79 protein-coding genes, 3 tRNA genes and 2 pseudogenes (1 of these 84 running past the window's edge) are annotated in these 115,343 nt (G+C 71.2%); 46 read left to right on the forward strand and 38 right to left on the reverse strand.

Going from position 1 to position 115,343, the window contains the following annotated elements; translation table 11 throughout:
- Positions 1-29, reverse strand: partial view of an NAD(P)/FAD-dependent oxidoreductase gene (locus ABG085_RS01105; protein WP_347977610.1) — the beginning only. It extends 1,120 nt beyond the left edge of the window; 29 of the gene's 1,149 nt are visible here — the first part of the coding sequence; its start codon is at positions 27-29; the stop codon falls past the left edge of the window.
- Positions 30-177: 148 nt separating this feature from the next.
- Here ABG085_RS01105 and ABG085_RS01110 point away from each other — a divergent pair, with 148 nt between their 5' ends.
- Positions 178-501, forward strand: a complete 324-nt coding sequence (locus tag ABG085_RS01110) for a putative quinol monooxygenase (protein ID WP_347977611.1) — start codon at positions 178-180, stop codon at positions 499-501.
- A gap of 45 nt (positions 502-546) precedes the next feature.
- On the opposite strand, the gene ABG085_RS01115 is transcribed toward ABG085_RS01110, so the two are convergent.
- Positions 547-1,623: a DUF998 domain-containing protein gene (locus tag ABG085_RS01115; protein WP_347979253.1), complete on the reverse strand. Its 1,077-nt coding sequence runs from the start codon at positions 1,621-1,623 to the stop codon at positions 547-549.
- Between the two features lie 137 nt (positions 1,624-1,760).
- Complete coding sequence (locus tag ABG085_RS01120) at positions 1,761-2,390, reverse strand: antibiotic biosynthesis monooxygenase (protein WP_347977612.1); 630 nt, start codon at positions 2,388-2,390, stop codon at positions 1,761-1,763.
- 93 nt (positions 2,391-2,483) lie between these two features.
- Between ABG085_RS01120 and ABG085_RS01125 the strand changes: the two genes are divergently transcribed.
- The 3 genes from ABG085_RS01125 to ABG085_RS01135 all read left to right on the forward strand — a co-directional run bounded on the left by ABG085_RS01125 (position 2,484) and on the right by ABG085_RS01135 (position 7,658).
- Entirely contained in the window at positions 2,484-2,723 is a 240-nt protein-coding gene (locus tag ABG085_RS01125; RefSeq protein WP_347977613.1) for a hypothetical protein, read from the forward strand.
- Between the two features lie 934 nt (positions 2,724-3,657).
- A complete protein-coding gene (locus ABG085_RS01130; protein ID WP_347977614.1) occupies positions 3,658-5,613 on the forward strand; it encodes a DEAD/DEAH box helicase in 1,956 nt (651 codons plus the stop codon).
- Positions 5,614-5,879: 266 nt separating this feature from the next.
- Complete coding sequence (locus ABG085_RS01135; RefSeq protein WP_347977615.1) at positions 5,880-7,658, forward strand: glycosyl hydrolase family 18 protein; 1,779 nt, start codon at positions 5,880-5,882, stop codon at positions 7,656-7,658.
- A gap of 198 nt (positions 7,659-7,856) precedes the next feature.
- Here ABG085_RS01135 and ABG085_RS01140 read toward each other — a convergent pair whose 3' ends face one another.
- The gene (locus tag ABG085_RS01140) at positions 7,857-8,519 is read right to left on the reverse strand and encodes a TetR/AcrR family transcriptional regulator (protein WP_347977616.1); all 663 of its coding nucleotides are present in this window, start codon (positions 8,517-8,519) and stop codon (positions 7,857-7,859) included.
- 70 nt (positions 8,520-8,589) lie between these two features.
- Between ABG085_RS01140 and ABG085_RS01145 the strand changes: the two genes are divergently transcribed.
- A complete protein-coding gene (locus ABG085_RS01145) occupies positions 8,590-9,519 on the forward strand; it encodes an alpha/beta fold hydrolase (RefSeq protein WP_347977617.1) in 930 nt (309 codons plus the stop codon).
- Positions 9,520-9,606: 87 nt separating this feature from the next.
- Here the strand turns inward: ABG085_RS01145 and ABG085_RS01150 are convergent, their stop codons facing one another.
- Positions 9,607-11,775 (reverse strand): intein-containing Rv2578c family radical SAM protein, encoded by a 2,169-nt coding sequence (locus tag ABG085_RS01150; protein WP_347977618.1) that lies wholly within the window; start codon positions 11,773-11,775, stop codon positions 9,607-9,609.
- A 185-nt stretch (positions 11,776-11,960) separates the two neighbouring features.
- Here ABG085_RS01150 and ABG085_RS01155 point away from each other — a divergent pair, with 185 nt between their 5' ends.
- Both ABG085_RS01155 and ABG085_RS01160 read left to right on the forward strand, forming a co-directional pair.
- Positions 11,961-13,253, forward strand: coding sequence for a M15 family metallopeptidase (locus tag ABG085_RS01155; RefSeq protein ID WP_347977619.1), 1,293 nt, complete (start codon positions 11,961-11,963; stop codon positions 13,251-13,253).
- Between the two features lie 201 nt (positions 13,254-13,454).
- Positions 13,455-14,618 (forward strand): acyl-CoA dehydrogenase family protein, encoded by a 1,164-nt coding sequence (locus ABG085_RS01160; protein ID WP_347977620.1) that lies wholly within the window; start codon positions 13,455-13,457, stop codon positions 14,616-14,618.
- 87 nt (positions 14,619-14,705) lie between these two features.
- Here ABG085_RS01160 and ABG085_RS01165 read toward each other — a convergent pair whose 3' ends face one another.
- The 5 genes from ABG085_RS01165 to ABG085_RS01185 form a co-directional block, all read right to left on the reverse strand.
- Entirely contained in the window at positions 14,706-15,311 is a 606-nt protein-coding gene (locus ABG085_RS01165) for an ECF transporter S component (protein ID WP_347977621.1), read from the reverse strand.
- The gene (locus tag ABG085_RS01170) at positions 15,308-16,183 is read right to left on the reverse strand and encodes a siderophore-interacting protein (RefSeq protein ID WP_347977622.1); all 876 of its coding nucleotides are present in this window, start codon (positions 16,181-16,183) and stop codon (positions 15,308-15,310) included. The genes ABG085_RS01165 and ABG085_RS01170 overlap by 4 nt, the downstream gene beginning before the upstream one ends.
- 96 nt (positions 16,184-16,279) lie before the next feature.
- Positions 16,280-17,128, reverse strand: coding sequence for an energy-coupling factor transporter transmembrane component T (locus ABG085_RS01175; RefSeq protein WP_347977623.1), 849 nt, complete (start codon positions 17,126-17,128; stop codon positions 16,280-16,282).
- On the reverse strand, positions 17,125-18,948 hold the full coding sequence (locus ABG085_RS01180) for an energy-coupling factor transporter ATPase (protein WP_347977624.1): 1,824 nt from the start codon (positions 18,946-18,948) through the stop codon (positions 17,125-17,127). Before ABG085_RS01180 ends, ABG085_RS01175 begins: the two co-directional genes overlap by 4 nt.
- Before the next feature lie 133 nt (positions 18,949-19,081).
- On the reverse strand, positions 19,082-19,633 hold the full coding sequence (locus ABG085_RS01185) for an ECF transporter S component (protein ID WP_347977625.1): 552 nt from the start codon (positions 19,631-19,633) through the stop codon (positions 19,082-19,084).
- 139 nt (positions 19,634-19,772) lie between these two features.
- Here ABG085_RS01185 and ABG085_RS01190 point away from each other — a divergent pair, with 139 nt between their 5' ends.
- A complete protein-coding gene (locus ABG085_RS01190) occupies positions 19,773-22,790 on the forward strand; it encodes a S8 family serine peptidase (RefSeq protein WP_347977626.1) in 3,018 nt (1,005 codons plus the stop codon).
- 129 nt (positions 22,791-22,919) lie between these two features.
- On the opposite strand, the gene ABG085_RS01195 is transcribed toward ABG085_RS01190, so the two are convergent.
- The gene (locus tag ABG085_RS01195; protein ID WP_347977627.1) at positions 22,920-23,912 is read right to left on the reverse strand and encodes a pirin family protein; all 993 of its coding nucleotides are present in this window, start codon (positions 23,910-23,912) and stop codon (positions 22,920-22,922) included.
- 14 nt (positions 23,913-23,926) lie between these two features.
- Entirely contained in the window at positions 23,927-24,247 is a 321-nt protein-coding gene (locus ABG085_RS01200; protein ID WP_347977628.1) for a GNAT family N-acetyltransferase, read from the reverse strand.
- Positions 24,248-24,430: 183 nt separating this feature from the next.
- Between ABG085_RS01200 and ABG085_RS01205 the strand changes: the two genes are divergently transcribed.
- A complete protein-coding gene (locus ABG085_RS01205) occupies positions 24,431-25,318 on the forward strand; it encodes an SGNH/GDSL hydrolase family protein (RefSeq protein ID WP_347977629.1) in 888 nt (295 codons plus the stop codon).
- A 167-nt stretch (positions 25,319-25,485) separates the two neighbouring features.
- Positions 25,486-28,047, forward strand: a complete 2,562-nt coding sequence (locus ABG085_RS01210) for a DUF3516 domain-containing protein (protein ID WP_347977630.1) — start codon at positions 25,486-25,488, stop codon at positions 28,045-28,047.
- Positions 28,048-28,262: 215 nt separating this feature from the next.
- Here the strand turns inward: ABG085_RS01210 and ABG085_RS01215 are convergent, their stop codons facing one another.
- The gene (locus ABG085_RS01215) at positions 28,263-29,135 is read right to left on the reverse strand and encodes an SDR family oxidoreductase (protein ID WP_347977631.1); all 873 of its coding nucleotides are present in this window, start codon (positions 29,133-29,135) and stop codon (positions 28,263-28,265) included.
- A gap of 149 nt (positions 29,136-29,284) precedes the next feature.
- On the opposite strand from ABG085_RS01215, the gene ABG085_RS01220 reads away from it, so the two are divergent.
- The gene (locus ABG085_RS01220) at positions 29,285-29,875 is read left to right on the forward strand and encodes a DUF1697 domain-containing protein (protein WP_347977632.1); all 591 of its coding nucleotides are present in this window, start codon (positions 29,285-29,287) and stop codon (positions 29,873-29,875) included.
- A gap of 254 nt (positions 29,876-30,129) precedes the next feature.
- Complete coding sequence (recQ, locus tag ABG085_RS01225; RefSeq protein ID WP_347977633.1) at positions 30,130-32,139, forward strand: DNA helicase RecQ; 2,010 nt, start codon at positions 30,130-30,132, stop codon at positions 32,137-32,139.
- Between the two features lie 15 nt (positions 32,140-32,154).
- On the opposite strand, the gene ABG085_RS01230 is transcribed toward recQ, so the two are convergent.
- Complete coding sequence (locus ABG085_RS01230; protein WP_347977634.1) at positions 32,155-33,435, reverse strand: TetR/AcrR family transcriptional regulator; 1,281 nt, start codon at positions 33,433-33,435, stop codon at positions 32,155-32,157.
- A 162-nt stretch (positions 33,436-33,597) separates the two neighbouring features.
- On the opposite strand from ABG085_RS01230, the gene ABG085_RS01235 reads away from it, so the two are divergent.
- Positions 33,598-34,902: an MFS transporter gene (locus tag ABG085_RS01235; RefSeq protein ID WP_347977635.1), complete on the forward strand. Its 1,305-nt coding sequence runs from the start codon at positions 33,598-33,600 to the stop codon at positions 34,900-34,902.
- Positions 34,903-34,913: 11 nt separating this feature from the next.
- Positions 34,914-36,746: a glycoside hydrolase family 3 N-terminal domain-containing protein gene (locus tag ABG085_RS01240; RefSeq protein ID WP_347979254.1), complete on the forward strand. Its 1,833-nt coding sequence runs from the start codon at positions 34,914-34,916 to the stop codon at positions 36,744-36,746.
- 204 nt (positions 36,747-36,950) lie between these two features.
- Here the strand turns inward: ABG085_RS01240 and ABG085_RS01245 are convergent, their stop codons facing one another.
- Entirely contained in the window at positions 36,951-37,412 is a 462-nt protein-coding gene (locus ABG085_RS01245) for a GNAT family N-acetyltransferase (RefSeq protein WP_347977636.1), read from the reverse strand.
- Positions 37,413-37,652: 240 nt separating this feature from the next.
- On the opposite strand from ABG085_RS01245, the gene ddaH reads away from it, so the two are divergent.
- Both ddaH and ABG085_RS01255 read left to right on the forward strand, forming a co-directional pair.
- Positions 37,653-38,432: a dimethylargininase gene (gene ddaH, locus ABG085_RS01250; protein WP_347977637.1), complete on the forward strand. Its 780-nt coding sequence runs from the start codon at positions 37,653-37,655 to the stop codon at positions 38,430-38,432.
- 42 nt (positions 38,433-38,474) lie between these two features.
- Entirely contained in the window at positions 38,475-40,151 is a 1,677-nt protein-coding gene (locus tag ABG085_RS01255) for a formate--tetrahydrofolate ligase (RefSeq protein WP_347977638.1), read from the forward strand.
- A 423-nt stretch (positions 40,152-40,574) separates the two neighbouring features.
- On the opposite strand, the gene ABG085_RS01260 is transcribed toward ABG085_RS01255, so the two are convergent.
- Complete coding sequence (locus ABG085_RS01260) at positions 40,575-41,849, reverse strand: GNAT family N-acetyltransferase (protein ID WP_347977639.1); 1,275 nt, start codon at positions 41,847-41,849, stop codon at positions 40,575-40,577.
- A 158-nt stretch (positions 41,850-42,007) separates the two neighbouring features.
- Here ABG085_RS01260 and ABG085_RS01265 point away from each other — a divergent pair, with 158 nt between their 5' ends.
- Positions 42,008-42,229, forward strand: coding sequence for a hypothetical protein (locus ABG085_RS01265; protein WP_347977640.1), 222 nt, complete (start codon positions 42,008-42,010; stop codon positions 42,227-42,229).
- 182 nt (positions 42,230-42,411) lie between these two features.
- Positions 42,412-44,517 carry an acyl-CoA dehydrogenase gene (locus ABG085_RS01270; protein ID WP_347977641.1) on the forward strand — a complete coding sequence of 702 codons (2,106 nt, stop codon included), beginning with the start codon at positions 42,412-42,414 and terminating at the stop codon, positions 44,515-44,517.
- 80 nt (positions 44,518-44,597) lie between these two features.
- Here ABG085_RS01270 and ABG085_RS01275 read toward each other — a convergent pair whose 3' ends face one another.
- The gene (locus tag ABG085_RS01275) at positions 44,598-45,002 is read right to left on the reverse strand and encodes a glucose-6-phosphate dehydrogenase (RefSeq protein WP_347977642.1); all 405 of its coding nucleotides are present in this window, start codon (positions 45,000-45,002) and stop codon (positions 44,598-44,600) included.
- Positions 45,003-45,166: 164 nt separating this feature from the next.
- Between ABG085_RS01275 and ABG085_RS01280 the strand changes: the two genes are divergently transcribed.
- The 14 genes and pseudogenes from ABG085_RS01280 (at position 45,167) to ABG085_RS01345 (ending at position 75,083) form a co-directional block, all read left to right on the forward strand.
- The gene (locus tag ABG085_RS01280; RefSeq protein ID WP_347977643.1) at positions 45,167-45,742 is read left to right on the forward strand and encodes a DNA-3-methyladenine glycosylase I; all 576 of its coding nucleotides are present in this window, start codon (positions 45,167-45,169) and stop codon (positions 45,740-45,742) included.
- A 39-nt stretch (positions 45,743-45,781) separates the two neighbouring features.
- Positions 45,782-46,360 carry a TetR family transcriptional regulator gene (locus ABG085_RS01285; RefSeq protein WP_347977644.1) on the forward strand — a complete coding sequence of 193 codons (579 nt, stop codon included), beginning with the start codon at positions 45,782-45,784 and terminating at the stop codon, positions 46,358-46,360.
- Between the two features lie 9 nt (positions 46,361-46,369).
- Positions 46,370-48,622 (forward strand): LLM class flavin-dependent oxidoreductase, encoded by a 2,253-nt coding sequence (locus ABG085_RS01290; RefSeq protein WP_347977645.1) that lies wholly within the window; start codon positions 46,370-46,372, stop codon positions 48,620-48,622.
- A gap of 642 nt (positions 48,623-49,264) precedes the next feature.
- A pseudogene (locus ABG085_RS01295) lies at positions 49,265-51,627 on the forward strand (excinuclease ABC subunit UvrA).
- A gap of 253 nt (positions 51,628-51,880) precedes the next feature.
- Positions 51,881-57,943 (forward strand): Ig-like domain-containing protein, encoded by a 6,063-nt coding sequence (locus ABG085_RS01300; RefSeq protein ID WP_347977646.1) that lies wholly within the window; start codon positions 51,881-51,883, stop codon positions 57,941-57,943.
- Positions 57,944-58,186: 243 nt separating this feature from the next.
- Positions 58,187-64,255, forward strand: coding sequence for an Ig-like domain-containing protein (locus ABG085_RS01305; RefSeq protein ID WP_347977647.1), 6,069 nt, complete (start codon positions 58,187-58,189; stop codon positions 64,253-64,255).
- 41 nt (positions 64,256-64,296) lie between these two features.
- Positions 64,297-65,268 carry a MoxR family ATPase gene (locus ABG085_RS01310; RefSeq protein ID WP_347977648.1) on the forward strand — a complete coding sequence of 324 codons (972 nt, stop codon included), beginning with the start codon at positions 64,297-64,299 and terminating at the stop codon, positions 65,266-65,268.
- Positions 65,268-66,530, forward strand: a complete 1,263-nt coding sequence (locus tag ABG085_RS01315; RefSeq protein ID WP_347977649.1) for a DUF58 domain-containing protein — start codon at positions 65,268-65,270, stop codon at positions 66,528-66,530. Before ABG085_RS01310 ends, ABG085_RS01315 begins: the two co-directional genes overlap by 1 nt.
- A complete protein-coding gene (locus ABG085_RS01320) occupies positions 66,527-69,043 on the forward strand; it encodes a transglutaminase-like domain-containing protein (protein WP_347977650.1) in 2,517 nt (838 codons plus the stop codon). The genes ABG085_RS01315 and ABG085_RS01320 overlap by 4 nt, the downstream gene beginning before the upstream one ends.
- Positions 69,040-70,380, forward strand: a complete 1,341-nt coding sequence (locus ABG085_RS01325) for an RDD family protein (RefSeq protein WP_347977651.1) — start codon at positions 69,040-69,042, stop codon at positions 70,378-70,380. Before ABG085_RS01320 ends, ABG085_RS01325 begins: the two co-directional genes overlap by 4 nt.
- A complete protein-coding gene (locus ABG085_RS01330) occupies positions 70,380-71,234 on the forward strand; it encodes a protein phosphatase 2C domain-containing protein (RefSeq protein WP_347977652.1) in 855 nt (284 codons plus the stop codon). Before ABG085_RS01325 ends, ABG085_RS01330 begins: the two co-directional genes overlap by 1 nt.
- Complete coding sequence (locus tag ABG085_RS01335; protein ID WP_347977653.1) at positions 71,234-72,631, forward strand: FHA domain-containing protein; 1,398 nt, start codon at positions 71,234-71,236, stop codon at positions 72,629-72,631. The genes ABG085_RS01330 and ABG085_RS01335 overlap by 1 nt, the downstream gene beginning before the upstream one ends.
- Positions 72,628-74,334 (forward strand): serine/threonine-protein kinase, encoded by a 1,707-nt coding sequence (locus ABG085_RS01340; protein ID WP_347977654.1) that lies wholly within the window; start codon positions 72,628-72,630, stop codon positions 74,332-74,334. Before ABG085_RS01335 ends, ABG085_RS01340 begins: the two co-directional genes overlap by 4 nt.
- Positions 74,331-75,083, forward strand: coding sequence for a hypothetical protein (locus tag ABG085_RS01345; RefSeq protein ID WP_347977655.1), 753 nt, complete (start codon positions 74,331-74,333; stop codon positions 75,081-75,083). The genes ABG085_RS01340 and ABG085_RS01345 overlap by 4 nt, the downstream gene beginning before the upstream one ends.
- Before the next feature lie 45 nt (positions 75,084-75,128).
- Here the strand turns inward: ABG085_RS01345 and ABG085_RS01350 are convergent, their stop codons facing one another.
- The 3 genes from ABG085_RS01350 to ABG085_RS01360 all read right to left on the reverse strand — a co-directional run bounded on the left by ABG085_RS01350 (position 75,129) and on the right by ABG085_RS01360 (position 78,646).
- The gene (locus tag ABG085_RS01350; RefSeq protein WP_347977656.1) at positions 75,129-75,620 is read right to left on the reverse strand and encodes a recombinase family protein; all 492 of its coding nucleotides are present in this window, start codon (positions 75,618-75,620) and stop codon (positions 75,129-75,131) included.
- Positions 75,621-75,720: 100 nt separating this feature from the next.
- Complete coding sequence (locus ABG085_RS01355; RefSeq protein ID WP_347977657.1) at positions 75,721-77,565, reverse strand: sodium:proton antiporter; 1,845 nt, start codon at positions 77,563-77,565, stop codon at positions 75,721-75,723.
- A 58-nt stretch (positions 77,566-77,623) separates the two neighbouring features.
- Complete coding sequence (locus ABG085_RS01360; protein ID WP_347977658.1) at positions 77,624-78,646, reverse strand: malate dehydrogenase; 1,023 nt, start codon at positions 78,644-78,646, stop codon at positions 77,624-77,626.
- A gap of 92 nt (positions 78,647-78,738) precedes the next feature.
- On the opposite strand from ABG085_RS01360, the gene ABG085_RS01365 reads away from it, so the two are divergent.
- The 3 genes and pseudogenes from ABG085_RS01365 (at position 78,739) to ABG085_RS01375 (ending at position 83,074) form a co-directional block, all read left to right on the forward strand.
- Complete coding sequence (locus tag ABG085_RS01365; protein WP_347977659.1) at positions 78,739-79,608, forward strand: neutral zinc metallopeptidase; 870 nt, start codon at positions 78,739-78,741, stop codon at positions 79,606-79,608.
- A pseudogene (gene pip / locus ABG085_RS01370) lies at positions 79,605-80,573 on the forward strand (prolyl aminopeptidase); the annotation flags it as partial. The gene ABG085_RS01365 and the pseudogene pip, both read left to right, overlap by 4 nt.
- Positions 80,574-81,511: 938 nt before the next feature.
- Entirely contained in the window at positions 81,512-83,074 is a 1,563-nt protein-coding gene (locus tag ABG085_RS01375; RefSeq protein ID WP_347977660.1) for a DEAD/DEAH box helicase, read from the forward strand.
- A 425-nt stretch (positions 83,075-83,499) separates the two neighbouring features.
- On the opposite strand, the gene ABG085_RS01380 is transcribed toward ABG085_RS01375, so the two are convergent.
- The 8 genes from ABG085_RS01380 to ABG085_RS01415 form a co-directional block, all read right to left on the reverse strand.
- Positions 83,500-85,179 carry a GMC family oxidoreductase N-terminal domain-containing protein gene (locus tag ABG085_RS01380; RefSeq protein WP_347977661.1) on the reverse strand — a complete coding sequence of 560 codons (1,680 nt, stop codon included), beginning with the start codon at positions 85,177-85,179 and terminating at the stop codon, positions 83,500-83,502.
- On the reverse strand, positions 85,176-86,987 hold the full coding sequence (locus tag ABG085_RS01385) for an aldehyde dehydrogenase family protein (protein ID WP_347977662.1): 1,812 nt from the start codon (positions 86,985-86,987) through the stop codon (positions 85,176-85,178). The genes ABG085_RS01380 and ABG085_RS01385 overlap by 4 nt, the downstream gene beginning before the upstream one ends.
- A 238-nt stretch (positions 86,988-87,225) precedes the next feature.
- On the reverse strand, positions 87,226-88,656 hold the full coding sequence (locus ABG085_RS01390; RefSeq protein WP_347977663.1) for an MFS transporter: 1,431 nt from the start codon (positions 88,654-88,656) through the stop codon (positions 87,226-87,228).
- Between the two features lie 88 nt (positions 88,657-88,744).
- Positions 88,745-90,052 (reverse strand): aminotransferase class V-fold PLP-dependent enzyme, encoded by a 1,308-nt coding sequence (locus ABG085_RS01395; protein WP_347977664.1) that lies wholly within the window; start codon positions 90,050-90,052, stop codon positions 88,745-88,747.
- The gene (locus ABG085_RS01400; protein ID WP_347977665.1) at positions 90,039-91,016 is read right to left on the reverse strand and encodes a hypothetical protein; all 978 of its coding nucleotides are present in this window, start codon (positions 91,014-91,016) and stop codon (positions 90,039-90,041) included. Before ABG085_RS01400 ends, ABG085_RS01395 begins: the two co-directional genes overlap by 14 nt.
- Positions 91,016-91,876, reverse strand: coding sequence for a tryptophan 2,3-dioxygenase (gene kynA / locus ABG085_RS01405; protein WP_347977666.1), 861 nt, complete (start codon positions 91,874-91,876; stop codon positions 91,016-91,018). Before kynA ends, ABG085_RS01400 begins: the two co-directional genes overlap by 1 nt.
- A gap of 185 nt (positions 91,877-92,061) precedes the next feature.
- On the reverse strand, positions 92,062-92,319 hold the full coding sequence (locus tag ABG085_RS01410; RefSeq protein WP_347977667.1) for a glutaredoxin domain-containing protein: 258 nt from the start codon (positions 92,317-92,319) through the stop codon (positions 92,062-92,064).
- Positions 92,320-92,380: 61 nt separating this feature from the next.
- Complete coding sequence (locus ABG085_RS01415; protein ID WP_347977668.1) at positions 92,381-93,877, reverse strand: M1 family metallopeptidase; 1,497 nt, start codon at positions 93,875-93,877, stop codon at positions 92,381-92,383.
- 191 nt (positions 93,878-94,068) lie between these two features.
- Between ABG085_RS01415 and ABG085_RS01420 the strand changes: the two genes are divergently transcribed.
- The gene (locus tag ABG085_RS01420) at positions 94,069-95,226 is read left to right on the forward strand and encodes a glycosyltransferase family 2 protein (protein WP_347977669.1); all 1,158 of its coding nucleotides are present in this window, start codon (positions 94,069-94,071) and stop codon (positions 95,224-95,226) included.
- A 62-nt stretch (positions 95,227-95,288) separates the two neighbouring features.
- On the opposite strand, the gene ABG085_RS01425 is transcribed toward ABG085_RS01420, so the two are convergent.
- Positions 95,289-96,458 carry a polysaccharide deacetylase family protein gene (locus ABG085_RS01425; protein ID WP_347977670.1) on the reverse strand — a complete coding sequence of 390 codons (1,170 nt, stop codon included), beginning with the start codon at positions 96,456-96,458 and terminating at the stop codon, positions 95,289-95,291.
- 130 nt (positions 96,459-96,588) lie between these two features.
- Between ABG085_RS01425 and ABG085_RS01430 the strand changes: the two genes are divergently transcribed.
- Positions 96,589-96,981: a hypothetical protein gene (locus tag ABG085_RS01430; protein WP_347977671.1), complete on the forward strand. Its 393-nt coding sequence runs from the start codon at positions 96,589-96,591 to the stop codon at positions 96,979-96,981.
- A 97-nt stretch (positions 96,982-97,078) separates the two neighbouring features.
- Here ABG085_RS01430 and ABG085_RS01435 read toward each other — a convergent pair whose 3' ends face one another.
- Positions 97,079-98,782, reverse strand: a complete 1,704-nt coding sequence (locus tag ABG085_RS01435; protein ID WP_347977672.1) for a hypothetical protein — start codon at positions 98,780-98,782, stop codon at positions 97,079-97,081.
- 335 nt (positions 98,783-99,117) lie between these two features.
- Here ABG085_RS01435 and ABG085_RS01440 point away from each other — a divergent pair, with 335 nt between their 5' ends.
- A complete protein-coding gene (locus ABG085_RS01440) occupies positions 99,118-99,783 on the forward strand; it encodes a DUF305 domain-containing protein (RefSeq protein WP_347977673.1) in 666 nt (221 codons plus the stop codon).
- Between the two features lie 105 nt (positions 99,784-99,888).
- Here the strand turns inward: ABG085_RS01440 and ABG085_RS01445 are convergent, their stop codons facing one another.
- Positions 99,889-101,697 (reverse strand): DUF4398 domain-containing protein, encoded by a 1,809-nt coding sequence (locus ABG085_RS01445; protein ID WP_347977674.1) that lies wholly within the window; start codon positions 101,695-101,697, stop codon positions 99,889-99,891.
- A gap of 362 nt (positions 101,698-102,059) precedes the next feature.
- Here ABG085_RS01445 and ABG085_RS01450 point away from each other — a divergent pair, with 362 nt between their 5' ends.
- On the forward strand, positions 102,060-102,572 hold the full coding sequence (locus ABG085_RS01450) for an ACT domain-containing protein (protein WP_347977675.1): 513 nt from the start codon (positions 102,060-102,062) through the stop codon (positions 102,570-102,572).
- Positions 102,573-102,683: 111 nt separating this feature from the next.
- On the opposite strand, the gene ABG085_RS01455 is transcribed toward ABG085_RS01450, so the two are convergent.
- Genes ABG085_RS01455 through ABG085_RS01465 form a run of 3 tightly spaced genes read right to left on the reverse strand, consistent with a single transcriptional unit; the run spans position 102,684 to position 107,313 of the window.
- Complete coding sequence (locus ABG085_RS01455; RefSeq protein WP_347977676.1) at positions 102,684-106,595, reverse strand: hypothetical protein; 3,912 nt, start codon at positions 106,593-106,595, stop codon at positions 102,684-102,686.
- On the reverse strand, positions 106,592-106,837 hold the full coding sequence (locus ABG085_RS01460; RefSeq protein ID WP_347977677.1) for a helix-turn-helix transcriptional regulator: 246 nt from the start codon (positions 106,835-106,837) through the stop codon (positions 106,592-106,594). Before ABG085_RS01460 ends, ABG085_RS01455 begins: the two co-directional genes overlap by 4 nt.
- Positions 106,837-107,313: a DUF2975 domain-containing protein gene (locus tag ABG085_RS01465; protein ID WP_347977678.1), complete on the reverse strand. Its 477-nt coding sequence runs from the start codon at positions 107,311-107,313 to the stop codon at positions 106,837-106,839. Before ABG085_RS01465 ends, ABG085_RS01460 begins: the two co-directional genes overlap by 1 nt.
- Positions 107,314-107,456: 143 nt before the next feature.
- Here ABG085_RS01465 and ABG085_RS01470 point away from each other — a divergent pair, with 143 nt between their 5' ends.
- Positions 107,457-108,038, forward strand: coding sequence for a dihydrofolate reductase family protein (locus ABG085_RS01470; protein WP_347977679.1), 582 nt, complete (start codon positions 107,457-107,459; stop codon positions 108,036-108,038).
- 20 nt (positions 108,039-108,058) lie between these two features.
- Here the strand turns inward: ABG085_RS01470 and ABG085_RS01475 are convergent.
- The 3 genes from ABG085_RS01475 to ABG085_RS01485 form a co-directional block, all read right to left on the reverse strand.
- Positions 108,059-108,131 (reverse strand) — tRNA-Phe (locus ABG085_RS01475).
- A gap of 93 nt (positions 108,132-108,224) precedes the next feature.
- Positions 108,225-108,298, reverse strand: a tRNA-Asp gene (locus ABG085_RS01480).
- A gap of 20 nt (positions 108,299-108,318) precedes the next feature.
- Positions 108,319-108,391 (reverse strand) — tRNA-Glu (locus ABG085_RS01485).
- A 249-nt stretch (positions 108,392-108,640) separates the two neighbouring features.
- Here ABG085_RS01485 and ABG085_RS01490 point away from each other — a divergent pair.
- On the forward strand, positions 108,641-110,047 hold the full coding sequence (locus tag ABG085_RS01490) for a peptidoglycan DD-metalloendopeptidase family protein (RefSeq protein WP_347979255.1): 1,407 nt from the start codon (positions 108,641-108,643) through the stop codon (positions 110,045-110,047).
- Between the two features lie 69 nt (positions 110,048-110,116).
- Here the strand turns inward: ABG085_RS01490 and ppa are convergent, their stop codons facing one another.
- Positions 110,117-110,650, reverse strand: coding sequence for an inorganic diphosphatase (gene ppa, locus ABG085_RS01495; RefSeq protein WP_347977680.1), 534 nt, complete (start codon positions 110,648-110,650; stop codon positions 110,117-110,119).
- A gap of 205 nt (positions 110,651-110,855) precedes the next feature.
- Here ppa and tilS point away from each other — a divergent pair, with 205 nt between their 5' ends.
- The 5 genes from tilS to hpt all read left to right on the forward strand — a co-directional run bounded on the left by tilS (position 110,856) and on the right by hpt (position 115,201).
- On the forward strand, positions 110,856-111,851 hold the full coding sequence (gene tilS, locus ABG085_RS01500; RefSeq protein ID WP_347977681.1) for a tRNA lysidine(34) synthetase TilS: 996 nt from the start codon (positions 110,856-110,858) through the stop codon (positions 111,849-111,851).
- Positions 111,852-111,955: 104 nt separating this feature from the next.
- A complete protein-coding gene (locus tag ABG085_RS01505; protein ID WP_347977682.1) occupies positions 111,956-112,225 on the forward strand; it encodes a hypothetical protein in 270 nt (89 codons plus the stop codon).
- On the forward strand, positions 112,222-114,120 hold the full coding sequence (locus tag ABG085_RS01510; protein ID WP_347977683.1) for an alpha/beta hydrolase: 1,899 nt from the start codon (positions 112,222-112,224) through the stop codon (positions 114,118-114,120). The genes ABG085_RS01505 and ABG085_RS01510 overlap by 4 nt, the downstream gene beginning before the upstream one ends.
- A 66-nt stretch (positions 114,121-114,186) precedes the next feature.
- Positions 114,187-114,639 (forward strand): hypothetical protein, encoded by a 453-nt coding sequence (locus ABG085_RS01515; protein ID WP_347977684.1) that lies wholly within the window; start codon positions 114,187-114,189, stop codon positions 114,637-114,639.
- Between the two features lie 10 nt (positions 114,640-114,649).
- Positions 114,650-115,201, forward strand: coding sequence for a hypoxanthine phosphoribosyltransferase (gene hpt, locus ABG085_RS01520; protein WP_347977685.1), 552 nt, complete (start codon positions 114,650-114,652; stop codon positions 115,199-115,201).
- Positions 115,202-115,343 lie beyond the last annotated feature (142 nt).

Below are 115,343 nucleotides of genomic sequence, written 5' to 3' on the forward strand. Positions count from 1 at the left end.
GCTCCCACGACGAGCACGTCAGCAGACATGGTCCTCCCGAGGGGAACGTTAGCGGTGCGGCCCCGCCACGTCATCCCCGGCGTCCCACACGCGCGTCGAACGCCGGCACGCGAGCCGGCGCGCAGTCGACGACGCCAGCCCGACGCGCTGTCGGAGCGTCGGGCTACCGTGGGCCGCATGGTGTTCGCGAATGCAGGAAGTCTGGGCGCCGCTCCCGGCAAGCGGGATGAGCTCGTGCGCCACCTCACGCGCCGGAGCGACCACCTGCGGGAAGTCGGCTGCCTCCTGTACGAGGTGGGCGTGAACGACGCGGATCCCGACACGGTGTACGTGGTCGAGCTGTGGGAGAGCGCCGACGCGCATCGCGCCTCGCTGGCGCTGCCGGAGGTGCAGGCGTCGATCGCGGATGCCCGCCCGCTGCTCTCCGGAGCATTCGGCGGCTTCCAGTTCGATGTCGTCGGGTCGCCGCTGCGCGACGGATCGGCCCCGGCGCCGCCCTGACGGCCTCGGCGACGCGCGCTCAGCTGCCCTCGTGGGACGGCCGCGTCAGTCCTGCCGGCCGGCGACGCCGAGGAAGCGGATGAAGACCGCGATCCAACCGAAGATCAGTGCGAAGACGATGATCTCGAACGCGGTGAGGGAGAAGAAGCCGACCGCCGGGATGAAGAGGATCACCGAAGCGACCATCGCCGCGAGGAACGCCCATGACGCGACGAAGTAGGTGCGCGGCATCCCGCGCAGGAACTTCGGCCCGCCGATGAGCAGGACGAGGAACATCGCCGCCATGCCGGACGCCGAGAGGTTGTGCAGCGCGAGGTTCACGTCGACGGGGAACACGCCGACGCACGCGAGCATGATGCCCATGATGGCGAAGAGCACGGGAACGATGCGCGGCCCGCGCGGGTTCTCGAGCACCCCCGCCGCCGCGAGGGCGCGCATGTCGTTGGCGATGTAGACGGCGAAGGTGGTCACGAGCAGACCCGCCGCCATGAGGGTGCCGTTGAACACCCAGCTCGACAGGTCGTCCTCGAAGGAGCCGAGATGGCTGAAGTGGATCGTCCACCACTTCGGGTCGGGCGTCGTGACCATGGCCGTGAGCGTGCCGATGGCGATGAATGCGAGCAGCAGCGACGACATGCGCTGCGTCGTCATCGCCGACACGGAGAGGAACACGATCCACGCCGTCATGCCGAGGGTCACCGCCATCAGCACGACCGCCCAGAAGGTCACGATCGGCAGCCCGATGAAGCCCATGGCGAGCACGCGATACAGCGCGTACACAGCCACGAAGGCGAGGGCGGTGTGGACGATGACCACCGAGATGGTGTTGACGATGAACTTCCACGACGGCAGCGTCTGCCGCCACTCCTGCCCGGGGCGGTTGCGCGCTCGCCAATACTCGGTCGTCGAGGCCGCGGCGGCCACCACTGCCGCGCCGCACGCCGCCCACACCGCAAAGGAGTCGGCTTGGCCGGCGAGCTGCAGATCCGGCGCGAACACGCCGACGAGGAGGCCGTAGATCGCGCCGACGGCGCCGGCGGCGAGACCGGCGTAGACCGCCTGGGACTCCGCGCGGCGGCCGGGCGTCGGTGCTGCCGTGTCGGGCAGCGGCGAGGTGTTCATGGTGCTCACGAGGTCAGAGTACGACCCGGCCACGGCGTGCGGGGCGTTCGGCACGACACGATCTGGTGACGGATGTCTCCTCGGCCGTCACGGTGCGCCGGCGACCGAGGGCTCGCGATGGCCCATGTCGCATCCGCTCAGGCGCCGCGCTGCAGCCAGGGGCGCAGCATCCGTGTCACCCACGGCAGCACCGCGTACGTCATCACCGGGGTGAGCAGCACCGTCGTGAGCAGGACCCGAGCGATCAGCGGCCACTCCGCGAACCCCGGGACGTAGCCGAGGAGCCACGACGCGAGGAGATTCGTGGGGAAGAAGCCGAGCCAGATCGTGACGGCCTGCTTCCAGCGCGCCGGGGCGGGCGGGATCGGCTGCTGGACCGGTCCGGTGGACGGTGCCGTAGCGATGTCCGGATGCCGCGACTCGACGTTCGTCGCGAACGGAGCGTCGAACCAGCCCTCGATGCCGGTGCGTCGCTCGACCCGGACCTCGTTCGCGAAGGCACGGCCGGAATCGAGCCACCACGAGCGCTGCGGCGAATCCTCCCAGGCCTCGAGGGTCGGGATGTCGCGGAAGCGGTAGAGCATGTACCAGAGGTCGCTGCTCTCGCCGGCGCGGACCCAGCCGGAGCCGAGGAAGCCCGTGAAGCCGGCGGCGAGGTCTGTTCCCGCCTGCATCCAGCTCGTGGCTTCTGCGGTGCGGGAGGGGTCGATGCGTCGCTCGATCGCAACGGTGATGGGATGGGCAACGGGTTCTGCCATGGCATCCATTCTCCGGTGGCGCAGGCGTCGGCGCGGCGCCGACGGGTGGCGACGGGTGCGGCCGCCAGAACGCGGGAAAGCGCCAGCAGCCAGGCGCCCATCGTGACGAACGCGACCAGCTCGAACAGTGCGAGCGTGATGAACCCGGCTGTCAGCACGACGATGCCCACGGTGAGCAGCGCGACGCAGAAGGCGGTGATGCGTCGGAACCGGCGGCTGCGACCGGGGATCGTGAGGCCCGTGGCGACCGTCGCGAGGAACGACAGCCCCAAGCAGGCCGCGATGATGTCGTGCATGACGGCGCTCACCGGGATGGGAACGAGCCCCACGGCGGTGAGGTGAAGACCGGCCGACACGATCGACCCGCGGAAGCCGCGCGTCCTGCGGCGACTCATGCCGGCGGGGAGGGCGACCGCGACCAGCACGCCATAGGCGGCCAGGAAGAAGCCCGAGAAGATCGCGATGCTGTTGAACGCTCTGCCGGAGAAGTCGGAGTGCGTGCCCAGCTGGGAGAAATGGTGGTGCCACCACGTCGGGTCATGGCTCGTGAGCAGCGAGACGAGCACGCCCACCGGGAGCGAGAGCACCGCGAGCCGCCCGACCTGGTGCGCGACGAGCGCATGGTCGGGCTGGACGGGCGCTGCGCCCCGCCCCGGCGGGTCGGCATCATCGGCGGTCGGCGTCTCGGTCACCCGCGGCGGCGTGGCCGCCGTCCGGTGGGTGGCAGCACGCACGCGAGCCTGTCGGGCGGCAGGCGCGATCGCGCGAGGCGTCGCGGCTGGACCGCTGGTTGCGTCGGAAAGGGTCGTGGGAGGCATTCGACTCACGATCGGTTCTGTACGACGCCCCCCGGTGCCGACATCCCCCAATAGACCCCGACCCCGGAGTCCGCCGGTTCTGACGACAAATCCCCAGTTCAGCAGTCAGCGCTGATCAGCAAAAAACGCTGGTCAGCGACGAGCCGCTGAGTCAAACAGTAGCCCGGCCTCCGGGGAGAATGCCCGGCGGATGACGAACCGCCTCAGCGCTCGTGCTCAGCGCCCGTGCAGGCGGGATTGGTACTCTGGCAGGGTCGGCTCTGGACACCGCGTGTTGCGGATCGGGTTTGTGAGTCTTTGGGGCCGATGGTCTGGGCGCGTCCGCCCTGACGACCATCACATCGAATGGCCCCCGGCCGACGAACAGTCCGGGTAACTCCTCGCCGCCGCAGGCGGCATCGCACGCATGCGCGCGGGGGAGTGCTGTTCCGCGAGAACAACCCAGAGAAGGACACACCGTGCCCAAGAACAAGAAGCCGGCCGGCGGCCGCGCGGCCAAGAACTTCGAGCCCCGCTACGGCGCGAAGTCCAGCTATCAGGACCGCAAGCGCCGCCCGGGCGAATCGTCGGCGGGTCAGACGGGCAGCCGCAGCGCCGGCCACCGCGGCCACCGGCCCGAAGAGGCGGATGCCTCGCCCAAGCGCCGCTGGAACGCCCAGGAGCGTGCCGGCCGCGGGGAAGCCCGCGCCATCCGCACCCACGCCCACGACGACCGTCCGGCCCGCTCGCAGGGTGACCGTCCGACCCGTTCGTACGGCGAGCGGCTGGCACGCTCGCAGGGGGACCGTCCGGCGCGTTCGTACGACGATCGCCCGCGACGGGACGACCGTCCGGCGCGTTCGTACGACGATCGCCCCGCTCGCTCGCAAGGGGACCGTCCGGCCCGTTCGTACGACGACCGTCCGGCCCGCTCGCAGGGTGACCGTCCGGCCCGTTCGTACGACGATCGCCCGCGTCGGGACGACCGTCCGGCCCGTTCGTACGAGGATCGCCCGCGTCGCGATGACCGTCCCGCCCGCTCGCAGGGCGACCGTCCGGCCCGTTCGTACGACGACCGCCCGCGCCGGGACGACCGTCCCGCCCGTTCGCAGAGCGTCCGTCCTCGCCGGGACGGCGCCGCCAGCCGGTCGGATTGGAACGCTCCCGCGCGCACGGCGGCGTACGAGGCCCACGTCGACGTCGTGCACGAGCGCCTCCAGGCCGAGGCGATCCAGGCCGACAACGTCGCCGAGGCGACCTTCGGCGACCTGGGCCTCGGAGAGAACATCGTCCGTGCGCTCGCGGATCTCGGCGCCGCGTCGCCGTTCCCGATCCAGGCAGCGACGATCCCGCCGATCCTCCACGGCAAGGACGTGCTCGCGCGCGGCCGGACCGGGTCGGGCAAGACCATCGCGTTCGGTGCGCCACTCGTCGAGAGCGTGCTGCGCTCGCAGGCCGGACAGCGCCGCGAGTTCGCCCGCGCGCCGAAGGCGCTCATCCTGGCCCCGACGCGCGAGCTCGCGCTGCAGATCGACGGCACGATCCAGCCGATCGCGCGCAGCGTGGGACTGTTCACCACCCAGATCTACGGCGGCGTGCCGCAGGGGCGTCAGGCCGGCGCGCTGAAGCGAGGCGTCGACATCGTCATCGGCACTCCCGGCCGCATCGAGGATCTCGTCAACCAGGGCAAGCTCGACCTCTCCGAGATCCGCATCGTCGTGCTCGACGAGGCCGACCACATGTGCGAGCTGGGCTTCCTCGAGCCGGTGCAGCGCATCCTCCGTCACACCGCCAAGGGCAGCCAGAAGCTGCTGTTCTCGGCCACGCTCGACCGTGAGGTGGCGGCGCTCGTCGACGAGTTCCTCGTCAAGCCCGCCGTCTACGAGGTGGCCGGCGAAGACCAGGACTCGGGCACGATCGAGCACCGCGTGCTCGTGATCGAGCACCGCGAGAAGGCCGAGATCCTCGACTCGCTCGTCGCGCGCGAAGGCAAGACGCTCGTCTTCGCCCGCACCCGCGCCTACGCAGAGATGCTCGCCGACCAGTTCGACGACGCCGGCATCCGTGCGGTCGCCCTCCACGGCGACCTCAACCAGGCCAAGCGCACCCGCAACCTCGAGAAGCTCACCTCGGGTCGGGTCAACGTGCTGGTGGCAACGGATGTCGCGGCTCGAGGCATCCACGTCGACGACATCGATCTGGTGGTCCAGGCCGACGCACCCGACGAGTACAAGACCTATCTGCACCGCTCGGGGCGCACCGGCCGCGCCGGACGCTCGGGCACCGTGGTGACGCTCATCACCCGTCAGCGCCGCCGCCGCATGGGCGAGCTGCTGGACCGCGCCGAGATCGACGCGCCGTTCGAAGAGGTCGCACTCGGCGACGACCTGCTCGAGGAGCTCTCGGGCCGTCAGCTGTCCCACGTCGACCGCTGATCTCCGTCGAAGCGGCTCCACCTGAGGGTGGGGCCGCTTCGTCGTCCGGTCGCGAGATCGACCGCTGATCGCCTCGCGACGGACGCGATCCCGCGGGGGCTGATCGCGCTGACAGGGGCGGATCCGGCGGCGCCCGGGCGTCGCCGCTTTTTCGGCTCTTCCGGCGAGGTGTCGCCGCGTGCCAGAATAGGCACCAGGTAATTTGTTAGGACGGTTACCTAAATCGTTCCGACGTGCTTCACCCCACCGCAATCGAAGGAGCTTGTGTGTCGATCCCCAGAACCCCGGCGCTCTCGGCCGCCGTCATCGGAGCGCTCGTCGCCGGCCTGTTCGCGGCATCCCCCGCCGTCGCAGCCGCGGACGAGCCCACCCCCACCACCACGATCAACGGCTACCGCAACGTCGGGTACTACGGGCAATGGCGTGCGACCGGAGAAGCCCAGGCCACGATCAAGCGTCTGTTCGTCGACGGCCCCGCCGGAGAGAACCTCACGCACCTCAACTACTCGTTCGGCAACATCGCCGGTGACGAGGCGGCGCTCGACGCCGCGCGAGCGGCGGGGGTGCAGGGTCTCGACGACGTCGAGCCGTACACGTGCTTCATCTCCGACACCGCCGCACCCGGTCCCGGGCAGACCGACACCGCCGGCGATGCCGACAGCGACTTCGCGCACGCCTTCCCCGCCGACCAGTCCGTGCTCGGCATCGCCGACACGAAGAAGCAGAAGCTCGCCGGCAACTTCAACCAGCTCTCGCAGCTGAAGCGCCTGCACCCCGACCTGAAGGTCAACGTGTCGCTCGGCGGCTGGTCGTGGTCGAAGTCGTTCTCGAAGGCCGTCGCCACGCCGGAGCTGCGGTCCGGTCTCGCCGCGTCGTGCATCGACCTGTACATCAGGGGAAACCTCCCTGTGATCGACGGTCGCGGAGGTCCTGGAGCGGCCGCCGGCATCTTCGACGGCTTCGATCTCGACTGGGAGTGGCCCGGCGCGCCGGACTGGGCGCAGGAGGTCGGCAACACCGTCGATCCTGTCAACGACAAGGCGAACTTCCTCGCGTTCGTCCAGGAGCTGCGCGCGCAGCTCGACGTCGTCGAGGCGGAGACCGGGCGCGACTACGAGCTCTCGGCGTTCCTTCCGGCCGGGCCGACGCAGATCGCGGCCGGCGGCTGGAACGACCCCGAGCTGTTCGAGTACCTCGACTACGCGAACCTGCAGGGGTACGACCTCTGGGGCTCGTGGACGCCTGAGACCGGACATCAGGGCAACGTGTACGGCGACCCGGCCCACAACTGGGGTCTCGGACTGGACACGGTCGTCGCGTCGTACGTCAACGCCGGCGTCGACGCGTCGCAGCTGAACCTGGGTCTCGCCGCCTACGGACAGGGATGGCGGGATGCCGAACCCCAGCCGTGGACGGCATCCGGTGGCGGCCTCGGCCAGATCACGTGGGACCAGCTGAAGCTGCGCGACCTCGAGATCCACCACGAGCGCACCGCCGACGGCCGCTTCAACGCGACGTGGGGGTATGACGCCGCGGCGCGCGAGTTCTGGTCGTTCGACGACGAGGTGGCGGTGGCCGAGAAGACCGCGTGGGCCCTCTCGCAGGGCTTGGGCGGCGTCGACTTCTGGGAGGTCGGAAACGACGTGGCCGGCGACCTGTCCAGCGCGTCGGCCGACGTGCTGCGTGCCGCTGTCCCCGGTCCGGTCGAGGGCGCGGAACTGGTCGTGTGCGAGGAGACTGCGGATGCCGCAGCCGCGCCCTGGCACGCGCAGACCACGTACCGCGGGGGAGAGCTGGTGCACCTCGACGGCCGCGTGTTCGAGGCGCAGTGGTATGCGAAGGGCGACGAGCCCGGCGCTTCGGCGCGCGGGCCGTGGAGCACGCTCACCGCCTGCGGAACCGACCCGGCGACGGTGCAGGACTGGTACGCCGACCGCATCTACACCCAGGGCGATCAGGTCGTCTACGACGGCGTGACCTATACGGCGCAGTGGTGGAGCCGCAACGACGTGCCCGGAGCCAAGCACGGCCCCTGGAGGAGCTGACCGGCGGAGACAAGGCGGGCGTCTCTCAGGGCGCCCGCCTTTCGCGTGCTCCGGCGGTTCGGGGGCGCGGTCTGTGGCTTCGAGGGTGTGGTTGCCGCGCGTCCTGACCCCTGAGCCGGGGAGCGGTGCTTCGGGTGGCGCGCTTCGTCGCTTCGCCGCGGTCGTTGCCGCGCGTCGTGGCCCCTGAATCTGGGGCGATCAGTCGGCGAGGGCGGCGCCGATCGACGCCACGAGCGCGGGGTCGGCGCCGAGTGAGGAGAGGCGCGCGCGCAGCGCGACCTCGGCCCGGCGATACGGCTCGTCGCTCACGTAGAGGAGTGACCGGGTGTTCGCCGCTTCGAGGAACGACACCATCTCGAACGTGAGCTGACGTGCGTCATCGAGCAGGGGCAGCTCGCCGGCCGCCATCGCGTGCTCGATGCTCAGGGTGAGGTAGTCCTCCCACTCGCCGGAGGCGGAGACGATCGCGTCGCGGACGCTGCCGGGTCGCGCGTCGAACTCGACCGAGGTGGCGGCGAAGAAGCATCCGCCGCTGAAGACCCGGTCGCGCGAGTACGCCAGCCAGTCCGCCAGCAGTGCGCACACGCGCACCAGCCCGCGGGGTGTGCGTGCGCGAGCCGGCGCGACGACGCGATCGATGAACACTTCTCGCGCGGCGGCGACGACGGCGAGCTGCAACTGCTCCTTGGAGCCGAACAGCGTCGCGATGCCGCTCTTGCTGTGCCCCGAGGCATCCGCCAGTCGTCCGATCGTCAGGCCGTCGAGACCGTCGACCGTGGCGGTGTCGACGGCGTGGGCGAGCACCGCGCGGCGCGACTCGTCGCCGCGGAGGCGACGGCGATCAACGGGGGCTTGTGTCACGGGTCGAGGTTACCGTACGATCGTTCGTATTCATAAGTACGATCGTTCGTATTCTTCGGATCGGAGCACCATGAATCTCGCATTGACCGCCGCGGGCGCCACAATCCGCGGATTAGGCGCTGTGTCGCCGGGCTGGGGAGCAACCCTCGCGATGCCGCTGTTCGGTTCGGTCGCGGCGCCGCGACCGGTGCAGGCGGATGAGGAGGCGACGATGTGGCTCGCGCGTCGTCGCACCGTTCGGATCGACGGCGTCCAACGCCGGGGTGTCGAGGTCGACACCTACGAGTGGGGCAGCGGCCCGCGCACCGTGGTGCTCGCGCACGGGTGGAACGGACGCGCAAGCCAGTTCGCTGCCCTCGTGCGGGAGCTGGTCGCGGCGGGCTATCGCGTCGTGGCGTTCGACGCGCCGGCGCACGGCTCGTCGGCGGGCCGCCGCACCTACCTCGTCGACTGGCTCGATACGTTCTCGGCTCTGCAGGAGCGCCACGGGGCCTTCGACGCGATGGTCGGGCATTCGTTCGGCGGTCTGGCGACGCTCGTGGGCGTGGCCGGCGGAACGGATGCCGCACGCGTTGTCACGATCGCAGCGCCCGCTGATGCCGACCTGCTCTTGACCCAGTTCCAGGGCATGCTCCGGTACTCCGACGCGGTGTCCGCGCGCATGCGCGAGCGCTTCGCGAGCCGGTACTTCCCCGGACAGGCTGATCCCTTCGCGTGGTTGTCGAGTGTCCGGCGGCCGCTGCCCGGCGGTGTGCCGCTGCTCGTCATCCACGACGACGGCGATCGGATGGTGCCCTACGCCGAGGCCGGCAGGATTATGTCCGCGAACCCGAATGCCCGTCTGCTCACGACGACCGCGCTCGGGCACAGTCGCCTGCTCGCTGCGGATGCCGTGCTCGACGCGGTCCTCGAACACCTCGAGGCGTCGCCCAGCCCGGAGATGACGCGGACCCCGAAGGTTGCGGTCGATCGGCTGGCGCCCGTGCCGGTCGCTGCGTAGAGCCGGAGCCCGCGAGAGCCCGTACCTCTCTGTCCGCGCATGAGCGTGACCCTCGCCGTCGGTGCGGGTCGGCGTGCGCGCAGCGGATCAGAACAGGCGAGCGGATGCCTCCTCGCCGGGTGTGAGACGTGCCGCTGCCGCTCGCAGTGAAGTGGCCGCCGCGCGTCCGCGCGAGGTCGTGACGATCGGCGGTGTGCTGCGGGCGTCGGCGCGATCGGCGAGGCCCGCGACCGGAGCACCCCGCGGGCTCTCGTCTTCGGCGCTGCCGTCGAGGCCGTGCACGCGCAGCAGCGGACGCACGCGCTTCGCAAGCCACGCCCGGTAGGCCTTCGGGGCCGTCGTCGTCGCACCGGGGTAGAGCCCTCGATAGGAGGACACGAGTTCGGGATGCTGCTCGGCGAGCCACTGCAGGAACCACTGCTTCGCGCCTGGACGCAGATGGAGCGCGCCGTACACGACCCGCACCGCACCCGCTTCCTTGATCCGCGTGAGTGCGTGGTCGATCGCCGCGATGGAATCGGTGAGGTGGGGGATGATCGGCATCAGGAACACGGTGACGCGGAAGCCCGCCTCGGTCGCCGCCCGCACCGTCTCCAGGCGCGCGGTGGCGTTGGGGGTGCCGGGCTCGATGAGGTGCTGCAGTTCGTCGTCGAACACCGCGATCGACATCGCCAGCGTGACGTGCACGTCGGCTGCGGCATCCTTCAGCATCGGCAGGTCTCGCCGCAGCAGCGTGCCCTTCGTGAGGATCGAGAAGGGTGTTCCCGACTCGGTGAGAGCCGAGACGATGCCGGGCATCAGCTTGTAGCGACCTTCGGCACGCTGATACGGGTCGGTGTTCGTGCCCAGCATCACAGGATCGCGCTGCCAGCTGCCCCGCCGCAGTTCTTTCTGCAGCACCTCGGCGACGTTGACCTTGACGACGACCTGGGTGTCGAAGTCGCGCCCCGCGTCGAGCTCGAGATACTCGTGCGTCCCCCGGGCGAAACAGTTGTGGCTGATCACACCGTTTGCGATGAAATCGCCGGTCGAGGTCGTGATGTCGACCATGTCGATGGTCTCACCGAGATCCTCGATGGAGACGACGCGAAGCGGGGCGTCGGACTTGACGGCGGCTCCGACGAGATCCAGCTTGCGCGTGATCGCGGGTCGGGTGAGCTCGAAGAATCGTCGACGAGCGGGAAGACCCCCGAGGAGCCGGATATCCCGCACGCCGTTCGGCCGTGGCGGTTCCTCTACGAAGGCGAACTGAAAGCGGCGCAATGCGGCGCCGATCTCGGAGAGGATCCGCGCATCGGAGTTGGAGATTCGCAGCACGCCTTGACTGCAGCTCCCTTCCGCATCGAAGATCCCGGCGAGGAAGCCACGCGACCATTCAGCGCAGGCCGACTCCGGCCAGCCGATCAACTTGGTGATGGCGTCGAAGTCCGCTGCCCGAGAGGTGAAGATCGCGTTCATCTCGCGCCGGCGAACCGTCGCCGTGGTGAACATCCGCTGGGTGGTCTTCACGCCTGCGGCTTCCAGGAAATCGCGCGACCGATCAAGCGCCTCTTCATCGGCGAGCGCCAGCCGGAACCGGCTCGCCACAAAGGTGCCCCTGCCGGTCGACCGAGGGTACGTCTTTCTCAGCATCATCGCGTCGCCGCGAATCATCCCGCTGAGATACCCCTGGCGATAGGCGCTCGTCTCAGGGGGAGTCTCAACGACGCCCCCCATGCCGAAACCCATGAGCTTGTTGTTGGGTGTCAGGTAGGGGCGCTGCGGCGCTCCGGACGGCGCCGGGCGGACGTACTTCCACCCCCGTTCGGTCAAGAAGCGGTGGTCGCCGCTCGCGATCAGCTCGGTGCCATCGGCGAGACTCACACGGTAAGCGCGCTTGCGCGTGCCCCACTGTGCCGACACGGTGGCCCGCACGTAGCGGCGGTACGCTCCCTCGCGACGGGTGCCGATCACCTCATCACCGGCACGTATGTCGCCTATCCGCTGGCTCCGTCCGTCTGCCATGAGCACGACCGTGTCGGGATGCAGGCAATAAACACATGCATGACTGCATCCGCGATACGGGTTCACCGTCCAGTCGAAGGGCATGGCGGAGGCGCTCGGCACGTGGTTGAGCGCGGACTTGCAGAGCACCTCGTGGAACGTCACGCCGGCGAACTCGGGGGTCGTCACCGAGCGCACCAGACCGTTGAGCTGCTCGAGGCCGGGCAGGGCCGCGGCATCCGGCACACCCAGTTCCTGACCCTGCCAACGCATGCCTCCATGAGAACAAAGCTTCGAACTTAAGTCAAGGAGCGACTCACCTGAATAGAACATCGGCGGAGTGGACGGCGCCTCGCTGGCGGAAAGGCGCCGTCACGACCAGAATGGCAGGCGTGACGGAGCCAGGCGGGCTCGTTACCCCCCGAGCCGCCCCCGAGACTCGTCGTGCCGCCCGAGCGATGCGCGAGGAGGAGCATCGTCGCGCCCGCGCGACCGCGGCGGCCCGCGTCAGCCATCCGGTCCCGGCCCCCGCCCCCGACGCCGTGGTGGCGTTCGAGCGGTCGAGCGAGGACTTCGCGCCGAGCTCGCTGTCGGGCGCGGTGCCCTCGACGCTGCCCCCCGAACTCCGCCCGCCTGAGCCGGCACCTGTGCTCGCCGGCGCCCCGCCGCAGTCGATATCGGCCCCCGACGGGGCACCCGCATCGAGCGTGCAGCCGCGTTCCCGGCCCGCGCGTCAGCGCCGGCCGGTCATGAGCGAACGCCGGGCCGCCCGCGCGGCCGAGCTGCTCGCCGTCGACGAGACCGCGCTGCCGGTACAGCACGCCCGCCCGCGGCGGCTCACGCGGCGGCTCGCGGTCGTAGCGGGGCTCGCCACCGGCGCGGCCCTGTTGCTCGGGTCGGCGGCGATGACCGCGATGATGCTGCCTTCCCTGCCGCCGGAGGGCGCTGAGGCGTCCCTCTCCATCGCGGTCGAGCCGCGCCACGTCGATCAGCTCCCCGTGCCCCAGGTCGAGCAGTCGCCTCCCGCCGCCGACATCTGCGCACTGCCCGATGTCACGTCGGCGCTGCAGGGTGGCAACGACGAGGCCGCGATCGTGGCGGCCGGCGGCGGCGAGGCGTTCCGCGCGGCGGTCGTGGAAGGACGGGCCCCCTGCGTGGACCTGGGTGATGCCGCCCGCGTCTGGACCGTCGTCGACAAGATCCGCCCGCTGAACCCCATCGACTACCGCCCGAGCGGCCTCGTGCTCCCCGACGGGGTGCGCAACATCGAGGGCGGCGCGCTGCGTTCGGACGCGGCGTCCGCTCTCGCATCGCTCGTCGAGGGGGCGCGCGCGGCGGGTGTCGGCGAGATCGCGCTCGAAAGCGGGTTCCGCTCGTACCAGACGCAGCAGCAGACCTACGGGCGGCATTTCGCCGAGCGCGGCGATCGCGCCGACCAGGTGAGCGCCCGGCCCGGCTACAGCGAGCACCAGCTCGGCCTCGGTGCGGATGTCGTCGCCTGTGCGGGCGCGTGCGGCTCCCTCGACGAGCTCGCACGGACCGCGCAGGGCCAGTGGGTCGCCGAGCACGCCTGGGAGCACGGCTGGATCGTCCGCTACGTCGAAGGCGCGACGCCGGTGACCGGATACAACCCCGAGCCCTGGCACCTGCGCTACATCGGTCCAGAACTCGCCAAGGCCTATCACGACGGCGGCTGGACCTCGCTCGAGGAGTTCTTCGCGCTCGACCCCGCTCCGGGGTACCTCGGCTGACCGCCGGCTCGCCGCCAGATGGGCCTGCTGCCCGGAGCGTCACCGCGGGGTCAGGGACCACTCGCACGCCGTCGGCGGCAGGATCACGGCATCCGTTCGGTGAAACTGAGTACCATATGCGGTGAGATGCAATTCCAGCCGGGGATCGTCTCCACACACTCGAGCTCAGCGAAGAGAAGACCGACGAGAGGAAGGCGCACCATGGAGCGCGACATCTACGACGAGGATCACGAGGCGTTCCGCGACGTCGTCAAGGAGTTCGTCAAGCGCTACGCGACGAACGAGGCGCGCGAGCGCTGGGATGCCGAGGGCGAGATCGACCGGGCGACCATGCTCGCGGCCGGCGAGTCTGGCCTGATCGGCCTCTCGGTGCCCGAGGAGTTCGGCGGCGCCGGCATGCTCCAGGACTACCGCTTCCGCACCATCGTGAACGAAGAGGTCATCGGTGCCGGCGCCGGTTCGCTCGCCGGCGCGTTCGGCATCCAGGACGACCTCGCCGTGCCGTACATCGTGCACATGGGCACGCAGGAGCAGAAGGAGAAGTGGCTCCCGCGCATGGCGACGGGCGAGGTCCTCGGGGCACTCGCGATGACCGAGCCCGGCGCGGGCAGCGACCTGCGCGGCATCAAGACCACCGCGAAGCGGGTCGAGGGCGGCTACGTCGTCAACGGCGCCAAGACCTTCATCTCGAGCGGCAAGACCGCCGACATCGTGGTCACCTTCGTCAAGACCGGCGAGGGCAACCGCCCGGATGCCTTCAGCCTGCTCATCATCGAGAACGGCATGGACGGCTTCGACCACGGCAAGAAGCTCCACAAGATGGGCTCGCACGGCCACGACACCGCCGAGCTGTCGTTCAGCGACGTGTTCGTGCCCGAAGAGAACCTCATCAGCGGCAAGGAGGGCCAGGGCTTCATCCAGCTCATGATGAACCTGCCGCTCGAGCGTCTGTCGATCGGCATCGCCGCGGGCGCCGCCTCGCAGGCCGCCCTCGCCTGGACCGTCGACTACACGAAGAGCCGTGAGGCCTTCGGCGAGCGGATCATCGACTTCCAGAACACCCGCTTCAAGCTGGCGGATGTCGCCACCAGCGTCGACGTGATGTGGGCGTACCTCGACCGGGCGCTGCTGGCCTACAAGGACGGCAAGCTGTCGGCCGAAGAGGCTGCGAAGGTCAAGTTCTGGACGACCGAGCGCGAGTGGGAGATCCTCGACACCTGCGTGCAGCTGCACGGCGGCTACGGCTACATCACCGAGTATCCGATCGCCCGCGCGTTCCTCGACGCGCGCGTCCACCGCATCTACGGCGGCACGAACGAGATCATGCGCGAGATCGTCGGCCGTCAGATCGCCGGCAAGCGCTGACCCGCTTCTGAACGACGGATGCCGCGGCCCGGCCCTCTCGCGAGGGCTCGGGCCGCGGCATCCGTCGTCTGCAGGAGGTGGTGGGCGTCAGGCGGCTGCCGGGCGCCGGCGCGCGAGCTTCGCGACGCCGGCCTTGCGCAGGCGGTCGGCGACGAGGATGCCGAGCGCCACGCCCGCGACGCAGCTGGCGATCGTGAGGGCGAAGAACGTCACGAGGGTCCAGAGCGGCATGGCCGCGAGATTGAAGGATGCCGCGGCGAAGATCGGGTAGACGACTCCGACGAACACCGCGCCGGCGTAGTACTGCCAGGTGCGCCAGAAGCGGTAGAGACCGACCAGGAACGCCAGCTCGGCGAAGAACGCCCACCACACGGCCGCGCCGAGGAACGGGAAGACCACGAGCCCCGAGATCACGCCGACGAGGATGCCGGCGAAGGGCCGCTCGAGCAGCCGCAGTGCGACGGTCGCCGGGAGCAGCCACAGGCCGGCGATCGCGACCGAGATGAACGGCACGGTCGCGAACAGCACCGTCGAGATCCACCCGGCGCCCCACAGCATCACGCCGCCGGCGACGCCGATCGCGGCACAGGTCAGCAGGTACGCCGTGGTCACGCGGCCGCGGTTGCGCGCCGGCCCGCGCGTGGCGGGCGCCGGCGTCGTGGGGACGGCGGCCGTTTGGCCCGGGCCGCTCATGAGTGGGCCTCCGCCGTGGCGCGCTGCGACTTGGGGGCGGGCGACGCGGTTCCGATGCGCCAGTAGCCGCAGAAGCTCACGTGGTCCTTCGAGACGCCGCGCCCGCCGACGAGGTGCCGGCGGCCCTCGGTCGCGAGAGCCTGCTCGCCCACGGTGTACGCGTGGAACGGGGCATCCGGCAGCGTCGCCTGCTGCAGCGCCTGCAGCGCGAGGGCTCCAGGCGCGACGCCGTGGTCGCGCACGATCCACTGCACCGTGAGACCGTCGGGGCGGGAGAAGTCCAGCGCGTCCTCGGACGAGGGCACCTCGACGATCGCGAGGCCCGTCGCGTGTGCCGGCAGTGAGGCGCAGATGCCGGCGACGGCGGGAAGACCCGTCTCGTCGGCGACGAGCACGACCCGATCCGTGCCGCGGTCGGGGTTGAAGGTGAGGCCCTCGTCGATGATGACGACGCTCTCGCCCGCACGGCAGGACTCCGCCCACCGCGACGCCGGACCCGCCGTGCCGTCGGCGGCCGAGCCGTGCAGCACGAAGTCGACGTCGATCTCGGCCGCGGCGTCAGCCGTCGCGGGGCGATAGGCGCGGACCGTGTAGTTGCGCATGACCGGCCGCACGCCGTCGGGGATGCGGAGGTACTTGAGGTACCCGAACATCTTGTTCGCCTTCGCGGGGAGACGGTCGAGGCCCTCGTCGCCGCCGAGCGGGAGGAAGAGGCGGAACCACTGGTCGTACCCCATGGGGCGGAACCGGTCGATCTCGCCGCCGCCCAGCGTCACGCGCATCCAGTGCGGCGAGAGACGCTCGGTGCGCAGCACCTGCAGGTGCACGAGGCCCTGGGTGTCGGGCTTGACGAGTCGGGGGACCGGGGCCATGTCAGTGCTCCTTGTGGACGGCGGGGGTGTTGAGGGCGAGGGTGCCGACGGCGAGGGTGCCGAGAACGGCGGTGGTGTCGAGCGCGGCGGAGGTCATCACAGACCCCAGGGGAAGAAGGCGGCGAACAGTGCGGCCGAGACCGCCCAGAACGCGATGATGAACACGGTGTCGCGCCGTCGCCACGGCACGATGTACCGCTCGGTGCGATCGGCGTGCGCGCCGAACGCGCGGGCGTCCATCGCGAGGGCGACGCGCTCGGCATGACGGATGGCGCCGGCCATGAGCGGCACGACATACCCGAACCATCGCGCGGCCGCGGCGAGCGGACCCCGGCCGCCGTGGGCGCCGCGCACGCGGTGAGCCTGGCGGATGACGTCGAGCTCGTGCCCGAACCGCGGCACGAACCGGAACGCGGCCAGCGCCGTGTAGCCGATCCGGTACGGCACGCGCAGCTGCTGGACGGTCGCCCGCACGAGGTCGGGACCGGTGGTCGACAGCCCGGCGATGAGGGTGAGCGCGACGATCGCCGACAGCCGCAGGGCCGTGGCCGCGCCGACCGCGAGCGCGCCGCCGTACATGGTCCAGCCGCCGATCTGCCACACCACGAAGGACTGGTCCACGCGGGACGCATCGGTCCACAGTGCGAACCCGATGCCGATCACGACGGCACTGATCGGCAGCGCGAGGAAGAGCACCGCTGCGAGCCGCCGGGTGAAGTCGACCCCGACCAGCAGCACCGCGTACGCGAGCAGGAGGAAGGCGGCGGGGGTCGCGGCATCCCTCACGAATACCAGCAGCGCCATCGCCGGCAGCGGCGCCGCCAGCTTCGCGAGCGGGTTGAGCCCGTACAGGAAGCGGATCCCGGATGCCGCGGCCCGCCGGGCGTACGGATCCACGGTCGAGTGCGTGGCCGTCGCCGCGGTGAGCGGGCCGGTGTCGGTCATGCCGCACCTCCCGTGGCATGCGGCACGACCGGGTTCGTCGCGCCGGGGAGGTCCGCGAGGCGCGCGACGCGGGAGAGCTCGGGATGCCGCTGTACACCCCGCAGCGCGCGGCGCAGCGGCGGCGGGCGCAGACCCGCGCGGGCGATCAGGGCGTCGTCGGCGAAGATCCCGGCGGTGGGCCCCTCGGCGAGCACGCGGCCGTCGGCCAGCACGACGGTGCGGTCGGCATAGTCGGTCACGAGCTGCATGTCGTGCGTGACGACGACGATCGTCGTGCCCTCGGCGTTGAGTTCCGAGAGCAGCGACAGTAGCTCGTCGGCGCGGGCGCGATCCTGGCCGAAGGTGGGCTCGTCGAGCACCAGCACCGGCGCACCGGCGACCAGCGCCGTGCCGACCGAGAGCCGCCGCTTCTGTCCGCCCGACAGAAGGAACGGGTGACTGTCGGCCTTGCCGGCGAGGCCGAACCGCTCGAGCAGCTCCACGGTTCGCGTGCGTACCTCATCGTCGGGGAGGTGCTGCCGGCGCAGGCCGTGGGCGATCTCGTCGAATACGGTGTGCGCGATGAACTGGTGCTCCGGGTTCTGGAACACGAACCCGATCCGGGTGCTCAGGGTGCGGGCATCCGCGCGGCCGATGTCGAGCCCGTCGACGTGCACCGTGCCCTTGGGTGGAGCGACGACGCCGGCGAGCGCCTGGATGAGGCTGGTCTTGCCCGCGCCGTTGGCGCCCACCACGGCCGCGAACGCGCCGCGCGGCACGTCGAGGTCGATGCCGTGCAGCACCTCGGTGCGTCCGCGGCGGAGGGTGAGGTTCCGGACCGTGATGAGGGGCGAGCCGGAACCGGGCGTTGAGCGAGCCTGCGGATCGGAACGCTCCGGTCCGACGATCGACGCGGGTTCGGCGCGTTTCGTCTCCGTCGCTCCTCGCTCGCTCGACGACCGGGATCCCGTCGGCGCATCCTCCGCCTCGAGGGCCTGGCGCAGCTCGTCCGGGGTCAGGGGGAGAGGGTCGAGCGCGAAGCCGGCGCGGCGCAGCCGCAGCGCCGCGATCGTCGACACCGGCAGCCACACGCCCATGGCGTGCAGGTCTTCCGCGCGTCCGCGGAGCACATCGTCGACGCTGCCGTCGGCGGCGAGGTGACCGTCGTGATCGAGTACGACGACGCGGTCGACGAAGCCGACGGCCGCATCGAGGTTGTGCTCCACGAGCAGGATGGCGTGGTCGCCGGCCGAGACCAGCTCGGCCAGCGCGGCGTAGACCTCCTCGATTCCGGCCGGGTCGAGATTCGCGGTGGGCTCATCGAGCACGAGCAGCGGCGAGCCCATCGCGAGGGCGCACGCGATCGCCAGACGCTGGCGCCCGCCGCCCGACAGCCGGTCGGGGTTCTCGGACCGCCGCTCCCAGAGGCCGACGCGGCGCAGGGCGTCCTCGGCGCGGGCCAGCACCTCGGCGACCGGCATCCGCAGATTCTCGGGTCCGAAGGCCACCTCGTCGAGCACCGTGCCGGTCACGAGCTGGGCGTCGGGGTCCTGGAAGACCATGCCGACCCGGGTGCTGAGCTCCGCCACGGGAGTCGTCTGCGTGTCGAGCCCGTCGACCTCGACCGAGCCGGTGACGTCCGCCGGAACCGCCTGCGGCAGCAGGCCGTTCAAGGCCAGGGTCAGGGTCGACTTGCCGGACCCGCTGGGGCCGAGCAGCAGCACCACTTCTCCGGAGGCGATATCGAACGAGACGGATGCCGGAGCCGGCGTGGTCTCGCCGTCGTGGGTGATGCCGAGCTCGCGCACCTGCAGCAGCGGCACGGCAGAGGACACGGGCATCCGATCGTCGAGGGAAACTTAGCCTTCCCTAACTTACTCGGGTTCCCGCCGCCCACCAATCCGTTCACGCGCGCCGAGAAGCGGCGGACGCGGCGCGTTGGGAATGCGCGGTGTCGAGGGAGACGCGGATGCCTCAGCTTCGGCTGCGGCGCGCGACACCGGCGCGGCGCAGCGCGCTGCCGATCGCGAGTCCCACGGCCGTCCACGCCACAGGGCCGACGATGAACAGGGCCACGTAGACGATCTGCCCCCACAGCGGGAAGCGGGTGACGTCCGCGGCGAACCAGATCGCGACGGCGATGACCGCACCCACGATGACGGCCGAGAGGAAGAAGCGCCAGGGTTCCCATCGCTGGTAGCGCGAGACGGCGGCGATCAGCTCCTGCAGCGCTCCGATGAGCAGTGCGGTGCCGATGTAGCGGCCGATCCACAGCGGTACGACGGCGCTCGCGACGAGTGCTGCGACGAGGTGCGTGATCAGCGCGACCCACGGTCGGCGGAGCAGCTCCTGCGCCACGACGCCGGGCAGCACGTGCACGCCCAGCACCAGGCCGTAGAGGATCGGCGCCCCCGCGGAGACGAACCCGCTGATGGCACCGGCGCCCGCCTGCAGAACGCCCGTCGCGACGCCGATGGCGGCGCAGGTGAGCAGAACGCTCGTCGAGATCCGGGTTCGGGCAGCCACCTGCCCAGGTTACTGGGACGAACCCGCACGTTTCTCACAAAGCTCTCATTTACTGGGATTCCACTGAGAGTTACGTTTGAGGTCGCTGCGCCCCGACGAAGTGGCGCAGCACTCCCCAGCAATCAACCTGGAGGCCACTATGGGTCGATCCTCCCTCAGAGCAGCAGCGGTCGTCACACTCGCCGCCCTGTTCACGGGCACTGCCACAGCAAGCTTCGGCGCTGCACCCGGGGAGGTGAAGAACCCCATCCCGATCGACTCCCCCTCCGGCCGCTACATCGTGATGCTCAAGGATGCGCCCCTGGCGACCTACGAAGGCGGCGAAACCGGCATCCAGCGCACGAAGCCCGACAAGGGCAAGCAGCTCGACGCGCACTCCGCCAACTCGCAGAAGTACGTCGCGCACCTCAAGAAGGAGCAGCAGACCGTCGCCGATGCAGCGGGCGTGACGCCGGCGGTCACCTATCAGGTGACCCTCAACGGCTTCAGCGCCGACCTCGACGCCGCGCAGGTGGCGAAGCTCTCGGGCGACAAGAGCGTGCTGGGCGTGTTCCCCGACGAGATCCGTCACCCGAACGCGGCCGTGCCCTCCACCGAGTTCCTCGGCCTCGGCTCCGGCGACGCCGGCACCGGCGGGGTGTGGGATGCCGTCGGCGGCGTCAGCGAGGCCGGCAAGGGTGTCGTCGTGGGTGTGGTCGACACCGGTATCGCGCCGGAGAACCCGCTGTTCGCGGGCGACAAGCTCACCGGCAAGGCCGGCGCCGCGCCCTATATCAACCGCGACCAGGTCGTCTTCGCCAAGGCGGACGGCAACGAGTACCGCGCCACTCGCGTTGCCGCGGAGGACCAGGGCTGGTCGAAGGACCTCTACAACACCAAGCTCATCGGCGCGCAGTACTTCGCCGACGGTGCGGCGGCTGCCGGGTTCGACTTCAGCTACGACTTCCTGTCGCCGCGTGACGGCGACGGCCACGGTTCGCACACCGCGAGCACCGCGGCCGGCAACTTCGGCGTCGCCGCCTCGGTCGAGGGCATCGGCTTCGGCGAGGTCTCGGGCGTCGCGCCCGCGGCCAAGGTCGCGTCGTACAAGGCCTGCTACGTCGGCCCCGACGACCTGGTCACCACCGACGACATCTGCGCCCTGAGCGACCTGCTCGGTGCGATCGACACGGCGGTCGCCGACGGCGTCGACGTGATCAACTACTCGATCGGCGGCGGTGCGGCCAAGACCGTGCTGCAGCCGGAAGACATCTCGTTCTTCAACGCGGCCGCCGCCGGCGTGTTCGTCGCGGTGAGCGCGGGCAACGACGGTCCTGGCGCCGTCACGGCCGACCACGCCTCGCCGTGGTACACCACGGTCGCGGCATCCACCATCCCGACCTACGAGGGTACGGTCCAGCTGCCGAACGGCTTCCAGGCCGCCGGCGCGTCGGTGAGCGTCCCGTTCGGAGAGAGCATCACCGGTCCGGTCGTGTACGCGGGCGACGTCGCGAAGGCAGGAGCGGCTCCCAACGAGGCGGCGCTCTGCTTCCTCGGCACGCTCGACCCGGCCAAGGTCGCGGGCAAGTTCGTGGTTTGCGACCGCGGCACCAACGCGCGTGTCGAGAAGTCGCAGGAAGTCGCCGCTGCGGGTGGCACGGGCATGATCCTCGTCAACGTGACGCCGGGCTCGCTCGACAACGACTTCCACTCGGTGCCGACCGTGCACATCGACGCGCAGTACCGTACGGCGCTGCTCGACTACGTGCGCAAGACGGCCGGGGCCACCGCGACGCTCGTCGGTGACAACGTCACCGGCAAGGTGACGCCCACCCCGCAGGTCGCCGGCTTCTCGAGCCGTGGCCCGATGCTCGCCGACGGCGCGGACGTCATCAAGCCCGACGTCTCGGCTCCCGGTGTCGCGATCCTCGCGGCGACCCACAACGGTCCCGACGAGGCACCGACGTTCGGCTTCAAGTCGGGCACCTCGATGTCGTCGCCGCAGGTCGCCGGTCTCGGTGCGCTCTACCTCGGTGAGAAGCCGCTGGCGGCGCCGGCCGAGGTCAAGTCGGCGCTCATGACGACTGCGTACAACACGGTCAACGCCGACGGCTCGGAGAACACCGACCCGTTCGCACAGGGCGCCGGTCACGTCGACCCCACGAAGTACTTCAACCCGGGTCTGCTGTACCTCAACGGTGCCGCCGACTGGGCCTCGTACCTCGAGGGTGCACTCGGCGACGACCTGTTCGAGGACGCCGAACCGAGCGACCCGAGCGACCTGAACCTCGCCTCCATCGGCGTCGGCACGTTCCCCGGCCCGCAGACGGTGACCCGCTCGGTCACCTCCACGCAGGCCGGCACGTTCACCGCGACGGCCTCGGTGCCGGGCATGGACGTCGTCGTCGAGCCGAGCACGCTGACCTTCGGCGCAGCGGGCGAGACGAAGTCCTTCACGGTGTCGTTCACCAAGACCGACGCCGTCGTGGAGAAGTGGACCACCGGGTTCCTCACGTGGACGTCGGGCGCGACCGAGGTGCGCTCGCCGATCGCAGTGTTCCCGGTCACGGCAGCGGCTCCGGCCGACGTCGAGGGCAGCGGTGCCGACGGCAGCGTCGACATCGAGATCACCCCCGGCCTGACCGGTGAACTGGCGCTGAACGTCGCCGGCCTCGCGGCCGAGGACGTGCTGATCGACGGCACCGAGACCACCGGCGCCGCCGACGAGGGGTACACGTACGAACTGGTCCAGGTGACCGCGGGAACCGAGCTGGCGCGCTTCGCGCTCGACTCGTCCGACGAAACCAACTCGGACCTCGACCTCTCGGTCTACCGTGTGGTCAGCCCGTCCGACCTGCGGTACTACGAGCGCTGGCAGTCCGCGTCCTCCGCGGCCGATGAGGCGGTCCAGCTCATCGCGCCGACGGCGGGCTACTACCTCGTCGAGGCTCACGTGTACTCGTACACGAAGCCGTTCACCTGGCAGGCCACGTCGGCGCTCGTCACGCCGGGCGGACTCGGATCGCTCACCGCAGACCCGAACCCGTTGCCGGTGACCGAGGCCACCCCGACGGAGTTCAACCTGTCGTGGTCGGGCCTCGAGAGCGGCAACTACCTCGGTGTCGTCCGCTACGGCGACTCGCAGGTGCGCACCGTCGTCTCGGTCGACGTGCCGTAACGGTTCACGCAAGAAGAGGCGCCCGGGCTCAGGCCCGGGCGCCTCTTGCGTCGGCGTGACGCCCCGCGAGCCGGGCGCCGCCGTCGAGCCCGCCGGAAGCGGCCCCGGCCCGGGCGCTGTGCGACGCGACTAGAGCCGGCGGCGGCGGCGCGTGAGCCGGACGGCGGGCATCGGCGGGGCGGGGATGCGCTCGGCGCCGTGGTCGACGACATGACCGAAGCGCTCGCCGCCCGACTCCCAGGCCTCTCGCGCCTCGACGATCTCTTCGTGGGAGCGGCCGACGAAGTTCCACCACATCACGACCTCGTCCTCGAAGGGCTCGCCACCCAGGAGGAACAGTGTCGCGCCCGCGGCACTCGAGACCACGACGTCCTCCCGGCGGGTGCCGAGGTACATGAGGTGGGCGGTGTCGAGAGTGACCGCGTCGGCGATCCCCTCCTCTCCCGCGACCGCAGCCTCCCCGTACACCGCGACCAGGGCGTGCTCCCACGCCCGGTTCAGCGGCACGCGGACCGTCGCGCCGACGGGGATCCGCAGTTCGGCACCGACGATCGGCGTGTAGACGGTGGCCGGCGAGGCGACCCCGGCGAGCTCGCCGAGCACGACGGTCGCCGCGCCCGCCGTCCCGGCCACCGCGGGCAGCGTCACCTCGGGCAGCACCGCGTGCTGCTCGAACGCGGGGCCGCCGTGACGCCGCACCTCGGGCAGGGCCACCCAGAGCTGCAGGGCGTCCAGGGATGCGGCCTCCTCGCCCAGCGAGTATTCGGAGTGGGAGATCCCGGCGCCGCTGGTCATGAGGTTGAGCGCGCCGCGACGGACGACGACATCGCTGCCGACCGAGTCGCGGTGGCGCACCTCGCCCTCGTACGGCCAGGTGACGGTCTGCAGCCCGATGTGCGGGTGCGGCTCGACGCGCATGCGCGCCTGCTGCGGTCCGAACCGATCGAGGAAGCACCACGCGCCGACGAGCGGCAGATCACGCTGCGGCAGCGAGCGATGCACCGACATCGCACGCACTCCGCCGAGCGGCACCTCGCGCGTCTCGATCAGCAGGGTGCGCGGACCGGCGCACTCCACAGCCGTCTCGGTCGCGACGGCGTCGTCGGCGTCCAGCCTGGTCATGTCGACGCCGCCACTCACTCGGGGTGCGGCTGGTCGGGCCACTCGACGGTGAGCCCGGGAACCTCGTGCTCGTGCAGATACTTGGCCACGACGGGGCAATGCGGCACGACGGTCTCACCGCGGCGTGCGGCATCCGTCATCGCCTCGCCCACGACCGCCTGCGCGAGGCCACGACCGCGGAACGCCGGGTCGATCTCGGTGTGCGGAAAATGCAGGCGTCCGCGCGCGTCGATGCGGAACACGGTGAATCCCGCGAGCACGCCGTCGACGTGCACCTCGTAGCGGCGGTCGTCGTCGTTGCGGGTCACGATGGGCTGCGCGTCAGTGTCGGTCACAGGTGTCCTTCCGTCGTCGGTTCTCAACGTACGTGGCCCGCGCCGGATTCCGCCACCGGGCGCACGGGGTCCCCCTGGTCACGGCGGGGCTGCGGGTCTATCGTCAGGCGTGTCGGCGGCATCCGTCCGCGGGCCGATTCATGGGGGAATCGATCGATCCATTCAGGGATTCGAAGGGGAATCATGAAACGACGCATTGTCGCCGCGCTCGCGGCGATCGTCCTGGGGGCCACTGCTCTGTTCGGCGGCGCGTCCGCCGCGACGGCCGATGGACACGTCGGCGCGCCGTACGTCGCCATCGGCGACTCCGAAGCCGCCGGCACCGGCAACATGCCGTACGTCGACGAGGACTGCAGACGTTCGGCGAAGGCGTATCCGGTGCTCGTGGGAGACGCCGTCGGTGCACCCGTCATGTCCGCCGCGTGCGCAGGCGCGACGACGTCCGACGTCCTCGGACAGGCGGTCCTGCTGGGCCAGACAGGCGTTCTGGGGCCGGCCACTGAGCTCGTGACGATCACCGCCGGCGTGAACAACGTCGGCTGGCAGACCGTGCTCCCCGCCTGCAGCAGCGCGGGCACGCCCGAGGCGTGCGCAGCGGCCAAGGCGGCGGCGATCGCGGCCATCCCCGGGATCGTGCCCGCCATCGCGCAGCTGGTCGGCCTGGTCCGTACGCTCGCGCCGGGGGCGGCCATCGTCGTGACCGGGTATCCGCCGATGTTCGGCACCGTCACGGAGATGTGCAGCGTCGGCAGCTCCGGAGGCGCGCCGGTCAAGTTCACGCCGCAGTTGGCGGCGGAGGTGAATGCCGGGATCGACGGCATCAACGCCGCGGTCGCGGGCGGCGTCTCGGCCTACCAGGCGGCGTTCACCGCGCAGTTCGGCGCACCCGACCCCGGCGTCGAATACGCCGACGTCACCACCGCGTTCGACGGGCACTCACTGTGCGACACCGGCGAGCGCTGGATCAGCGGACTCTCCTCGGGCAAGGGGACGGTCCACAGGGGCTTCCACCCGAACGCCGCAGGCCAGCAGGCGTACGCCTCGGCCGTCATGGCGGCGCTCGCCGGCTAGTCCGGACACGGGCCGGTCGTCGCGCTCCGGGCTTCCGCCCGAGAGCGCGACGACCGCCCCGCCGTCCGGTGCCTGCCCGTCACGATCTCTCGGTCGGGTCGCACTGCCGGCGGAGAGCGGCTCGGCGCGCCGGGGGAGCGGATGCCTCGACCTGGCAGACTCAGACGGTGACGCTCCTCGACACCATCGCGACCGCGGCTGCGGCATCCGGATCCGGATCACCCGACGCCGACGCGCTCTACGATGCGTTCGTCGAGTGGGCGGGCGATCAGGGGTTCGCGCTGTACCCCGCGCAGGACGAGGCCGTCATCGAGATCGTGTCGGGCTCGCACGTCATCCTCTCGACGCCGACGGGCACCGGCAAGTCGCTCGTCGCGGTCGCGGCCCACGCCGCCTGCGTGGCGCGCGGCGGCCGCACGTACTACACGGCGCCGATCAAGGCGCTGGTCAGCGAGAAGTTCTTCGCACTCGTCGACATCTTCGGCGCGGCCAACGTCGGCATGGTCACCGGCGACTCATCGGTGAACCCGGATGCGCCCATCGTCTGCTGCACCGCCGAGATCCTCGCGAACATCGCGCTGCGCCAGGGTGCGGATGCCGCCGTGGACCAGGTGGTGATGGACGAGTTCCACTACTACGGCGACCCCGAGCGCGGGTGGGCGTGGCAGGTGCCGCTGCTGCTTCTGCCACGCGCCCAGTTCGTGCTGATGTCGGCGACGCTGGGCGACGTCACCGCGATCGCCGAAGACCTCGAGCGCCGCACCGGGCGCACCGTCTCGCGGATCACCGGCGTGGACCGTCCGGTGCCGCTGCACTTCTCCTACGCCCGCACCCCCGTGCACGAGACGGTCGAGGAGCTGCTGCAGACCGGCGAGGCCCCGGTGTACATCGTGCACTTCTCGCAGGCCGCCGCGATGGAGCGGGCGCAGGCGCTGTCGTCGATCCGCATCGTCTCGCGGGAGCAGCGCGACGCCATCGCCGAGGCGATCGGCGGGTTCCGCTTCACGACGGCGTTCGGCCGCATCCTGTCGCGCTACGTGCGCGCGGGGATCGGCGTGCACCACGCGGGCATGCTGCCGCGCTACCGGCGCCTCGTCGAGACGCTCGCGCAGCGCGGCCTGCTGCGCGTGATCTGCGGCACCGACACGCTCGGCGTCGGCATCAACGTGCCCATCCGCACCGTGATGATCACGGCGCTCTCGAAGTACGACGGCACGAAGATGCGCCAGCTCTCGGCGCGCGAGTTCCACCAGATCTCCGGCCGCGCCGGCCGCGCCGGCTACGACACCTCGGGCACGGTCGTGGTGATGGCGCCCGAGTGGGAGATCGAGAACGAGGCGGCGCTCCGCAAGGCCGGCGACGACCCCGCGAAGCGCAAGAAGATCGTGCGCAAGAAGGCGCCGACGGGTGTCGTCAACTGGGGCCTCGGATCGTTCGAGCGCCTCGTCGAGGCCGAGCCCGAGCCGCTCGTGCCGCAGCTGTCGCTGACCGCCGCGATGCTCATCAACGTCATCGCCCGCGGCGGCGACGTGTTCGAGCACGTGCGTTCGCTCGTCTTCGACAACCATGAGCCGCGCGCGCGGCGCTACGAGCTCGCACGCCGGGCGATCGCCATCTTCCGCACGCTGGTGGCCGCCGAGGTGGTCGAGATCGACCGCAGCGCGGATCCGGATGCGGCGGCCGGCGGCATCCGGAATCAGATCCGTCTCACCGTTGATCTGCAGCCCAACTTCGCGCTCAACCAGCCCCTGTCGCCCTTCGCGCTCGCGGCGATCGGGCTGCTGGACCCCTCCGGCACCGACGGCGGAGTCGGCACCGGGCATTACGCGCTCGACGTCGTGAGCATCATCGAGGCGACGCTCGACGACCCGCGTCAGATCCTCTCGCAGCAGGAGTACAAGGCGCGCGGCGAGGCCGTCGCGGCGATGAAGCAGGACGGCCTGGAGTACGACGAGCGCATGGCGCTGCTCGAGGACGTCACCTATCCCAAGCCGCTCGAGGAGCTGCTGACGCAGGCCTACGAGGTGTTCGCGTCCAGCCAGCCCTGGATCCGCGACTTCGAGCTGTCGCCCAAATCCGTGGTGCGCGACATGTTCGAGCGGGCGCTGTCGTTCTCGGAGCTGATCTCGCTGTACCAGCTGTCGCGCAGCGAGGGACTCGTGCTGCGCTACCTGTCGGACGCGTACCGCGCGATCCGCCAGACGGTGCCGGCCGAGGCCCAGACGGAAGACCTGCATGACCTCGTCGCGTGGCTCGGCGAGGTGGTGCGCCAGGTCGACTCCAGCCTCGTCGACGAATGGGAGGCGCTGGTCAATCCGGTCGACGACCCCTCGGCCCCGGTCGTGCCGCCCGCTCCACCGTCGGTGCTCACGAACCGGCGGGCGTTCGGCGTACTGGTGCGCAACGAGCTGTTCCGCCGCATCCAGCTCGCCGCGCTGCAGCGCGACGACGAGCTCACCGAGCTCGACCCCGACGTCGACTGGCCCGCCGCGCTCGACGCCTACTTCGACGACCACGACGAGATGCTCACGGGCGGAGCGGCCCGGTCGCCGCGACTCGTCACGGTAGATGAGACGGATGCCGCGGCCTCCGGTGTCTGGCGCGTCGAGCAGACGATCGACGACCCGGCCGGCGACCACGACTGGCGCATCCGCGCCGTCGTCGACCTGGCGGCCTCGGAGGAGTCCGGCACGGCCGTCGTGCGCGTGACCGAGGTCGTCCGGCTGTAGCCCGGGGCTCGGCGCGTTCCTCACCGCAGGCCCCAAGCCGCGCGGTCCCGTTGCCCGGAACAGGTGTTCCGGCGTAGGCAGGCCGACGTGCGCCGGATCGTCCTGTTCTCGCCAGAACACCTGTTCTCGGCAAAGGGACGGCCGGGGCGGATGCGGAGGCCGCAGGTCCGATGCCGCAGTCCGGATGCGTATGGCGGATGACGGATGCCCGGGCGTCAGCCCAGGCCGAAGCCGCCGTCCGACGTCAGGACCTGTCCGACCACCCACGCGCCTTCGGGCGTCGCCAACCAGCCGATGAGGCGCGCCGGGTCGGCGGGCTCGCCGTAGCGGCCGAACGGGGTCGCCCGCATCCACTCCTCGATCTCCTCGAGCGGCCGGTCGGACGTCTCGGGGTCCAGGTAGCCGGTATTGACGGGGCCCGGGTCGATCGTGTTGAGGATGATCCCGAGATCGAGCAGCTCCGCCGCCACGGTCTTCGTGATGCCCGCGAGCGCCGCCTTGCTCGTCGCGTACGCGACCTCGCCGCGCATCGGGCCGTGGATCTGCCCCGACGTCATCCAGAACACCCGACCGACCGGCTCCGCGAACGGGCCGCGGCGCTCGACCCGCTCACCGGGCCGGGCGGCGATGGCGTCGCCGGCGTGCAGCGCCGCGAACTCGCGGGTGAGGAGCATCGTCGAGCGGGTGTTGGTCTGCCAGAACGCGTCGAGCCGCTCGGCGGTCATGTCGAGGATCGACCCGTCGTCGCCCGACTGCGCGTGGTTGCACACCAGGATGTCGAGCCGGCCCGTGAGAGTCCGCGCCGCGTCGACGACGACAGGGACGGATGCCGCGTCCCGCAGGTCGGCGCTGATGTCGCCGAGCTGCGCGCCCGGAGTGAGCTCGGCGCGCAGCCCCTCGCGCACGGCGTCGAGGTCGTCGCCGCCCCACGGGAGGCGGGTGTCGTGCGCGCGGTAGTGGTGGAGGAAGACGTCGGCGCCGAGCCGCGCGAACTGTGTCGCGACGGCGTAGCCGATGCCCCGCCGGCGTGAGACGCCGGTGACGAGGGCGGTCTTGCCGCGCAGCGGCAGGGACGTGGAGGAGAACATGCAGATGCCTTTCAAGGACGCCGGGTGATCGCCCCCTCGCGGCTGCGCGCAGCGCGAAGCGATGAGGGGAGAGGGCGTGGGGCGTCCGGATCATGTCCGCGCGGATCGCGACGGACGGGATGGTGACGAAGGCGGGTCACAGGCATTGCATGACGAAGACGATAGCGGATGCCGCGGGCCACGGCATCCGTCATGATGGCGTCATGCCGACCTACGTGGCGTTCCTGCGCGCGATCAATCTCGGTGCCGTACGGAAGTTCGCGAAGGAAGACATCCGTCGGGTCGTCGAGAGCCTCGGGTTCACCGATGTCGAGACGCACATCAACACCGGCAACGTGCGGTTCACGACGGCGATGCGCTCCCGGCCGAAGATCGAGAAGGCCCTCGAGGACGCCTTCGCCGCCGATCGCGGCTTCGACGTGCCGACCATGGTGTTCACCGCCGCGGAGATCGCCGAGATCGCGCGCGAGGCGGCGGAGCTCAGCGCCGCACGCCCGGGGCTCCAGCGTCACTACGTCTACCTGCTCAAGGAGGAGCTGCCGCCCGACGTCGTGGCCAGTGTCGAAGCGCTCGCGACGCCGGTCGGCGGCATGGTGGTGCGGGGCCGCGTCGCGCACGCCCTGCTCGGGCCCGGGTACGACGCCGGCAGCGTCGATCCGCTCGGCGCGGCGAAGCTGCTCGGCGTCGCGACCAACCGCAACCTCACGGTCATCGCCGCCATCGCCGCGAAGTGGTCGTGAGCGCCGGGCCGTCCTCAACCGAGGAGCTGCGCCGAGATGCGGGACATGCCGGGGCGTGTCGTTCCGCATCCGGGCTCAGTTCCTCAACCGAGGATCGCCGGGATCGGCCCGTCTTCGCCGGCGGGCTCCTCGATTGAGGACCCACCGGGCGGGCGGCTCCTCCCCAACCGGGCCGTCGCCCGGAACACCGCGGGTTCTCCGCCGGAGCGCTCGTGACAAGGACGGCGTCGGATGCCGCGGCTACGCTGGGACGGGTGACCATCCCGCAGGGCGACCCCTACGCCGACCTCGCGTGGGAGCCCGACCTCCTGCCTCCCGAGTTCGGTGAGGCCCCGCCGCCGGACGACGCGTGGGCGCCTCCGGAGGACGGCTGGCAGCCGCCGCCCGACCCGCAGGGAGGGTCGTCGACCAACCTCGACCCGTTCGCCGGTGCCGGCCCGCGGCGCGACTTCACCGGTGCCGACCCGCGCACCGTGCTCCGAGAGGTCTACGGGTTCGACGCGTTCCGCGGCGAGCAGGCCGCGATCGTCGACCAGGTCGTCTCCGGCGGCGACGCCGTCGTGCTCATGCCCACCGGCGGCGGCAAGAGCGTCTGCTACCAGGTGCCGGCCCTGGTGCGCCCGGGCGCGGGGCTCGTCGTGAGCCCCCTCATCGCGTTGATGCACGACCAGGTCGACGCGCTCGTCGCCAACGGCGTGCGCGCCGCGTACCTCAACTCCACTCAGGCGCCGCCGGAGCGCGCCGCCGTCGAGCGCGCCTACCTCGCCGGCGAGCTCGACCTGCTGTACGTCGCGCCCGAGCGGCTGAACACCGAGACCACGCTGCGGTTCCTGGCGCGCGGAAAGCTCAGTGTCATCGCGATCGACGAGGCGCACTGCGTGTCGCAGTGGGGCCACGACTTCCGGCCCGACTATCTCGCGCTGGGCGCGCTCGCCGAGCGGTTCCCCGGCGTGCCGCGGCTCGCCCTCACCGCCACCGCGACGCCCGCGACCCACCGCGAGATGACCGAGCGGCTGCAGCTGCCGAACGCGCTGCATTTCGTCTCGAGCTTCGATCGGCCCAACATCCAGTACCGCATCGAGGCGAAGTCCGACCCGCGCCGCCAGCTCGTCGCCTTCATCCGGTCGCAGGGCGTGGGGTCGGCCGGCATCGTCTACGCGCTGAGCCGCAAGTCGGTCGAGCAGACGGCCGAGTTCCTGTCGGCCCAGGGGATCGACGCGCTGCCGTACCACGCGGGCCTTCCGGCCGAGACGCGCGCCGCGAACCAGTCCCGATTCCTCCGCGAAGACGGCGTGGTGATGGTCGCGACGATCGCTTTCGGCATGGGCATCGACAAGCCCGACGTCCGGTTCGTCGCCCACATCGACCTGCCGAAGTCCGTCGAGGGGTACTACCAGGAGACAGGTCGCGCAGGCCGCGACGGCGAGGCATCCGTCGCCTGGATGGCCTACGGCCTCGGCGACGTCGTGCAGCAGCGCCGCATGATCGACCAGTCGCCCGGCGACCGCGCCTTCAAGACCCGTCTCGGGCAGCACCTCGACGCCATGCTGGCACTGTGCGAGACGATCGGATGCCGCCGCCAGAACCTGCTCGACTACTTCGGCGAGTCTTCGCGCCCCTGTGGCAACTGCGACACCTGCCTGGAAGCACCCGAGACCTGGGACGGCCTCGTCCCGGCACAGAAGCTGCTGTCGACCATCGTGCGGCTGCAGCGCGAGCGCGGCCAGGCGTTCGGCGCCGGGCACCTCATCGACATCCTGCGCGGCGGGTCCACCGACCGCGTCCGCCAGCAGGGGCACGACAAGCTCGCGACCTACGGGCTCGGCGCCGACCTCAGCGAGCAGGACTGGCGCAGTGTCATCCGGCAGCTGCTGGCCCGCGGCATCCTGGTCGCCCGCGGCGAGTACGGCACGCTCGCCCTCGGTGAACCTGCCGCCGGAGTGCTGCGCGGCGAGTCGCCGGTGCCGCTCCGTCGCGACGTCATGGGCCGCTCGGGTGGGGTCGCCCGCGTACGCAAGACCACGGCTCCCGAGAACCTCGATCCCGCGAACCTCGGCGTCTTCGAGGCGCTGCGCGCCTGGCGCACCGGCGTCGCGAAGGAGCTGGGCGTGCCCGCCTACATCGTCTTCGGCGACGCCACGCTGCGCGCCCTCGCCGAGCGCCGCCCCGGCAGCCTCGCCGACCTCGACGGCGTCTCGGGCATCGGCGCCAAGAAGCGCGAGGCCTACGGCGAGGCCGTGCTCGGGGTGATCGCCGCCGCCTGAGCCGGCCCCCGCGGGTCAGGCCGGGGGCAGCACGTCGTCGAGATGCGCGTCGAGGTGGGCCGCGACATCCACCGCGTCCCGGTCGTAGAGCCACTGGTACTGCAGGCCGTCCCACAGCGCCGTGAGCCAGACCGCCTCGAACTCCGGATCGCGGTGCGCGGGCAGATCGCCGTCGCCCTGGGCCGCACGGAAGAGTGCCGCGAAGTGGTCGACGACGCCGCGGAAGCGCTCCTCGAAGTAGGCATGCGCCGGGTGGTCGGCAGGCACCGCCTCGCACGAGAGCACCGCGTACACCTCGATGAGCCCGGGTGCCTTCGCGGCGTTCTCGGTCGCCCCGCGGGAGAGGGCTCGCAGCTCGTCGGCCGCGCGCTCCGCCGGCGTGTAGGAGTCGCGCGATTCGATGAGGCGATCGCGGTGACTGAGCACGGCGCTGAGCAGCTCCTCCTTGGAGCCGTAGTAGTGCAGCAGGGTCGATTTCGAGACGCCGACCCGCTCCGCGATGTCTCGCAGGCTGGTGTCGCCGTACCCCTCTTCGGCGAAGAGCGCCGTCGCACCGTCCAGGATGAGACCGCGGCGCTCGCGCCCGACCCGGTACCCCGGCGGCGACTCCGTGTCGGCCGGGAGGAACGACGGCATCGACGGCACCGGCGCGGGGGTGTCGGTGGGCCCCGCCTCGTCGGGCTCGCGCCAGCCGACGGGCAGGGCGAGCGATCCCTCGTGGGTCTCCAGCGCTTCGACGATGTCGACGCGCTCGGGCAGGTACTGCGCCAGCAGCTGCAGCCCGTCCCACGCGGCGGCGACGCGCACCGCCTCGCCGGCCGCGTCGCGGTCGGCGGCGACCGTGTCCTGGGCGATGGCCTCCTCGATGGCGTCGGTCGACTGGTCGCGCAGGCGCGCGTACCGGTCGCGCATGATCCGGTGCGCGGGATGGCGGGGGGTGGATGCCTCGCCCGTGAGCGCCGCGAACAGCGCGAGGTAGCCGGGCACGCTCTCGTTGCGTCGTGCCACTTCGCTGTATGCGAGGGTTCCCGGGTCTTCGGCGGCGAGCCGCTCCAGCAGCTGCGTCTCGTTGTCGCGCTCGAAGAGCTCCACGACGGCCGCGAGCACCTCGTCCTTGGTCGCGAAATGGCGGAGGAGCCCCGGGTGGCTGATGCCGGCAGCGGCGGCCACGTCGCGCAGTGAGGTGGCGCGGTACCCGCGGGTCACGAAGGCGTCGTGCGCCGCGGTCACGATGGCGGCTCGCGTGCGCTCGGTGCGCGCGGTGCGAACGGCGCCCGGCGTCGCAGTGATGGTCACGTGTGGCACACCGCCTCTCGCGTCTCGCCGTTGCGGATCCATCTTATCGACGCAGGCTTACCAATCGGTCTACTTTCAGTTACCAATCGGTCGGGATTCATGTATCGTCGTGCAGTGACGCGCGTCGGAGCCGATACGCGTCGTACCCGAGAAAGGACTCCGATGACAGAGCTGTCGCCCGCCGCGACGATCGCGGCCGCCGGCACGACGGGCTTCAAGGCCCCCGGCACCACGCCCGACAAGACCCCGCGCGGCTACACCCCCGGCCTTGCCGCCGTGAACTTCGGCGTCTACCTCGCACTGCTCACGCCCGTGCTCGTGTCGATGGCGTTCAAGGTGCAGCACATCACCGCCACGCCGGAAGAGGCGACCGCGCAGCTCGGCCTGATCATGGGCGTCGGCGCGCTGTTCGCCCTCATCGCGAACCCCCTCGCCGGCCGCCTGTCCGACCGCACGACGTCGCGCTTCGGCATGCGTCGACCCTGGATCCTGGGTGGGACGCTCGTCGGACTCGGCGGGTTCGCCCTCATCGGCGTCGCGAACTCGGTGTGGGTCGTCCTCATCGCGTGGTGCCTGGTGCAGACCTCGATGAACGCGGTCCTCGCGGCGGCGAATGCGACGCTGCCCGACCAGGTGCCGGTCAGCGGCCGCGGCAAGGTGTCGGGCATCATCGGGCTGACCACGCCCCTCGGCATCCTGGCGGGCTCGTTCCTGGTGAACTTCCTGTCGGACGACTTCGCGCGCTTCGTGGTGCCGGCGGCCATCGCCACGGTGCTGTCGGTGCTGTTCGTCCTCGTCCTGAAGGACCGCCGCCTCGACGAGAAGCCGGCGCACAAGTTCACCGTCGGCCAGTTCTTCGGCTCGTTCGTCTTCAACCCGCGCAAGCACCCCGACTTCGGCTGGACCTGGCTCACCAAGTTCCTCGTGATGTTCGGCTACGCGGGCATCGCGACCTTCCTGCCCTTCTACCTCACCGAGAAGTTCGGTCTCGACGAGCAGACCGCGATCTCGACGATCCTCGTCGCCAACCTCGCGTCGATGCTCGCCATGGCGATCTCGGGCCCGCTGGGCGGCGTGTTGTCCGACAGGATCGGCAAGCGACGCCCGTTCGTCGCGATCGCCGGCATCATCATGGTGATCGGACTGGTGACCCTCGCGTTCGCGCCGAACGTCGCCGTCGTGCTCGTCGCACAGGCGATCATCGGTCTCGGCGCAGGCTCGTTCCTGTCGGTCGACCTCGCCCTCGCGACCGAGGTGCTGCCGAACCCCGACGACACCGCGAAGGACCTCGGCGTGCTCAACATCGCCAACGCGCTGCCGCAGTCGATCGCCCCCGCCATCGCCCCCGGAATCATCGCGATCGGCGCCACCACTTCGCTCGGCGGCTACACCACGTACTACCTCTTCGGCGCGCTCGTCTCCCTCGCCGGCGCCATCCTCGTCTACCGCATCAAGGGAGTGAAGTGACCGATACAACGATGACGGATGCCTCGGCCTCGGCCGCCGCCGACCGTCCGTGGCTCGACGCGAGCCTGCCCGTCGACGAGCGCGTCGAGCTGCTGCTCGCCGCGATGACCGTGGAGGAGAAGGCCGGTCTCTTCTTCCAGACGATGATCACCATGGGCGAGGACGGCGAGCTCGCCGAGGCCGACCCGGTGTTCGGGCTGCCGTCGAACCGCGATTACGTGGTCGAGAAGCGCATGACCCACTTCAACCTGCTCGGTGTCGCCCCCACGGCGGGAGCGATCGCCCGCTGGCACAACAAGCTGCAGGAGCTCGCGGCATCCACGCGTCTCGGCATCCCTGTGACGATCTCGACCGATCCGCGCCACTCGTTCACCGAGAACCCGGGTGCGGCGATGCTCGCGGGCCCGTTCTCGCAGTGGCCTGACGCTCTCGGCCTCGCCGCCACGCGCGACGCGGCGCTCGTCGAGCGGTTCGGCGACATCGCGCGCCAGGAGTACACCGCGGTCGGCATCCGCGTGGCGCTGCATCCGCAGGTCGACCTCGCGACCGAGCCCCGCTGGTCGCGGGCACTGCAGACCTTCGGTGAAGACGCGGAGCTGTCGGGCGAGCTCGGCGCCGCGTACATCCGCGGGTTCCAGAACGGGGAGTCGTTCGGGCCGGGTGCGGTGTCGGCCATGGTCAAGCACTTCCCCGGCGGCGGCCCGCAGAAGGACGGCGAAGACCCGCACTTCGCCTACGGGCGCGAGCAGGTCTACCCGGGAGGGAAGTTCGAGCTGCACCTGAAGCCGTTCGAGGCGGCGTTCGAGGCCGGCGTGCGCCAGGTCATGCCGTACTACGGCATGCCGGTCGGCACCGAGTACGAGGAGGTCGGCTTCGGCTTCAACAAGTCGGTGCTCACCGGGCTGCTGCGCGAGCGCTACGGCTTCGACGGCATCGTGTGCACCGACTGGGGCCTCGTCAACGACGCCGCGATCTTCGGCCAGCCGTTCCCGGCGCGGGCGTGGGGCGTCGAGCACCTCACGCCGTCGGAGCGCATGGAGAAGATCCTGGATGCCGGAGCCGACCAGTTCGGCGGCGAGGCGTGCCCCGAGCTGCTGCTCGAGCTCGTCGCCGACGGCCGCATCGCGGAGGAGCGCCTCGACGTGTCGGCGCGCCGCCTGCTGCGAGAGAAGTTCGCCCTCGGCCTCTTCGAGAACCCGTACGTCGACGCCGAAGCGGCCGACACGATCGTCGGCTCGGCCGAGTTCCGCGCCGAAGGCGACGCCGCGCAGCGCGCGTCGATCACCGTGCTCGCGAACCGTCCCGCGGCACCGGACGCCCTTCGACGGGCTCAGGGACCGACGGCGGCATCGAGGCCGGTGCTGCCGTTCGCGCGCGGGGCGAAGCTCTACGTCGAGGGCGTCGCACCCGAGGTCGCGGCGGCGTACGGCGAGGTCGTCACGTCGCCCGCCGACGCGGATGTCGCGATCCTGCGCCTGCAGGCGCCGTTCGAGCAGCGCGAGACGACGTTCGAGAACTTCTTCCACGCCGGCTCGCTCGAGTTCCCCGCCGATGTGCTCGCGCACGTCGCCGAGGTCGCCGCGGCGGTGCCCACGGTGGTCGATGTGTTCCTCGACCGCCCCGCGCTCCTCAGCCCCGTCGTCGAGACCGCGCACGCGGTTGTCGGCAACTGGGGCGCGAGCGGCGCCGCGCTGCTCGACGTGCTGAGCGGTGCGGCGCCGGCGCAGGGCAGACTGCCGTTCGACATCCCGTCGTCGATGGCAGCGGTCGAGGCATCCCGCCCCGACGTCCCGTTCGACACCGCCGCCCCGCTGTTCCGCTTCGGGCACGGCCTGTCGCTCTGACCCGCTGATACGGATGCCGCGTCGCACGCCGCGGCGCGGCATCCGTGTCCCTCGATGCCCCCCGCTGTGCGCTTCACGTGCTCTCGCCGAGACCACACGTCACGTGCGTCGCCATCGTGTGCGTTCGGCGAGAACACACACGACGTGGACGGCGTCAGGGAGCGCCAGAGGATCGCGCCACGTCGCAGCCGTCGGGGGCGGGCCTCACAGCTCCTGGAAGAAGTAGAGCGCGCGCTCGTCGGTCTGCGGATCGGAGCCGTGGAAGCCGTGGCGGGCGTAGAAGCGCTGCGCGTCGATATCCCCTTCGTCCACGTTGATCTCGATCGCCGACACCCCGTCGCGGCGGCAGTCGGCGATCAGACGGTCGACGATCGCGCCGCCGATGCCGTCGCCGCGCGCCGCGGGCGCGACGTACATCTCGTCGAGCAGGGCGACCGCGCCCGGGTACCAGACGTTCGGCCGCAGCGTCACGAGCGCGAGGCCGACGGCGGGGTCGCCGCTCAGCAGCGCGAATGTCTGCGTGCCGGCGAGCAGGCCGCGCAGGCGCTCGGCCAGGACGGGCGGCCCGGGAGAGTCGGTGTCGAACTCGGTGTTGAAGTCGTGCAGCAGCTCCGCCACGCGCTCGGCGTCGTCGACGGTGGCCCTGCGCACCTCCGCTGTCGTCATGGCTCCACGGTAGAGAGCGGTCCGCAGCCGCACCACCCTTCCGCGGGTGGAGTCGCGGCGTACGGGCTCTCGGCAGACCGACCGACGAGCGCGCTTGCGGCACCGAGCTCGACGCCGTGACCGCGCGCTGCGACGCCGTGACCGCGCGCTGCGACGCCGTGATCGGCATCCGTTCACGCACCCGACGCCCCGGGACGGATCCCGTCGAAGGTGCGCCCGGATCCGGGTAGCCTGGCGCGCATGCCGCGCCTTCTCGTCCGCCGTCCGTCGCCGCGCCTGGCCGAAGGCGAGCTCACGCACCTCGAGCGGGAGCCGGTCGATGCCGACCTCGCGCTGCGCCAGTGGGAGTCGTACGTCGACGTGTTCCGTCAGCGCGGGTGGGAGATCATCGCCGTCGACCCTGCCGAGGAGCATGCCGACGGCGTGTTCATCGAGGACGCCCTCGTGATGTTCGGCGATCTGGCGGTGCTCACCCGTCCGGGAGCGGACTCTCGCCGTGGCGAAGTCGACTCCGCGCGCAGCGCCCTCGATGACGCCGGCATCCCGTATCGGGCGATCGAGGAACCGGCCACGCTCGACGGCGGCGACGTGCTCAAGATCGGGCGCACCGCGTATGTCGGGCGCTCGGGTCGCACGAACGAGGCCGGCATCGCGCAGCTGCGGGATCTGGTCTCGCCGCGCGGCTGGACGGTCGTGGCGGTGCCCGTGTCGAAGGTGCTGCACCTCAAGAGCGGCGTGACGGCGCTTCCCGACGGCACTGTTGTGGGGTTCGAGCCGCTCGTCGACGACCCGGAGGCGTATCCCGAGTTCCTGGCCGTGCCGGACGAGCACGGCACCGCCGTCGTCGTGCTGGACGAGGGCACGGTCCTGATCTCGGCGGACGCCCCCGCGACCGCCGAGCTGTACCGCGATCGCGGTCTCGAGGTGATCACGACTCCTATCACCGAGTTCGAGAAGCTCGAGGGCTGCGTGACCTGCCTCTCGGTGCGCATCCGCGACGACGTGCAGGGTCGCGCCTAGGCTGACACCGGCGGGCGACGGCGCCCGCGACGGGAGCGGCGCGTGGCCACGAGCAACATCGACATCGCCCAGCAGGCGGAACTCTGGCCGATCGGCCGCATCGCCGCGGGGCTGGGCATCCCTGAGGAAGAACTGGAGCCGTACGGCCGGCACAAGGCGAAGGTCTCGCTGCGGCATCTGCGGACGCTGCGCGACAGACCCCGCGGCCGGCTCGTGCTGATGACCGCGGTGTCGCCGACGCCCGCCGGCGAGGGCAAGACCACCACGACGGTCGGACTCGGCGACGCGCTCACGCGCATCGGCGAACGCGCCATGATCTGCCTGCGCGAGCCCGCCCTCGGTCCGGTGTTCGGGATGAAGGGCGGCGCCGCCGGCGGCGGCTACGCCCAGGTCGTGCCGATGGAAGACATCAACCTGCACTTCACCGGGGACTTCTCGGCGATCGGGATCGCGACGAACCTGCTCGCGGCGCTCCTCGACAACCACGTGCACCACGGCAACGCGCTCGGCATCGACGTGCGCCGCGTGACCTGGCGGCGCGTGCTCGACGTCAACGACCGCGCGCTGCGCGACGCCGTGATCGGGCTCGGCGGTCCGTCCAACGGCTATCCCCGTGAGGACGGCTTCGACATCGTCGTCGCCAGCGAGGTGATGGCGATCTTCTGTCTCGCGACCGACCTCGCCGACCTCAAGGAGCGGCTCGGCGAGATCGTGGTCGCCTACACGCGCGACCGTACGCCCGTGCGCGCGCGCGACCTGCAGGCGCACGGCGCGATGGCGGCGATCCTGCGCGACGCGCTCGCGCCGAACCTCGTGCAGACCCTCGAGCACACGCCGGCGTTCGTGCACGGCGGACCTTTCGCGAACATCGCGCACGGCTGCAACTCGTATCTCGCGACCGACTCGGCGCTGCGGATGGCCGACTACGTCGTCACCGAGGCGGGGTTCGGCGCAGACCTGGGCGCCGAGAAGTTCGTCGACATCCTGTGTCGCACCACCGGACTCCGGCCCGACGTCGCCGTCGTGGTCGCGACCGTGCGCGCGATGAAGTACCACGGCGGTGTGGAGGTCGCCGACCTCCCGCACGAGAACGTCGCCGCTCTCGAGCGCGGCACCGCCAACCTCGTGCGGCACCTCACGACCATCCGCGAGACATGGGGCATCCCCGCGGTGGTCGCGATCAACCATCGCGCCGAAGACACGGATGCCGAGATCGCGGCGCTCGTCGCCGCGTCGGAGGCGGCCGGCGTCACGGCCGTCGTCGCGAGGCACTTCGCCGAAGGCGGTGCGGGGGCGGAGGACCTCGCGCGCGAGGTGGTGCGGCTGTGCGCCGAGCCCGCCGGCGGCCTCCGGTTCACCTACCCCGACGACGCGACGCTGTGGCACAAGATGAGCGCGATCGCGACGCGCATCTACGGGGCATCGGAGGTCACGGCGTCGACTGCCGTGCGCGCGCAGATCAAGCGCCTGCAGGACGAGGGCTACGGCGGATACCCGGTGTGCGTCGCCAAGACGCAGTACTCGTTCTCGACCGACCCGAAGCTGCGCGGCGCGCCGACCGGCCACGTCGTCGACATCCGCGAGGTGCGCCTCGCCGCGGGCGCGCGGTTCGTCGTGATGATCTGCGGCGACATCATGACGATGCCGGGCCTTCCCGCCGTGCCGGCCGCCAACACGATCGACGTCGACGAGGACGGCCGCATCGTCGGACTATTCTGACGGCTGCGAGTGCTCCTCAGTTGAGGAACTGTGCCGAGCTGCGGAGCGGCATCCGCGTGTCGGTCCTCATCTCGGCTCTGTTCCTCACACGAGGAACAGCGCCGGGGCGGGTGCGTCGGCGATGTTCCTCAGTTGAGGATCTGCGCCGAGCTGCGGAGGGGGCATCCGTGTGTCGCTCCTCATCCCGGCTCCGTTCCTCAAACGAGGAGACGCTCGACGGCGGCACGTGCTCCTCAGTTGAGGATCTGTGCCGAGTTGCGGAGCGGCATCCGCGCTTCGCTCCTCATCTCGGCTCTGTTCCTCAATTGAGGAACCGGCAAACCCGACCCGGCCCGGATCCTCAGCTGAGGACCCGAATACCCGACCGGGCACCGGGCAGCCGGCGGCGGTCCCCGACGCACCGGCCGCCGCCGGCGGTGGACCTTACGCCGGCGGGAACGTGCGCACGCGCTCGACCCGCAGCACGTGGGGGAGTGCGTCGGTGTCGCGCGTGCCGTCGGCGCGGGGGAACTCGTACACGTCGAGCATGAGCTGCATCGGGTAGTCGATCGTCTGGCGCACGGTCTTGACCCAGCGGTGGTCGATGAAGAACCGCACCTCGTCGGGCGTCCACTCGACGGCGTAATCGTGCATCGCGGTGAGGTCGCCGTCGACGCGGACCTTCTCGAAGTCCTCCCGCAGGCGCGGGTCGTGCTGGGTCTTCACGCCCACACCCACCCAGCCTCCGGTGTCGTCGATCTCGGATCCGAAGATCTCGGCGATGCAGATCTCGCCGCAGTCGTCGGGGCGGTCCTCGAAGCCGATCGGCCAGAAGGCCACCATCGCGTCCGGATGCCGCACGGCGGCCATCCGCACCTCGATCACGCCGAACCGCGGAAGGTGCAGCCGACGCTCGGGCTGCGGCTCACGTACGACCAGCCCGTCGCGGAAGCGGTGCTGCCCGATGGGGCTGCCGAGGGGTCCGGAGAACTGGCCGGTCTGCAGGTGCGAGACGCGGATGCCTTCGTCGAACTCGGGCGACCACGGCGGTGTGCCGGCGTCGATGCGCAACTCGAGCGCGTCCGGGGCGACGGAGTACCGCGCCGCCGCGCGCTCGCGCGACGACCAGTGGGCGAGGTAGTACGGCCACCACGCCTTCTCGTCGAGCACGCCTTCGTCGAACCGCTCGTCGAGGTCGGGGGCGCGGCCGTCGAGGTCGAGCGGCGACATGTCGAGCGTCCAGATGTTGAACGTCAGCTCGCCGCCGCGCCACGGCTCGGTTCCCGACCCACGGTGCGTGAATCCCGCGGTGCGGCACAGCCCGTTCGAGCCGGGATTGTCGACCCCCGGGTACGCGACGAGCAGGGTGCGTTCACCGCGGGCGGCGACCAGCCGGATGACGAGCCGCAGCGCCGCGCCGGCGATCCCGCGTCCCTGCCACTCCGGGAAGACGTTCCAGCCCGTCTCCCACGCCGGCGTGCCCTCGTGCTCGACCTGCCAGTAGCCGATGCCGCCCACGGGCGTGCCGTCGAGCTCGATCCGGTACATGGCGGCCTCGCCGGCCTCCATCAGGCGCAGATACCGCTCCTGGCGCTCGTCGAGCTGCGCCGGCGTCTCGGGACCCCCGAGGTGCGCGGTCATCTCGGGCGTATTGGCGCGCTCGAGGAGGGGCAGGTCGTCCGGACCCCACGGGGCGAGCGTCACGGGTGGATGAGTCATCGGCTCCATTCTGGAGCGATCGGCCGACACCGCGCCATCGTCCGGCGCATCCCGCGGACCCGCCTGGGGATAAAGCTTCCGCGGCGCGGAAGGGTCGCGCTAGCGTGCGGGTGGGTGCCGGAGCGGCGCCCTTCCCCCCCAACCGAAGGACTGTCTCGATGAAGAAGAAGCTGATCGCCGGTATCGCCGCCGGCTCCCTCGTCGCATTGCTCAGCGCCCCCATCGCCGCGTCAGCGGCTCCTCGGGAGTACACCACCGACCCCCACGGCATGACCAACGGGTCCGTCACCAACCCGTTTGGCAAGACGAACGGCGACATCACCAACCCGTTCGGAAGCACGAACGGCGACACCACCAACCCGCACGGCCGCACCAACTGACAGCCGGGAACCAGGCGGGCGCCTCGCGTTGCGGGCGCCCGCCTGTGCGTCTCGCACAACCCGTCCACGCCCCATCTCGGCTTCGTGTTGTGGAGATCCACCAGTCGCTTTGAGTCCAGGTTGTGGGAGTCCTACGGTCGAGGTGACCTTCCTTCTGTCCATTGCACCGAGAGGTGATGCACATGGCCGACGCCGCCGTCCGCACCAAGAAGCCCGCCACCAGCAAGCGGACGCCCGCCGGCGGCGCCCCGACCGCGCCGCACACGGCGGCCGAGGCATCCGATCCGCGCATCGACATCGCCGCGGTCACCGACCTGCTCCTCGGCACGTGGGGCGACACCCGCCGCGAGGCGCGCGAGATGATCAAGGACCCCGCGTTCTGGCGCGTCGAGGGCCAGTCGATGGCCGAGCACCGCGAGCGCGTGCTCACGCAGCTGCACCTGCTCGTCGAGCACGGCGGCTCGCAACGCGCGATGCCGGAGCAGTACGGCGGCCGCAACGACAACGGCGCGAACCTCGCCGGCTTCCAGGAGCTCGTGCTCGCCGACCCGAGCCTGCAGATCAAGTCGGGCGTGCAGTGGGGCCTGTTCGGCTCGGCGGTGTTCCAGCTCGGCACCGAGAAGCACCACGAGAAGTGGCTCGCCGGCATCCTCGACCTCTCGATCCCGGGAGCGTTCGCGATGACCGAAACCGGGCACGGATCCGATGTCGCGGCCATCGGCACGACCGCGACCTACGAGCCCGAGACCGAGGAGTTCGTGATCCACACGCCGTTCCGCGGCGCGTACAAGGACTACCTCGGCAACGCCGCGCTCCACGGCAAGGCGGCGACGGTCTTCGCGCAGCTCATCACGGGCGGCGTCAACTACGGCGTGCACTGCTTCTTCGTGCCGATCCGCGACGACGAGGGCAACATGCTGCCCGGCATCATCAGCGAGGACGACGGCGTCAAGGGCGGCCTCAACGGCATCGACAACGGCCGGCTCGCGTTCGACCAGGTGCGCGTGCCGCGCTTCAACATGCTCGACCGCTACGGCCAGGTCGCCGCGGACGGCTCGTACACGTCCGACATCCCCAGCCCCGGTCGCCGCTTCTTCACGATGCTCGGCGCACTGGTGCAGGGCCGCGTGTCGCTCGACGGCGCCGCCACCACCGGCACCGCGCTCGCGCTGCACATCGCGCTCACCTACGCGAACCAGCGCCGCCAGTTCGACTCGGGCACCGGCAGCGAAGAGGTGGTGCTGCTCGATTACGGCAAGCACCAGCGGCGCCTGCTGCCCCTGCTCGCGCAGAACTACGCGCAGTTCTTCAGCCACGACGAGCTGCTGAAGAAGTTCGACAGCGTCTTCTCGGGCCGCACCGACACGTCCGAAGAGCGCGAAGACCTCGAGACCCTCGCCGCGGCGCTGAAGCCCCTCAGCACCTGGAACGCGCTCACCACGATCCAGGAGGCCCGCGAGGCCTGCGGCGGCTCCGGCTTCCTCGCCGAGAACCGCATGGTGGGCCTGCACCAGGACCTCGACGTATACGTCACCTTCGAGGGCGACAACAACGTCCTGCTCCAGCTGGTCGGCAAGCGCCTCCTGTCGGACTACGCCAAGCAGTTCAAGGGGAAGGATGCCGCGGCCCTCGCCCGCTTCGCCGTCGCGCAGACCGCCGGAAAGCTGTTCCACGGCGCGGGCCTGCGTCAGCTCGGCCAGTCGGTGGCCGACCTGGGCTCGACGGCGCGCTCGGTCGAGCTGGGCCTGCGCGAGGACCAGCAGCATGAGCTGCTCGCCGGCCGCGTGCAGCGGATGGTGTCCGATGTCGCCGCGGCGCTGCGCCCGGCGACCAAGCTGTCGCCCGGTGACGCGGCGGCGCTCTTCAACACCCACCAGGCGGAGCTCATCGAGGCGGCTCGCGCCCATGCCGAGCTGCTGCAGTGGGAGGCGTTCACCGACGGCGTGAACCGCGTCTCGGACGAGGGGACCAAGCAGGTCTTGACCTGGCTGCGCGACCTCTTCGGTCTGCACCTGATCGAGAAGCACCTCGCGTGGTACCTCATCAACGGGCGGCTCTCGACGCAGCGGGCGGCATCCGTCTCCCGCTACATCGACCGCCTCGCGGCGCGGCTGCGGCCGCACGCGCAGGACCTGGTCGACGCCTACGGCTTCGCACCGGAGCACGTGCGGGCGCCCATCGCGTCGGGTGCCGAGGGCAAGCGCCAGGACGAGGCTCGCGAGTACTACCGCGCGCTCGCCGCGTCGGGGAACGCGCCGGTGTCGGAGAAGTCGCTCAAGAAGAGGTGACCGAGGCCATCCCCGCCGGGATGGTCACGGAACGCCGACCATCCGGATCGCCTCAGGGGGCGATTCGGACAGGTCTGCGGTCAGGCGGCCCAGCCGCACATGCCGCACTCGCCCGTCGCCGACACCTCGACGAAGCAGTTCGGGCACATGGCGCGCACGCGATCGGGGATGGTCGGCTTCGCGACCCGGCGTTCCGCCGCCGGACGCGCAGCCGCGCGCCCCGTTCCGCGGGCGGGAGCCAGGGACGGCGTCGAGGGGGGCAGCTGGATCTCGGGCCGGTGCTCGGCGCAGTAGAAGCGCACGTAGCCGTCGTGGTTCTTCGGGTGCCGGTGCTTGTACGCCCAGAGCTCGCTGCGCTCGCGCGGCTCGGAGTCGGCGCCGCACGTGAAGCACCGCGTCGGCTCACCGGGGACGACGTCGGCCACCAGGACGAGGGTGTCGAAGGGGATGGCGTCCCGCCAGTCCGACGAAGCGACGATCTTCATGGCGTTTCCTCCCTGCGTGGACCGCACAGGCCCGACATTCCAAGGTAAGCGACGTCGGAGACTCTCGGCGACCGAACGTGTGACCTCGACATGAAGGTTGGAGGACGACTGGATGGCGAGGCCCGGGTCGCAGGAGCGTCGGCGGCCCCGCATAGTCTGGCTCGGTGAGCACCGATGTCCGCCTCGGATCCGATGGCCGCGCGCGCTGCGCCTGGGTCGGCGACGACCCCGAGTACGCCCGCTACCACGACGAGGAGTGGGGCGTGCCGCTGCACGGCGACCGGGCCCTCTTCGAGAAGCTGAGCCTCGAGGGCTTCCAGGCCGGGCTGTCGTGGATCACGATCCTGCGCAAGCGGCCGCGGTTCCGCGAGGTGTTCGCCGGCTTCGAACCCCAGGCCGTGGCGGCGTTCGGCGACGACGACATCGCCCGCTTGATGACGGATGCCGGCATCATCCGCAATCGCGCCAAGATCGAGGCCACCATCTCCAACGCGCGCCTGGTGCTCGAACTCGAGCCGGGCGAGCTGGATGACTTCATGTGGTCTTTCGCACCGGCATCCCATCGCCGCCCGTCGTCGTTCGCGGAGGTGCCGGCGACGACCTCTGCATCGGACGCGCTCAGCAAGGCGCTGCGCAAGCGCGGCTTCCGCTTCGTCGGGCCCACGACGATGTACGCGCTGATGCAGTCCGCCGGCATGGTCGACGATCACGTCGACGGCTGCTGGCGGGCGATCGCCTAGAAACGGATAACCTATCCGCTTAGGGTGTACGATGGAGGCATGAGCCCCCGAGCCGATGCCGTTCGCAGCCGGGAGCGCATCCTCGAGGTCGCTCGCGGACGCGACGCCCGCACCCTCCGCCTCAATGACATCGCCGGCGATGCCGGCGTCGGGATCGGCACCGTCTACCGCCACTTCCCGACCGTCCGGGCGCTGATCGAGGCGCTCAGCGTCGAAACCCTGATGCGGCTGGGCGCCGCCGCAGACCGCGCCGTCGCCGCGCCGGATGCGCACGCGGCGTTCCGGGGATTCCTCGAAGACGCGCTCACGCTGCAGCTGCAGGACAGCGGACTCGAGACCGTGCTCACGGACCTCGCCCTCACGGACGCAGACCTGCACGACGAATGCGCCATCGCGCGAGGCAAGGTCTTCAGTGGGTACGACGCGGTGCTCTCGCGCGCGCAGCGGGACGGCGTGGTGCGCCGCGACCTCTCGGTCGCCCAGCTTCAGCGCCTGATCTGCGGGCTCGAGCACGCCGTGCGTCTCGGCGCTCCTGCCGATCGCGACCTGCTGCTCGACATCCTGCTCTCGGGCATGCGCCCGGCAGCCCTCGACTCACCGGCCGCGGCCATCGGCTGAAAGGACCCCATGGACTACGGACACGCGCTCGAATTCGGCGCATTCATCACCCCGGCGGCCGCGACCCCCGAGGCCCCCGTGCTGCTGGCGCAGGCGGCCGAGGCATCCGGTCTCGATCTCGTCACCTTCCAGGACCACCCCTATCAGCCCGCGTTCCTCGACACGTGGACGCTCATGTCGTTCGTCGCGGCGCGCACCGACCGCATCCGGATCGCGCCGAACGTGCTCAACGTGCCGCTGCGCCCGCCCGCGGTCGTGGCGCGGGCGGCGGCCAGCATCGACCTGCTCTCGGGCGGCCGTTTCGACCTCGCGCTCGGCGCCGGCGGCTTCTGGGACGCGATCGAGGCCATGGGCGGCACGCGCCTGACGCCCGGCCAGGCGGTCACGGCGCTCGAAGAGGCGATCGACCTCATCCGCGAGCTGTGGCGCACCGATCAGCGCGGCGGCGTGTTCACCGACGGCCGGTACCACCGGGCGCACGGGGCGAAGCGGGGTCCGCGGCCCGCGCACGAGGTGCCGATCCACATCGGCGCCTACAAGCCGCGCATGCTCTCGCTCACCGGTCGCAAGGGCGACGGCTGGCTGCCGTCGCTCGGCTACATGCAGCCGGGCGACCTGGCCAAGGGCAACGCGGCGATCGACGAGGCGGCGCAGTCCGTCGGCCGCGATCCGCGTGAGATCCGGCGCCTCCTCAACGTGGGGCAGCTCGCCGCCGACCCGGGCGAGTTCGCCGAGCGCCTCGCGCAGCTGGCGCTCGAGGACGGCATCGGCACGTTCATCCTCGCGGGCGACGACCCGAACCTGCTGCAGCGCTTCGGCGAAGAGGTCGCGCCGGCGGTCCGCGAGCGCGTCGCGGCCGAACGGGGCGCCCGCGGCGTCTCGGCCGCACCGGCCCGCTCATCGGCCGCGCTCGCTGCGCGCCGCGACGGCATCGCCTACGACGACGTGCCGGCAGGCCTGCGTGCGATCGAGCCCGGTGACTTCGAGTACGGCGACGTGCGCGCCACCTACATGCGCGGCGGCGCGCCGGGGATCGTGCTGCAGCCGGCGTCGGCCGAGCAGGTCGCAGAGGCCATCGGCTTCGCGCGGCGGCATCCCGAGCTTCCGCTGTCGGTCCGCAGCGGCGGGCACGGCATCAGCGGCCGGAGCACCAACGACGGCGGCATCGTGATCGACCTCCGCAACCTCGACGGGATCGAGGTGCTCGACGCCGATCGCCGCCTCGTGCGCATCGGGCCCGGCGCCCGCTGGGCGCAGGTCGCGGCCGTGCTCGGCGAGCGCGGCTGGGCGCTCACCTCCGGCGACTACGGCGGCGTGGGCGTCGGCGGGCTCGCCACCGCGGGCGGCATCGGCCTGCTGGCGCGGGAGCACGGCCTGACGATCGACCACCTCCGCGCGGCCGAGGTGGTGCTCGCCGACGGCTCGATCGTCCGGACGGATGCCTCCACCCACCCCGACCTGTTCTGGGCGGTCCGCGGAGCCGGCGCCAACGTCGGCGTCGTCACGGCGTTCGAGTTCGAGGTCGACGAGGTCGGCCAGGTGGGCTACGCGCAGCTCGCGTTCCAGGTGGACGACGTCGCCGCCTTCCTCGAGGGCTACGGCCGCATCGTCGAGGCGTCGCCCCGCGACCTCACGCTGTTCCTGCTGACCGGCGGCCCCCGTCCCGGCCAGCCGCAAGTCGTGCAGCTGTACGGCGTCGTGGATTCCGACGACCCCGACACGATCATCGCCCGCCTGCAGCCGTTCGCCGAGCTCGCGCCGCTCGTGCAGCAGTCGGTGCAGCTGACCACGTACGCGCAGATCATGGCGAACGCCGACCTCGGCCCGCAGCACGGCGCGGGCGAGCCGCACTCCCGATCGGGCCTCATCGAGCACGTCACGCCGGCGTTCGCCGCGGCGGCGACACGGATGCTGGAATCCGGCGCCGTGCCGTTCTTCCAGCTCCGCGCGGTCGGCGGGGCGGTGGCCGACGTCGCCGAAGACGCGACGGCCTACGCGAGCCGGTCGGCGAACTTCTCCGTGGCGGCCCTCGGCTCCCACCCGGACCGCCTCGACGCCCAGTGGCGCACGCTGGCCGCGCACGTGAAGGGCTCGTATCTCAGCTTCGACTCGTCGGAGCGGCCGGAGCGCATCGCCGAGGCCTTCCCGCCCGCGACGCTCGCCCGGCTGCGGGCGATCAAGGCGGCATACGACCCGACCAGCGTCTTCCGCGACAACTTCGCCGTCGAGCCGGCGGCGCCCGCCGAGGCGGACGCCGCCTGAACGCCGCCTGACGCCGCCGCGGGCGCGGCCTGGGTCCGCGGCATCCGTCCTCTCCCTCCTCTCCCGTTTCCGCGCTCGGGGCGCGTTATCTCCGTCGGGGCGCAAGATCTGCGCCCCAGCGGAGCGAATGCGCCCCAAACCTGAGGTGGGTGGGGCGGACGCCGCCTGACGCCGACGGCGCGGTCTGACGCCGTCGCCTGACCGGTCGCGCGGGCGGCGACGGCTGGGCGCGTCCCACTTTTCTCCCGTCGTGTCCCACTTAAGCGCGCAAAGCGGCCCGCATACGCGCGAAAGTGGGACATGCTCATCTGGGCCGGGCATGCCGTGCGTTCGGGGCGCACGCCGCGCGCCCCGAAGGTTCGCGGTGCGCCCCAAACCCGGGAGGGCGCCGCCGACGCAGCCCTCGCCGACGCTGCGGAGTCCGACGCGGCCTGGGCCGCGGCATCCGTCCTCGAGTTTCGGGGTTTGGGGCGCACGCCGCGCACTTGGGGCGCACGCCGCGCGCCCCGAACGTTGGCGGTGCGCCCCAAACCCGGGGTGGGTGGGTCGGGAATGCCCGGGCCTGCGCCGGGCTGGGCTCGGAAGAGGGATCGAGCAGGATTCAGGAAGCGCGGTGTCCGCATCGCCGGGCAGACTGTGGGCATGGCAGAGAACCCCCCTTCGCACGTCGCCGATTCGCACGAGGTCATCCGCGTCGTGGGTGCGCGCGAGAACAACCTCAAGAACGTGTCGGTCGAGATCCCGAAGCGGCGGCTCACGGTCTTCACCGGCGTGAGCGGCTCGGGCAAGTCGTCGCTGGTGTTCGGCACCATCGCGAACGAGTCCCAGCGGCTCATCAACGAGACCTACCCCACGTTCGTGCAGCAGTTCATGGGGCAGCTGAGTCGTCCCGACGTCGATGCGCTCGAGAACGTCAGCCCCGCGATCATCGTCGACCAGGAGCGCATGGGCTCCAACGCGCGGTCCACCGTCGGCACCGCGACCGACGCCCACGCGATGCTGCGCCTGCTGTTCAGCCGCATCGGCCAGCCGCACGTCGGCTCGCCGCAGGCCTTCTCGTTCAACATCCCGTCGGTGTCGGGGGCGGGCGCGATGACGATGGAGAAGGGCGGCAAGACGGTCCAGGAGCGCCGGTCGTTCGAGATCACCGGCGGCATGTGCCCGCGCTGCGAGGGCCTCGGCGAGGTGAGCGACGTCGACCTCGACGAGCTCTACGACAAGACCAAGTCGCTCGCCGAGGGTGCGATGACGGTGCCGGGCTACAACGTGGACGGCTGGATGGTGAAGGGGTTCACCGAGTCCGGCTTCGTCGACCCGAACAAGGCGATCCAGGACTACACCGCGCAGGAGCGCGAGGACTTCCTCTACAAGGAGCCGACGAAGGTCAAGATCAACGGCATCAACATGACCTACGAGGGTCTCGTGCCCAAGATCACCAAGTCGTTCCTGCAGAAGGACCGCGACTCGCTGCAGCCGCACGTGCGCGCCTTCGTCGATCGCGCGGTCAAGTTCATGCCGTGCCCCGACTGCGGCGGCTCGCGGCTGAACGAGGGCGCACGGTCGTCCAAGATCAAGGGGATCAGCATCGCGGATGCCGCGGCCATGCAGATCACGGACCTCGCGGAGTGGCTCGAGACGGTGGACGACCCCTCCGTCGCGCCGCTGATGAGCGGGCTGCGGCAGGCGATCGCGTCGTTCATCGACATCGGCCTGGGCTACCTGTCGCTGGACCGGTCGTCGGGCACCCTGTCGGGCGGCGAGGCGCAGCGCACCAAGATGATCCGCCATCTCGGCTCGCCCCTCACGGACATCAGCTATGTCTTCGACGAGCCGACGGCCGGGCTGCACCCGCACGACATCGAACGCATGAACCGGCTGCTGAAGCTGCTGCGCGACAAGGGCAACACCGTGCTCGTGGTCGAGCACAAGCCCGAGGTGATCCAGATCGCCGATCACATCGTCGACCTCGGGCCGGGCGCCGGTCGCGCCGGCGGCGAGGTGCAGTACGAGGGGGATGTCGCGGGCCTGCGCGCGTCGGGCACCATCACCGGCCGCCACCTGGACGACCGTGCGCGGCTGAAGCCGTCGACCCGCGCGCCGAAGGGTGCCCTCGAGATCCGCGGCGCCACCCAGCACAACCTGAAGAGCGTCGACGTGGATGTGCCGCTCGGCATCCTGACGGTCGTCACGGGCGTGGCGGGCTCCGGCAAATCCTCGCTCATCCACGGCAACGTGCCGGCCTTCGACGACGTCGTGGTGGTCGACCAGGCGCCGATCAAGGGCAACCGGCGCTCGAGTCCCGCCACGTACACCGGCATCCTCGACACCGTCCGATCCGCCTTCGCGAAGGCCAACGGGGTGAAGCCGGCGCTCTTCAGCGCCAACTCCGAGGGTGCGTGCCCGGCGTGCCGCGGCCTCGGCGTGATCATCACGAACCTCGGCTTCACGCAGACCGTCGAGACGCTGTGCGAGCTGTGCGAGGGGTCGGGCTTCAGCGACGAGGTGCTCGAGTACACGTTGCACGGCAAGAACATCGCAGAGGTGCTCGCGATGTCAGCCTCCGAGGCGGCCGCGTTCCTGGGCAAGGGGCCAGCCCAATGATCGACGTGGGCCTCGGCTATCTCACGCTCGGTCAAGCGCTGAACACCCTGTCGGGCGGTGAGCGCCAGCGCCTCAAGCTGGCGATCTCGATGTCGAAGAAGGGTGCGATCTACGTCCTCGACGAGCCGACCACCGGCCTGCACCTCGCCGACGTCGAGAACATGCTCGGGATGCTGGACCGCCTCGTGGAGGCGGGCAACAGCGTGATCGTCATCGAGCACCACCAGGCCGTCATGGCCCACGCCGACTGGATCATCGACATCGGTCCGGGTGCCGGCCACGACGGCGGCGCGATCGTGTTCGAGGGGACACCGGCGGACCTCGTCGCGAGCGCCGACACCCTCACGGCGCAGCACCTGCGTGAGTACGTCGGCGCGTCAGCGGTCGCCGCGACCGGCTCGTGATCCCGCGCGGCTGATCCGTCCCACCGGGCGGAGGCGCTCGGGCGTGCGAGCACACCCGTGGATGGGTGTTTGTCCCCATCGATGCCCTCTGATCAGGCCGATTACCATTCGGATGTTGGCACTCCCCGTCCAATAGCACCCCCTGCGGCGGGTTAGGCTGAACCGTCCCCCACTGTCTTTGCGAGCGCCCGACGCCCCACGTCGGGTCGCGACGCCACGTACAGACGCACGACACCCCGGAGGCCGAGGTTCGATGAGGTCTTTCACCTGGCTTCGCGCGCGCCCTCGCGCGCTCGCATCGGCCGGCGCGGTCACGGCTGCCGCCGTCACGATCACGACGCTCGCGTTCGTCTATCAGGGCGTGCCGACCACCGAGGTCGACCTCCACGACGGCGGTGTCTGGGTCACGAAGCGCTCGAGCCTCCTCGTCGGCCACTTCAACCACGAGTCGCAGGTGCTCGACGGCGGCCTGCGCACCACCAGCGACGACTACGACATCCTCCAGTCCGGCCCGACGGTGCTCATGGTCGACGAGGCCGGCTCGACTGTGGGCGTCATCGACCCGGGGATGGTCGCGATGTCGGGAGCCGCGGCCCTGCCGGGCGACGCCGATGTGGCCCTCGGCGGCGAGACGGTCGCGATCCTCGATCGCGCGTCGGGGGATCTGTGGGTCGTCCAGAGCCAGAGCGTGGGGACGTTCCAGATCGAGGGCGCCGACCCGGTCGTCAACGTCGGGAAGGGCGCGGATGTCGCGGTCGGCCTCGACGGCGTCGTCTACGCGGCCTCGTCCGAGAGCGCCGAGCTGGTGACGATCCGCACCGGTGCGGACGGCACCCTCGAGGACCCGTCCCGCAGCGGCCTGCCCGGCCTGGATGACAAGGCGGAGCTGTCGATCACGGCGGTCGGCGACAAGCCGGTCGTGCTCGACGCCGCCACCGGCACCGTCATCGTCGACGGCCGCGCGACGGTCGTCGAGGGCGGTCGCAGCGCCGCGCTGCAGCAGCCCTCCGCCGCGTCCGACGCGGTCTCGCTCTCGACCGAGTCGGCCTTCGTGCGCGTGCCGTTCGACGGCTCCGATCCGACGGCGGTGAAGGCCGGGTTCGAGGGCGCACCCGCTGAGCCCGTCTGGCTCGACGGCTGCGGCTACGCCGCGTGGACCGGCTCGGGCCGGTTCGTGCGGGACTGCGCGGGCGAGGGCGACGACCTCGCCGTCGACATCGACGGCATCGAGCCGACGTCGCTGCTGAAGTTCCGCGTGAACCGGGACGTCGTGGTGCTCAACGACGTCATCGGCGGGGCCACGTGGATGGCCGCCGAAGACATGCAGCGGGTCGACAACTGGGATGAGATCACTCCTCCCGAGGGCGAGACGGAAGACGACGAGCAGACCACGGAGGAGACGACCGAGACGGTTCTCCCCGAGCGCTCCGAAATCAACACCCCGCCCGACGCCAACGACGACGACCTCGGCGTCCGCCCGGGCCGCACCACCATCCTTCCCCTGCTCGACAACGACAGCGACCCCGACGGTGACGTCCTGACGACGCGCGTGCTCGACGGCGGTCCGTCGGTCGGCGACGTGCAGTCGATCGAGAACGGCCGCGCGCTGCAGATCGCGGTGCCCGAGGACGCGCAGGGCACGACGTCGTTCGGTTACGAGGTCGCCGACGGTCGCGGCGGCACCGACACCGCGCGCGTCTCGCTCTCGGTGCACGGCTGGGACGTCAACGCCGCACCGACTCAGAAGCGCGTCACGACGGTGGCTGTCGAAGCCGGCGGCACGATCACCTACAACGTGCTGCCCGACTGGATCGACCCGGACGGCGACGACGTGTTCCTCAGCTCCGTCGTGCCGGCCGAAGGTGACGAGGCCGACTTCACGTCGGACGGCCGCATCACCTATCGGGCGGTGGGCGGCACGCAGGGTCGTAAGGACGTCGAGATCACCGTCTCGGACGGCTCGGACGTGACCGTCGGCACCGTGCGCTTCGACGTGCGACCCGTCGGCTCGATCGACCCGGTCACGAATGCGGACTACATCGCCGTGCGCACGGGTCAGACCGCGACGGTGTCGCCGCTGGCCAACGACGTGGGTGCGGGCCGTGAGCCGCTGCGCCTGGCGCGCGTCGATCCGGTGAACGGCGCCGACATCGTCCCCGACTACGCCAGCAAGACCTTCACCTTCCGCTCCGCGACGCCCGGCACGTACTACGTCCAGTACCTGGTGGCGGCGGGCGCCGCCGGCATCCCCGGCATCGTGCGCGTCGACGTGATCCCCGAGGGCGAGACCGATCTGCCGCCGGTCGCCGTCCGCGACGTCGCCCTGCTGCCCAGCGGCGGCGAGGTGCTCGTCAACGTGCTGACGAACGACTCCGATCCCTCCGGGGGCATCCTCGTCGTGCAGTCGGTGACCGTCGAGCCGAACTCCGGGATCGCGGTCGCCGTGCTCAACCACGAGACGCTCCGCATCAGCGACCAGGGCGCGCTCTCGGAGCAGGTGCGCATCTCTTACCGCATCTCGAACGGCTCGCAGTCGGCCGAGGGCGACGTCATCGTCATCCCCATTCCGGCGCCCGCGCAGCTGCGGCCCCCGGTCGCCAACGACGACCAGGTCGTGGTGCGCGCCGGCGACGTCGTGACGATCCCGGTGCTCGACAACGACTACCACCCCAACGGCGACACGATCCACGTCGCCTCCGACCTCGTGCCGCCGCTCACCGATCCCGAGGACGGCGAGGTCTTCGTCTCGCAGGACACCGTCCGCTTCCGAGCCTCCGACGAGCCCGGCACCGTCTACGCGACCTACGAGACCGTCGACAGCACCGGACAGAAGGATGCCGGCTACATCACCATCCAGGTGATCCCGGTGAACGCCGAGACCAATGCGGCGCCGCGACCCCGCGACCTCACGGCGCGGGTGCTCGCCGGCAGCCGCGTGAACATCGCGGTGCCCCTGGACGGCATCGACGACGACGGCGACTCCGTGGAGCTCGTCGGAATCGCATCGTCGCCCGGCAAGGGCCGCGTCGTCGAGACGGGTTCGGACTCCTTGGTCTACGAGGCCTTCGACGACACCGCCGGCGTGGACACCTTCACCTATCGCGTGCGCGACCGCCTCGGTGCGGAGGCGACCGCGACGATCCGCATCGGCATCGCGCCGCCCGAGGGCGTGAACCAGGCACCCTATGCGGTCAAGGACTCCGTCATCATGCGGTCCGACCGCTCGGTCGCCGTGCCCGTGCTCGCGAACGACTCTGACCCCGACGGCGATGAGTTCGGCATCGTCAAGGACGGGCTGATCTTGCCTGACGTCGCAGGCCTCGAGGCGAAGGTCCAGGGCAACCGCGTCGTCGTGACCTCTCCGTCGGAGCCGGTCGAGACGTCGCTGCGCTACACGATCCGCGACGCGCGAGGCGCCGAGGCGAAGGCCGTGCTGCAGATCACCGTCGCCGACGACGTGCCGCTGCAGAAGCCGATCGCGCGCGACGACTACGTCCGCGCGGCCGATGTCGAAGAGGGCGTCGTCGACCTCGAGGTGCTCGCCAATGACGAGGATCCCGACGGCACCGTCGAAGACCTCGAGCTGACCGTGGCCGACGCGACGTCGCGGGTGCTCGCGGACGGCAGGGTGCGGATCACGCTCGACGACACCGACCGCCTCCTGACCTACACGCTCACCGACCGCGACGGGAACGAGGCATCCGCCTTCATCCACGTGCCGGCGCTGTCGTCGCTGCCGCCTACGCTGCTGTCGACCGAGCCGGTCGAGGTGAAGAGCGGCGAGACCGTCGAGCTGCCGCTCGCGGAGCACGTGCGCGCGGCGGGCGGCGGCAAGGTCGTCATCACCGAGGCCGCCAAGGTTACGGCCGCGCACCACGACGGCTCGTCGCTCATCAAGGACCAGACGACGCTGGTATACACCTCGGCCGCGGGATACTTCGGGCCCGACGCGATCACCTTCGAGGTCACCGACGGCACGGGTCCCGACGACCCGGAGGGCCGCAAGGCGACGCTGTCGCTGCCGATCACCGTGCTGCCGCCCGAGAACCAGCAGCCGACCTTCGTCAACGGGCAGATGGATGTTGCGCCCGGCGAGGACGCCGCGGCTCTCGACCTGGGCGGGCTCACCACCGATCCCGACCCCGAGGATGCCGACCGCATCCAGTACACGATCGTCGGCGGTGCGCCCGACGGCATGACGGCGTCGATCGAGGACGACGAGCTGCGCGTGAGCGCCGCGACGGAGACGAAGAAGGGCACCGCCGCGACGATCCGCCTGCGCATCGACGACGGCACCACCGAGCCCGTCGAGGGGGCCGTCACCGTCCGCGTGATCGCCTCCACACGTGACCTCCCGATGGCGAACGATGACATCGTCCCCGAGGCGCATCAGGGCAAGACCGTCACCGTGCCGGTTCTCGGCAACGACGTGAACCCGTTCCCCGACAAGGCGCTGAAGATCACCACGGCGATCCTCGAGACCGGACAGGGCGATGTGGAGGTCGCGGGCGATCAGGTCGAGGTCACCCCCGACGCGAAGTTCTTCGGAACGATGGTCGTGCGCTATCGCGTGCAGGATGCCACGGGCGATCCCGACCGCGAGGTCGAGGGCCGCATCCGGCTCACGGTGCAGGGCAAGCCCGACGCGCCCGGCACCCCGACCGTCTCGAGCGTGCAGGACCGCACGGTCGTGCTGTCGTGGACGCCGCCGGCCAACAACGGCGCCGAGATCGAGCGCTACCTCGTCTCGTCGACCGCGGGCAACTACGAGAAGGAATGCCTCGCGACCACGTGCACGCTCGACGGCCTGACGAACAACGTGAAGTACAACTTCACCGTCGTGGCGGAGAACCGCGTCGGTCCGTCCGACCCGTCGGCACCGTCGGAAGAGGCGCGCCCCGACGCGCGGCCCGACACCCCGGCGGCACCGACGCTGACCTTCGGCGACAAGAGCCTGAACGTCGCATGGGTCACCCCTCCGACGCCGGGTTCGCCCGTCCAGCACTACACGCTCGAGATCTCGCCGGCTCCGCCGTCGGGCATCTCGCAGAAGACCGAGGTCGTCGGCAACTCGATCGTGTGGGAGGGGCTCCAGAACGGCGTCGCATACCAGGTGCGCGTGCAGGCGCACAACCTCGCACCCGACCCGTCGAGCCCCAGTCCGTGGTCGGTCACCGAGATCCCGGCACGTGCGCCCGATGCGCCCGGTGCCCCGACGACCGCTCGCCTGGAACCGGTCGGCGCGCAGGCGCAGATCCGCGTCTCGTGGAACAAGCCGGCCGACAACGGCGACGCGATCGACGGCTACCAGCTCGACGTGATGCAGGGATCCAGCGTCGTCCGCACGATTCCCGTCTCGGCCGGCGAGACCAGCCAGGCGGTCGTCGTCAACACCTCGACGACGGACTACACGTTCCGCGTCATGGCGCAGAACAAGGCCGGCTGGGGTGCCTTCAGCGCCGCCTCCGCCCCGCAGCGCGGGTTCACGCCTCCCGGGGCGCCGCCGAACGTGTCGGCTTCGACCCCGAGCGGCAACAGCGCGATCACGGTGTCGTACGGAGCGGCCGCCGGCAACGGCGCGAGCGCGGGCGAGCTGAGCTACCAGTACTCGCTCAACAACGGCGGCTGGGCGGCGATGCCGGGCAGCAACGTCATCGGCAACCTCTCGAACGGCACGACCTACACGGTCCGCGTGCGCGCCGTCGCCACCGTCGGGGGCGTCCAGGAGCCGGGCGCGGCGTCGGCGCCGTCGAATGCCGTGATCCCGTACGGCCCGGTGCGCAACCCCACGGTCTCGGCGACGGCGAACGGCCGCAGCATCACGTACCAGTGGAACGCGCCCAGCGCCAACGGTCGCGCCATCACCCAGATGCAGATCCGCATCGACGGGGGCAACTGGCAGAACGTCGCGAACAGCGGCTCCACGTCGGCCACCTACGGCTACGCCGAGACGCACCGGGTCGAGGCGCGCGCGCAGGATGCCGCCAACCAGTGGAGTGCCGTCGTCTCCGACTCGGCGCGCACGGTGGATCCCCCGCAGCCTCGCGCGTGGACGAGCCGAGGCTCCAGCGCGCAGGGCATGCCCGGTTGCAGCTCGGCCGCGTGCTCGTACTTCGTCTTCAACGTCGAGAACTGGGTGCCGGGCACCTACACGCTCAGCTGCAACGACGGCGAGGGGCGGTGGAGCAGCAACCAGTACCAGGTCGGCGCGAACGACAGCGTGCGGCTGAGCTGCTACTCGGGCTATCCGGGTTCGAAGTGGGTCAGCTACAGCGGGCCGGGGGGCTCCGGCAATGCCGAAGCAACGACGTGGTAGCGCGCGGCGCACCCACGACGGGGTCGGATTCCCGGATCGCCGATCGATGGGTGTTTGTCCCCATCGATCCGCTCTGATCAGGGGGATTAGCATCTTCGTCGTTGACACTTCCCGTCCAATGGCACCCCGTCTGTCGGGTTATGGTGGAACGTTCCCTGATGTCTTCGGTGAGCGCCGGACGCCCCACGTCCGGTCTCGGCGCCACGTAGAGACGCACGACACCCCGGAGGAGGCCGAGGTTCGATGAGGTCTTCCGCATGGCTGCGCGCTCGTCCGCGCGCGCTCGCTTCGGCGGGTGCGGTGACCGCGGCCGCGGTCACCCTCACGACCCTCGCATTCGTCTATCAGGGCGTGCCCACCACCGAGGTCGACCTCCACGACGGCGGTGTCTGGGTGACGAAGCGCTCGAGCCTCATGGTCGGCCACTTCAACCACGAGTCGCAGGTGCTCGACGGCGGTCTGCGAACGACGAGCGACGACTACGACATCCTCCAGTCGGGGGCTACGGTCCTCCTCGTCGACAACGCCGGCTCTGCGGTGAGTGTGATCGACCCGGGGATGGTCGCATTGTCGGGGGCCGCCAGCCTGCCCGGCGACGCGAAGGTCGTGCTGGGCGGCACGACCGCCGCCATCCTCGACCGCGCGTCGGGCGATCTGTGGGTGCTGCCCGCCGAGAGCATCGGATCGTTCCAGATCGAGGGCGCCGATCCGACGACGAACCTCGGCGAGGGGGCGGATGTCGCGATCGGCGTCGACGGCATCGTCCACGGCGCGTCTGCCGAGACCGCCGAACTGGTCACGATCCGGATGGGCGCCGACGACGCCCCCGAAGAGGCGGTGCGCGCCACCCTGCCCGGGGTCGACGAGAAGTCCGCCCTGTCGATCACCTCGGTCGGCGACAAGGCCGTGGTGCTCGACACCTCCGACGGCACGGTCATCGCGGACGGTCGGGAGACCGAGATCGACGGCGGGCGTGATGCCGTGCTGCAGCAGCCCTCGGCTGCCGCCGATGCCGTCTCGGTGTCGACGGCGTCCGCCCTGGTGCGTGTGCCCTTCGACGGCTCCGAGCCCACGACGGTGAAGGCGGGCGGTGATGGCGCGCCGGCGTATCCGGTGTGGCTCGACGGCTGCGCCTACGCCGCGTGGAGCGGCTCCGGCCGCTTCGTGCGCGACTGTGCGGGTGACGCCGGCGATCTGGATGCCGACATCGACGGCGTCGAGCCGACCTCGCTGCTGCAGTTCCGCGTCAACCGCGACGTCGTGGTGCTCAACGACATCGTCGGCGGCGCGACGTGGATGGCGGCCGAAGATCTGCAGCGCGTCGACAACTGGGACGAGCTGACCCCGCCCGAGGGCGAGACCGAAGACGATGAGCAGACCACCGAGGAGACGACCGAGACGGTCCTCCCGGAGCGCTCCGACATCAACACGCCGCCCGACGCGAACGACGACGACCTCGGCGTCCGTCCGGGCCGCACCACGATCCTCCCGCTGCTCGACAACGACAGCGACCCCGACGGCGACGTGCTGACCACGCGGGTGCTCGAGGGCGGCCCGTCGATCGGCGACGTGCAGTCGATCGACAACGGCCGTGCGCTGCAGATCGCGGTCCCCGATGACGCCTCGGGGTCGGCATCCTTCGCTTACGAGGTCTCCGATGGCCGCGGCGGCACCGACACCGCGCGCGTCTCGCTCTCGGTGCACGGCTGGGACGTCAACGCCGCACCGACCCAGAAACGTGTGACGACCGTCGCGATCGAAGCCGGCGGCACCATCACCTACAACGTTCTGCCCGACTGGATCGATCCGGACGGCGACGACGTGTTCCTCGGCGCGGTGACACCCGCGGAGGGGGACGAGGCCGACTACACGTCGGACGGGCGCATCACCTATCGCGCGGTGGGCGGCACGCAGGGTCGAAAGGACGTCGAGATCTCGGTCTCCGACGGCACCGACGTCACGGTCGGCACGGTCCGCTTCGACGTGCGACCCGTCGGCTCGATCGACCCCGTGACCAACGCCGACTACATCGCGGTCCGCACCGGGCAGACGGCGACGGTGTCGCCGCTCGTCAACGATGTGGGCGCCGGCCGCGAGCCGCTGCGCCTGGCCCGCGTCGACCCGGTCCCGGGCACAGACATCGTTCCGGACTACGCGAACAAGACCTTCACCTTCCGCTCCGCGATGCCGGGCACGTACTACGTGCAGTACATGGTGGCCGCGGGCGCCGCAGGTGTGCCGGGCATCGTGCGGGTCGACGTGATCCCGGAGGGTGAGACGGATCTGCCCCCGGTGGCGGTGCGCGACGTCGCGCTCCTGCCGAGCGGCGGCGAGGTGCTGGTCAACGTTCTGACGAACGACTCGGATCCGTCCGGCGGCATCCTGGTGGTGCAGTCCGTCACCGTGGAGCCGAACTCCGGCATCGCGGTCGCGGTGCTGAACCATGAGACGCTCCGCATCAGCGACCAGGCCGCCCTCTCGGAGCAGGTGCGCATCACGTACCGCATCTCCAACGGCTCGCAGTCGGCCGAGGGGGATGTCATCGTCATCCCGATCCCGGCGCCCGCGCAGCTGCGCCCTCCGGTCGCGAACGACGACCAGGTGGTCGTGCGCGCCGGCGACGTCGTGACGATCCCCGTGCTCGACAACGACTACCACCCCAACGGCGACGCCATCCACGTCGCCCCCGACCTCGTTCCCCCGCTGATCGATCCTGAGGACGGCGAGGTCTTCGTCTCGCAGGACACCGTCCGCTTCCGGGCATCGGACGAGCCCGGCACCGTCTACGCGACCTACGAAGTCGTGGACAGCACCGGGCAGAAGGACGCCGGCTACATCACCATCCAAGTGCTGCCGGTCAACGAAGAGACCAATGCCGCTCCCCGTCCGCGCGACCTCACCGCTCGCGTGCTCGGCGGCACCCGGGTGCGCATCGCCGTGCCGCTGGACGGCATCGACGCCGACGGCGACTCGGTCGAACTGGTCGGCCTGGCATCCTCGCCGGGCAAGGGCCGCATCACCGAGACCGGCTCTGACTATCTCGTCTACGAGGCGTTCGACGACACCGCCGGCGTCGACACCTTCACCTATCGCGTGCGCGACAGGCTCGGTGCGGAGGCCACGGCGACGATCCGGGTCGGGATCGCCCCGGCCGAGGGCGTGAACCAGGCGCCGTACGCGGTGAAGGACGCCGTCATCATGCGGCCCGACCGCTCGGTCGCCGTGCCGGTGCTCGCCAACGACTCCGACCCCGACGGCGACGAGTTCGGCATCGTCAAGAACGGGCTCATCCTGCCGGATGTTGCAGGCCTCGAGGCGAAGGTCGAAGGCAACCGCGTCGTCGTGACCTCTCCGTCGGAGCCGGTCGAGACGTCGCTGCAGTACACGATCCGTGACGCCCGCGGTGCCGAGGCGAAGGCCGTGCTGCAGATCACGGTGGCCGAGGATGTTCCGCTGCAGAAGCCGATCGCACGGGACGACTACGTGCGCGCGACCGACGTGGAGGACGGGGTCGTCGATCTCGAGGTGCTCGCCAACGACGAGGACCCGGACGGCACTGTCGACGACCTCGAGCTGTCGGTCGCCGACTCCGACTCGCGCGTGCTCTCGGACGGCAAGGTGCGCGTCACCCTCGGCGACGCCGACCGCCTCGCCACCTACACGATCACCGACCGCGACGGCAACGCGGCATCCGCGTTCATCCACATCCCCGCGCTCTCGTCACTGCCGCCGACGCTCGTCTCCACCGAGCCGGTCGAGGTGAAGAGCGGCGAGACCGTCGAGCTGCCGCTCGCCGATCACGTCCGGTCTGCTGACGGTGGCAAGGTCGTCATCACGGAGGCGGCCAAGGTCACCGCGGCGCACAACGACGGGTCCTCGTTGATCAAGGACCAGACCACCCTCGTCTACACCTCGGCCCCCGGATACTTCGGCCCCGACGCCATCACCTTCGAGGTCACCGACGGCACCGGCCCCGACGATCCCGAAGGACGCAAGGCCACGCTGACCCTGCCGATCACCGTGCTTCCGCCCGAGAACCAGCAGCCGACCTTCGTCGACGGGCAGATGGATATCGCACCCGGTGAGGACCCGGCCACTCTCGACCTGGGCGGTCTCACCACCGATCCGGACCCTGAAGACGCGGACCGCCTCGAGTTCGACATCGTCGGCGGATCGCCGGACGGCATGACGGCGTCGATCGACGATGACGAGCTGCGCGTCAGCGCCGCCGCGGAGACGAAGAAGGGCACCGCCGCGACGCTCCGCCTGCGCATCACCGACGGCACCACCGAGCCCATCGAGGGCACCGTGACGATCCGCGTGATCGCGTCGACACGCGAACTGCCCACGGCCAACGACGATGTGATCGACGAGGCCCACCAGGGCAAGACGATCACGGTCCCCGTGCTGAGCAACGACGTGAACCCGTTCCCCGACAAGCCGCTGAAGGTCACCACCGCGGTCCTCGAGACCGGACAGGGCGACGTCGACGTGGCGGGCGACCAGGTGCAGGTCACCCCCGACGCGAAGTTCTTCGGCACGATGGTCGTGCGCTATCGCGTGCAGGATGCCACGGGCGATCCCGACCGCGAGGTGGAGGGCCGCATCCGGCTCACGGTGCAGGGCAAGCCCGACGCGCCCGGCACCCCGACCGTCTCGAGCGTGCAGGACCGCACGGTCGTGCTGTCGTGGACGCCGCCGGCCAACAACGGCGCCGAGATCGAGCGCTACCTCGTCTCGTCGACCGCGGGTGACTACGAGAAGGAATGCTTCGCGACCACGTGCACGCTCGACGGCCTGACGAACAACGTCGAGTACAACTTCACCGTCGTGGCCGAGAACCGCGTCGGTCCGTCCGACCCGTCGGCACCGTCCGAGACTGCGCGGCCCGACGCGCGGCCCGACACACCGGCCGCACCGTCGCTGGTCTTCGGCGATCGCAGCCTCTCGGTGTCGTGGGTGACTCCGACGACGCCGGGCTCCCCGGTCGAGAAGTACAACCTCGAGATCTCGCCGGCGCCTCCGTCGGGCATCAGCCAGAAGACCGATGTCGTCGGCAACTCGATCGTGTGGGACGGGCTGCAGAACGGCGTCGCGTACCAGGTGCGCGTGCAGGCCCTCAACCGCGCGCCCGAGCCGTCCAGCTGGAGCACGTGGTCGGTCAGCGAGATCCCGGCCCGCGCGCCCGACGCGCCGGCCGCGCCGACGACGGCGCGCCTGCAGCCCGTGGGATCCCAGGCTCAGATGCAGGTGACGTGGAGAGCGCCCGCCGACAACGGCGATGCGATCTCGGGGTACCAGCTCGACGTCCTCCGCGGATCGTCGCTGGTCAACTCCATCCCCGTCGCGGCGGGGCAGACGAGCCAGGCCGTCGTCGTGGACACCTCGACCACCGACTACACGTTCCGGGTGCGCGCCCAGAACAAGGCCGGCTGGGGTCAGTTCAGTGCCACCTCGGCGCCGCAGCGCGCGTTCACGCCGCCCGGGGCTCCGACGAACGTGACCGCACGTGAGGGCGACCGCTCGCTCACCGTGTCCTTCCAGCCCGGTGCGTCCAACGGGGCGAACCCCGGTGAGCTGAGCTACCAGGCGTCCGTGAACAACGGCGGCTGGCAGGCTCTGGCCGGCAACGGCGTCATCGGCGGACTGACGAACGGGACGAACTACTCGGTGCGGGTCAGGGCCGTCGCCACGGTGAACGGCGTCAGCGAGCCGGGCGCCGAGTCCGCCCCCTCCAACACCGTGAAGCCCTACGGGCCGGTTCGCAACCCGAACGTCAGTGCGACGGCGAGCGGAACGAGCATCACGTTCCGCTGGAGCCCGCCCGCCGAGAACGGTCGCGCCATCACCGCGATGCAGATCCGCATCGACGGCGGCTCGTGGCAGGACGTGGCGCTGAGCAACTCGCGGACCAACAACTACGGCTACAGCGAACGCCACACCATCGAGGCGCGGGCGCAGGATGCCGCCGGCCAGTGGAGCGGGATCGCCTCGGACGCCGCCACCACGGTGGAGGCGCCGAAGCCCAGGGTGTGGGTCACGAAGGGAAGCTCCGCACAGGGCCAGGACAACTGCAGCACCGCGCAGTGCGCGTACTTCCTGGTGCACACCGAGAACTTCCCCGCGGGCGACTACTCCGTCTCCTGCAACGCGACCGGCCCCTGGGGCGGCACGCCGTTCGCCGGCGGCGCGACGCGGCACCTGCCCGCGAACGGGACGGTGCAGCTGGGCTGCTACTTCGGTGACGACGGCGAGCAGGTCTGGGTCTCGATCGGCGGCTATGGCGACAGCGAGCGGCGAACCTGGCAGTAGCGAGAGCTGCGAAGACGACTCATGAAAAGGAACGAATCACGATGACGATGACCCCCGAACAGGCGGCCTGGTTCCAGGGCACCTTCGCCCGACTGGTCGACAACGTCGACCAGGCCCTCATGGGCAAGCGCGAGGTCGTGGCGCTCGTGCTGTCGGCGATGCTCGCGGAAGGCCATGTGCTGCTGGAGGATGCTCCGGGCACGGGCAAGACGAGCCTCGCCAAGGCGCTCGCGGCGACGGTGCAGGGCACCAGCAGCCGCATCCAGTTCACGCCCGACCTGCTGCCCTCCGACGTGACCGGCGTGACGATCTACGACCAGGCGTCGCACCGCTTCGAGTTCCACCGCGGCCCCGTGTTCGCCTCGATCGTGCTCGCCGACGAGATCAACCGCGCCTCGCCGAAGACCCAGTCGGCGCTGCTGGAGGTCATGGAGGAGTCGCGGATCACGGTCGACGGCGTCACGCACGACGTCGGCCGTCCGTTCCTCGTCATCGCGACCCAGAACCCCATCGAGCAGGCAGGCACGTACAAGCTGCCCGAGGCCCAGCTCGACCGGTTCCTGATCAAGACCTCCATCGGCTACCCCGACCTGGCGGTGGCCGAGCGCATCCTCGCCGGCGCCGCAGACCGCAACCCGTCGGCGCACCTTCCCGCCATCATCACGACCGGCGCCGTCGCCGACATGGCCGACCTCGCCGGCACCGTGCACGTCGACCCCGCCGTCCTGCGCTACACGGCGCAGCTGGCCGAGGCGACCCGTGACGACCAGGCCACCCGCGTGGGCGTCTCGGTGCGCGGTTCGCTCGCGATGATCCGCATCGCCAAGGTGTACGCCGCCGCGCAGGGGCGTCACTTCGTCCTGCCCGACGACGTCAAGGCGCTCGTCGCGCCGGTGTGGACCCACCGCATCGTGCTCGACCCCGAGGCGGAGTTCGCGGGCACGTCGGCCGAGACCGTCGTCGCGCGCGTCCTCGAGTCGATCGCCGCACCGCAGGCGAGGTCCGCGGCCTGATGACGACGGAGGCACTCGGGCAGGCGGCGGTCACGGAGGACCGTCGCGCCTGGTACGGGCAGCTGGCGCTGGACGCACTGCGCCGCGTCGGCGCCGTGCTCGCACGCGTGTTCGCGGTCGTGCGCCCCGCCGCCTGGGTGCTTCTCGCCGGCGCCGTCGTGCTGTGGATCGCCGGGCGGTCGCTCGGCTGGTGGGAGCTGACGGTCGCGGCCGTCTCCATCGCGGTCGTGCTGCTGCTGTGCCTGCTGTTCCTCATCGGACGCACCGCCTACGACGTCTCGCTCGACCTCAACCGCACGCGCGTCGTCGTGGGGGAGCGCGCCATCGGCGCGCTGACCCTCTCGAACACCGGCGCGCGCGCCATCCTGCCGTCCCGCGTGCTGCTGCCGGTCGGCGCCGGTCGCGGCGTCTTCGACGTACAGCGGCTGGCGGCCGGCGAATCCGCGGAGGAGCTGTTCGCGATCCCCACGTCGCGCCGCGCGGTCGTCAAGGTCGGGCCCGTCAGCGTCGTGCGCGGCGATCCTCTCGGCCTGTTCGAGCGCGTGCACCGTCGTGACGAGCCCGTCGACCTGTTCGTCCACCCGCGCACCGTGCTGTTCGACGGCCAGTCGCTCGGGTTCCTGCGCGACCTCGAGGGCCTTCCCGCGACCGACCTCTCGCCCGACGACGTGTCGTTCCACGCTCTCCGCGAGTATCAGCCGGGCGACGACCTGCGCCACGTGCACTGGAAGTCGACCGCGCGCACCGGCCACATGATGGTGCGTCAGTATGAGGAGACGCGCCGCTCGCACTTCGTGATCGGCCTCTCGACGAGCCCCGCCGACTATCGCGACGACGCGGAGTTCGAGCTGGCGATCTCCGCCGCCGGCTCGCTCGGCCTGCGGGCACTCCGCGACTCGCACCGGGTCGAGGTGCGGGTGCAGGAGCGGGCCCTCCCGTCCGGCACGGGCAAGCAGTTCCTCGACTCCCTCTCAGCGCTCGGTCAGTCCAAGCCGCGCGCGGGCACGGTCGTCGACCTCGCCGGCGTGGTGGCGGCGACCCTTCCCCTCGCGAGCGTCGTGGTGCTCGTGTGCGGCAGCCGGGTCGACGCGAACGACCTGCGCAGCGCCTGCAGCCGCCTTCCGTTCGGCGCGCGCGTCCTCGCGGTGGTCGCTTCTCCCGGCGAGGCCGCCCCGTCGCTGCGCCGTATCGGCGAGGCGGACGTCGTGACGCTCGGCGCGCTCGAGCAGCTGCCCATCGCGCTGCGGAAGGTCCTCGCATGACCGCCCCCGTCACCCCGCTGTCGCGTGCGGGATCCGCCCCGACGACGCGTTCCGCGGCACCGCGCGTCCCCGCGGCGCGTGCTGCGGGCGAGTCCCTCGCGCTCCGCCGATGGATCCTGGATCTCGGCGCCGTGACGCTGCTGCTCCTCATCCCCGTCGTGGGCTTCTGGCCGACGTTCGACGGTGCGCGCTATCTGGTCGCGGCCCTCGGCGGGCTTGTGCTCGGCATGGCGCTCGGCGTCCTGGGCACGCTGTTCCGGTGGGGCATCCTCCTCCTGACGGGTGCCACCGTCATCGCCTACTTCCTGTTCGGCGGCGCTCTCGCGCTGCCGAACACCACGGTCGCCGGCGTCGTGCCGACGCTCGAGACCCTGCGCCTGCTCGCCCTCGGCACTTTCATGTCGTGGAAGCAGTTGCTCACCACGATCGCGCCGGTCGCGACGGACGACGGCCACCTGATCGTGCCGTTCATCCTCACGCTGGTCGCGGCCGTGCTGACGACGTCGCTCGCGCTGCGGCTGCGCAGCGCGGCGTGGTCGCTGATCCCCGCGGCCGCGTTTCTCGCGATCGAGATCGCGCTGGGCACCTCCGAGCCGTTCGTGCCGGTCGTCCAGGGCATCGTGTTCGGGCTCGTCGCCGTGGTGTGGCTGGCCCTGCGCCAGGCCTGGCAGCCGCAAGCCGCGGCGATCTCGGTCGGCGAAGGCTCGGCCGGCTCGGGTGCAGGCATCCGCCGGGTGCTGTCGGGTGCGGCGGTCATCGCCGTCGCCGCGGTCATCGGCATCGCCACGAGCGGGTTCGCGGCACCGACATCTCCCCGCTACGTCCTGCGCGACGTCGTGATCCCACCGTTCGACATCCGCGAGTTCGCAAGCCCGCTGCAGTCGTTCCGCGCCTATGTCCGCGACTACCCGGAGGACGCGCTCTTCACGGTCAGCGGCCTGCCCGAGGGGGCGCGTGTGCGCCTGGCCACCATGGACGCCTACAACGGCACCGTCTACAACGTCTCGGACGAGGGCAGCGGGTCCTCGAGCGCGTTCTCGCCCGCGCGTACCAACATGTCCGCCGATGCCGAGGGCACCGAAGCACAGGTGCACGTCGAGATCGGCGCCCTGGAGAGCGTGTGGATGCCGGATGCCGGCGCCGCCCGCAGCGTCACGTTCGACGGCGACCGGGCCGACGACCTGCGACGCACCGCGCATTACAACGAGGCGACGCAGACGGGCGTCGTGACGGTCGGTCTCGAAAAGGGCGACGCCTACACGATCGACGCGGTGATCCCCGAGGTCCCGAGCGACGAGCAGCTCGGCGACCAGGCGTTCGCGCCGCTGAAGATGCCGAAGCAGGAGGGCGTGCCCGAGAGCCTCGCCGAGATCGCATCGAAGACCGTCGCCGAGGCGACGACCCCCGTCGAGCAGGTCCGCGCTCTGCAGCTGATGCTGTCGGAGGGCGGCTACTTCAGCCACGGCCTCGCCGGTCAGCCGCTTTCGCGTGCCGGTCACGGCGCCGAGCGGATCGCGACGCTGCTCGGCTCGCAGCAGATGGTGGGCGACGACGAGCAGTACGCCACCGCAATGGCGCTCCTCGCCGCACAGGTGGGCATCCCCGCCCGCGTCGTCATGGGTTTCTACCCCGAAGAGGACGCCGCCGGCGAACCGGTCTTCACCGCGACGGGCGACAACCTGCACGCGTGGGTCGAGGTCGCGTTCGACGACGCCGGCTGGGTGCCGTTCGACCCGACGCCGCCCGATGACCAGGTTCCGAGCGACCAGACGACCAAGCCGAAGGCCGACCCGAAGCCCCAGGTGCTGCAGCCGCCGCCGCCGCCGGCCGAGCCCGTCGACCTGCCGCCGACCGTCGCAGACGACCGCGGGTCGGAGGACGAGGACGGCCTCGACCTGGGCCTGCTGTGGACCATCGTGTCGATCGGCGTCGGCGTACTGGGTCTCGTCGCGGTCCTGCTCGCACCGTTCATCGTGATCGGGGCGCTGAAGGCCGCCCGTCGGCGCCAGCGTCGCGACGCGGAGCGCGCGTCCGACCGCATCAGCGGCGGCTGGGACGAGCTCGTCGACCGCGCGACGGACTATGGCGCCCCGGTTCGTCCCGGTGCGACGCGCCAGGAGGAAGCGGGCGTGCTCACCGCGGCGCTCGCCGAACCACGCGTCGCGACGCTGGCGACCCGGGCGGATCTCGAGGTCTTCGGTCCGACCGAGCCGACGCCCGACGACATCGAGGCGTTCTGGACGCACGTCGACGAGATCGTCGGCGGCATGGGCAAGGAGCGGTCGCTGTGGCAGCGGCTGCGCGCGCGGCTCAGCATCCGATCGCTGCTGGAAGGCACCCGCTTCGCTCTGCCGGCACGCCTCACGCCTCCGCCCCGGGCCGCGAAGCCTGCGGCGAAGGGCACGGCCGCCGAGCCGGAGGCGTCCGACGCCTCGCCGTCGAAGCGTGCGCCTCGCCGCACGCGCGCAAGCCGCGCCGCAGAACCCGTCCATCCCCCGCAGGAGACCGAATGACCGCCAGCCCGCACGTCGCCGCCCCCGCGGCGACCATCGGACGCCGTGTGGGGGCGTTCGCGATCGACCTCGGGGTCGCCTACGGCATCGCGGCCGCGCTGGTCGGTGTCGCGGTTCCCGTCGTGCTCGGCGTCGGCGGCACGGGTGACTCGGCGAGCCTCGCGGTGGCCGTCGTCCTCGCCTCCCTCGTGGTCAGCGGTGCGCTGCTCGCCTGGTGGCTGGTGTACTCGGCCATGCAGGGCGGGCGCGGTTCGATCGGGCAGCGCGCCCTCGGACTCCAGCTGCAGGACGTGGACACGCACGATCGGATCGGGTTCTGGCGCGCGGTCTGGCGCAACATCGTCTTCGGGCTCGCGGGGTCGATCGTCATCGGCTACTTCTCGCCGCTGTTCGACTCCAGCGGTCGCCGCCAGGGGTGGCACGACATGGCATCGCGATCGATGGTCCTCGACATCCGGACCGGCCAGGCGGCATCTCACGTCTCCGCGACCGCGCTCGTGGCCGAGAATCCCTACCTGGCGGCGGTTCGCACGCCGCTTCCGCCGCCGCCTTACACGGCGCCGATGCCCGACTTCCTGGTCTCGGCCGCGTCGGCGCCGGCAGAAGCGCCGCCCGCGGTGGCCGGTCCGGCTCCGGCTACGCGCCCCATCGCACCCATCCGCCCCGGGGTGATCGACGGCGTGCCGTGGGTGACCGGCGACGGGCCGTTCACGCGTGCCGCGCAGACCGATGACTTCCCGAGCATGACGATGCCGTTCCCGGCCGCGACGACCACGGAGCCTCTCGCCGCGCTGTTCGGACCGGCCGCATCCGCCGCTCCGGCTCCGGTCGCGGCGCCCGCGCGGCCGTTCGCCGCCGTCGCGTCGGTCGTCGCCCCTTCGGCGGCACCGGCACGGCCCCTGGCGTCGGTCGTGGCCCCGGCATCCGTCGCCTTCGCGTCGTCGACGGACGACCTGGATGAGACCCGCGTGGTGGTGCCGCCGCCCGCGCAGCGCGCCGCGCTGTACGACGAGGCTCCGGTGCTGGCCGTCCTCACCTGGGACGACGGGACGCGGATGGCCGTGTACGGGCGCACGCTCTACGGTCGCAACCCCGCGAACGAGCACGGTGCCGTCTCGATCCCCGTGCGCGATGAGACGCTGTCGCTCTCGAAGACGCATTTCGAGATCGGCGGCGACTCCACCGGCGCGTGGATTGTCGACCGCCACTCGACCAACGGCACCACGCTCGTGCGCGACGGCGCGCGGATCCCGCTGTCGCCCGGCGTGCGGACGAACGTGCGTGCCGGCGACACCTTCGAGTTCGGCGACCGGCGTGTCGCCGTGAGCGTCGCGTGATGACCCATCCGACGGCGCCGATCGCGGTCGCGTGCGGAGCGGCGACCGATGCGGGACTGCGGCGCCGCATCAACGAGGACGCCTACATCGCCGCCGCGCCGCTGTTCCTCGTGGCGGATGGCATGGGCGGTCACAATGCGGGCGAGATCGCCAGTGCGGCGGTCATCGGTGAGTTCGCGCCGCTCGCGGGCCGCGAGAGCCTCACCATCGACGAGGTGCAGACGGCCGTGACGGCCTCGCGCCGCCGCGTCGCGATGCTGCCGCCCGGCGCCGGTGCGGGAGCCGGCACCACCCTCGCCGGCGTCGTGATCGCCGATGTGGACGGCGAGGGCTACTGGCTCGCCATCAACGTCGGCGACTCGCGCACCTACCGCCTCAGCGAGGGGCGGTTCGAGCAGGTGAGCGTTGACCACTCCGTGGTGCAGGAGCTTGTGGACAGCGGGCAGCTCGCCGCCGATGCGGCCGAGCGGGACTCGCGCCGCAACGTCATCACCCGCGCCATAGGTGCGGGAAGCGATTCCGAACCGGACTACTGGCTGTTCCCGGCAGAGGAGGGCGACCGCATCCTGGTCTGCTCGGACGGCCTCTCCGGAGAGCTGGATCGCGACGCGCTCCACGCCATCCTGCTCACCGAGACCGACCCGCAGGCGGCGGCGACGCGGCTCGTGCACGAGGCGATGGTGCGCGGCGGTCGCGACAACATCACGGCGCTGGTCGTCGACGCGCTCGCGGTGCGCACGCGTGCGAACCGGACGTGGGAACGCGATACGGTGCCGGTGAGCGCCCCCGCGGATCCGGCCGCCGACATCGACGGCGACACGCTGCCGCGTGCGGTCGCCACAGGAGGATTCTGATGCCGACGCTGTACGCCCCGGGAACGACGCCGATCGCGGTCACGCCGCGCGGTTTCGCGGTGCTCGAACCGGGAACCTCGGCAGCGCTCCTCGGGCGCATCCGCAGCCTCGTCGCCGAGGGGCGCGGTCTGGGCGGCGTCATCGAGGCGCTCACGGGGGCCTACGGCGCGTCGCTGACGGCGATCCCGGCCTTCGCGGTGGCGCTCCCCGAGGCTGACGGCATCCGCATCGCCGTGCGCGGCGATTTCGCCTTCGAGGTGGACGCGGCCACGCCCGAGCGGATCACGGGCACCGGCGTGACGACGTGGACCGAGAGGGTGATCCCCGCGGTCGTGCGCGTGGCGTTGACGACGTCCGAGCCGGGCGCATCGTCGCCCGCGGAGTGGGAGATCGCCGACGGCATCGTGCTGGCCGGCGGAATCGTGTGGGATGCCGCGACCCCGCGCTCGTCGGCCGCACCGGTGCTGGCGAAGCGCCCGGAGCCCGTCGCCGTCCCGGCCGCCGCTTCGGCCCCGGAGACCCCGGCTGCCGGCGAGAACGCCTCCGACGCCCGCCCTGCGACCCCCGGTGCCGAGCCGACCTCCCCGGTTCCCGTGGCACCGCGTGCCGCCGCGTCTCCGGCCCCCGCGATAGCCGCGCCTCCCGGAGGGCTCATCGACTCCGTGCCGTCGCTCGCCGACGCAGAGACGCTCCTGCCGTCCGACTCGGCGCTCTCTCCGGACGACGTCGCGCCGACACGGACCGGATTCGATGCCTGGTTGATGGACGAGGACGAGGAAGAGGAGGACGGCACCGGCGCCGCCGGCGCGGTCGGTTTCGACGAGCTCATCAGCGCCACCGTGATCCGCACCGCCGACGACGCCGCTCAGCGGCAGGAGTCTCCGACGCCGCCTCCTCCGCCGCCCGGCCCGCCCGTCGCGGGCGATCACGACGGCGCGACGATCTCGCTCGCCCAGGCGCGCGCGCTGCGCGCGGCGGCATCAGGCGTCGCGGATTCGGACCCGGCACCCTCCGTGGATGCTCCCCTCGACCCGCTCGCTCCGCCGCGCCCGCCCGCGCCGGGCCGCGTGCGGATGTCGACCGGGCAGGTGATCCCGCTCGACCGCACCGTCGTGATCGGGCGCCGCCCGCGCTCGACGCGCGTGAGCGGCACCGACCTGCCGCACCTCGTCGCCGTCGACAGCCCGCAGCAGGACATCTCGCGCAGCCACGTCGAACTGCGGGCCGAAGGCGAGAGCATCGTCGCCACGGATCTGCGCACCACCAACGGCACCACGTTGCTGCGTCCGGGAACGGACCCCGTGCGACTGCATCCCGGTGAGGGCACGGTGGTGGTCCCGGGAGACGTGCTGGATCTCGGCGACGGCATCACGGTCGCGATCGAAGGGATGTCGTGAGTCCCAAGCGCGCGCCGATGGCGCCGCCCGATCTGCCGGGCTTCACCTACGTCGACCTGCTCGGGTCCGGCGGCTTCGCCGACGTGTACCTCTACGAGCAGCAGCTTCCCAAGAGGCGTGTGGCCGTCAAGGTGCTGCTCACGGAGCGCATGTCGAGCGGCTCGGTCGAGGAGTTCACCGCCGAGGCCAACGTCATGGCGATGCTCTCGACGCACCCGGCGATCGTCACGATCTACCAGGCCGGCGTCGCGCAGGACGGGCGCCCGTACCTCGTGATGGAGTACTGCCCACGCCCGAACCTGCAGGTGCGCTACCGGCGCGAACCGTTCTCGATCGCCGAATCGCTCCGCGTCGGCGTGCAGGTCGCCGCCGCGGTCGAGACCGCCCACCGCGCCGGGGTGCTCCACCGCGACATCAAGCCCGCGAACATCCTGGTCACCGAGTACAACCGTCCGGCGCTCACCGACTTCGGCATCGCATCGACGACGAATGCCGCGGCCGAGTCGGCAGGCCTGTCGATTCCGTGGTCGCCGCCGGAGTCGTTCGCCGATGTGCCGCGCAGCGACCCGCGCTCCGACGTGTGGGCGCTCGGAGCGACCGTCTACACGCTCCTCGCCGGCCGGTCGCCGTTCGAGCTGCCGGGTCAGCGCAACTCGGCGGCCGAGCTCATCCACCGCATCGAGACGCTCGCGCTGCCGCCTCTCGGCCGCGCCGACGTGCCGGTGTCGCTGCAGCGGGCGCTCGAGCGGGCGATGGCCAAGTCGCCCGCCGATCGCTACGAGAGCGCGCTGGCGTTCGCGCGCGCGCTGCAGACCGTGCAGATCGAGTTGTCGCACTCCGTGACGCCGATCGACATCCTCGACGATCAGCTTCCGGACGACATCGAGGAGGACGAGGACGACGGGCTCACGCGCGTGCGGGGCGTCGTCAGCATCAATCCCGAGACGACTCCGGCAGCCGGCATGACGCGTCCGTCGGCGGTCACCGCCCCGGCGGCGTCGCGGTTCGAACCGGCGCCCGTCGACGCCGAGACCGTCGCACGGTCGGTGACGCCGGCGTCGACGTACGAACAGACGCAGCTCCGCGGGCTGCCCCACCAGCCGGCGTCGTTCGACGAGACGGTGCTTCGTGCGCCCGCGACCACCGGCTTCGCGCCCACCGACGCCACGACCGTGGCTCGGGGCGCAATCCACGAGCACGGAGCTGCGGCCACCGTGCCGGGGATGTTCACCCCCGGCGCCGATGACGCCGGCGCAGCCGACGCCGACCAGGTCGCGCCGCCGCGTCGCCGCACCGGACTGTGGATCGGGCTCGGCGCCGGTGCCCTGGTGATCGTCGCCGTGATCATCGGAGTGTCGCTCCCCGGTCTGCTATCGGGCACGTCGCAGGATCCGCCGACCCCCTCCGCCTCGTCGAAGCCGCAGGATCCGATCGCGATGGTCGTGCCGCCCGTGGAAGACGTGGCAGGTGCCGCCGTCGAGGGCGGTGTGCGCTTCACCTGGACGAATCCCGACCCGCAGGACGGCGACAGCTATATCGTCGAACCGGTCTCGGCGAGCGACCCCACCACCGAGGCGCAGCCCGTGGACACCGCCGAGATCGTCGTTCCTGCCGTGGCGTCGGGGCAGACCTGCATCGACGTCACTCTCGTGCGCGAGAACGGCCAGTACCAGCAGACGCCGAGCCGGGGGTGCGCGCCATGACCGCTGCCGTTGCCGACACGCTGAGGGTCGAGTTCGCCGGAGAGGAGTTCTCGGTTCCGCCCGACGCGGTGTTCACGGTCGGACGTGAGGGCGATCTCGCGATCGATGACAACCTGTTCCTGCACCGCAACTTCCTCACCATCCAGAACGTCGAGGGACTCTGGCTGCTGTCCAACGTGGGCTCGCGCCTCTCGGCGACCGTCACCGACACCGGTGGGCGCGTGCAGGCCTGGCTCGCCCCGGGCGCACGCCTGCCGCTGGTCTTCGCGGCGACATCCGTCATCTTCAGCGCGGGGCCGACGACCTACGAGCTCACCATCCACGCCGCAGAGCCGACGTTCCGCGACACGCAGCCGGCGCCCGACGACGACGGGCTGAGCACGATCGGAGACGTGCCGCTCACCCAGAGCCAGCGCGTCATGATCCTCGCGCTCGCCGAGCCGGTGCTGCGGCGGGAGGGGACCGGCATGAGCGAGCTGCCCACGTCGGCGCAGGCTGCCGAGCGGCTGGGGTGGACGCTGACCCGGTTCAACCGCAAGCTCGACAACGTGTGCGACAAGCTCGACCGCATCGGGGTCCCGGGCATGCGGGGCGGCGTCCGGTCCTACGCCACCAATCGCCGGGTGCGGCTCGTCGAGCACGCGCTTGCGGCGCGCCTGGTCACGCGTGACGATCTGCCGCTCCTCGACGAGGAACGCGCGAACTCGCTCAGCGGCGAACGCGACGCCCGCACCGACGAAGACGGCTGAGCACCGGATGAGCGCGCCGGCGGTGCCGACCGCCGTCGCGCGAGGTCAGCGTCCGGCGTCGTAGAGGTGGCGGCCGCCGTGGCTGACGACCTTGACGACCACGCCCCGGCGGTGCAGCTCGGCGACCGTGCGGGTCTCCTCGTCGATGTCGCGGCCGAGCGCGTGCACGTTCGCGACGACGAGCACATCGCCGCGCCCCAGTGTGCCGAACAGGCGCACCAGACGTTCCTCCCACGACTCGAGCGTCTCGGGAGCGGGGTGACGGAAGCCCTCGATCGGCACCCCGAACCGCGTGAGGTCGTTGCGCTGCTCGACCACCGAAGGCATGTCGTCGCGAGAGATGACGAGTCCAACCAGCCGTGATCCGGCGGGCTGGGCCTGCCACCAGTTGCGGTTCTGCTGAAGCTCGGTGAAGCACTTGGGGCACTCCGCCGCCGGGTGCGGCAGGTGCAGGGGCGCTGTGTCGGCGCCGATCGACCCCGGAGTCGCCACCGCGTGCGTGTGGCCGGCTCCCGGCGTCTTCGTCGTCTCGCTCATGTGAGGCCCCTTCGCTCACTCATCATTCTCTCATCCAGCCGTCGCCGCGCCGCCGGTGCGATGCCCCGGAGGCAGCGCGCCCCGTCGTCGGTCCTCGTCGTCAGTCCTCATCGTCGAGGCGCAGCTCGACGCTGAGCTGGTCGGCGTCGAGCTCGGCGAGCGCGTGGCGCAGCGCCGGCGTGCTGTAGCCCCCGCCCGACGACAGCTCGTTCAGCCGCGCGCGCATCGCCTCGATCATCGCGACGCGCAGCTCGAGCAGATCCCGCGTCGGCAGGTCGTCGCGGTCGTCGGGCGGGTCGACCATCCGGCTGCCGACGACGGCGACGAGTTCGCCCGGGAACGCGGTGCCGTCCCGGCGGCGCAGCGCCGGGTCCGATAGTGCTGTCGCGGCCGCGTCGCGCAGCTCGTCGTCGAGGGCGGACTGCTCGGCCTTGTCGAGGCTGTCCTCGCCGGGCCGGTCGAGCCGCAGCAGCCGCACGACCCACGGCAGGGTGAAGCCCTGCAGCATGAGGCTCCCCGCAGCGACGGCGAACGCGATGAAGACGAGCAGCGCCCGGTCGCCGGTCTCGTCCCGGGGCAGGGTCTGCGCGGCGGCGAGCGTCACGACGCCGCGCATGCCGGCCCAGACGATGATCGCGCCGTGCTTCCAGCCGAGCGGCGACGCCTGGTAGTAGTCCAGGTCGTTCAGCGCCCGCGCGATCCGCGCACGCATCGACGCGAGACGCCGCTGCGCCCGTGGGCTGTCGAAGCTCACCTCATCGCGCCGGTTGCGACGGCGGCGGGATGCCGGTGGCCGGGCGCCGCCGCCGGAAGCGGACGTGGCGACCGCCTGCTCCGTCGCCTCGGCGGCGGAGCTTGCCGGCGGGACCTCGCCCGACGCGATCTCGTCGATGCGTGCCGACATCGCCTCGAGCCGGCTGCGCTGACGGCCGCGCGCCCGCCGGCTCTGCAGCCAGACGAGGAGGGAGACATAGGCCGCTCGCACCCCGATCAGGATCGCGAGGGCGGCGGCCGCGATCGCGAGCCCGGTGCCGAGCCCGTTGTGGTCCTCGATGTTCTGGGTCACGATCTCGTTGAGCTCGAGGCCCATGACCAGGAAGACGGCGCCCTCCAGCACGAGTTCGATGGTCCGCCAGTTGTGCTCGTCCGAGCGGCGCTGCTCGGGTGAGAACCACCGAGCCGCCCCCTGGCCGGTCACGATGCCGGCGACGACCGCCGCGACGAGGCCCGACCCGCCGAGCTCCTCGGTCGGGATGTACGCGATGAAGGGCACCACGAATCCGACGGCCGTGTTCGCGGCCGAGTTCTTGATGAGCGCCCGCAGGCGCAGGTTGAGCAGGCCGACGATCGCGCCGACCACCGCCGCGACGAGGACGCCCCAGGCGAAGGCGGGGATGAACCCGGCCCCCACACCGGCATCGCCGACGACGGTGGTGGCGACGGCGACCGAGGTGATCATCGTGCGCAGCAGCACCAGCGCCGTGGCGTCGTTGAGCAGGCTCTCTCCCTCGAGCATCGTCACGACGCGCCGCGAGACACCCAGGCGCTTCACGATGGAGGTGGCGACGGCATCCGTCGGACTGAGGATCGCGCCCAGGGCGACGGCGATGGCGGGCTGGATGCCGGGGATCACGGCCATGAAGAAGAGGCCCAGCACGATCGAGCTGACGATGACGAGGAGGAACGACAGCCCCGCGATCGGACCGAAGTCGCGGCGGAACTCGATCGCCGGCAGGGAGACGGCAGCCGAGTACAGCAACGGCGGGAGAACGCCCACCAGGATCCACTCGGGGTCGATCTCGGGGATCTCCACGAACGGCAGGACGCTCACCGCGGCCCCGACGAGCAGCAGGATCAACGGCCCCGCGATCCCGAGCTTCGGCGCCACCGCCGTCGCGAGCGCGATGACGAGGATCGCGACGATGACGACGATCAGCACTTCCACGCCTCAGAGCCTAGTGACGGCCTTCCACGCCGATTCGCGGGGTGCGGGGTGGCGACGGCTAGAGCACGCCGAGTTCCCGCACCGCGTCGCGCTCGGCGACGAGTTCTTCGACGGATGCCGCGAGCCGGCGCTGCGCGCGAACGTCGAGGTCGAGCCCTTCGACGACACGGTAGCCATGGCCGTCGCCGCGCGAGGTCACCGGGAAGGAGCACACCAGCCCTTCGGGCACCCCGTATTCGCCGCGCGACACGACGGCGGCAGAGGTCACCCCGCGACCGGACCCGAGCTGCTCGTCGCGCACGTGGTCGATCGCGGCGTTCGCCGCCGAGGCCACCGACGACGAGCCGCGCACCTCGATGATCTCGGCGCCGCGCTTCGCGACCCGGGGGATGAAGACGTCGTCGAGCCACGCCGTCGCCGCCTCGCGGCCACCCAGCCGCTCGGCCAGCGCCTCGAGCACCGGCATCCCGTCTTCGAGGATCGCGTGAGAGACGTCGGGAAACTGGGTCGCGGAGTGATTTCCCCACACGATGACGTCCGCAATGGCCACAGGCCCGACCTGCAGGGTCTCGGCGAGCTGGCCCACGGCGCGGTTGTGGTCGAGGCGCGTGAGCGCGCTGAAGCGGTCGGCGGGCAGCTGAGGAGCAGCGGATGCCGCCGCGATGAGCGCGTTCGTGTTGGCGGGATTGCCCACCACGACCACGCGCACGTCCTCGTCCGCCACGGCGCCGATCGCCTTGCCCTGGGGGCCGAAGATGCCGGCGTTCGCCGCGAGCAGGTCGCCGCGCTCCATGCCGGCCGTCCGCGGCCGGGCGCCGACGAGCATCGCGATGCGGGTGCCGTTGAAGGCGGTCAGCGGGTCGTCGGTCACGTCGACGTCGACCAGCAGCGGGAACGCGCAGTCCTGCAGCTCGAGCGCGGCGCCCTCGGCTGCCCGCATGCCCTGCGGGATCTCGAGCAGTCGCAGCCGAACCGGACGGTCCGGCCCGAGCATGTCGCCCGCCGCGATGCGGAACATCAGCGCGTAGCCGATCTGCCCGCCGCCGCCGGTGATGGTCACGGTCGTGGGTTCGCTCGCCATGCCATGAGCCTATGCCCGCGGCATTGTACGCAATCAGCGCGAATATGTGGCGTTCCTGTGTGCGATCAGGCGTTCGGGGTACCGTGACAGGCATGACGTTCAATGAGAACGCCAACGTCGGGGGGAACACGGCGCGGCGTCGAGGAGCGGGCGCGGCGGTGGCGGGCGGTGGCATCGCCGGCATCGGCGCGATCGCCGTACTTCTGTTCCAGCTGTTCACCGGACAGGACCTGTCGGGCATCATTCCCACGGCGCCGCAGGCGGGCGCGGGCGAGGAGTCCGAGATCGCGCAGTGCGAGACGGGCGCCGATGCGAACACCAACGACGACTGCCGGCTCGCCGCCGGGAGCCTGGTGCTCGACGAGTACTGGACCGAGCAGATGCAGGGGTATCGCGCGCCCCAGCTCGTGATCGTGGACGGTCAGACGGGAACGGCGTGCGGCACGGCATCCAACCAGACCGGTCCGTTCTACTGCCCGCCCGAAGAGACCGTCTACATCGACCCGACGTTCTTCGGGCTGCTGCGTCAGCAGTTCGACGCGTCCGCGGGCGACCTCGCCCAGCTCTACGTGCTCGCCCACGAGTACGGGCACCACGTGCAGCACATCGCGGGCATCATGGAGCAGCATCCCAACAACGGCACCGGACCTGACAGCAACGGCGTGCGCACCGAGCTGCAGGCCGACTGCTTCGCCGGCGCGTGGGTGGGCGACATGACCGAACAGGTCGACGAGAACGGCGTGCCGTATCTGCAGGAGCCTACCCAGCAGCAGATCGCCGACGCGATCAACGCGGCAGGCGTCGTCGGCGACGACCACATCCAGCAGCAGACCGGCGGCGTGGTGAACCCCGAGTCCTGGACGCACGGCTCCAGCGAGCAGCGTCAGCGCTGGTTCGAGGAGGGGTACCGGGGTGGTGTCTCCGCGTGCGACACCTTCGGTGTCTCCGGGGGAAGCCTATGAACGAGCACCTCGACGCCATCCTCTACCCGCCCATCGAGCCCTACGACACCGGCCTGCTCATCGCCGGCGAGGGCCATCGCATCGCGTACGAGCAGAGCGGCAACCCCGAGGGCAAGCCGGTGGTGTTCCTGCACGGCGGTCCGGGCGCGGGCACATCGCCCTGGCACCGCCGCTTCTTCGACCCCGAGCGGTACCGCATCGTCCTGCTCGACCAGCGCGGATCCGGTCGCTCGACCCCGCACGCGAGCGAGCCGCACGCCGACCTCCGCCACAACACCACGTGGCACCTCGTCGCCGACCTCGAGCTGCTGCGCAAGAACCTCGGCATCTCGACCTGGCAGGTGTTCGGCGGTTCGTGGGGGAGCGCCCTCGCGCTCGCCTACGCGCAGGCGCACCCGCAGGCGGTGACCGAGCTCGTGCTGCGCGGCATCTTCACGCTGCGCCGCCACGAGCTGGAGTGGTTCTACGAGGGCGGTGCGGCATCCGTCGTCCCGGATCTCTGGGAGGACTTCATCGCACCCATCCCGATCCTCGAGCGGTCGAAGCTCATGCAGGCCTATCACCGGCGCCTCGCCGACCCCGATCCCGCCGTGCACGTGCCGGCCGCGGTCGCGTGGTCGCGCTGGGAGGCCGCGAACCTGACCCTCCTACCCGACCCCGAGCTCGTCGAGGCGATGTCCGAGCCTCGCGCAGCGGTGGCGTTCGCGCGCATCGAGAACCACTACTTCCTGCACGGCGGCTGGTTCACGCCGGAGCAGCTCATCGCCGGGGTCGATCGCATCCGCCACATCCCCGCCGTCATCGTGCAGGGCCGCTACGACGTGTGCACGCCGGCGATGACTGCGTGGGACCTGCACCGCGCGTGGCCGGAGGCGGACTTCACGATGATCCCGGATGCCGCGCACGCGGCGTCCGAGCCGGGCATCGCGGCCGCGCTCCGCGCCGCGACCGACCGGTTCGCCGAGGCCGGCGAGGCGGTCGAGGGCGCCGCGGCGGACGAGGAGTCCGGGCCGAGCAACGAGGGCGAGGACTCCGTCCGACACGAGGACGAGTCGGCCGAAGCATCCGTGTCGCGGGAGCAGTCGAACGACGACGAGGCTCCGGACGCTGCCGAAGGAGCCGAGTCACGAGCCGCGAGAGAGGTCTCGGACGGGGGTGCAGACGACGAGCCTGACGGGGCGGAAGCCTCGCCGTCCGAGCCCGAGGCGGCCGAAACTTCGCAGCCGGAGTCCGACGGGGCGGAAGCCTCGCCGTCCGCGCCCGAGGCGGCCGAAACTTCGCAGCCGGAGTCCGACGGGGCGGAAGTCTCACAGCCCGAGTCGGACGGGACGGAAATCTCGCAGCACGAGTCCGACGGGGCTGAGTCTGATGTCAGCGGTGCCCGCAACGCATACCGCTCGCCGCGCCGGGCTCGTCGCCCCTGAGCGCGGACGTCTCTCCCCGCACACAGCAGCGCCCCGCGTGCGCAGGAACCGCGCGACCCGGTCGTTGAGCGAGGGAGCGCCAGCGACCGAGACGAAACGCGCCGAACCGCTCGTCTGCGCCGGGTGCGGGCGTTTCGTTTCTGCGTTTCGACTCGCAAGCTCGCTCAACGACCACGTTCCTCGCTCGCTCAACGACCGGGCAGGGCGTGCGGCGTTCTCCCGTCGCTCAACGACCGGGCAACGGCGTGCGGCGTCGTCCCCCTCGCTCGCCGACCGCACGCGGAGAACGCCCAGCCGCACCCTGCTAGGGTGGATCATCTTGCAGCGCTTCACGCGCTTCTTGCGTCGTAGAACGCTTCCCCTCCCGCCGCCGCCCGACTCAGCCGCGCGATGCCGGTGATGACTTTCGTACGGCGACCCGTGGGCGAAATCCGCCCCGGCCACCGACAGGGCATCTGTGTGCCCGGAGAAATCCCCTCATGACTGAAACCACTTTCGGCGCGCTCGGCGTGCCGCAGCCCCTCGTCGACGCGCTCGCCGCGGACGGCAAGACCACCGCGTTCCCGATCCAGATCGACACGCTCCCCGACACGCTCGCCGGCCGCGACGTGCTGGGCCGCGGCAAGACCGGCTCGGGCAAGACGCTCGCCTTCTCCATCCCGATGGCCGCGCGCCTCGGCGGCAAGCTCGCCGGCGGCAACCGCCGCAAGGGCCGGCCGCTCGGCCTCGTCCTCGCCCCCACGCGCGAGCTCGCGACGCAGATCGACGCTGTCCTCGCGCCGCTGGCCAAGGCCTACGGCCTCACCACGACCACCATCTTCGGCGGCGTGAACCAGAACCGCCAGGTGCAGGCGCTGAACGCCGGCGTCGACATCATCGTGGCGTGCCCCGGCCGCCTCGAGGACCTCATGAAGCAGGGCTACGTGCACCTCGACGCCGTCGAGGTCACCGTCATCGACGAGGCCGACCACATGGCCGACCTCGGCTTCCTGCCGGGTGTCACCCGCATCCTGAACGCGACGCCGGCCGGCGGCCAGCGCCTCCTGTTCAGCGCGACCCTCGACAACGGGGTCGACAAGCTCGTCAACCGCTTCCTGCAGAACGAGGTGCTCCACTCCGTCGACGAGGCGCACTCGCCCGTCGCCGCGATGACGCACCACGTCTTCACGCTCGCCGACGCCGACGCCAAGAAGGACGTCGTCAAGGCGCTCGCATCCGGCACCGGCCGCCGCATCCTGTTCATGCGCACCAAGCACCAGGCGAAGAAGCTCGCCAAGCAGCTCACCGGCGAGGGCATCCCGTCCGTCGACCTGCACGGCAACCTGTCGCAGGCGGCGCGCGACCGCAACCTGGCGGCGTTCTCGTCGGGCAGCGTCAAGGTGCTCGTGGCGACGGATGTCGCAGCCCGCGGTGTGCACGTCGACGACGTCGAGCTCGTCATCCACGTGGATCCGCCCACCGAGCACAAGGCGTACCTGCACCGTTCGGGCCGCACCGCTCGCGCGGGCGCCGAGGGCGCCGTGGTCACGCTCGTGCTGCCCGAGCAGAAGCGCGACGTCTCGCAGCTGCTGCGCAAGGCCGCGATCTCGGTCGAGCCCGTGCCCGTGACGGCCGCCTCGCCCGCGGTCACCGCGCTCGTCGGCCAGGTCGCCGCGTACGTCAAGCCCGTCCCGGTCGTCGAGACGCCCCGCGGCACCAGCCAGGGCGCCAACGCGCAGCGCAAGCGCGCCGCACGCGACGGCCGCCAGGGTGCCGAGGGCTCGTCGCGCTCCGGTGCCGGCCGCCGTGGCTCGGGCCAGGGCGGATCCGGCGCGCAGGGCGCAGGCCGGGGCCAGGGCGCCGGTCGTGGCCGCGATGCCGCCACGACGCAGGACCGCGCCACCCACCAGCGCAGCGACCAGAGCGCCGGTCACTCGCGTTCGGCGCAGCCCGCGGGCAACCCGCGTACGCAGGGCCGCCGCGCGACGTCGAACGGCACCGGCAAGCTGATGGTCGGCTCGGTCGTCCGCCCGAACGGCACCAACCGCCGCAGCGGTCGCTGACCTCTCGCATCGCTTCCCGAAACGCCCCGACGCCTCGTGCGTCGGGGCGTTTTCGCATCCGGACGCTCGACGGGGAGCTCTGCGCCCACCGCGGCCCGCCGCCGCCCGCCGCCGCGCGCCTTGCCCACCTCGCCCACCTTGCCCACCTTGCCCACCTCGCCCACCTCGCCCACCCCTGCCACCGCGCATTCTGGCGAGTCGCCAGGATCCGCGCCTGCCGTGTGCGGTTCTTGGCGACTCGCACGCGTCGTCGGACCGACCGTCCGGGGGCGGAGCTGCGCTACCGACGGTGAGTCGCCAGGTTCTCCAGGCATTGTGCGCAGCTATGGCGACTCGCCAGAAATGTGCGGAGTGCGTACCGCGCCGGATGGTCCCTGAGGCGGCCCGACCGCGGGAACGTCGGCTGCCAGGACGACGAAGGCGGGTCAGACCCGGCGGCCGAGGATGAGGTCGGCGGCGACCTCGCCGATCACGATGGCCGGAGCGTTCGTGTGGCCGCGGATCACCGTGGGCATCACCGAGGCGTCGACCACGCGCAGGCCCGTGACGCCGCGGACGCGGAGTTCCGGGTCGACGACGGAGGCGGCATCCGTCCCCATCCGCGCCGTGCCGACCGGGTGGTAGAGCGTGTGCGAGTAGCGGCGCAGCGACATCTCGGCGCGCTCGGCGGGCGTCATGCTGTCGCCGTCAGGGGGCTGTACCCAGCCGCCGGTCGTGACCGCGCGCAGCGCCTCGGTGTCGATGAGACGCTCGCACTCGGCGAGTCCGGCGAGCATCGTCTCGGCGTCCACGCCGTCGGGATCCGACAGGTACGCCGGATCGATGAGCGGCGGCGCGGCCGGGTCGGCCGACGCGAGCCGGATCGTGCCGCGGCTGCGCGGGCGCAGCAGGATCGCGCCGATCGTGAGGCCGTGCGCGGGCGTCGGGATGAGCCCCTCGCCCACGTACGGCACCGGGGCGAAGATGATCTCGATGTCGGGCAGCCCCTCGGGTGCGCCGGCGCGATCGGCGACCTCGGTGCGGACGAACCCGTAGGCCTCGGCGACGTTGGAGGTCAGCATCCCCGTCCGCTTCGTCAGATACCGTACGACTTCGGCCGGCCTCTCGGCGTCGTGCAGGGTGCTGCTGTGCGCGGCCGGTGCGAGGCCCGCGACGAGGTGGTCCTGCAGGTTGGCGCCGACGTCGGGGGCCTCCACCACGGCGTCGATCCCGTGCTCGGCGAGGTGCTCGGCCGGGCCGATGCCGCTCAGCATGAGCAGCTGCGGCGTGTTGATCGCACCGCCCGACAGCACGACCTCGCGCCGTGCGCGGACGTGGCGGGTGATCCCGTCGATGTCGACGTACACGCCCGTCGCACGCGGCGCGGGGGAGCCGGAATCGAAGGTGACGCGCCGGACGTACGCGCCCGTCATGACCCGGAGGTTCGAGCGCCCCTTCGCGGGCCGCAGGTACACGTCGGCGGTCGAGGCGCGCGCACCGCGGCTCTCGCTCACCATCGTCTGCGAGAAGCCCTGCCCGGTCGGCAGATTCGCGGGGGTGACAGGATGCCCCGCCTGCTGCGCCGCCGTCAGGAACGCGGCCGTCTGAGACCGGGGATCCCGCTGGTGCTCGACGGGCTGGGGTCCGTGGGTGCCCTGCGAGCCGTCGGCCGGATCGGCCGTGCGCTCCACACGTCGGAAGTAGGGGACCAGGGCGTCCCACGACCAGATCGGGCCGGCGGCATCCGCCCACTCGTCGTAGTCGGCGGCGAAGCCCCGCACCCACATCATGGCGTTGAGCGACGACGACCCGCCCAGCGTCTTGCCGCGCGGCCAGTACACCGTGCGACCCTCGAGGGCGGGCTGGGGGACGGTGTCGTAGTTCCAGTCGTACGGTCCGCGGAAGAGCTTGGAGAACGCCGCAGGCACGTGCAGCCGGATCGAGCGGTCGGGTCCCCCCGCCTCGAGCAGCAGCACCGAGACGGCGGGGTCCTCGCTCAGTCGCGCCGCGACGGCGGCGCCCGACGATCCCGCACCGACGACGACGTAGTCGGCCTCCCACCCGTCGGCGCCGAAGCCGGCCGACGCGGACGCACCAGCGCGCCCGCGGGCGACCCGCCGCCTCACGCCTGCATCGCTTTGGCGAGCGTCTTGACCAACCCGGGCACCTTGCCGTCGACGAGGTAGCGCGTGAGTCCGGCGCTCACCTCCGCACCGGTGCGAGAGCTCACGAACCACGGCGGCGTCGGCAGGATCGTTCCCTGAGCCCGGCGCCGCAGCCGGAGCGTATCGCCCACGGAGCGCGGGAAGGGACGGAACGGCCCGCGACCCACCGACCGCTCGACGCGGTCGAGGAGGAGCGCGTTGTGCACGACGCCGATGCCGCTCGACACGTCGGCCGGCGTCGCGCCGGGGTACCCGCCCCACGTCAGGCGGGCGGTGAGGAAGTTGAAGGCGGTCCAGGTGTTGATCGCGATGTCGCCGTAGCGCAGGTCGGCGATCGCGCGCTCGAAGCCGTCGCCGAGCGCCTGCTCGGTGGCGGGGTCGATGAGCACGTTGGCGCCGAGCGTGCCGGTCAGCCTCTCGTTGGCGTGCGCCACCGCCGCGTCGAGGAACTCCTGCCCGGTGCCGGCGAGCTCCGCGACCCCGAGGATCGGCGCGAAGTACTCGACCGACTCGACGGGGTCGGGCCCGCCCCCGCGGCCCACCTCGACGATCGCGCGGGTGCGGTCGGCCGACCAGACGGCGTCCGGATAGGCGGATGCCGCGGCCTCGAGTCGCTCGTCGCTGCGGGGGTACCAGACCGGGCGCTCGGGTGCGGCGGCGTAGGCCGTGTGCAGTGCCTGCAGGAACTCGGCCCGCTGCGGCCAGTCCGAGCTCAGGATCACGACCTGACCGGCGATGCAGTTGTGTCCGGCGTTCACGAGCCGCATCGTCGCGACGTGCTGGGCCTGGTACTTCAGGTCGGCGGCCGACCATTCGCCGGGCACCACGATGATCGGCGAGACCCCGCCCAACTCGGCGGTGATGGGCACCTTCAGTCGCGGCTCGCCGGCCGCGCGGGCGGCGTCCGTGCCGGTGCCCCACACGATCGCGTCGAATGTCGGGGCAGAGCCGGTGATGTGGACGTGCGCGATGCGCGGGTGCGATGTCAGGTGCGCGCCCGTTGCGGCGCCGCCGCGCACGATGCGCACCAGCCCCGGCTCGATGAGCGGTGCCAGCGCGCGCTCGAACACCGGGATGAGGGCGTCCTGCGTCGGGTTGACCTTCAGCAGGGCGACGCGGTTGTGCGCGAACAGCTCGTACAGCACGTCGGCGACGGGGATCGAGGTGACGTTGCCCGCACCGAGCACCAGTCCGATGCCGCCGGATTCGGTCGGCGCCCGCTGCGCCAGCCCGGCCTCGTGGCGCGCCTGATCGGCGGTCACGCCGGGCTCGAACCAGACCTCGCCGCTGAACCCCGACAGCAGGAACTTCTCGGTGCCGTTCAGCGGGAACGTGTGCGCACGCAGGCGCCCGCCCGGCGCGGGGTCGATCGTCACGCCGTCGAGCGGGCTCCGGCCCGTCGCGAGGGCCTCGAGGGTCTCGCGGAGCGCGTCGAGCAGTCCGATGACGGCGTAGGGCCCGCCGAGCCATTCCTCTGCCGAGTACGGATCCCCCGGCTCGAGCCCCTTCGAGATCGTGGCGGTGTCGGCCCACTCCTCGGCGACCGCGCCCACGGCGTCCCGCACGCGGCCGAGCAGCCGCGCCCGCTGGTCGAGGGTGAGCGCGACCCACAGGCGCGTGCCCTCCTCGAGCCGGGTGATCGCGTCGTCGAGGGCGGCACGCTCCTCGTCCGGCAGCCCGCCATCGGAGGCACGGCCGACAGGGGCCTTCGGCCGCTTCGCAGGCGTCTTCCGGGGCGTGGCCGGCGTCGTCGACGACGTGGGTGACATGGGTTCTCCTTCGAACTCGCGCCGGGAACCCGGGTCGGGTGAGTCCGTCCCGGGCATCTTACGTCACCGCCCGCGGCACGCGGCACGCGGTGTCATGCTCGGTGCGACTCGATGCCATGGGTGCGCGCACAGCGTCGGAGGTTCTGCGCGACCCGACTCCGCGTCGCGGCGTGTCGGCGAGACTCTCCGATCCTGTGCCTCCGCTGTCGTGCTCATCTCCGCCGGGCGGGTGGCCGCGTCAGCGGCGCTCGATGTCGGCCCGGCGCAGCGGGTACCGCGCGAGCGTGAGCAGGCTCAGCCCGATCAGCACGGCGGGGGCGAGGCTGAAGCTCACGACGATGCCGGTGATGGCGGCATCCGGCTGCTCCACCATCTGTCCGCCCACCGACGAGACGTAGCCGGTCGCCGCGAGGATGAGCGCCAGCGTCGTCGCGCCGAGCGCGAAGCCGACGGTCTCGCCGGCGGTCCAGACCCCGCTGAACGACCCGGCGCGGCCCGTGTTCCCCTCCACCGCATCCGGCTCGGTGCGCTCGTCGTGCGAGATGACGTCGGGCAGCATCGCCATCGGCAGCGACTGCATACCGGCGTAGGCGATGCCCGCGATGGCCACGGGCACGTAGATCCAGTCGCCCGGCGCCCACAGCATGCCGAGGATCGACAACGCCGCGACCGCGAAGACGACGCTCGCGATGGCGAAGGTGCGCTCCTTGCCGAGGCGGCGTGCGACCACACCCCACGCCGGCGCGGCCAGCAGCGCCGGGGCGATGAGCGCGATGAACAGCAGCTCGACCGCCGCCTGCGAGTGCAGCACCCATGTCGCGACGTACTGCGCGCCGGCCAGCATGAGACCGGTCGCGAGGGCCTGCAGCACGAAGGTCGACAGCAGCATGCGGAACGGCCGGCTGCGGCGGAGGGCGCGGATGCCGGACGCGTAGTGCTCGCGGATCCCGACCGCCGGCGCGCTCGCCGCCGGCACGTCGGTCGAAGCCTCCGGGGGCGTGGGCCCCGCCGCGCCGCGGCGCGCGACGGCCGTGGCCACGAGCATCCCGATGCCGATCACGACACCGCAGACGACTCCCATCACCAGGTACTGGACGAAGGGGTCGTCCGAGACGCGGCGCAGCGCAGGGCCGCCCGCCCCGAACAGCAGGATCGCGAAGGTGAGCACCACGACGCGCCAGGTCAGCAGGCGCGTGCGCTCGTCGTAGCTGGGTGTGAGCTCGGCGGGCAGCGCGATGTAGGGCACTTGGAACAGGCTGAAGGCGGTCGCCGTGAGGGTGAAGGCGAGCAGCACCCAGATGCCTGCGACGACGGGTCCGAGCGAGGGCGGCACCGCGAACGTCAGCGCGAACAGCACCGGCAGTGCGAGGGCGCCGATGAGCATCAGCCGCCGTCGGCTGCCATGCCGCGCGAGGTCGCGGTCGGTCAGTGCGCCGATGACGGGGTCGATGACGACGTCCCACACCTTCGCCACCGTGATGACCGCGCCGGCGGCGAGCGCCGCGACGCCGAGCGAGTCGGTGAGGTAGTAGGTGAGCACGAGTCCGGGCAGCGTCGCGAAGCCGCCTGTGCCGAGTGATCCGGCCGCGTAGCGGGCGATGGTGGCACGCGTCAGGCGCGCCGGATGGATGCCGGTGGCTTCGGGTGCCGCCGGAGCCTCATTGCTCATCGCGCCAGTGTAGGTCAGCGCCGTGCCGGCGCCGATTCCGGTCGTTGAGCGAGGGAGCGCCAGCGACCGAGACGAAACGCGTCGAGCTTCACGACTGCGCCGGGTGCGGGCGTTTCGTCTCGCTCGTTCCACGACCGCGCTCGGCGCGCACCGCGGCCTCGACCGCCCGGAGGCCGGCGAGCGTCTCGGTGAACGAGGTCGAGAGGGGGGACAGCCCGATGCGCAGGCCGCCGGGGTCGCGGTAGTCGGGGATGACGTCCTGCGCCCACAGCCGGGCGGTGACCGCCCGCATCGCGGGGTGCGCGAGGGTGACGTGGCCGCCGCGGGCGGCGGGGTCGCGGGGCGACGCCACCGAGACGCCGAGCGGGGCCAGCAGCTCGTCGGCCACGCGCACGGCGAACTCCGTCAGCGCGATCGACTTGGCGCGGATGGCGCCGATCCCGACCTCCTCGATGAGTGCGAGGGTGTCCTGCATGGCGAGCATGCCGACGATCGGCGGCGTGCCCGAGAGGAACCGCCGCATGCCCTCGGCGGGCCGGTACTCCGGACCCATCGCGAACACGTCGGCCGTGCCCATCCAGCCCTGGATCGGCTGGGCGAGGCGGTCCTGCAGGCGCGCGGCGACGTAGGCGAAGGCGGGGGAGCCCGGGCCGCCGTTCAGGTATTTGTATGTGCAGCCGACCGCGATGTCGAACTCCCAGGCGTCGGCCTCGACCGGCACCGAGCCGGCCGAATGGCAGAGGTCCCACACGATGAGCGCGCCGGCCTCGTGGGCGATGCGGGTGAGGGCCGCGGCATCCGTGAGATAGCCCGATCGGTAGGCGACGTGCGAGAGCAGCACGACGGCCGTCTCGCGTCCGACGGCCGCACGCAGCGCCTCGGCCGAGACTCCGCCGGCCGTGTCGACGTCGATCCAGCGCACGCGACCGCCGCGCTCCGCGGCGATGCCGTCGACGAGGTAGCGGTCGGTGGGGAAGTTGTCGCGATCGACCACGATCTCGACGCGCGCCGCGTCGGCCGCGACGGCGGCATCGAACGCGGCCCGGACCATCTTGTAGAGCAGTACGGTGGTCGAGTCACCGATCACGGTCTGGCCCGGCGCGGCGCCGATCGCGGCGCGGCCCACGGCGTCGCCGATGTCGAAGGGGAGCTGCATCCACGACTCGTCCCAGCCGCGGATGAGGCGCCCGCCCCATTCATCGCGCGCGAACGCGGTGAGCCGGTCGATGCTCGCGCGCAGCGGCCGGCCGAGGGAGTTGCCGTCGAAGTAGACCAGCGACGTCTCGGCGCCGACGAAGGCGTCACGGTGGATTCGAAGCGCGTCCGACGCGTCGAGGGCGGATGCCTCGGCCTCGAGGTTCGACGCGGTGGTCCGGGCGGGGTCAGTGGTCGTCATGGATGAGCTCCTCGGTGGGGACGACGGCCGCGCCGCGCAGCCACTCGGCGATCTCTGCGGACTCCGCCGGGGGCGCGCCGGGCACGAAGGTGCAGACGCCCGTGGGCGGATCGGCGAAGGGCCACGGGTCGGCGAGGGAGGCGATGAGCGCGGGGCCGCGGACCCCCGCCCGGTGCAGAGCCGCGACCTCGTCCGGGTTGACGCCGACGGGCTGATCGCCGTTGCCGAGGTCGGTGCCGTACAGCACGCGCCCGCCGGCGGCGGCGAAGCCGGCGAGGTTCACGCGGGCGAACTCGGCCGCCTCGGGGTCGTGGCGATGGATGGCGAGCGTCGAGATCCAGACCTGTCCCGCCGCCACCGCGTGAGCCGTGAAGGTGCGCCCGACGAACGCGCTGAAGGGCGTGTGGGCGAAGCCGGCGACCCCGGCGTCGAGCGCGAGCTGCGGCATCCCCTCGCCTTCCGCATGCGCGACGACCGGCAGACCGCGCTCGCGGGCAACCTCGATGATCGCCGCCAGCGCGGCGCTGTCGAGAACCGGTCCCGCGGTGCTGTTGAGCGAGGCCTTGATGACGGATGCCCCGAACGACGCCTGCTCGTCGACTGCCGTCGCCGCACCGCCGGGAACGCCGGGGTGGGTCGAGGGATCCGAGATCTCGCGAGTGATCTCGGGCGGCGCCCATGAGCGCCCGACCGGATAGCCGCCGACCGCCGTGAGGAAGGCGCCGGCATACGCGACGCGCGGGATGCCGTCATCGCGGCGCGCGAGGGCGACCGGGTCGCCGCCGAGGTCGACGACCCCGGCGATGCCGCCCGCGGCGAGAGCCTGCTCGTCGATGAGATGCAGGTGCACGTGGTGGTCGGTGAAGGGCGGGAGCGACACGCCCTGCTCGCCCGTGAGAGCCCGGTGGCAGAGCGCCGCGTCGGGGCCGAGCAGCTCGCGCAGCGCCTCCGGGTCGTGCGACATCACAGCTCTGTCCGCACCGCGTACAGCTCGGGGAAGAAGGTCAGGTCGAGCGCGCGCTGAAGGAACGGCACGCCGCTCGATCCGCCGGTGCCGGTCTTGAAGCCGATGATGCGCTCAACCGTCTTGAGGTGGCGGAAGCGCCAAAGCTGGAAGTTGTCTTCCAGGTCGACGAGCTCCTCGCACGTCTCGTACGCCGCCCAGTGGGTCTGCGGGTCGCGGTAGATCTCCACGAACACCGGCACCAGCTCCGGGGCGTAGGTCCACGCCGTCGTCACATCGCGCTCGAGCAGGGCGGTGGGGATCGGGTAGCCCGACCGCGCGAGCAGCCCGAGGAACTCGTCGTAGAGGCTCGGCGCCTCGAGCGCCCCTTCGATGAGAGCATGCGCGGCCGGGTCGGCGGCGAACACGCGCAGCATGGCGGCGTTCTTGTTGCCGAGGGTGAACTCGACGGCGCGGTACTGCGCCGACTGGAAGCCGCTCGCGTTGCCGAGCACACCGCGGAACTGCCCGTACTCGGCGGGCGTGAGGGTCGCCAGCACCGACCACTGCTCGGTGAGCGTCTTCTGGATGTGCTTGACGCGGGCGATGCACTTGAGCGCGGGCGCCAGCTGGTCCTCGCGCAGCAGACGACAGGCGGCGCCGAGCTCGTGCAGCACGAGCTTCAGCCACAGCTCGGTGGTCTGGTGCTGCACGATGAACAGCAGCTCGTCGTGGTGCTCGGGCTTCCCGTCGCTGCCGCTGAGGGGCCGCTGGGCCGACAGCAGGGTGGGCAGATCGAGGTACCCGCCGTAGCTCATGCGGTCTTCGAAGTCGGTGACGACCGTTCCCTCGATCGCGCGGGTATTGCGTTCGACGCTCACGGCCTCAGCCTAATGACGAAGGATGCCGCGCCGTCAGGGCCTGCGCCGGGTTAGGCCCGTTTCGTCTCGCTTCGCTCGCTCAACGACCGGATCCGGCGTTTCCGGTCGTTGAGCGAGCGAGGAACGTGGTCGTTGAGCGAGCTTGCGAGTCGAAACGCAGCGACGAAACGCCCCAGAGGACGGTGTCAGATGAGGGAGAGCTCCCGCAGCTTGGTCTCGACGTCGGCGTTGGACGGCTCGACGTGGTGCGAGGCATCCGGGTATACGACGACGGGAATGTTGGTGCGCCCGGAGATCTCGCGGGCGACGTCGGCAGCGGCGGGATCGACGACGAGGTCCACGTAGGTGTACGAGACGCCGAGCTGGTCGAGCTGCTTCTTGGTGCGGATGCAGTCGCGGCACCAGTCCGCGCCGAACATGGTGATGGTCGAGGGGGAGGTCATCCTTCCATTCTCACCCGGGAATCCTGGACGGGCGCCGGGCGCCGAGCGCCCGGCGGACGTGCTACCAGACCGTCGGCTTCGGGGGCTGGTAGGCCCACACGTCGAAGAACGTGGTGAGGTCCTGGCCCGAGATCTCCTCGGACAGTGCGATGAAGTCGGCCGTCGTCGCGGTTCCGCCGCCGAAGCGCGCGACCCACTCCTGGGCGATGCCGAAGAACGCCTCGTCGCCGACCTCCACCCGCAGCGCGTGGAGAAGCGCCGCACCGCGGTTGTACACCGGGGTGCCGAAGAGCCCGAGCGGACCGGGATCGGCCAGCACCGTGTTCCAGGCCGACTGCGACGGCGAGTTCATCAGATTCGAGAACCGCGTGGCGGCCGTCGTGCCGCCGTTGTGCTCCGTCCACATCCACTCGGAGTACGTCGCCCAGCCCTCGTTGAGCCAGATGTCGGCCCAGCGACCAGGGCTGACCTGGTTGCCCATCCACTGGTGCGCGAGCTCGTGGGCGACCGTGCCGAGGCTGGCGGACGTCGAGAAGAACGATCGGGTCTGGGTCTCGAGCGCGTAGGACACCGAGTCGTTGTCGACGATGGCGCCGTACGAGACGAACGGGTAGTCGCCGTAGAGGCCCTCGAAGAACGTGAGCATGTCACCGGTGCGCGCGAGGTTCGCGTACTGGGCCGGGGTGCGCGTCACGTCGATCGCGTCGATGATCGGCGTGCCGTTGGGCGCCGTGTACTGCTCGAGCCGGAAGTTCCCGATCGTCGAGGTGGCGAGGTACGACGCCATCGGGTCGGGGGCGTCCCACGTCCACGTCGTCTTGCCGTCGGCGGTCTCCGAGCCGACGAGCAGCCCGTTGGCGACCGCGGTCAGCCCCTCCGGCACGGTGATCTCGAACGAGTACGTCGCCTTGTCGGTGGGGTGGTCGTTCACTGGGAACCACGTCGACGAGCCGTCGGGCTCGCTCACCACCATCGCCCCGTCGCGGGTCGTGACCCAGCCGTACAGCGCGTCCTCGATGTCTCGGGGGCGCGTGGTGGTTCCGCCGTACGTCACGACCACGCTCGCGGACTGGCCCGTCTTGAGCTTCGGGCGCGGCGTGACGACGAACTCGCCGCCCTGCTGCGCGAACGCGGCGGGCTTGCCGTTCACGACCACCGACGACACGGTGAGGTCGCGGAGGTCGAGGTTGAAGCGGTCGAGGTCGGCAGTGGCCACGATGTCGAGCGTCGCCACCGCCGCCAGGTCGCCTTCGAGCGGTGCGGGATCCGCCGCGGGCGGCGTGTAGTCGAGGTCGAGGGCGTAATGCCTGACGTCGATGCCGCCGTTGCCCGAGACCGGGAAGTACGGATCCCCGATGCCATCGGCACCGGGAGCGTAGCGCTCCGCCGGGCGGGCGGCGGCCGCCGTCGCGGCGGTCGAGCCCGCCAGCGAGGCGACGAGCACTCCGGCGGCGAGAGCACCGGCGACGACCGACCTCGCCGTCTTCGACGACGGTGTGCGGCGGAACAGACGAGTGGGCACGGCATCCTCCCCAGGGTGCGACAGCAGGCGGTTCACGCTAGCTTCCTCGTGTTTCCCTTCCATGTCGAGGATGCGTCCGACGGATCGCGGGCGGCGGAGGCGGCATCCGTCGCCAGAGGTTCGGAAGCCGTTCAACGCTGCGTCGCACGGATCGCGGGGCGGCGGAGGCGGCATCCGTCGCCAGAAGTTCGAAAGCCGTTCAGCGCTGCATGGCAGGATGGCGGGCGATGCAGCTGTCGATCATCGTCCCGACGTACAACGAGGCTCCCAACGTGGCGGAGCTCGTCCGCCGTGTCGCCGCCGCGCTCGACGCGGTGCCCGGTGGCATCGACGCCGAGATCGTCTTCGTGGACGACAGCACGGATGCCACGCCCGACGTGATCCGCGAAGTGGCGGCGTCCGCCCCGCTGCCGGTGCGCCTGCTGCACCGCGAGAAGGCCGCCGGCGGTCTCGGCGGGGCGGTGCTCGAGGGCTTCGCGGCGGCCGAGTCGGACGCGTGCCTCGTCATCGACGGTGATCTGCAGCATCCGCCCGAGAAGATCCCCGAGGTGTGGCGCAGGTTCTCGCGCGGCGACGTCGACGTCGTCATCGCCTCGCGCTACGCCGGCGGCGGGACGGCGCACGGCCTCGCCGATCGCACGCGCGTGATGGTGTCGAAGGCGTCGACGGCCGTGACCCGCGCGATGTTCCCGATCCGGCTGCGCGATGTGACCGACCCGATGACCGGGTTCTTCCTCATCGACCGCCGCAGCGTCGATCAGGCGCTCCTGCGGCCGCGCGGCTTCAAGATCCTGCTCGAGCTGCTCGCGCGCCGGCCGATGCGCGTCGCCGAGGTGCCGTTCGACTTCGCCGACCGCCACTCCGGCGAGTCGAAGGCGTCGGTGCGCCAGGGCCTGCACTTCCTCACGCAGCTGACCGCGCTGCGCTTCGGCAAGATGTCGCTGTTCGCCGTGATCGGCGGTCTGGGCGCGGTCGCCAACGTCGGCATCGTGTGGGCGCTCACCCAGCTCGGTGTGGACGACATCATCGCCGCGATCATCGCCGCCGAGGTGACGATCATCGCCAACTTCCTGCTGCACGAGCGCTTCGTCTTCCACGACATGCGCGAGAACGCGTCGGGTGTCTGGCAGCGCTTCGGCAAGTCGTTCGCCTTCAACAACGCCGAGGCGCTGGTGCGCATCCCGATCGTGGCGGTGATGGTGTCGACGGGCCACATCTCCGCGGTCGTCGCGACCGCGATCACCCTCGTGCTGGCGTTCTTCGTGCGCTTCCTGTTCCACTCGCTCGTCGTCTACGCGCCCCGCAAGCCCGGCCTCGCGCCGACCGCCGCCCGCCGCTTCGTCGAAGAGCTCGACGCGCAGGCGACAGCCCCCGGCGAGCTCTAGCGGGATGGATGCCGCAGCCCGCGGCATCCGGATCCCCTCCCGCTCGCACGGGGCGGCGGACGTCAGCCGATGAGGTTCACCAGCGCGTCGAGGCCCATGCCGTAGTTGATGCGCACCGTCGGCAGGGCGAGCTTGTCGGTGCCGATCGTCACGTAGCCGGGTTCGATGGTGCGGGCCATCTCCCAGCCGGCCTGGCGGAGGCCCTCTTTGGAGGTGTCGTTGTAGTGGCCGAAGGGATACGCCACGACCTCTTTGACGCCGAGCACGCCAGCGGACGCCGTCATGTCGGCGATGATCTCGGGCACGCCGAGGTTGGTGATGAGTCCGTCGCCGTTCGCACCGGCGCGGTGCATGTCGTGGGTGTGCGAGCGGCGGAGCACGTACATGTTCGGCGGCGGATCCTGCCGGTAGGCAGTGATCATGAACGACGTCGAGAGCACCTTGTACTTGTCGACGACGGGCACGGCGAGGTCGAACCAGGTCTGGTCGGCATCGTCGTCGGTCACGATCACCGAGTGGTTCGGCAGGAACAGCCGCCCGTCGATGAACGCCGACAGCTCGTCCCAGGTCGGCAGGTAGAAGCCGGTCGTCGCGATGTGGTTCAGGTGAGCGTCGAAGTCGCCGATGTACGCGTAGTTGCCGCGCAGCCATCCGCTCTCGCCCTGGGGGTTCGCGGTGAACTGGTGGTACATGAGGATCGGGATGCGGGCGTCCTCCGCCGCATTCTGCTCGGGGCTCATCCACGCGCCGTGGAGCGTCACACGGCGGTCGGTGCAGACGACGGGTTCGGAGCCGTTCACGCGTCCCGGGATGGCCAGAGTCGCGGCATCCGCCGGCGTCGCGTACCACCCGGCGAACACGAGCCCGTCGCGCGCGGGGATGGGCAGGCCCGCATACAGCGCGCCCTGGGTCTGGAGCATCGGGGCGTCGCCGATGCCGTCGCCGGTGAAGCTCACGGCGCAGGCGGCGGGATCCGTGGCGGTGCCCAGCAACTGCTCCTCGGGTGTCAGCGGGGTCTTCCCGGGGTCGGGCGTCGCCCGGGGCGAGGCGTCGGGCGTGACGGCCGCGGCATCCGGCTCGCGACTCTCGACGCCGGCGCGCGCGAACCCGATCGCCGCGACGGTGCCGCCGATGGCGGCGAGCACGACGACGGCGCCGGCGACGCCCACGAACAGGCGCCGGCGACGCACCCGCGCGGAAGGCCGCGCGGGACCTGTGCCGAAAGTGGCCATACGACTCCCCCAAGAGTCCGGACCTCGCGTCCCCCAACGCTCGGCCCCTGAGGGGATGGTAGCGGGATGCCGCCGCCGCGGCCCGCTGAAAAGCCCCGGTTGTGGAGAATGCCGGCGTGACGTGCGAGAGGTGCAGTCGCTACGCTCGGATGCCGTGCTGCCCCTGGACTGGATCGAACATCGTCGCGCCGACGGCGAGCTGCTGGGGTGGATGGCCGCCGACGGCGAGGGCTTCCGCGTCTTCGACCTGCTCGGGCGGGAACGCACGTCGACCCGAGGCGACGACGCCATGGACTGGCTGGCCGCCGAGGAGCTGCTCGACGAGCTGGGCATCGCTTACCTCGCCGATCGATGGACCTTGCGCTTCGCGGACGGTGTCGAGCGACCGGTGCGCATCGCCGAGGCCAGCACGCGGGGTATCACCGTGGTCGCCGACGAGTACGGCGCCGCATCCGCCGTCGGCGGGGATCCGGAGCGCTTCCGGCTGCCCTTCCCGGTCACGGACGAGCTCAGACCGCGCTGACCCGCGACCGGTTGCGGACGTCGACCATCGGCATCCGTCCCGATACGACGCTGCCCGGTGACCGAAGTCACCGGGCAGCGTCGTGCGAGGTCAGGCGTCAGCTGAACGTGGCCATGAGGGCTGCGATCGCCTGCGCCACGTCGGAGTCGGGCGCCGCACCCGACTTCTTCACGGCGTTGTCGAGCTGGGCGGCCACGGCGCGGGCGTTGCTGCCGTCGCCGGAGAGCAGCTCCGCCTCGTCGATGTGCTTGCGCACCTGCGTGAGCTCCTGAGCTCCGAGCTTTCCGGCGCGTTCGGCCTGATCGACGTACGACCGGACCACCGCGAAGCTCGGCGCGTGCTCGTACCGCGGCTGGGCCTGTGCGTTGAACAGGTCCACCGTGTACTCGCCGGCGGCGGCGATCTCGTTGGCGCTCAGCTGCGCGCTCGGCTGCAGTGCGAGGCTGTCGAACCCGCGGCCGATCTCGTTGCCGAAGACGTTGCCGTTGTACCAGTACGTCGACCAGTAGCCGCCGGTGACGAGACGCGTCGCGTCGTTCGGGCCGCGGTCGAAGTACGCGATCTCTACCGGGTTGGCGCTGTCGGTGAAGTCGAACACCGAGAGGCCGCCCTGGTACCAGGCCTGCACCATGATGTCGCGACCGGGCACCGGGATGAGCGAGCCGTTGTGCGCGACGCAGTTCTCCTGCGCGGTCTGGATCGCCGGCATCTTGTAGTAGCTCGCGAACTGCAGCTTGCCGTCCACGATGTCGAAGATCGCGTTGGCGCCCCAGTTCTTCGGGTCCTCCGCGCGGCAGCGCGGCGAGCTTCCGCCGCCCCACTCGTCGGTGAAGACGACCTTGGTGCCGTCGTTGTTGAACGTCGCCGAGTGCCAGTACGCGAACCGCGGGTCGGTCACGGCATCCAGGCGCACCGGGTTCACCGGGTCGCTGATGTCGATCAGGATGCCGTTGCCCTCGCACGCGCCGGCCGCGAGGCCGATCTCGGGGTAGGCCGTGATGTCGTGGCACGCATCCGTTGCCGACGTGCTCTGGAGCCCTTCGCCGTGGCTGCCGCCCGGCCACAGGCCCGCAGGGCTGCCGCTCTCGGCGACGAACAGGCGCGCCTCGTTCACGACGGCCGCGGAGGCCGGGTCGGCGAGCGGAACCTTGATGACCTCGACCTGGAAGCGGGCGGTGTCGATCGGGTTGCCGTTGGCGTCCAGGTAGGCCGCCTCGGTGTTGGCGTTCGTCGGGTTGACGCAGCCTTCGAGCGCCGTGGTCGTCGTGCGGACGCCCGCGGTGCCCGACACGTAGACGTACACGTTCTCGGCGTCGTCGGGGTCTTCCACGACGGTGTGGGTGTGCGATCCGCGGCACGTCTGGACCGCGGCGACCTGCACCGGGCTCGTGATGTCGGAGATGTCGAACACGCGCACGCCGCGGAAGGTCTGCGGGTCGGTCGCGGGCACCGAGACGGTGCCGCAGTCGAGGCGGCCGGGGCCGGACTCGACCGACATGAACAGCAGGTCGCCGAAGACCGAGACATCACCCTGGCCGCCGGGGCAGACGAAGGTGCCGTCGAGGGTCGGGGCCGCCGGGTCGGAGATGTTGTAGATCTGGAAGCCGTAGTAGTTCCCGGCGATCGCGTAGTCGCCGGTGAAGGCCAGGTCGGAGTTGGTGGTGAACGGCGAGGTCTTCTGCTGCGCCGACAGGAGGGCGATGTTGCTCGCCGCCTGCTCCGCGTCGTGCAGGCCGGCGGCCAGGCCTTCTCGGGGGTCGGAGTCCGGGACATCGGCGAGTGCCGCGGTCGCCGTCATCATGGAGAATCCGAGCGCCAGCGAGCCGACAGCGGCGAGCGTGCGGGTCCTCCAGCGTGATCTGTGGGGAGATCGTGTCGTCATGCGGGGATGGCCTTCCAAATCAGCATTGCATCATCGATATGTCGGTTTGTTCCTCAGGCCGAAGTGCATTCCGCGCCGTCTGGGGGCGACACCGATCGCACTTCGCATACTGCATGCGTATGCAGTTATATGAATGGAACGTATCGGTGCCGCATGAGCCACCGCTACAGAAATCGTTAACTTTCTGTTTCCGTCGCTCGCTTCCGGCCGCTCGGCCGCGCATGATGGAGCAACCCCCTACGAGAGGTTCGATCATGTCGACGCCGACCCGATTGGTCTCGCTCGGTGCCGCCGTGCTCCTCATCGTCGGGCTCTCCGCCTGTACGGCGGAGCCCGAAGAGGCAGCGCCGCTGCCGACGAGTCCTGTCGTGCAGCTGGGCGCTCCGGGCGAGCCGAACCGGACACTGTCTCCGGAGGAGGCGGCCGGACTCGGTTCGCCGACGTACGTCGAGCAGGATGTGCTCTTCGTGCGCGACATGCTCCACCACCACTCGCAGGCGATCCAGATGACCGGCTACGTCGACGAGCGCACGACGGACGAAGACATCCGGCTGCTCGCCGAGCGCATGAACGTGAGCCAGGCCGACGAGATCACCCAGCTCGAGACCTGGCTGCAGACACGGGGCGAACCCGTGCGCGATCCGGACGACTCCCACGCGCACAGCGCGGAGTCGATGCCGGGACTCCTCACCGATGCCGAGCTCGCCCAGCTCGAGGCAGCCGAGGGCGAGGAGTTCGAGCGGCTCTTCCTGGCGTACATGATCAGGCACCACGAGGGCGCGATCCAGATGGTGACCGAGCTCTACGCCGACGGCGGCGGCCAGGAATCCGACATCGATGCGTTCGCCCGCCATGTCGAGGCCGACCAGGGCATCGAGATCGCCCGCATGAAGGAGCTGCTCGCCGAGCGCGAGGGCTGATCCCGCGGGGATCGGCCGGCGGGTTCACCCCGAGACGATGGGATGCCCCCGCGATCCGTGGATCGCGGGGGCATCCGTGTGCGACCCGCAGGCCGGGGCGTCGCCTCAGCTGAACGTGCCCGCCAGTGCGGCGATCGCCTGCGCCAGGTCGGAGTCGGGCGCCGCACCCGACTTGCGCGCGGCGTTGGCCAGCTGGTCGAGGACCGACTGGTCGTTGCCCTTGGCGGCGAGAGCCTCGGCCTTGTCGAGGTGTCCGCGCACCTCGCTCAGCGCCTTGCCCGTGAGCGTTCCGGCCCGCTCCGCCTGGTCGACGTACGAGCGCACGACCGCGAAGCTGGGCGCGTGCACGAGCATCGTCTGCAGCTGGGCGTTGAACTCGCTCTGCTGGATCTCACCGGCCGCGGCGATCTCGTTCGCCGACATCATCGCGCTCGGCGTGAGCCCGAGCGTCTCGAAGCCGCGGGCGATCTCGCTGCCGAGCACATGGCCGTTGTACCAGTACGTCGACCAGTAGCCACCGAGGTTCAAGCCGGTCGCATTCGGCTCGTCGATCGGACCACGGTCGAGGTAGGCGATCTCGACCGGTTTGGCGGTGTCGGTGAAGTCGATCACCGAGACGCCGCCCTGGTACCAGGCCTGCACCAGGATGTCGCGACCCGGCACCGGCACGATCGATCCGTTGTGGGCGACGCAGTTCTCCTGGGTCGTCTGCACGGCCGGGAGCTTGTAGTAGCTCGCGAACTGCAGCTTGCCGTCGACGATGTCGAACAGGGCGTCGGCGCCCCACTGGGGCTGATCGGTCGCGCGGCAGCGCGCTGACGTGCCGCCGCCCCACTCGTCGGTGAAGATGACCTTGGTGCCGTCGTTGTTGAACGTCGCCGAGTGCCAGTACGAGAAGTTCGGGTCGGAGACCGCGTCCAGCCGCACCGGGTTCGCCGGGTCGGAGATGTCGATCAGGATGCCGTTGCCCTGGCACGCGCCGGCGGCCAGGCCGATCTCGGGATAGGCCGTGATGTCGTGGCACGTGTTGGTGTTCGGCACCGGGCCGTAAGGCACGCCCGACGGGTGCAACGTGCCGGTCAGCGTGTTCTGCAGGCCGTTGAAGGCGCCGGTGTCGGGATCGGCGAAGATCCGCGGCTGGTTCACGATCGCCGCCGTCGCGGGTGCCGCGAGCGGCACCTTGATGACGTCGATCCGCCACTGGGTGGGGTTGCCCTCCGTGATCGGCGCCTGCGTGTTCGACGACACGTTCTCGCACCCGGCGAGCTCGAGTGGCGAGCGCACGTTCGACGTGCCGGAGTTGTAGATGTAGATGTTCGCAGGGTCGTCGGGATCGGTGACGAGCGTATGCGTGTGCGATCCGCGGCAGGTCTGCACACCCGGCAACTGCACCGGGTTGTCGATGTCGGTGATGTCGAAGATGCGCACGCCGCGGAACCGCTCGAGGTTGACGGGGCCGGGTGCTCCCTGCGTGCCGCAGTCGATGCGGCCGCGGGTCTCTTCGACCGACATGAACAGCAGGTTCCCGTAGACCGACACGTCACCCTGGCCGCCGGGGCACACGAACGAGTTCCGCAGCGTCGGGGCGCCGGCATCCGTCACGTCGTAGACCTGGAAGCCGTTGAAGTTGCCGACGACGGCGTGGTCGCCGGTGAAGGCGAGGTCGGAGTTGACGAAGCCGAAGTTGCCCGGAGGGGCGTCGAACGGAGCGACGCGGGGGAGGCTGGCGAGCAGCTCGATATTGCTCGCGGCGACCTCGGCGTCGAAGTATCCGGGAGCGAGCCCCTCACGGGGGTCGTCCTCGGCGGCTGCGGTGGCTGCGGTGGCGCTCATCAGCGACGCGCCGAGCAGGAGTGCTCCTGCTGCGGCGAGCGTGCGCTTGCGCCATCGCGTGGGTTGGCGGGTGAACTTCATCGGTCGTGCCCCTCTCACTGCGCTGGAAACGAATGCCTCCGGCAGGAGTCCTCGCGCACGACGACGTGCGAGGGGGCAGGCCCTGGGGGAGGCCGTTGATCGGAATCTATCGGCTCCCGGCGACGGTGGCTAGGACCGGTTTCACACAATTCCCGTCGGCCTGCCCCGCCCGGCCAAGCGTTCTGCGAACCCGGTCGTCGCCCGGCTGAGCGTTGTGCTCACCCCGGTGAGCGCTCCTGCGCTCGCTGGCGTATCGCGCGCCGAATGCCCGATCGTCGAGCCTCAGACCGCGATCCTGGCGGAGTGCACGATGGACGGGCGTACCCCGGGTGGCCGCTTCGGGCGCTCGCTACAGTGAACGCATGACGACGTTCGTGCTCACCGTGGTCGGCGACGACCGCTCAGGACTCGTGGCGGCGGTCGCCGACGTCGTCGGAGACCACGGCGGGAACTGGGAGAACAGCCAGCTCGCCGAGCTGTCGGGCGCCTTCGCCGGCATCATCGAGGTGTCGGTCCCCGCCGAGCGCGCCGATGAGCTGCGGGCGGCGCTCACGGCCCTCGAGGGTCTGCTCAAGGTCACGGTCCACCCCGGCGCCGCCGAGCCGCCGCGGGCCCCGTCTCGCCCGCTCACGCTGCAGGTGATCGGCAACGATCATCCCGGCATCGTGCGCGACATCTCCGCCGTGCTGCGCAACCACGACGTCTCGATCGACCACCTCACGACGCGCACCGCCGAGGCCGCCATGTACGGCGGACGGCTCTTCGAGGCCACGGTCGTCGCCCGGGTTCCGGCATCCGTCGATCTCGATGCCCTCACCGGCGAACTCGAGCGCCTCGCCACCGAGATCCAGGTGGACGTCACGCTCGCACCCTGAGCCGGCGTCCGGCCCTCGGAGCCCGCTCGCCTTCAGGCTGCGCGGACCGGTCAGGCCCGTGCAAGCGTCAGCAAACGCCAGGCCCGTCTAAACGTCAGGCCCGTCTGAACATCAGGCGAGGTCGCGCAACCGCGCGGCGAGACCGGTGCCGTCGCCCGCCCGCCGCTCGTAGCCGACGGCGATGATGAGCAGCACCGCGCCGACGACCGACAGGGTGATCCACCAGGGCATCGCCTCGATGCCGCGGCCGATCTGCACCATGAACGCGAGCAGGTTCTCGATCGGCAGCACGACGATGCCGATGAGGAACGGCGCGGCGAGGCGCTGGGTGGCGCCGACGAGGATCGCCACGAGTGCGATCGCCATGACGAGGATCGCGCGCCACGTGCGGGGGTCGGTGTAGGTCGCGGCGACCGAGGCGCTCAGCATCGTCACGAGCCCGGGCGCGAGCAGCGGCCACGATCCGGTCCAGCCCGCGGGCCATGCGGTGAGGGACCTGATCGGCGCCTCCACCGCCGGCCGGCGCAGCGCGATCGCGCCGGCGGTGAGGAGGAACAGCCCGAGGGGCAGCGAGAACCATTCGACGCGCAGGTCGCGGGGGCTCCACGCGACCACCGCCGTCACGAACGACACGGCGAACAGGAACCACACCGGCGGCAGCCCCGTCGGCCCGCGCAGGCCGCGAGCCGCGACCGCCACCATCAGCGTCAGGAAGCCGAGCAGCAGCGCCCACATGGTCCAGACGACGAACCAGTCCCGTTCGATCGCCGGCCAGGTCGCCACCCCCAGGATCAGGACGGCCGGAGCCCCGAGCCATCGCGTGTCGGCGAGCAACGACCCCTGGGGCGCGCTTCGGCGCAGGGCGCGCGCGGCGCTCGCCGCAGCCCCGCCGCCGATCAGGCCGAACGCCAGCGCCGCCACGATGGCCGGGTCGGTGGGCGCGGCATCGAGGCCGGCGCTCCACCGCACGCCTTGCACCGCCGCCGCCGTCGCGGCCAGGATCGCGACGCCGAGCGTCGGGGCGCGCAGCGCACGGAGCCGGCGCACGCGGGGAGTGGACGCGCGTGTGACGATGACGGATGCCGCCACCAGCGCCCACGCGGCGGCCACCAGCGCGTATGCCCGGGCGGGGAAGCCGGACTCGATCGACAGCGCCGGGATCACGGCATCCGTCCGGTCGAGGGCCAGCGCGACCAGCACCGGCACCACCGCGATCGCCAGCCCGGCGGTGTACATGCCCACCGCGCGGCGACCGCGCGCCGTGAGCACCGCGGCGACGACCGCGGCGCCGAGCGCCGGCGGCAGCAGGTAGGGCTCGAGCCCCGTGACGCCGGCGATGCCCCAGGCGCTCCACAGCGCGCCGGTGAACGCCGCGCCCGCGAGCGGCCACGCGTAGCGGCGCGGCGCGGTGAGGGCGGTCGCGGTGAACCCGACGCCCAGGATCACGAGCACGAGCAGGGTCGTCGGCAGCCCGGCCGACGTCCGGACGAGCGAGAGTGCGACGGCGATCGCCGCGGTGAGAAGAGCGGATGCCTCGACAGCCAGCCCTGCGGCGTGCGCCTGGGCGTGCGGCAGGCGCCGGTTGAGCGCACCGCCGATCAGGTCGGCCGACGTGAGTACTCCGGCGACGATCGCGGCGATGACCGGGAGCACGACCGGCGAACCGCTCATCGGCAGGAGCTGCGCGCCAAGGCAGACCGCCACCACTGCGACGGCGGGCACGAGCGTCGCGGCGGCGAACGTGCGCACGACGACCCCGAGACCCTCGCGCGTCGTGGTGACCAGGGTGAGCGCCAGGCCGAAGATCACGGCGGTCGACAGCGCCGTCCAGCCGCTGCGCTCGAACACCACCTGCAGCACGCCGATCGCGAAGGGCACCGCCGTCACGACGAGCACGGCGTACCACTCGCGCGAGGGCACGCGTCGGGCGAACGTCACCGCGATGGCGACCGCGCCCGCGGCGCAGGTGGTGAGGCACACCACGATGAGGGGATCCGCGCCCGCCTGGGCGAGTGCGGTGGCGAGCACCACCAGCGCGTACGCGAAGCCGACGCCGACGTGCACGAACCGTGCCCCGCGCGGCACAGTGAGAGCGAGCACGCCGATCGACGCGACGACGGCGGCGCCGGCCCAGACGGTGAGGTCGTCCTCCCGCCACGACAGCACCGCCGCGAACACCACCGCCGCGTGCGCGCCGGCGACGAGCGGCATGCGCACGGCGGCCGAGGCGCCTCGCAGCGCGGTCGTGACGACCGCACCCGCGATCACCGCGGCGGCGAGGCCGAGCGCGACGCGCGCCCACACCTCGAGCCCCGGCAGCGACAGCACCGTGAGGAAGGCGAGCACCGCGTACCAGGCGCCGAGGAACCCGAGCCATCGCGTGCCGAGCGGCTGCGGCATCCGTTCCCCGGCGAGGTCTGATGCGAGCGAGGTGCCACCCAACGCGTCGTCGACGGGTACGGCGATTCCGGCACCCGACACCGCCGGGGTGTGGGGCGTGCCGGGCGCATTCGGGGCGTGCGCCGCGCGCCCCGAATGCACGGTGTGCGCCCCAAACCTGTGGGGAGTGGATGCCGCGACATCGGCTGCGGCCGTGGGCGCGTAGTCGCGCCAAGTGAGGGCGGCGAACGAGGCGAGCGACAGGGCGAGGGCCGCGAGTCCCGTCGTCAGTCCGATCGCGTTGCCGGGCAGCAGGAACATGCGATCGGTGGACGGGCTCGCGAGGGCGCCGGCGAGCGACAGCAGCGCCGTGAGCGTCGGGATGACGGCGATCACCGCGACGACGGCGACCGCGCCGCTGAACAGGGCTCCGCGTGCGACGACGCGATGAAGCGGCGTGGCCGCGCCGACGGCGACGAGTCCGATGCCGGCGGCGGCAGGGAACGCCGCGAACCACGTGCCGACTCCGAGCGGCGGCATGGCGATGGGCAGCACCGTCGTCGCGCCGACGAGCGCGGCGCCCGCGACGCCGCTCCACAGCTGTCCCGCGGGGTGGTGCGCCGAAGCGACGGCGATCGCCGCGATCGAGACCAGGGTGGCGCTCGCCAGGTACGCGGTCGGCACGGCGGTGGCGGCCTCCGTCCCCCACACCGTGACCAGCGCGGCGGCCGCGAAGCCGAACTGCGCGACCGTCAGTGCCGTGCGCTCGGCCCTGAGCGGGCCGGCGAAGCCCGCGGATCCGCGCGCGGCGAAGGCCACCAGCGCACTCGCGGCCGCGGCCGACGTGAGCCAGCCCGCGGTCGTGGCGAGCGCCGAGCCCGCCCCGAGGGCGAGCAGGAGCGGAACGAACGAGAGCGCGAGCAGGCCGGTCCAGAGCCAGGCACGGATGCCGGCCCGCGGGCCGAGCGCCGCCAGCGCGCCGCCCGCGATCAACGTCGCGAGCGCGGTGAACACCCAGCCGTTCGACTCCGGGGGCAGGAGCGGAAGCGCCGCGGTCACCGTGAGCGCCAGGAAGACGACGCCGAGCGAGCCGATCGCCTCGGCCGAGAACCGCAGCCGCCGGCGAGCCAGCAGTGCCGAGCCGCCGAGGAACGCCGCCGCGATCGTGCCGACGATCGCCGCTCGCGGCCATGGGTCGGCGAGATCGGGGTTGAAGAACGTGAACACCACGGCGGCGACGGCCACGAGCGCCGCCCCGGCGACCGCGAGAACGGACTGCACCGTCGCGGATGCCCGTGCTGCGACCGCGTCGCCGGGGCCGCGCGACGGCGCGACCACGGAGGCTGCGTGCTGCGGCGCGGTGCCCGCTGCTTCGGCGGCGGCGCTCGCCGGCGCAGAGATCGGGACGAGGGGCACCTGCTCGAGCAGAGCCTGTCGCGCCCGCAGTGCGTCGGCGGCGTTCCGAGAGGCCAGCCAGAGGTCGCGGCCGATGGCGCCGGCGAAGTCCGCACCGCAGGCGGGGCAGCGCTGGTCGTCGACGATCCCCGTGGCGCAGACCGGGCAGCGCGCGACGTCGAGCAGCTCGGCGATCGCCGTGTCGCTCCAGGCGTGCGTGCGCGGCGCGCTCGCCGTTGCGGCAGTCACGCGTCACCCTCTCTCGCCGCAATCGCGGCGGGATGGTCGTCGGGCACCCACTCGAGGATGTCGCCCGGCTGACAATCCAGCACTCGGCAGATCGCGTCGAGGGTCGTGAAGCGCACCGCCTTCGCGCGCCCGTTCTTGAGCACCGAGACGTTGGCGGGGGTGATGTCGATCGCCGCCGCGAAGTCGGTGACCGACATCTTCTTCTTCGCCAGCTGCACGTCGAGGGTGATGATGATCGGCATCAGACCACCTCCGAGAGATCGTGCTCAAGCTGCGACGCCTTGCGCAGCAGCCCGCGCAGCACGACGAGCAGGAGTGAGAGCCCCGCGCCCACCACGATGCCGAGCAGGCACAGCAGCACGATCGACGGCGATCCCGCCGGGGCGGTGATCAGGAAGCCGAGGGTCGTGACGACGAGCACTGTGGCAAACACGACGGCCCAGAGGCTCACATCCACCCAGACGAACGCGCGCGGCGTGAAGATGCTGTCCGCCCGCACGAGGGTCAGCAGCCGCCAGACGCAGACGAGCACCACCTGGGCGCAGAGGGTGAAGACCACGCCGATGACGATTCCGGGCACCTCGAGGTAGGCGAGGTACGGGTACATTCCGGCGAGCGATCGCGCCATTCCCGGCAGCACCACCACCTGGCAGAGCAGCAGCAGGCCGATCAGCACGGCGATGATCGCCTTCAGGACGACGATCGTGGTGGGGCGCATCGCAAACCTATCGATAAACGGCAAGGACCTATCGACAAACAATAGCCCTGGCATCCGTCTTCGGCGCAAGAGGGAACCCTGAGAAGCGCCTGGCAACCGCCGGGGTGGCCGGCCGGGGGCGTGCGGGAGTAACGTGCGGAGGCGTGGGCTCCCTGATCTACTTCAACTCCGCGTCGCTCGACGGCTACATCGCCGGTCCCGACGGGCGGTGGGACTGGGCGACCCCCGACGCCGAGGTGCACTCGTTCGTCAACGAGCTCATGGCTCCCGCGACCACGCACCTGCTCGGGCGCCGCGTGTACGAGGTCATGAAGGTGTGGGACGAATTCGCGCTCGAGGAGCTGTCTCCTGCCGAGCGCGAGTTCGCGCTGCAGTGGCGCGACGTCGACAAGGTCGTCTACTCCCGGTCTCTCGAGTCCGTGTCGACCGACCGCACCGAGCTGCGCTCGCACTTCGACCCCGCCGAGGTTCGGGCGATGACGGATGCCTCGTCCTCCCCGATCGCGATCGGCGGCGGCGAGCTCGCCTCGGCGGCGGCACGCGCCGGCGTGCTCGACGAGGTGCACATCATCGTGGCACCGGCGGTGGTCGGCGGCGGCATCCGCTTCCTCGACGAAGGGCTGCGGCTCGATCTGGAGCTCTTCGACGAGCGCCGCTTCGCGAACGGCTCGGTGTACCTCGGCTACCGCGTGCGGCGGGGAAATGAAGAAACCCCCTCCATGTAGAAGCTAGGAGAGGGTTTCAGTGGCTCCGACGGGCGTCGATCCCGTGACCTCACGATTTTCAGTCGTGCGCTCTACCAACTGAGCTACAGAGCCGCGCGGCATCCGTGCGAGGAATACTCCTCTATACAAGACCTGCCGCGTCCTAGACGAAAGGCCCTCTTCGAAAAAAGGGCCCGTCGCTCGGAGCGACCCTGACGGGACTTGAACCCGCGACCTCCGCCGTGACAGGGCGGCACGCTAACCAACTGCGCTACAGGGCCATGCTTTTTAATTGTGGGAGTGACCCCAACGGGATTCGAACCCGTGCTACCGCCGTGAAAGGGCGGCGTCCTAGGCCGCTAAACGATGGGGCCGGGTGAACCCTGGGGCTCACTGCCGAGGACCAAGCATACGTAATGACTGGGCAAAACGCCAATCGAGCGCGTGGCGCTCTTGTGGATCGAGCGATCCGGGCGCACACTGGCCGGGTGGCCGCTGCCCGAGGCGGCGGTCGCTCTGCGCCACTGGGGGTTTGCGCATGTTACTGATGTTGCTAGTGTGAAACGAGTTGACGCCGCAGGGGGGAGGACCCGGTGCAGCCCGAGAACGTCACCGTGAAGGCCATGGCCGATGACGCCGCGGAGTGCGGGTGCGCCCCTTCCGCGAGTGAGCAGCAGCGGCTCTGGCCCGCGATGAACCGGCGCACAGCGCTCGGGCTCGGGATTCTGGGCGTGGCCGCGCTGGGCGCGGTGGGCGGCTCGATCGGCCCGCTCGCCAGTCCCGCCTTCGCCGCCGACTATCCGTCGTGGGACGACGTCGTCGCCGCGAAGAGCAACGAACAGGCAAAGGCTGCCGAGGTCACTCGGATCCAGGAGCTGATCGCCGGGCTCGAGGCGGATGTCGCGGCCAAGAAGCAGATCGCCCAGCAGCTGTCCGACGAGTTCTATGTCGCGCAGCAGGAGTACTTCGATGCGGCGCTGCGGGCCGACCAGCTGCAGCAGCAGGCCGACGCTCAGGCGGCAGCCGCGGTGGATTCCGCGAACAAGGCCGGCCGCGTGGCGGCACAGCTGTACCGCAACGGCGGCGACGACACGTCGCTCGAACTCTTCTTCGCCGGCTCCGCCGCGTCGGCCGACGACCTGCTCGCCCGCCTCGGCACGATGGACAAGCTCGTCCAGCGCAATCAGGACGTGTACGCGGAGGCGGTGACGGCCCGCGACTCGGCGCAGAGCCTGAGCGATCAGGCGGCGGTGCAGCGCGTCGAGCGCGACCGGCTGCAGAAGATCGCCGAAGAGAAGATGGTCGCCGCGCAGAAGGCGGCCGACGAGGCCCAGGCCGCGCTGGACACCCAGAACGCCAAGCGGGGCGAGCTCGAGGCACAGCTCGCCGCGCTTCAGGACACCGTGGCCAAGACCGTCGCCGACTACGAAGAAGGCGAACGCGTCCGCAAGGCGGCCGAAGAAGCGGCTCGCGTCGCGGCGGCCGCTGCCGCGCGCGCCGAAGCCGAACGCATCGCCCGCGCGAACGCCGCCGCCGCCGCGGCGGGTGGCGGCGGCGGTGGTGGCGGCGGTGGCGGAGGCGGCGGTGGCGGAGGCGGCGGAGCCGTCGTCGGCTCCGGCTGGGCCCGTCCGTCGTCGGGCTGGCGCAGCTCCGGCTATGGCCCCCGCACGGTGCAGTGCGGCAACAGCTACTGCTCCAGCGGGTTCCACTACGGCGTCGACCTCGCTGCCGGCTGCGGGGCCGGTATCTACGCGGCCTCAGCCGGACGCATCGTGTACGCCGGCGGGAACGGCGGCTACGGCAACTACATCAAGATCGACCACGGCGGCGGCATCGGCTCGGGCTACGGGCACATCCGCAGCGGAGGCATCTTCGTCGGCGTCGGTCAGTGGGTCAACGCCGGTCAGCTCATCGCGAGCGAGGGCAACACCGGCAACTCGTTCGGCTGCCACCTCCATTTCGAGGTCTACGTCAACGGCGGGACCGTGAACCCGATCGACTTCATGGGCGCGCGGGGCATCGGCGTCTGAGCCCGCACGCCGTCTGAAACGACGAGAACCGGATGCCGCGGCATCCGGTTCTCGCGTGAAAGCCCTGCGTCAGAGCGTGTTCGGGGCGACGCCCTCACCCTGGGTGCGGGTCTCGCCCTCGTGCTGCTTGAAGCGGTCGAAGGCCTCGCCGACGAGGCGCTCGGCCTCGGCCGCACCGGCCCACTCGTCGACCTTGACCCATTTGTTGGGCTCGAGATCCTTGTAGTGCTCGAAGAAGTGCTCGATCTCCTTGCGCGTGTACTCGGGGATGTCGTTCACGTCCTGGACGTGCGACCAGCGCGGGTCCTTGCCGAGCACCGCGACCACCTTGTCGTCGCCGCCGGCTTCGTCGCTCATCTTGAGCACGCCGACGGGGCGCACGCTCGCGAGCACACCGGGCGCGAGATCGAAGTCGAGCAGCACCAGCACGTCGAGCGGGTCGCCGTCCTCGCCGAGGGTGTTCTCGAAGAACCCGTAGTTGGTGGGGTACCCGAACGCGGTGTAGAGGATGCGGTCGAGGAAGACGCGGCCGGTGCCGTGGTCGACCTCGTACTTCACGCGGCTGCCGCGCGGGATCTCGATGACGGCGTCGTACGCGCCCATAGTGGTGCTCCTTCGGAAAGACGGTGGGATGCCGCGACAAGCCTAGTCGCGGGACTCTTTCCGTCGTGCGTCGGTCTTCGGCCGATGGCTCGCGGGGTTGTTCGGTGAAAGAATCGGGCCGAATCGGCTCGAGAGGCCGCTTTCGGCGCGGCTGTCGCGGATCCAGCCCGACACTTTCACGCAGGTGGCGGGATAGCGTGGGCGGGTGGATGAGCGCCGACCCGGACTGCACCCCGCCGTCGCCGAAGTGCGGCTCGCCGTGCGCCGTGCGCTGACGACGCTCCCGTCGGGCGCGACGGCGATCGTCGCCCTGTCCGGCGGAGCCGACTCGCTCGCCCTGGCGGCGGCGACGGCGTTCGAGGCGCCGAAGCTCGGTCTGCGCGCGGCAGCGGTCACCGTCGACCACGGACTGCAGGACGGATCGACGGATGCCGCAGCCGCCGCGGCGGCGAAGGCCGAGGCCCTCGGGTTCGAGGCCCGCGTGGTCCGCGTCGAGGTCGGCGCAGACGGCGGGCCGGAGGCGGCCGCTCGCGAGGCGCGCTACGCCGCGTTGCGAGACGCCGCCCGCGACACCGGGGCGGCGGCGATCCTCCTCGGCCACACGCTCGACGACCAGGCCGAGACGGTGCTGCTCGGCCTCGCGCGCGGCGCGGGCGCCGCCAGCCTGCAAGGCATGGCCGACGCCGCCGAGCTCGACGGCGTCGCCCTCCTGCGGCCGCTGCTCGCGGTGCGGCGGTCCACAACCCGGGCGGCGTGCGCGGCCGAAGGCCTCGAGCCGTGGGACGACCCGCAGAACGCCGACCCCCGCTTCGCGCGGGTGCGCGTGCGCGAGACGGTGCTGCCCGTCCTCGAAGCCGAGCTCGGCCCCGGCATCGCCGACGCCCTCGCCCGCACCGCGGCGCAGCTGCGTGAGGACGCCGAGGCCTTCGACGAGATGATCGACGAGACGATCGAGGACATCGTCGAGCACGCCGAAGCGGGGATCTCCGTCTCGGCGCCCGCGCTCGCCGCGAACCCCGCAGCCCTGCGCAACCGCATCATCCGGCACGTGGTGGCGAGCGAGTTCCACCAGAGCCTGACGCGGACGCAGACGATCGAGGTGGCGCGCCTGGTCACCGACTGGTCGGGCCAGGGACCCATCGACCTTCCCGGATGCCGCGCCCGCCGCGTCGGCGGGCGCATCGAGTTCACGGCGCGCTGAGTCGCGGGCGGACGCTCACAGGCGCAGTGGTCGCAAACCCCGGGCGGGCATGGGGAATTGTCCCCTCCGAACCCCGGCCCGCGCCCGGATATGGTGGGGCGATCATGGCAGACGTCGAGTTCGAAGACTCGGATCTCACCGAGGCGGTCCTGAACCTGCAGAAGGCGGGCGACGTCCCGGGCGACGGGTTCTGCCAGGCCTTCGGCGTGCTCGGGTCGCCCGTCGTCGAATCGGCCCTCGGCGACGCGGACGCCATCATCCGGCAGGCGATGAGCGCGCTCGCCGGTGTCGGCCACGACCTGTCGGTGGACGTCGACACCGTCCACACCGAGCTCCGCGCACTCGACGCCCAGCTGGCCGGGGCATCCGGATGACGGTGCCGGGCCTGGCGGCCGACCCCGGCGAGGGCAGTGTCGACGGCATCCGCGATCTCGCCGCGTTGTTCCGCACCCGAGCCGGTGCGGAGCGCGATCGCAGCACGCACGCGCACAGCGCGCTGCGCGCGCTCACCCCCGTCACGGCCGTCAGCGTGGACGCGCTGCGGCCGCGCATCACCGTGGTCGCCGGCCGCTTCACCGACGTCGCGGATGCCGCCGACGAGGCGGCCGGGGTGCTCGACGAGTACGCGGACGCGCTGGCCGATCTGCAGCGCCGCGCCGCGTCTGCGCGGGAACAGGCGGAGGGCGACTACGCGGCGATCCAGACCCGGCGTTCCATCGCGCTCAACGCCGCGTCGGAGTTCGTCGTGGGCTGGTCGCTGGAGTGGGACGAGGTGCTCCCGTCGTGGTCGTACCTCGACGACCCGTCGCTCCTCGACCGCTGGCAGGGGGCGATCGACGACTATCGCGCGGCACGGGACGCGTACAACGCGCTGCGCGACGAACGAGACCAGCTCGACCACGACACGGCCGCGCGGCTGGCCGGCATCCCGCTCATCGCCGAGATCACCCACGACGGTGTCGTAGGTGCGGGCGGCTTCGTCGCGGCGACGGCGCTGTGGGCCGGCGACACCGACGCCGTGACGGCCGAGCAGATCGCGGCGCTCGGGGACCCCGAGCTCATCAGGCAGGTCTGGGACAGCCTCGACCGGGCGGAGAAGGATGCGCTGATCGCCGTGTCGCCTGACGTCATCGGCAATCTCGACGGCATCCCCATCGGCGACCGCGTCGCCGCCAACCGTCTCAACATCGAGGACGAGATCGCCGCCCGCGAGGCCGAGATCGAACGGCTGGAACGGCTGCGCGACGCCGCGGTCGACCGCTCCTACCACGGCCAGGGCTCGGTCGAGCAGGAGTACGACGACCTCATCGCCGAGCAGCAGCGCCTGATCGACTACTACCAGGGGCTCCTGACGCAGGAGATCCAGGTCGTCGACGAGACCGGCGCGGTGCGCACCGAGACCGGCGCCCGGGTGGTGGTCTTCGACCCGTCGCACCAGGCCATCGCCACGTATCACGGGCCCCTCGACCCCGTGACCGGCGACATCCCGTCGTGGGTGCGCTCCGTGGCCATCTCGGTCCCCGGCACCGGATCGAACATGACCGACTTCGGCGACGAGCGTGCCGCCGACCTGCAGGCGGCCGCCGGCCCCGGCACCGCGGTGTTCCAGTGGGCGGGCGGCGCGTTCCCGCAGTCCATCCCCGAGGCGATGAGCGCGTCCTACTCGCACGACCTCGCGCCGCGGCTGCGCGACTTCGCCGCCGGCATCGCCGTGCCCGGCAGTGCGACGCTGACCGTGCTGGGCCACAGCTACGGCGGCGCGGCCGTCGGACTCGCCGAAGCGGCGGGGCTGCGCGCCGACCGGGTGCTCTACGTCGCCGCGGCGGGCATGGGCGACGGCGTCTCGAGCGTGGACGACTTCCCGCATACTTCAGACGTGCCCCATTACGCGATGATGAGCCGAAACGACATGGTCGTCGGACTCATCCAGGGCCGCGAGGGCGACCTGCACGCCCTTCACGGGCAGTCGACGCTCACCGCCGACGGGGTCACGCGCCTCGAGACGGGTGCGATCGACGCGTCCCGCCCCGACAGCGACGACATCGAGGACTACAACGTCCCCGGCAACGGCACGCCGTCGGCGATCGACAGTCACAGCTCGCTCTACACGCCCGGCTCGACGGCCTTCGAGAACATGGTGGCGGTGATCACGGGCGGGCAGGCCGAGGTGTACGCCGAGAACGAGATCATCGTCGCGGGCGGGCGGCCCATCACGATCGACGGCATCGACCGTGACGATTACGAACCCGTCTACACGGAGGTCGACTGAGCCGTGCGCCGAATCGTTGCCGCCGTCGCCGTCGCCCTCTTCGCGCTCGCCCTGGGAGGATGCAGCATGACGCCCGAAAGCCGGCTCGCCGAATACGAGACCGAGGCGGACCGCCTCCTCGGCGAGACCGTCGCGCTGATTCCGGCGGCCCTCGATCCCGCGTCGGGCTTCTCCGAGTCCGAGCCGAGGTACGCGCCGACGGAGGGAGCGGCGTCCGCGTCGGACCCCGCCTGGTGGCAGGCCCGCGAGAGTCTCAACCTCGCGGCAGAGACGGATGCCTCGGCCGACGCCGCGGCCGCGATCGCCGCCGGACTCACCGATGACGGCTGGCGCGAGTCGAAGGTGCGCGAGACCGAGGGCGGGGCCCGCATCACCGACGGGTTCCGCAAGGATCTCGACGGCGGCGAGTGGTACATCGAGGTGACGTGGGTGCAGACGCGGCCGGAGATGGCCGAAGTCGTCGAGGTGCTCGTGGTCAGCCCGCAGACCGTCCGCGGCGCCGACGCCGCCGGCACGTAGACTCATCCCCATGCGCGCGGCCGACGTCTCCAGCGACCTCACGGAAGTCCTCGTCACAGAGGAGGAGATCCGGGCGAAGCTCGACGAGATCGCGGCGCAGGTCGACGCGGACTACGCGGACGAGGATCTGCTGCTGGTCGGCGTGCTCAAGGGTGCGGTCATGGTGATGGCGGACTTCTCCCGTGCGCTCACGAAGCACATCACCATGGACTGGATGGCGGTCTCGTCGTACGGTGCGGGCACCAAGTCCAGCGGCGTCGTGCAGATCCGCAAGGACCTCGACACCGACATCCTCGGCAAGCACGTGCTCATCGTCGAGGACATCATCGACTCGGGCCTGACCCTGAGCTGGCTGCTGGAGAACTTCGCGGCTCGTGGTGCGGCATCCGTCGAGGTCTTCGCGCTCCTGCGCAAGCCCGAGGCCGCCAAGGTCGAGGTGAACTGCAAGTACGTGGGGTTCGACATCCCCACCGAGTTCGTCGTGGGCTACGGCCTCGACTACGCCGAGAAGTACCGCAACCTCCGCGACGTCGCCGTCCTCGCCCCGCACGTCTACTCGTAGTCAGCGCGTTTCGTCTCTGCGTTTCGTCTCGCTTCGCTCGCTCAACGACCGTCGCTCGCTCAACGACCGGTCGTTGAGCGAGGGAGGAACGACCGAGACGAAACGCCCTGGATTCGGCGATTACGCCCGGGGCGAATGCACA

It is taken from the genome of Microbacterium sp. ProA8, assembly GCF_039905635.1.
Taxonomy (GTDB): Bacteria; Actinomycetota; Actinomycetes; order Actinomycetales; family Microbacteriaceae; genus Microbacterium; species Microbacterium chionoecetis.

What these genes read in the sequence shown, in the direction of transcription:
- ABG085_RS01110 (WP_347977611.1), top strand. Translation starts at nt 178, where the DNA reads ATGGTGTTCGCGAATGCAGGAAGTCTGGGCGCCGCTCCCGGCAAGCGG.
- ABG085_RS01115 (WP_347979253.1), bottom strand. Translation starts at nt 1,623, where the DNA reads ATGAACACCTCGCCGCTGCCCGACACGGCAGCACCGACGCCCGGCCGC.
- ABG085_RS01120 (WP_347977612.1), bottom strand. Translation starts at nt 2,390, where the DNA reads ATGGATGCCATGGCAGAACCCGTTGCCCATCCCATCACCGTTGCGATC.
- ABG085_RS01145 (WP_347977617.1), top strand. Translation starts at nt 8,590, where the DNA reads ATGAATCTCGCATTGACCGCCGCGGGCGCCACAATCCGCGGATTAGGC.
- ABG085_RS01150 (WP_347977618.1), bottom strand. Translation starts at nt 11,775, where the DNA reads ATGCGTTGGCAGGGTCAGGAACTGGGTGTGCCGGATGCCGCGGCCCTG.
- ABG085_RS01155 (WP_347977619.1), top strand. Translation starts at nt 11,961, where the DNA reads ATGCGCGAGGAGGAGCATCGTCGCGCCCGCGCGACCGCGGCGGCCCGC.
- ABG085_RS01160 (WP_347977620.1), top strand. Translation starts at nt 13,455, where the DNA reads ATGGAGCGCGACATCTACGACGAGGATCACGAGGCGTTCCGCGACGTC.
- ABG085_RS01165 (WP_347977621.1), bottom strand. Translation starts at nt 15,311, where the DNA reads ATGAGCGGCCCGGGCCAAACGGCCGCCGTCCCCACGACGCCGGCGCCC.
- ABG085_RS01170 (WP_347977622.1), bottom strand. Translation starts at nt 16,183, where the DNA reads ATGGCCCCGGTCCCCCGACTCGTCAAGCCCGACACCCAGGGCCTCGTG.
- ABG085_RS01175 (WP_347977623.1), bottom strand. Translation starts at nt 17,128, where the DNA reads ATGACCGACACCGGCCCGCTCACCGCGGCGACGGCCACGCACTCGACC.
- ABG085_RS01180 (WP_347977624.1), bottom strand. Translation starts at nt 18,948, where the DNA reads ATGCCCGTGTCCTCTGCCGTGCCGCTGCTGCAGGTGCGCGAGCTCGGC.
- ABG085_RS01190 (WP_347977626.1), top strand. Translation starts at nt 19,773, where the DNA reads ATGGGTCGATCCTCCCTCAGAGCAGCAGCGGTCGTCACACTCGCCGCC.
- ABG085_RS01195 (WP_347977627.1), bottom strand. Translation starts at nt 23,912, where the DNA reads ATGACCAGGCTGGACGCCGACGACGCCGTCGCGACCGAGACGGCTGTG.
- ABG085_RS01205 (WP_347977629.1), top strand. Translation starts at nt 24,431, where the DNA reads ATGAAACGACGCATTGTCGCCGCGCTCGCGGCGATCGTCCTGGGGGCC.
- ABG085_RS01215 (WP_347977631.1), bottom strand. Translation starts at nt 29,135, where the DNA reads ATGTTCTCCTCCACGTCCCTGCCGCTGCGCGGCAAGACCGCCCTCGTC.
- ABG085_RS01220 (WP_347977632.1), top strand. Translation starts at nt 29,285, where the DNA reads ATGACGAAGACGATAGCGGATGCCGCGGGCCACGGCATCCGTCATGAT.
- ABG085_RS01235 (WP_347977635.1), top strand. Translation starts at nt 33,598, where the DNA reads ATGACAGAGCTGTCGCCCGCCGCGACGATCGCGGCCGCCGGCACGACG.
- ABG085_RS01240 (WP_347979254.1), top strand. Translation starts at nt 34,914, where the DNA reads ATGACGGATGCCTCGGCCTCGGCCGCCGCCGACCGTCCGTGGCTCGAC.
- ABG085_RS01245 (WP_347977636.1), bottom strand. Translation starts at nt 37,412, where the DNA reads ATGACGACAGCGGAGGTGCGCAGGGCCACCGTCGACGACGCCGAGCGC.
- ddaH (WP_347977637.1), top strand. Translation starts at nt 37,653, where the DNA reads ATGCCGCGCCTTCTCGTCCGCCGTCCGTCGCCGCGCCTGGCCGAAGGC.
- ABG085_RS01260 (WP_347977639.1), bottom strand. Translation starts at nt 41,849, where the DNA reads ATGACTCATCCACCCGTGACGCTCGCCCCGTGGGGTCCGGACGACCTG.
- ABG085_RS01265 (WP_347977640.1), top strand. Translation starts at nt 42,008, where the DNA reads ATGAAGAAGAAGCTGATCGCCGGTATCGCCGCCGGCTCCCTCGTCGCA.
- ABG085_RS01270 (WP_347977641.1), top strand. Translation starts at nt 42,412, where the DNA reads ATGGCCGACGCCGCCGTCCGCACCAAGAAGCCCGCCACCAGCAAGCGG.
- ABG085_RS01275 (WP_347977642.1), bottom strand. Translation starts at nt 45,002, where the DNA reads ATGAAGATCGTCGCTTCGTCGGACTGGCGGGACGCCATCCCCTTCGAC.
- ABG085_RS01285 (WP_347977644.1), top strand. Translation starts at nt 45,782, where the DNA reads ATGAGCCCCCGAGCCGATGCCGTTCGCAGCCGGGAGCGCATCCTCGAG.
- ABG085_RS01290 (WP_347977645.1), top strand. Translation starts at nt 46,370, where the DNA reads ATGGACTACGGACACGCGCTCGAATTCGGCGCATTCATCACCCCGGCG.
- ABG085_RS01300 (WP_347977646.1), top strand. Translation starts at nt 51,881, where the DNA reads ATGAGGTCTTTCACCTGGCTTCGCGCGCGCCCTCGCGCGCTCGCATCG.
- ABG085_RS01305 (WP_347977647.1), top strand. Translation starts at nt 58,187, where the DNA reads ATGAGGTCTTCCGCATGGCTGCGCGCTCGTCCGCGCGCGCTCGCTTCG.
- ABG085_RS01310 (WP_347977648.1), top strand. Translation starts at nt 64,297, where the DNA reads ATGACGATGACCCCCGAACAGGCGGCCTGGTTCCAGGGCACCTTCGCC.
- ABG085_RS01315 (WP_347977649.1), top strand. Translation starts at nt 65,268, where the DNA reads ATGACGACGGAGGCACTCGGGCAGGCGGCGGTCACGGAGGACCGTCGC.
- ABG085_RS01320 (WP_347977650.1), top strand. Translation starts at nt 66,527, where the DNA reads ATGACCGCCCCCGTCACCCCGCTGTCGCGTGCGGGATCCGCCCCGACG.
- ABG085_RS01325 (WP_347977651.1), top strand. Translation starts at nt 69,040, where the DNA reads ATGACCGCCAGCCCGCACGTCGCCGCCCCCGCGGCGACCATCGGACGC.
- ABG085_RS01330 (WP_347977652.1), top strand. Translation starts at nt 70,380, where the DNA reads ATGACCCATCCGACGGCGCCGATCGCGGTCGCGTGCGGAGCGGCGACC.
- ABG085_RS01335 (WP_347977653.1), top strand. Translation starts at nt 71,234, where the DNA reads ATGCCGACGCTGTACGCCCCGGGAACGACGCCGATCGCGGTCACGCCG.
- ABG085_RS01345 (WP_347977655.1), top strand. Translation starts at nt 74,331, where the DNA reads ATGACCGCTGCCGTTGCCGACACGCTGAGGGTCGAGTTCGCCGGAGAG.
- ABG085_RS01350 (WP_347977656.1), bottom strand. Translation starts at nt 75,620, where the DNA reads ATGAGCGAGACGACGAAGACGCCGGGAGCCGGCCACACGCACGCGGTG.
- ABG085_RS01360 (WP_347977658.1), bottom strand. Translation starts at nt 78,646, where the DNA reads ATGGCGAGCGAACCCACGACCGTGACCATCACCGGCGGCGGCGGGCAG.
- ABG085_RS01365 (WP_347977659.1), top strand. Translation starts at nt 78,739, where the DNA reads ATGACGTTCAATGAGAACGCCAACGTCGGGGGGAACACGGCGCGGCGT.
- ABG085_RS01375 (WP_347977660.1), top strand. Translation starts at nt 81,512, where the DNA reads ATGACTGAAACCACTTTCGGCGCGCTCGGCGTGCCGCAGCCCCTCGTC.
- ABG085_RS01385 (WP_347977662.1), bottom strand. Translation starts at nt 86,987, where the DNA reads ATGTCACCCACGTCGTCGACGACGCCGGCCACGCCCCGGAAGACGCCT.
- ABG085_RS01390 (WP_347977663.1), bottom strand. Translation starts at nt 88,656, where the DNA reads ATGAGCAATGAGGCTCCGGCGGCACCCGAAGCCACCGGCATCCATCCG.
- ABG085_RS01395 (WP_347977664.1), bottom strand. Translation starts at nt 90,052, where the DNA reads ATGACGACCACTGACCCCGCCCGGACCACCGCGTCGAACCTCGAGGCC.
- ABG085_RS01400 (WP_347977665.1), bottom strand. Translation starts at nt 91,016, where the DNA reads ATGTCGCACGACCCGGAGGCGCTGCGCGAGCTGCTCGGCCCCGACGCG.
- ABG085_RS01410 (WP_347977667.1), bottom strand. Translation starts at nt 92,319, where the DNA reads ATGACCTCCCCCTCGACCATCACCATGTTCGGCGCGGACTGGTGCCGC.
- ABG085_RS01420 (WP_347977669.1), top strand. Translation starts at nt 94,069, where the DNA reads ATGCAGCTGTCGATCATCGTCCCGACGTACAACGAGGCTCCCAACGTG.
- ABG085_RS01425 (WP_347977670.1), bottom strand. Translation starts at nt 96,458, where the DNA reads ATGGCCACTTTCGGCACAGGTCCCGCGCGGCCTTCCGCGCGGGTGCGT.
- ABG085_RS01435 (WP_347977672.1), bottom strand. Translation starts at nt 98,782, where the DNA reads ATGATGACGGCGACCGCGGCACTCGCCGATGTCCCGGACTCCGACCCC.
- ABG085_RS01440 (WP_347977673.1), top strand. Translation starts at nt 99,118, where the DNA reads ATGTCGACGCCGACCCGATTGGTCTCGCTCGGTGCCGCCGTGCTCCTC.
- ABG085_RS01445 (WP_347977674.1), bottom strand. Translation starts at nt 101,697, where the DNA reads ATGAAGTTCACCCGCCAACCCACGCGATGGCGCAAGCGCACGCTCGCC.
- ABG085_RS01450 (WP_347977675.1), top strand. Translation starts at nt 102,060, where the DNA reads ATGACGACGTTCGTGCTCACCGTGGTCGGCGACGACCGCTCAGGACTC.
- ABG085_RS01460 (WP_347977677.1), bottom strand. Translation starts at nt 106,837, where the DNA reads ATGCCGATCATCATCACCCTCGACGTGCAGCTGGCGAAGAAGAAGATG.
- ABG085_RS01465 (WP_347977678.1), bottom strand. Translation starts at nt 107,313, where the DNA reads ATGCGCCCCACCACGATCGTCGTCCTGAAGGCGATCATCGCCGTGCTG.
- ABG085_RS01490 (WP_347979255.1), top strand. Translation starts at nt 108,641, where the DNA reads ATGGCCGATGACGCCGCGGAGTGCGGGTGCGCCCCTTCCGCGAGTGAG.
- ppa (WP_347977680.1), bottom strand. Translation starts at nt 110,650, where the DNA reads ATGGGCGCGTACGACGCCGTCATCGAGATCCCGCGCGGCAGCCGCGTG.
- ABG085_RS01505 (WP_347977682.1), top strand. Translation starts at nt 111,956, where the DNA reads ATGGCAGACGTCGAGTTCGAAGACTCGGATCTCACCGAGGCGGTCCTG.
- ABG085_RS01510 (WP_347977683.1), top strand. Translation starts at nt 112,222, where the DNA reads ATGACGGTGCCGGGCCTGGCGGCCGACCCCGGCGAGGGCAGTGTCGAC.
- ABG085_RS01515 (WP_347977684.1), top strand. Translation starts at nt 114,187, where the DNA reads ATGACGCCCGAAAGCCGGCTCGCCGAATACGAGACCGAGGCGGACCGC.
- hpt (WP_347977685.1), top strand. Translation starts at nt 114,650, where the DNA reads ATGCGCGCGGCCGACGTCTCCAGCGACCTCACGGAAGTCCTCGTCACA.